The sequence below is a fragment of the Kitasatospora sp. NPDC101447 genome (assembly GCF_044767225.1).
Taxonomy (GTDB): Bacteria; Actinomycetota; Actinomycetes; order Streptomycetales; family Streptomycetaceae; genus Kitasatospora.
On sequence record NZ_JBIWNL010000002.1, the window covers coordinates 348429 to 463771 of the forward strand.

The window sequence follows — 115343 nt, forward strand, 5'->3', positions numbered from 1 at the left end:
GGGGGGGGGCGCCCCCCCCCCCCGGGGGGGGGGGGGCCCGGCCCCCCCCCCCCCCCCCCCCCCCCGGCCGGGCCCCCGAGGGCGCGGGCCCCCGAGGATGCGGGAAGCCGCGGACGGGGAAGCCGGCGGGCCGGCCGGGCTCGGGGTCCGGCCGGCCCGCCGGCCGCGTCAGGGTGGTTCCGGGCGGTGCCCTACGCCTCCTCGGCGAGCAGTGCCTCGACCTCCTCGTCGGAGAGCCCCGCGATCTCGGCCTCGACCGCCCGTTCGACGGCCTCCGCCTGGAGGGCGACGGTCGGCGCCTCGAAGAGCAGGCGCAGCGGCAGCTCGACCGCGAACGCCCGGCGCAGCTGGGCCAGCACCCTGGTGGCGAGCAGCGAGTGCCCGCCGAGGTCGAAGAACCCGTCGTGCACGCCGATCCGGTCGAGGCCCAGGACCTCACCCCAGATCCGCGCGACGACCTCCTCCGCGGGGGTGCCGGGGGCGAGGTAGCCGCTCTCCAGCTGCGGGCGGCCCGCCTCGGGGACCGGGAGGGCCTTGCGGTCCACCTTCTTGCTGCTGGTGAGCGGCAGTTCGGGCAGTTCCACCCAGAGTGAGGGGACCATGTACTCGGGGAGCCGGTCGCCCAGGTAGGCGCGCAGGGCCGCGATGTCCGGGGCCGTGCCGTCACCGGTGACGAGGTAGGCCACCAGCCGGCGGTCGCCGGGCCGCACGTCCCGGGCCACCACGGCGACCGCGCGGACCAGGGGGTGCCGGGCGAGCGCCGCCTCGATCTCGCCGAGCTCGATCCGGAACCCGCGGATCTTGACCTGCTGGTCGATCCGGCCGAGGAACTCGATGACCCCGTCGGCCGCGTAGCGGACCAGGTCGCCGGTGCGGTACAGGCGGCCGGGCTCGGGCGAGAACGGGTCGGGCACGAAGCGCTCGGCGGTCAGCGCGGGCCTGCGGTGGTAGCCGCGGGCGACCCGGACCCCGCCGAGGTAGAGCTCGCCCGGCACCCCGACCGGCACCGGGTTGAGGTCGGGGTCGAGGACGTACGCCGTGGTGCCGGGCACCGGGCGGCCGATCGGCAGCGTGGACTCCCCGCGGGCGCCCGGGAGTGCGCCGGCGACGGGGTGCAGCACACAGGTCACGGTGGCCTCGGTGGGGCCGTAGTTGCACAGGAAGCGGGCGGGCAGGCCGGTGGCGGCCCAGTGCCGGGCATCGTCCACCGTGACCACGTCGCTGCCGACGTTCATCAGCCGCAGCCGCTCCAGCCGTCGGTCGCCCGGCGCGAGGCCGGCGACCAGCTCGCGGTAGTAGGCCGGGGTGATCTCCATGATCGTGACCCGGTACTCGGCCAGCCGGTCCGCCAGCTCGGCCGGGCTCCAGAACAGCGGATCGCTCACCACCACGGTCGCCCCGGCCAGCAGGGTGGCCGCCATCTGGTCCATCGCCACGTCGAAGGTGAGCGCCGACAGCAGCACCACGCGGTCGTCGGCGCCGATGTCGTACGCCTCGGCGATGACCTCGCAGTGGTGGGCGTAGGAGCCGTGCTGGATCAGCACGCCCTTGGGCTGCCCGGTGGATCCCGACGTGTAGATGACGTAGGCGAGTCGGTCCGGGTCGACGGTCACCGCCGGGGCCGTGGTGGGCCGTCGGGCCAGCAGGTCGGCGTCGCCGTCCAGGCTGATCACCGTCGCCCGCCCGCCGGCCAGGCGGTCGGCGAAGCGGCTGTGCGTCAGCACCGTCGAGGCCCCGGCGTCCGCCAGCATGAAGGCGAGCCGCTCGGCGGGGTGCTCGGGGTCGAACGGCACGTAGCAGCCGCCGGCCTTCAGCACGCCGAGCAGGGCGACCACGACATCCGGCCCGCGCTCCAGGCAGACCCCGACCACGCTCTCCGGGCCGACTCCCGACGCCCGCAGGTGGTGCGCCAACTGGTTGGCCCGGGCGTCGAGTTCGCCGTAGGTGAGGCGACGCTCGGGCCGGCCGGCGTAGACCACCGCGAGCGCGTCGGGCTGCGCGGCGGCCCGCGCCGCGAAGAGCTCGGGCACGCAGGCCCGGGGCTGCCCGGCCGGGGTGCCGCGCCAGTCGGTGAGCAACTGCCGCCGCTCCGGCCCGGTCAGCATCTCCAGCCCGCCGATCCGGGCGTCCGGCGCGCCGACGGCGCTGCGCACCAGCTGCAGGTAGTGCTGGGCCATCCGTTCCACGGTGGACCGGTCGAACAGCGCGGTGGAGTACTCGAAGGCGCACGAGAGCGTGCCGTCGGGCTGCTCCTCGAAGGTGACGGTGAGGTCGAACTTGGCGACCCGCCAGTCGGCCGGCAGCTCCTCGACGTCGACGCCGTCGATCTCCAGCGGGCTCTGCCGGGTGTGCAGCAGCTCGAACATCACCTGGAAGAGCGGGTTGCGGGACAGGTCGCGGTCGGGGCGCAGCTCGTCGACCAGCCGCTCGAACGGCAGGTCCTGGTGGGCGTAGGCCTGGACGGCGTCGGCCCGTACCCGGTCGAGCAGTTCGGCGAAGGTCGGCGCCCCCGAGAGGTCGGCCCGCAGGACGACGGTGTTGACGAACAGGCCGGCCAGGTCCTCCGTCTCGGCTCGGGTGCGGCCGGCCACCGGGGTGCCGACCGCGAGGTCGCTCTGACCGCTGTAGCGGGCCAGCAGCACGTGGAACGCGGCCAGCAGGACCATGAAGGAGGTCGCCGAGCGGGCCCGGCCCACGGCGGCGACCGCCGCGCCGAGGTCGGCGGGCACCTCGACGTGGAGCAGTTCGCCGCGCGGGTCGCGCACCGCCGGGCGCGGTCGGTCGGTCGGCAGCTCCAGCGGCTGGAGGCCGGTGAGGTGCTCCTTCCAGTAGTCCAGTTGGGCGGCGACCACCGGCTCGGCCAGCCGGTCGCGCTGCCAGGCGGCGAAGTCGGCGTACTGCACGGCGGGCGCGGCTTCCGGCAGCGGGAGGCCGGCCGTGAAGCTGCGGTAGAACCGCCCGATCTCGCCGGTGACCACCTCCATCGACCAGGCGTCGGTGGCGATGTGGTGGAAGGTCAGGGCGAGGATCCACTCCTCGGCGGCGGTGCGCAGCAGCGCGGCCCGCACCGGCGGCTCGCGGTCGAGCTCGAACGGCCGGCCGGTCTCCCGGGCGAGCAGCTCGTGCACGTCCCGCTCGGCCTGGCCGCGCAGGTCCTGCGCGGCCAGGCCGAGCGGGCGCGGCGGGTCGACCACCTGCACGGGCACCCCGTCCACCTCGGTGTACCGGGTGCGCAGCACCTCGTGCCGGGCCACCACCTGGTCCAGGGCCCGGCCCAGCGCCTGCTCGTCCAGCCGGCCGGTGAGCCGCAGCACGGCCGGCACCAGGTACTCGGCGCTGCCGGGCTCCAGCCGGTCGAGGAACCAGAGGCGCTGCTGCGCCGAGGAGAGCGGCAGCGGGCCGGTCCTGGGGGCGGGGGTGATCGGCGGCAGTTCGACGCCCCGGTAGCCGGTCTCGATCAGCTCGGCCAGCCGGGCGGGTGTGCGCAGGGCGAAGACCTGGGCGAGCGGCAGCTCGACGCCCAGCGCGTCGCGCAGCCGGAAGGCGACCCGGGTGGCGAGCAGCGAGTGCCCGCCGAGGGCGAAGAAGTCGTCCCGGGCGCCGACCCGTTCCAGCCCCAGGACCTCGGCGAAGACCGCGGCCAGGGTCTGCTCGACGGGGGAGCGCGGGGCGACGTACGCGCCCGCGGCCTCGGAGCGTGCGGGGTCGGGCGCGGGCAGCGCCGCGCGGTCGACCTTGCCGCTGGCGGTCAGCGGGAGCGCGTCCAGCAGGACGAAGGCGGAGGGGACCATCGCCTCCGGGAGCCGGCCCGCCAGGTGCGAGCGCAGCCGCTGCGGGTCGAGCACCGCCGCCGCCTCGGGCACGACGTGCGCGATCAGCCGGTGGTCCCCGTCGTCGCGGCGCTGCACGCCCACCACGGCCGCGGCGACGCCCGGGTGGGTGCACAGGACGCCCTCGACCTCGCCCGGTTCGATCCGCACACCGCGGACCTTGAGCTGGCCGTCGATCCGGCCCAGGTACTCCAGCCGGCCGTCGGCGTGCCACCGCGCGCGGTCCCCGGTGCGGTAGAGCCGCTCGCCCGGCTGCTGCGGGAAGGGGCTGGGGGCGAACCGTTCGGCGGTCAGCCCGGGGCGGCCCAGGTAGCCGCGGGCGAGTCCGACGCCGACGACGCACAGTTCGCCGGGGACGCCGACCGGGCAGAGGTTGTCGTCCCGGTCGAGGACCAGGATCCGCAGGTTGTCCAGCGGTCGGCCGATGGAGACGGTCCGGGCGCGGTCGTCGGCCCGGTAGCGCCAGGCGGTCACGTCGATCGAGCACTCGGTGGGCCCGTAGGTGTTGTACAGCTCGACCTTCACCCGGCTGAGCAGCTTCTCGCAGAGGCGGGCCGGCAGCGGTTCGCCGGCGCAGAACACCAGGCGCAGGCTGGTGCACTCGGCGAGGCCCGGCTGGTCCACCAGGGTGTTCAGGACCGACGGCACGAGCTGCAGCACGGTGACGCCGTGCTCGGCCACCGCCCGGAGCATCGCTGCCGGGTCGCGGTGGGCGCCGTCGGGGGCCAGCACGATGGTGGCGCCGCACACCAGCGGTGCCAGGAACTCCCACATCGCCGCGTCGAAGCCGATCGTGGTCTTCTGCAGGATCCGGTCGCCGGCCGAGAGGCCGTGCCGCTCGACGGTCCACAGCACGCGGTTGCGGATCCCCTCGTGGGGCACCAGCACGCCCTTGGGCAGGCCGGTCGAACCGGAGGTGTAGACGGCGTACGCGGCGCCGGCCGGGTCGACCCGCGGCAGGTCGACGGTGTCGGAGCCGTCGGGGAAGGCCGGCTCCCCGCCGTCGAGGACGACGTCGGCCGGGAACTGCGGCAGGTCGTGCGAGGCGTCGGCGATCAGCAGAGCGGCCGCGCTGTCCCGCAGCAGGTGCTCGCGGCGGGCCGCCGGGTGCTCGGGGTCGACCGGGACGTAGACCGAGCCGGCCTTGAGGACCGCGAGCAGCGCGGTGACCAGGTCCGGGCCGCGGCGCAGGGACACCGCCACCGGCACCTCGGGGCCGGCGCCCAGCTCGATCAGCCGGCGGGCCAGGCGGTCGGCCCGCCGGTCGAGCGCGCCGTACGTCACCTCCTCGGTGCCGAACACCACCGCGGTCGCCTCGGGAGTGGCGGCGGCCTGCTCGGCGAAGAGCTCGTGCAGGCAGCGGTCGGGACGCGGGACCACCGGGCCGAGGCCGGCCTCGTCGAGGCGGTCGCGCTCGGCGGCGTCCAGCAGGTCGAAGCGGGCGAGCGGGCGCCCGGGGTCGGCGGCGAGGCCCGTCAGCAGCCGGCCGTAGTGGTCCGCCAGCCGCTGCACGCTCTCGCGTTCGAACAGGGCGGTGGCGTACTGGAGGGAGCCGGAGAGGGTGCCGTCCTCGTGTTCCAGCACGTGCAGGGTCAGGTCGAAGGCCGCGCCCGCCCCCGGCGTGGGGACGACCCGCACCTGGAGGCCGGGCAGCGTGAACGGCCGGGCGGCGGCGTTCTGCAGCGCGAAGGAGACCTGGAAGAGGGGGTTGCGGGAGAGGTCCCGGTCCGGCGCCAGTTCGTCCACCAGGCGCTCGAACGGGACCTCCTGGTGGGTGAAGGCGTCCAGCGCCGACTCCCGCACCTGGGCCAGCAGGTCGAGGAAGGACGGGTCGCCGGACAGGTCGGCCCGCATCACCAGGGTGTTGGTGAAGAAGCCGACCAGCTCCTCCACCTCCACCAGGGACCGGCCCGCCACCGGCGTGCCCACGGCGACGTCCGTCCGGCCGGTGTGCCGGGCCAGCAGGGCCTGGAAGGCCGCGAGCAGCACCATGAACGGCGTCGCACGGTGGGCCCGCGCCAGCCGTTCGACCGCCGCGACCAGCTCGGGGGCGAGCGCGAAGTCCACGCTGTCGCCCGCCGCGTCCCAGACCGCCGGCCGCGGCCGGTCCGTCGGCAGGTCCAGCGGCGCCAGCCCGGCGAGCCGGTCGTGCCAGTACGCCAGGTCCTCGGCCAGCCGGTCGCCGGACAGGTACTCGCGCTGCCAGTCGGCGAAGTCCGCGTACTGCACCGGGAGCGGCCCCGGAACCGGTGCCCCGCCGCCGGTGAACGCGCCGTAGAAGGCGTCCAGCTCCCGGGCCAGGACGCCCCAGGACCAGCCGTCGAAGGCGATGTGGTGCACCACCAGCAGCAGGAGGTGCTCCTCCTCGGACAGCCGGAGCAGGGTCAGGCGCAGCGGCAGCTCGGTGGCCAGGTCGAACGGACGGCGGATCCCCCGCTCGACGACCGCGCGGGCCTCGGCCTCCCGCTCCTCCGGCCGGATGTACGTCAGATCGAGCCGGGACAAGGGCACTTCGGCGTGCTCGGCGATCTCCTGTACGGGTACGCCCTGGGCCGCCGGGTACCGGGTCCGCAGCACCTCGTGCCGATCCAGCACCGCCTGCGCCGCCCGGGTCAGTGCCCCGGTGTCCAGCGGCCCGGTGATCCGCAGCACGAGCGGCAGCAGGTAGTCCGCCGCCCCCGGTCGCAACTGGTCGATGAACCACAGCCGTTCCTGGGCGAAGGACGTCGGGCAGTGCACCGGCTGCCCCTGCGCAGCCCCGTCCGCCAACTCGGCCTCCGGGCCGAAACCACCGTTCACCTGCCACCTCCCACAGAGCGCCACGTCGGCGTGCGGTCAGCCTGCCGAGGATCCGGCGGTGCCCGGTAGAGAGGGACCGGCAGACCTGCGCGCCGCACGACTGCGCACTCCGCCGTCGGTTCTTCTCTGTGGCCGCCGAGCCGGCCTGCGGCACGCTGTGCTGCGACAGAGCCGGACACCGAGGGCCGGTCGAGCAGTGCGGGAGGACAGCGGGATGGCTGACGAGAACACCGACGAGCGCACCTACTGCGTGGTCCGCAACGACGAGGAGCAGTACTCGATCTGGCTCGCGGACCGGGAGCTTCCGCTCGGCTGGTACCGGGAGGGCTTCGAGGGCCCCCGGCAGGCCTGCCTGGACCACATCGACGAGGTGTGGACGGACATGCGCCCGCTGAGCCTGCGCCGCCGCATGGAGCAGGCGAGCCAGGCCTGATGGGCGAGCGAAGCGAGCACGTGCCGCTGCCCGACCTCTCGTTGCACCAGCGGGTCGCGCAGCACGCGGCCGCCGCGCCGCAGGCCGTCGCGGTGGAGTGCGCCGGCGAGCGGCTGACCTACGCCGAACTGGACGCCCGGGCGAACCAGGTGGCCCACCTGCTGGGCGAGCACGGCGTCGGCCGCGGTGACCCGGTGGCGGTCTGCGCGGGGCGCGACATCGAGGTGGTGGTCGCACTGCTCGGCGTGCTCAAGGCCGGCGGCTACTACGTGCCGCTGGACCCGGAGTACCCGGCCGAGCGGCTGGCGTTCATGGCCGCGGACTCCGGGGCCCGGATCCTGCTGGTCCAGCCGGAGTCGGCGCACCGCTTCGACGCCGTCCCGGGCCTGCACGCCGTCCCGATGGCGAAGGGCCCGGTGGCGCCCGGCCGCCCGACCACCCCGCCGCCGGTCGCCACCCACCCGGACGACCTCGCGTACCTGATGTACACCTCCGGTTCGACGGGCCGGCCCAAGGGGGTCGGCATCACGCACCGGAACGTGCTGCGGCTGGTGCACGGGGTCGACTACGTCGACCTCGACGCCGGGCAGGTGGTGCTGATGCTCGCTTCGCTCTCCTTCGACGCCTCGACCTTCGAGATCTGGGGCCCGCTGGCCAACGGCGCCAGGCTGGCCGTCCTGCCGCAGGGCATCCCCACCGGCGAGACGATCGAGCGGGCCGTCCGCGACCACGGCGTGACCCTGCTGATGCTCACCAGCGGGCTGTTCCAGCACGTGGTGCGCACCCGCCCCGACGCCCTGGCCCCGGTCCGCCACGTCCTCGTGGTCGGCGACGTGGCACCGCCCGCCGAGGTGCGGGCCCTGATCGAACTCGGCGTCGAGGTCAGCAACGGCTACGGGCCCACCGAGTGCACGACGTTCAGCTGCGTCCGGCGCGGCATCACCCCGGCCGAGACGGCCGGCAGCATCCCGATCGGCGCCGCCATTACCAACACCACCGCGTACGTCGTCGACGACCGGGGCCGGCGCACCCCGCCCGGCACCGAGGGCGAACTGCTGATCGGCGGACCGGGCGTGGGCCTCGGCTACCTCGGGCGGCCCGCCCTCACCGCCGAGCGCTTCGTGCCGGACCCGTTCGGCACCACGCGGGGCGGCCGGCTGTACCGGACGGGTGACCTGGTGGTCCGTCAGGACGACGGCCTGTTCAGGTTCCTGGGCCGACGCGACCAGCAGGTGAAGATCCTCGGGCACCGGGTGGAACCCGGCGAGATCGAGGCGGCGCTGAGCAACCACCCCGAACTCGCCGCGGCGGCGGTCGCCGTGCGGCCGACCGCCGCCGGGGGCAAGCAACTGGTCGGCTACGTCGTCCCCGCCGGCGACGCGGCGCCCACCGGCGCGCAGCTGCGGGCGTACCTGGGCGAGCGGCTGCCGGACTACCTGGTGCCGACCGCCTGGGTCACGCTCGCCGCCCTGCCGCTCACACCGAACGGCAAGGTGGACCGGGCGGCCCTGCCGGACCCGGCCGCGGGCGGGCGCGGACCGGTGGCGGCGGCCAGGACGCCGCTGGAGGAGTCCGTGGCCGAGATCTGGACCGAGCTGCTCGGCGTGGACCCGATCGACGTGCACGACGACTTCTTCACCCTGGGCGGCCAGTCGCTGCTGGCCACCCAGGTCGTCGCCCGACTCCAGGAGCGGTTCCCGGTCGCACTGCCCGTGCGTGCCGTGTTCGACGCGCCCACGGTCGAGCGGCTGGCCGCCCTGGTGCACCGGGCGATCACCGAGCATGTCGAGCAACTGACGGATTCCGAGGTGGAGTTGATGTTGTCGCAGGTGCGTGAGGGATGAGCACAGTGCCGAACCGGCGTGCGCCGGGGAGTTCCGGGGACCAGCGGCAGGCGCTGCTGGACAGCCTCCTGCGCGGCGCCGCCGGCCCCGCGCGCGCCTCCGCGGCGATCGGTCCCGCACCGCGCGACCGGCAGCTGCCCCTCTCCTTCGCCCAGCAGCGGCTCTGGACCCTGGAGCAGCTGCGCCCCGGCACCGCCGAGTACGTGGTGCCCCTCGGCTGGGAGCTGCACGGGCCGCTGGACGTCCCGGCGCTGCGCCGGGCCCTGCGCGAGCTGGTCGAGCGGCACGAGGTGCTGCGCACCCGCTACCGGGAGGACGACCACCGGCCGGTCCAGGTGGTGGACCCGGCCGCCGAGCCGGACTTCGCCGAGCTGGACCTCAGCGGCCTGAGCCCCGACGAACGCCCGGCGCGGACGGCGGAGGCGATCGAGCGCGAGGCCAGGACGCCGTTCGACCTGGCCGACCGCTGGCCGCTGCGGGCCCGGCTGGTGCGGCTCGCCCCGGACCACCACGTGCTGGCCCTGGCCCTGCACCACATCGCCGTCGACGGCTGGTCGGTCGGCGTGCTCGCCCGTGAACTCGGCGCGCTGTACTCGGCGTTCGCCACCGGCTCGGCGGCCCCGCTGGAGCCGCTGCCGGTGCAGTACGCCGACTTCGCGGCCTGGCAGCGCGGCGAACGAGGCGGCCCGACGACCGGGCAGCTGCCGTACTGGCGGTCCCGGCTCGCGGGTGCGACCGCGACCGCCCTGACCACCGACCGGCGCCGCCCCCCGGTCTTCGACCCGGCCGGCGCCACCCTGCCGTTCACCGTACCGGCCCGCACGGCGCGGGCCCTGGCGGAGCTCGGGCGCTCGCGCGGCGCGACGCCGTTCATGGTGCTGCTGGCCGCGTTCCAGGTCCTGCTGGCCCGGCACACCGGCCGGACGGACATCGTGGTGGGCACGCCGGTGGCCGGGCGCACCAGGGCCGAGGTGCAGGGCCTGGTCGGCTTCTTCGTCAACACCCTGGTGATGCGCACCGACCTGTCCGGCGACCCGTCCTTCCTGGCCGCCGTGGACCGCGTGCGGGAGACCGCGCTGGACGCCTTCGCCCACCAGGAGGTCCCGTTCGAGCGGCTGGTGGACGAGCTGGCGCCGGAGCGGGACCCTTCCCGCAACCCGCTGTTCCAGATCATGTTCGCGCTGAACAACACCGCCCCCGCGGAGTTCGACGGCACGGACCTGCGGGCCACCGAACTCGCCACGCCCTGGCACGGATCCCGGTTCGACCTGACGCTGCACCTGACCGAGCAGCCCGACGGCTCGCTGCGCGGAGTCGTCGAGTACGCGACCGCGCTGTTCGGCCCGGAGCGGATGGCGGCGCTCGCGCAGCACTTCGCCACCCTGCTCGAAGGGCTGGCCGACGACCCGAGGACGACGCTGCACGAGGCGCCGCTGGCGTCGGCCGGCGAGCTGGAGCTGCTGGCCGGGTTCAACGACACGGCGGTGGAGTACCCGCAGGACGGGCTGCTGCACGGGCTGGTCGAGGAGCAGGCGGAGCGCTCCCCGGACGCGGTGGCGGTGCGCTTCGAGGGCCGTGAGCTGACGTACGCGCAGCTGGACGCGGCGGCCGCGCGGGTGGCCCGCCGGCTGCGGGCGACCGGTGTCGGCCCGGAGTCGGTCGTCGGGGTGTGCCTGCACCGCAGCCTGGAGCTGCCGGTGGCGCTGCTGGGCGTGCTCAAGGCCGGTGGGGCGTACCTGCCCCTGGACCCGGGGTACCCGGCGCAGCGGCTGGCCCACATGCTCGCCGACTCCGGCACCCCGGTCGTGATCACCACCGCCGACCTGGCGGCCGGCCTGCCCGGGCACGATGCCCGGACCGTGCTCGTCGACGAGGCCCAGGGCGACGAACCCCAGGCCCAGGAGGTCGAGGCCGACGAGGGCGCGGACCGGCCGTCCCCGGCCGTACCGGTGGACCCGGACAACCCGGCCTACGTGATCTACACCTCCGGCTCCACCGGCCTGCCCAAGGGCGTGGTCGTCACCCACCGCGGCATCGTCAACCGGCTGCGCTGGATGCAGGACGCCTACCGGCTCGACCGGGACGACCGGGTCCTGCAGAAGACGCCCTACAGCTTCGACGTCTCGGTGTGGGAGTTCTTCTGGCCGCTGGCCACCGGGGCGACGCTGGTGCTCGCCCGCCCGGACGGGCACCGCGACCCCGGCTACCTCGCCGAGACCATCACCGGCGAGCGGATCACCACCACCCACTTCGTCCCCGCCATGCTGCGGCTCCTCCTCGACACCCTGCCGACCGGCAGCGCGCTCACCCCGCTGCGCCGGGTCCTGTGCAGCGGCGAGGCCCTGCCCGACGACCTCGCCGACGCCTTCCACCACCACCCGGCGATCCGGCACGCCGAACTCCACAACCTCTACGGCCCCACCGAGGCGTCCGTCGACGTCACCGCCACCCCCTGCCCGCCGGGGCAGCCGGTGACCATCGGCCGTCCCATCGCCAACACCCGCACCCACGTCCTCGACCAGGACCTCACCCCCCAACCCCTCCACCTCGCCGGCCAACTCGCCCTCGCCGGCGTGCAACTCGCCCGCGGCTACCTGGGCCGCCCCGCCCTCACCGCCGAACGCTTCGTCCCCGACCCCGACCCGCGCCACCCCGGCACCCGCCTCTACCTCACCGGCGACCAGGCCCACCACAACCCCGACGGCACCCTCACCTACCACGGCCGCACCGACCACCAGGTGAAACTCCACGGCCACCGCATCGAGCTCGGCGAGATCGAGACCGCCCTGCGCAGCCACCCTGCCGTCAGCCAGGCCGTCGTCACCGTCCACCAGGACCACCTCACCGCGTACACCGTCACCGCCCCCGAGAGCGCCCCGCCCGCCCCGGCCCGGCTGCGCGACCACCTCGCCGCCACCCTGCCCGCCCACATGCTCCCCACCCACTACCGCGCCCTCGACGCCCTCCCGCTCACCCCGAGCGGCAAGATCGACCGCAACGCGCTCCCGGCACCGGACCCGACACCGGTCGACGCGGCGAACCACACCCCGCCGAGCACCCCGCTCCAGCACCTGATCGTCCGCAGCTGGGCCGAGGCCCTCGGCATCGAGCCGCACCTGATCGGCGTCCACGCCGGCTTCTTCGCGCTCGGCGGCGACTCGATCCGGGCCATCGGCGCGGTCGGCCGCCTGCGCGGCGCCGGGCTCGACATCGCCGTCCAGGACGTCTTCCGGCACCAGACGGTCGCCCGGCTCGCCGAGGCCGTCGCCCCGCGCGGCGCCGGCGCGGAGCAGGCCGGGACGGCTCCCTTCGAGCTGCTCGCCGAGGCCGACCTCGACCGTCTCCCGGCCGGGTCGGCGGACGCCTACCCGCTGTCGCTCGCCCAGGCCGGCATGGTCTACGAGATGCTCGCGGGCGCAGACCGGGGCGTCTACCTGACCAACCTGAGCCACCCGGTCCGCGACGACGGCGCCTTCTCGCCGGACGCCCTGCGCGCCGCCGCGGCCCTCCTGGTGGAACGCCACGAGATCCTGCGCACCTCCGTCGACCTGTCCTCGTTCTCCGAGCCGCTGCAGCTGGTGCACCCCACCGCGACGATCCCGGTCTCGCACGTCGACCTGCGACAGCTGGGCGCGGCGGAGCAGCGGGCCGAACTCGCCGCGGCCGTCGCCCGCGACCGGCTGGCGCCGTTCGACCTGGCCGTGCCGGGCCAACTGCGGTTGGTGGCCTACCAGCTGGACGAGCGGCACTGGCAGCTGTCGGTCAGCAACGGCCACGCCCTGCTGGACGGCTGGAGCCAGAGCTCGCTGGTCGGCGAACTGCTCGGCTACTACCGGGCCCTCCGGGACGGCCGGGATCCGGCGCCGGCCGCCCCGCCCGCGGCCCGGTTCGCCGACGCGATCGCCCTGGAGAAGCGGGCCCTGGCGTCCGCGGCGGACCAGGAGTTCTGGCGTGAGCGGGTCGCCCGGTACGCCCCGCTGGCGCTCCCGCAGGCCTGGGCGAGCCCGCCCGGCGCGGCGGACGACGGGGGTTCGAAGACGGGCCCCGGGGCGGACGAGGTGGCCAGGGTCGACTTCCGCGACCTGCTGCCGCAGCTGCGCGCGGTGGCGCAGGACGCCGGGGTGCCGCTGAAGAGCGTCCTGCTGGCCGCGCACCTCACGGTGCTGGGCATGATCAGGGGCGGCACCGGGAGCCCGATCGCCTTCCGGACCGGCCTGGTCTGCAACGTGCGGCCGGAGACGGTCGACGGCGACCAGGCGCGCGGCATGTTCCTCAACACCGTGCCCTTCGGGCTGACGCTGGACGCCCCGAGCTGGACCGAGCTGGCCCGCGCGGTGTTCGCCGAGGAGACCGCCCTGTGGCCGCACCGGCACTACCCGCTGCCCGCCATGCAGCGGGCCTGGGGCCAGGGGACGCCGCTGGTGGACGTCTTCTTCAACCACACGGACCTGACGGTGGTCGACGGCGAGTCCGTCGGACTGGACGAGGTCGGGGAGCGCACGGCGAACGAGTTCGGCCTCTCGGTCTCCACCGTCGCGGACGGCTTCGTGCTGGAGGCCGGCGCGGAGCGGGTCGGCCGGGCCGAACTCGACCTGCTGGCCCGGACGTACCGGCACGTCCTGGTCGGCCTGGCCGCCGACCCGCAGGCCGACCCGCGCCGCACCGCGCTGCCCGAGCCGGACCGCCGCACGCTGCTGGAGCGCTGGAACACCGAGCCGCCGGCCGCCGCCGGGCGCAGCCTCGTCGCGCTGTTCGAGGAGCAGGCGGCCCGCACCCCGGACGGCGTGGCCGTGATCTCCTCCGGCGACCGGCTGACCTACCGGCAGCTGGCCGAGCAGGTCGCCCGGCTGGCCGGACACCTGCGGGATCGCGGGCTGGGCCCGGGCGCGACGGCGGCGGTCTTCCTGGAGCGCGGTCCGGAGCTGCTGGTCGCGCTGCTGGCCGTGCTCGCCACGGGCGCCGCCTACGTGCCGCTGGACCCGGACCACCCCGCCGAGCGGAACGCCTTCGTGCTCGCCGACACCGCCGCCTCGGTGGTCGTCACCCGGACCGGCCCGGCGGAGCGGCTCACCGCCCTGCCGCCGGCCGCCGGCGGTCCGGTCACCGTGCTGCTCGACGCGGACCGGGAGGCGATCGCCCGGCAGAGCCCGGCGTTCGCCGGGCCGCAGCTCGACCGGGACGCCCTCGCGTACGTCATCTACACCTCCGGCTCCACCGGCCGGCCCAAGGGCGTGATGATCACGCACGGCGGCCTGGCCGACTTCCTGACCGCGATGCTCGACCTGCCCGGACTGCGCCCCGGCGCGCCGGTGGCCGCGCTGACCACGGTGTCCTTCGACCCCTCCGTCCTGGAGCTCTACCTGCCGCTGCTGGTCGGCGCCCCGGTGGTGCTCGCGACCGCGGAGGAGGTCAGGGACCCGCTGCGGATGGCCGCGCTGATCACCGCCACCGCCCCCGCGATCGTCCAGTCCACCCCGGTCACCCTGCGGATGCTGCTGGACAGCGGCTGGTCGGCCCCGGCCGGGCTGGTGGTGCTGTGCGGCGGCGAGCGGCTGCCGGTCGAGCTGGCTCGCCGGCTCGCCGCCGACGGCGCCCGGGTGCTGGACCTGTACGGCCCCACCGAGACCACGGTGTGGACCACCGTGACCCGGCTGCGCGCGGACGGCACCCCGGAGCAGTGGTCGCCGGTGCCCGGCACCGTCCTGTACGTCCTGGACGGCGGGCTGGAGCCGGTGCCGGTCGGGGTCCCGGGCGAGATCTGCCTCGGCGGCGCCGGCCTGGCCAGGGGCTACCTCAACCGACCCGGTGTCACGGCGCAGGCCTTCGTGCCCGACCCGCACGGCCGGGAGCCCGGGGCCAGGCTCTACCGCACCGGCGACCTCGGCCGCCGCCACCCCGACGGCCGGGTCGAGCTGCTCGGCCGGGCGGACCACCAGGTGAAGATCCGCGGCCACCGGATCGAGCCCGGTGAGATCGAGGCGGTGCTGCTGGGCTGCCCGGAGGTGCGGGCCGCGGTCGTGCACCCGGTCGCGTCGGGCACCGGGGAGGCGGAACTGGTCGCCTACCTGGAGCCGTTCCCCGGCGCCACGCCGCCGGACAGCGGCGAGCTGCGCGACCTGGTGGGCCGGCTGGTCCCGGACTACATGATCCCGGCGGCCTTCGTCGTGCTGGACGCGCTGCCGCTCACCCCGAGCGGAAAGGTCGACCGGGGCAGGCTTCCCGCCCCGGCCCCGGCCGCCCGCACCGGCGAGTACCTGGCAGCGCGGACCGAGCAGGAACGGACCGTCGCCAGCGTGTGGTGCGAGGTGCTCGGCGTCGAGCGCGTCGGAGTGCACGACAACTTCTTCGACCTGGGCGGCCACTCCCTGCTGGCCACCCGCATCGCGCTGCGGCTGCGCGACGCGACCGGGCTGGACGTGCCGGTCCGCGCCCTGTTCGACCGCTCCACCGTCGCCGCGCTGGCCGCCGCGCTGCCCCAGTACGCCGAGCGCCCGACCCGGGAGACGCCCCGGCTGGTCGCCGGCCGCCGGTTCCGGCGACAGTCCGCCCCCTGACATCCGGTCACCCCACCACCACGAAGACGGAGCCAAGCCGTGAACCGCACCATGCTCAAGTCCAAGATCCACCGAGCCACCGTGACCCAGGCGGACCTGCACTACGTGGGGTCGCTGACGATCGACCAGGACCTGATGGACGGCGCCGACCTGCTGCCCGGCGAACTCGTCCACATCGTCGACATCGACAACGGCGCCCGCCTGGAGACCTATGTGATCGCCGGCCCGCGCGGCAGCGGGGTCATCGGCATCAACGGCGCGGCCGCCCGGCTGATCCACACCGGCGACCTGGTCATCATCATCAGCTACACCACGGTCGGCGACGCCGAGGCCAAGGCCCTCGTCCCCAAGGTCCTGATGGTCGACGCCGAGAACCGCCCGCTCGCCTACACCGACGACCCGGCCGAGCCGGTGCCCGGCACCCGGACCAGCCGCGGCGACGCGGTCGCCGCCCGGTAGCGCGGGGGAGCAGTAGCGGGAGCAGCTGCGGGAGGAGCAGGGGGAGGGGCGGGCCGGACCACGTTGTCCGCCCGCTCCTCCCGTTCTCCACGGGATTCAGGACGGAGCGCCGACGGCGGCCTGCGCCATGGCGATGAAGCGCGGGATGAGCGGATGGGCACCGCGCTGGGGATGGACCAGGTTCAGCGGCACCTGCGGGGCGTCCGGGATGGCGATGAACGACACGAACGAGTGCACGTGCTGGCGGCCGACGAATTCGGGGACCACGCCCACACCCCGGTTCGCGGCGACCGCTTCCAGCCATTCGTCGAAATTGCTGCAGATCGCGGAGACGCTCGGCTGGCGGTCGGCCGGCCAGTCGGTCAGGTCCGTCGTTCCGCTCACCTCGTTCAGCACGAGGCCCAGTTCGGCGATTTCGGCCCAGCTCATCTCCTCCTTTCCGGCCAGTTCGGATCGTGTGGAGACGGCGGCGATCCTCCGTTCGTGCAGCAGGGTCGTGACCTTCACGTCCGGGGCCTTGATCCGACCGCGCAGGATCGCCAGGTCGCTTTTCCCGCGGTCGACCCCGGCGAGCTTGGCGTCGTGCCGCTGCACCTGGACGGTGACGCCGGTCTCGGCCTCGAACTCGGCGATCACCTCCTGCGGCCACCCGGAAGGGAAACCCCAGGCGAATCCGAGCCTGAGCACGTCCTTCGGTTCAAAACGCAATGCGTCTTCCAACCGAGTTATGAGAAAGGAAAGTTGATCGTAAAGGCGCTCACCTTCCGGGGTGAGCGTCACCTGACGGGTGGTTCGTTCCAGTAGCTTCCGGCCGAGCAGTTCCTCCAGACGCTTGATGTTTCTGCTGAGCGTCGGCTGGGAAACGTTCATCCGCTTGGCGGCGCGGGTGAAGTGTCTCTCTTCCGACAGGGCCAGGAACCCGCGCAGGTGGTGCAGCTCGATACTCATGGACAGCAGCATATGCAGGGAGGCATATGCGTCATCAGATGTCCCGGGCCGTCGGGAGCTGTGAGATGTCGGATGCAATGGGCCCTTCCCCGGTGCCTCGGCAGGCTTTCCGGCGGCAGGCCCCACTACCGAGCCCGGGCTGTTTTCGACCGTTCCACCGCGCAGTTGACCGGCATTCACCTGAGCCTCCGTCACCGCGGTCGCGGACACTCCCGGACCGGAGGCCTTGCGCCGCCGGCCGCTCCCGGGCTGGTGGGTGGCGTCGGGCAGGCCGACCGGTCCGGCCCGGGAGCGGAGGGTTCAGCCCGAGTACTCCTCGTCGGTCACGTGCTCGTGCCAGTCGGTGGGCCCGTCGGTGACGGCGATGTGGGTCATGAACGTGCCCTCGCCGGCGCCGTGCCAGTGCTCCTCGCCGGGGTGGCAGACCACCGTGTCGCCGGCCCTGATCTCCTGCCGCTCGCCGCCGCGGGCCTGGACCACGCCCACGCCCTCGGTCACGTGCAGGACCTGTCCGGCCGGGTGGGTGTGCCAGTGGCTGCGGGAGCCGGGCGTGAACAGGACGTTGCGCACCTCGGTGTTGGCGGTCGCGCCGATCCGCGGCCACAGCCAGACGTCGCCGGTGAAGCGGTCCTCGGGGCCCTTGGTCGAGTCGCCGGGGTGGTGGATGACATCCATCGTGTGAACTCCTTCATGGTCATCGGTCATTGGTCATTGGTCGTCGGCCACTGGTCGTCGGACGTCGCCGGTTGGCGACCAGCGGCGGGTGGCTATTGCTCGCTCAGCACCGGGCCGGTCGACGTGGACCGCCCGGCGAGCAGGATCAGGGCGGAAGCGGCGAGCGACATCACCGCCAGGACGGCGGTGGTGGTGGCGAACGCGTGCTGCGGCGTCCCGCTGCCGCCGACGAGATCCAGGTAGAGGGTGCCGAACACGGCCACGCCCAGGGTGCCGCCGACCTGGAGCGTGGTGTTGAACAGGCCGCTGACGTCCGGCGCGTACCGGGCCTCGACGGTCTCGGTCATGTGCGCCAGGGTGCCGCTGAACGCCGCACCGTAGCCGACGCCGCCGATCCCCAGCAGGACGACCAGGGCGGCGGTGCCCTGGGCGCCGAGCGCGATGAGCGCGAAGCTGACGGCCATCAGCCCGCCCCCGACCGGGGCGGCCAGCCGGCGGGCGCGCGTTCCCAGCCGCCCGAGGATCGGCCCGATCAGGGCGAAGGTCGCCACCCAGGCGACCGGGACCAGGCCGGAGTAGACCGCGCTCTTGCCGAGCCCCTGTTGCAGGTAGAGCGCCAGGACGAACAGCACGGCGAAGTAGCCGGCCCGGGTGGCGGCCTGCGAGGCGAGTGCAAGGGCGACATGACGACGGGTCAGAAGCTCGACATTCATCAGCGGGGCGCCCGAGCGTCGCACCACCCTCCGCTCGGTCCAGCCGAAGAGGGCGAACACCGGCAGCGAGGAGCCCAGGCAGAGCCAGGTCCACAGCGGCCAGCCCGCGTCGCGCCCCAGGACCAGCGGTGTCACCAGCAGGAACAGCCCGAGCGAGAGCAGCGCCACGCCGGGCAGGTCCAACGCGCCCTGCTGCGAGGGGCGGTCGTCCGGCAGGAAGGCCAGCGAGGTGAACAGCAGGACGACGCCGATCGGCACGTTGATCAGGAAGACCGGCCGCCAGCCGGTGCCCAGGATGTCGGCCGACACCAGGATGCCGCCCAGTGCCTGGCCGACGACCGAACTGACGCCGAGGATGCCGGTGTACGCGCCCAGCGCCCGGCGCCTGGCCCGGCCCTCGAACTCCACCTGGATGGTGGTCAGCACCTGGGAGATCATCAGGGCGGCGCCGAATCCCTGCACCACCCGGGCGCACACCAGGACGACGGCGTCGGGCGCGAGGCCGCAGCCGAGCGAGGACAGGGTGAAGACGGTCAGCCCGGCGAGGTAGACGCGCCGCCGACCGTGGATCTCGCCCAGTCGGGCGCCGGTGATCAGCAGCATCGCGAAGGCGAGCGTGTACCCGGAGACGATGAGCTCCAGGGCGCCGCTGGAGGCGTGCAGCCGATCGCGGATCGAGGGGATCGCGACGTTGACCACCGCGATGTCGACGTTGCCCAGGAACATGCCGCCGAGCAGGGACGCCAGCATCCAGAACGGCCGTCCGCCGCGTCGGTCCCCGGGGGTGTGCGGTGCCTCGACCGGCACCGCCTCGGTTGCCGCAGAGATCTTCAAGGAATCCACATCCCGGAGTGTAACTACTAGTATGTACAGTCGCAATCCGGCGCCGGCGAAGGCCAGTCCGGGCTCGAACGGCGGACGGAAGGCAGCCGCCGGGCGGCGGGACGGCGCCGGACGGACGGCGGCCGACGGGCGACCGGGGGCGGGTGGGGCACCGACTGGACGGTCCCGCCCCCGGCCGTCACGGGCGCGGCCTCAGACCACGTCCCGCTGGACCAGCTGGAACTGGATCCCGTCGGAAGTCCCGGGCTGCGTCCAGGCATTGAGGTTCGGCCCCACCAACACAGGCTCGCTCGTGGTGAGTTCGATGCCCAGCTGCTGCACCGCCTTCATGATCTGCGGCACGTCGTCGACCTCCACGCCGATGTGCTCGATCCGGGCCTGCGCCCCGTCGCCGAGCCTGCGGCTGCGCGCCTCCGCACCGGTCGGCTCGATGAGCTCGATCCGGCCGTCCCCGCACCGGTAGAACGCGATCCGGACGTTGCGCTCGGGGATGTCCTGAGCCCGTTCCAGCTGCATGCCCAGACTCTCCAGCAGGGCTCGGGCCTCGGTGATGTCGTCCACCACCACGCCGATGTGGTCGATCCGCTTGAACATGGTCTGCCTCTCGTGACTGCTCGTGCTGCTCGTTGACTCTCGTACTGCTCGGGGTTCTCGTACGTCTCGGCGCCTGCCCCGCCGGCTACTTGGAGAAGTTGTTGTGCAGGGCCGCCAGTTGGGGAAGGTTCGACATGTTGAGGAGCAGCAGGTCGGCGTCCCCCGCCCCGTTCTCGAAGTGGTGCACGGTCCACGCCGGGATGAGCAGGATGTCGCCCTCGCTCAACCCGGTGGTGTCGCCGCTCTCGTGGAAGACCACCGTGCCCGTCCCGGAGCGCACGAAGTAGAGGTGCCACCAGGTGTGCGAGTGCGGGGTGGTGCGCTCTCCGGGCCGGACGGCCTGGAAGGTCATCGAGGTGCCGGGGACGACCTCGTGGCCGCCGTCCGGCCGGGCCAGGGTGATCGTGCCGTACTCGGTGTGCTCGGTCACCCGGAGCTCCTCGGCGAGGGCTTCCCACTGCCACAGGACCGGCTCCGGCTGCGGCCGCGCATGGCGCCGGCGGAACTCAGGGTACGGAAACTGCTGTCCGGGCTGTATCGCCACGTTCTGCCTCCGGGGTGACGTCGGTGCGCTGGTGGATGTGCGTGATCAGGTCCCGTACGGCGGTGTCCGCGTCGGCCGAGAACTGCGAGGCCATCGCGTGCCGGGGCAGCGCGTGGGTGTAGAACCGCGGCCCCTCGACCGGGTAGCCGATCGCCCAGGCGGTGGCGAGCGTCTCGCCGGTCGCGGTGACGGGCCGGCCGCACGCGTCGATCTCGATGCCGCCGGGCCGGAACGGGCCGTTGGCGTACGGGCGGACCAGCCCGCGCCCGAGCAGGTTGCCGATCAGCGGCGAGCCGTCGAGTTCCGGGTGGAAGGCGTCGAGCCGGGCGATCACCAGGGCGTCGGCGGCCACCGACTCCGCCCCCTGCGGGTACGGGGTGCGCACCACGAACCGTCCGGTCTCCCGGTCGTGGACCACGGTGCAGCCCGGCCCGCCGGCCAGGTCCACCACTCCCGCCCGGAACAGCGCGAGCAGCTGCCGGTTGCGGACCAGCGGCGGACCGAACGAGACCCGGTTCATGATCGGGCCGTAGGTCCGGTTGAACACCCGGTGCGACCGCGGGGTGAGCCCGGAGAACTCCACCGCCTCCCGCAGGCTCGCCCGGGTGTCCCGGATGACGTCGGTGGCGGCCTTGACCGGGCTCGTCGTGTTCCCCAGTTCCGCCTGCGCCAGGTCCTCGGCGACGTGGTCGAGGAAGAACCCGGTGAAGGCCTTCTGGCTGTCGAACTCCCGCCCGTGCAACGGGTCGAGGATCGCCTCGACGGCCGCCAGCTCGGCCGGGCTCGGCTCGAACCCCTCCGGGGGGACGGGGCCGCCCTGCTGCGCGGCACGGTGGGCGTAGGCCATCTCCCGCTTCAGGAGCGGCAGCACCTCCTCCTCGAAGTCGAGCCGCGGGTCGTTGCGCCGCTCCAGCGCGCGTTCCTTGAGGAGGCGCACCGCCTCCGGGGTGAAGAACCGCGCCCGGTGCTGCCCGGTGGTGCCCTTCTGGTTCACCCCGCGGGCGGCGAACGGCAGGCACTGGCGGGAGAACAGCCGGATCGCGGGCTCCCGCCCGGAGGGCCGGTAGACGAGCTCCGCGCCGGAGTCGTCGAACCGTCCGCCGCGGCCGACCGTGAGCTCGGAGATCACGTCGTGCGCGGTCAGCCCGAAGCCCTGGACGGCGACGGTGGAACCGGGGGCGATCCCGCCGAGCCGCTGCACCGGGTACGGCGAGGCGCAGTACGCCAGCCAGGGGTTGCGGTCGGCGTGCTCCCGGGCGAACTCCGTGTGGGCCCGGTCCTCGTCGGTGGGGATCCGCTCGCAGTGCCCGGTGGTGAGGAAGACGTAGTCGCTCGGCAGGCGGTGGCCGTTCGCCAGGTGGACGGTGTAGCCGCCGCCCGGGTGCGCCTCGACGTCGCACGCCCGGTCGCGGTGGTGCACCACCCTGATCCGCTCCGGCAGCGCGCGCACCGTCCGGTCGAACACCCAGGTGAGGTACTCGCCGAGCAGCTTGCGCGGCAGGTAGGCGTGTTCACCGACCGGGCGGCCGCCCTCGCCGCCGGTGGGGTGGAACCCGGTGTCGAACTCGCGGTACCCGACGGCCGCCGCCCACTCGGTGAACGAGGGGCCCCGGCCGTCGGCGAACATCGTCACCTGGCTGGCCACGGTGTTGGTCAGCAGGTGGGCGGGCTGGCCGGCGGGGTGCGCGCCCTGGCCGGGCTCGCCGGGGTCGATCAGGTGCACCTCCAGCCGGCGGTCGGCGGGCAGCCGGTCGGCCAGTTCGCCGATCCGCTGCAGGACGCTCAGGCCGCGCGGCCCGACGCCGATGATCGAGACCTGGTGGAGCGTCATCGGGCGGCCCCGATCCGCTCCGCGCGGGCCGCGGCGCCGTCGGTCCCGCTCATGGTGCTCTGGGCGCCCTGGGTGCCCTGGCTGTGCTCCGTGCCCGGGGTGCCCGGGGTGCCCGGGGTGTCGGCCAGTGGGGCCTCGTGCAGGCGCACCCAGTCGGGCGCCGCCGCCAGCGGGGGGAACCGCCGGGCCACCCGGGGGTCGTGGCCGGGGATGACGTGGTCCGGGCCGTCCGCGAGGGACTCGATCACGTCGTAGCCTTCGAGCATCGGCGTGAGCTGGTCGAGGATCGGGAACGGGCTGCGCAGCCGGATGTTGGCCCACAGGTGGGTCGCGTCGCTGGCCAGCACGACCCAGCCGCGCGCGGTGTGGACCCGGACCACCTGGGTGCCCGGCGTGTGGCCCGGCACCGGGTGCACCGTGACCCCCGGCAGGATCTCCGCCTCCCCGCGGTGCAGCACCAGCCGCTCCTCGAACAGCCCCTGCACGGCGGTCTGCACGTTGACCGGCTCGAACGGCCGGCGTACGGCCCGGTGGCGCATGGCCGGCCCGGCGCAGAACCGCAGCTCCTCCTCCTGCAGGTGGATGCGGGCCGTGGGGAAGCGGTCCAGGTTGCCCGCGTGGTCGTAGTGCATGTGGGTGATCACGACGTCCGACACCTGCTCGGCCGTGACCCCGAGGTCGGTCAGCGCGTCGACCGGGCAGCGGAACAGGGTGCGACCGCGGCGGAGGGCCATCTCCTCGGGGAAGCCGGTGTCCACCAGCAGGAAGTGCCGGTCGTCGCGGATCGCCCAGAGGTAGAAGTCCATCGGGCCGGCGCTGCCCGGGGCGAACTGGCCTTCGTCGTGCAGGAAGTTGTCCCGCGCGGGGCGGTCGGCGTGGGTGCCGAACCGGAGCGCGAGGACCTCGTAGGTCGGCAGCGGTCGACCGGCCATCCGGGTCACACCCCCACCAGGTCGAGCGGTCGGCCGATCCCGGGGCGGTCCCCGGCGGGCTCCTCCTCGAAGAAGAACGAGCGCTCCCCGAAGGCCGGGACGAGCTGGTCGAACCAGGTCGCGGCGGGGTCGAACTTCGCGTAGAAGGGGCGGCGGACGACGCCGTCCTGACGCGCCTGCAGGAACTGAAGCGCGAACACCTTCTCGCCGCGGATCGTCGGCGTGCCGTCGATGAGCACCTTGCCGGGGAAGGCGCTCATCGACGGGCCGCGCACGGTGCGGGACAGCCCGGAGACCGAGCTGTAGGCGGTCCGGAAGATGTCGTACGCCTCGGCCAGCGGCAGTTCGAAGTAGGACCGGGCACCCGTGTCGCGCTCGACGAACATGTAGTACGGCACGGCGCCGAGCTTGACCCCCAGGGTCCACAGCTCCTGCCAGGCCGCCGGGTCGTCGTTGATGTGCCGCAGCACGGGGGACTGCATCCGGACGACCGCGCCGGTGCCGGTGATGCGCCGCAGCGCCTGCTGGGCGATGGCGGGGCGCAGCTCGGCCGGGTGGTTGTAGTGGGCCATCAGGGCGAGGTGCTTGCCGGCGCCGACGATGCGCTCGAACAGGCGCAGCAGGTCGTCCGCGTCCACGTCGCTGACGAAGCGCTGCGGCCAGTAGCCGACGGCCTTGGTGCCGATCCGGATGTTCTGGATGTGCGCCAGATCGGGCGCCAGCAGCGGTTCGAGGTACCGCTCCAGCGCTCCGGTCCGCATGATCATGGGGTCGCCGCCGGTGATCAGCACGTCCGTGACCTCGGGGTGCCGCCTGAGGTAGGCGGCCAGGCCCTCGGCGTCGCGGGCCGCGAAGTGCAGGTCCTCCTCGCCGACGAACTGGGGCCAGCGGAAGCAGAACGTGCAGTAGGCGTGGCAGGTCTGGCCGGCGCTCGGGAAGAACAGCACGGTCTGGTCGTACTTGTGCTGGATCCCGGGGACGACCTGGCCGTCCAGCTCCGGCACGTTGTGGCTCAGCTGGCCGGCCGGGTGCGGGTTCATCCGGGTGCGGACCTCGAAGATCTGCTTGGCCAGCTGCTGCTTGTCACCCGAGCGGATCAGGTCGCGCAGTGCGGTGTAGTCGTCGGGTTCCAGCATCGTGCGGTGCGGGAAGTTGAGCCGGAATATCGGGTCGTCGGGAATTTTGTCCCAGTTGATGAGTTCGTCGAGTACGTACTGGTTCGTCCGGAACGGCAGGACGTGGGCCACCACCTCGACGGCTTCGCGGAGGTCCTGCGGAATCCGCTCCCATTGCGGCGACCGCGTTATCGACGACCGGTTGTACGGCTTGTACTTGGCAGGGCTGAGGTCGGCCATGTGTATTTCTCCGCTCGAATGACGGAAACGGGAGGCTGTGAGTGTCGCGCGGCGGCGGAATCGGGCGGTGTGCCGGTTTCCGGGGCCCGCGGTCCGGCCGTCGGATCGGGCCGGCCGGGAACGCCCGGTGTGCGGGAAGTCCGCTGGTCGTGCCCGTCGCACCGGTCGGACGGGGTCGGCCCCGGACGGCCGCCGCACGCCGTGCCGAAAAGCTAACCGGGGGGCCGGGGGGATGGGAAATAGATCGCCCCGACCATCCATTCGCCGGGTGCATGAATGGCGTTCCATGGCGCCGGTGCATGAATGATGCGCGGGCCGCATGAATGGCGGGGCGTGCTGACTAGGATCGGCGTGAGCGAACGATCGGGCGGCGCCAGACACCGGGGACGGGCTTTGAGGAATCGATTCAGTGTCGGAATCGTGGGGGTGGGCCCCCGCGGACTCATTCTGCTGGAGCGCCTGTGCGCCAATGCGGCGGCCGACCCCGACTGCGGCCCGGTGACGGTGCACGCGATCGACCCGACCCCGCCCGGGGCGGGCCGGGTCTGGCGGACGGACCAGTCCCCGCAGCTGCTGATGAACACGGTCGCGGAGCAGATCACCGTGTTCACCGATGCGAGCGTGGTCTGCGCGGGACCGGTGGTGCCCGGCCCCAACCTGTACGAGTGGGCGCGGGCGCTCGCCGGGGCGAGACCGGACGCCCCCAGACCGGACGACCTCGGTGGGGCCGACGGGCACGCCGACTGCGGCGGGGACGACTTCGGCCCGGCCGACTGCGGCCCGGCCGACTGCGGCCGGGACGACTGCGGCCGGGACGACGCGTACCCGGACGACATCCTCCGCGAGGCGGGCGCGTTGGGCCCGAACTCGTACCCCACCCGGCCCTTCTACGGCCACTACCTGCGCTGGGCCTTCCGCCGCGCGGTGCGGACCGCGCCGCCGCACGTGACGGTGCGCGTCCACCGGGACAGCGCCGTCGCACTGGAGGACTTCGGCGAGCAGCAGCTGTTGCGCCTCGCCGGCGGCGACCGGATCCTGCTCGACGCCGTCGTCCTCGCCCAGGGTCATCTGCCCACCGCCCCCGGCCGCACCCCCGCAGCCTCCGCAGCGACCGGCCGCGGTCCTGCAGCCCCCGCAGCGACCGGCCCTGCAACGATCGGCCCGGCAACGACCCACGCCACCCCGGCCCCGGCTCCGACCCCGGCCGGCGGCCGACACCTGCCGCCGGGCAACCCGGCGGAGGTCGACACCGAGGCGATGGCCCCGGGCGAACCGGTGGCCGTGCGCGGCCTCGGGCTCGCCTTCTTCGACTACCTGACCCTGCTCACCCAGGGGCGCGGCGGCGTGTTCGAGCAGCGCGCCGACGGGCGCCTCGACTACCGCCCGTCCGGCCGGGAACCGCGGCTCTACGCGGGCTCCCGCCGCGGCCTCCCGTACCGGGCGCGCGGCGAGAACCAGAAGGAGCTGGGCGAACGGCACCGACCGCTGCTGCTCACCGGGCCGACCATCCGCGCGCTGCGCGAGCGCGCCGCCGCCCGCGGCGACGTGCGGTTCCGCCGGGACGTCTGGCCGCTGATCGCGCGCGAGGTCGAGATCGTCTACTACCGGACGCTGCTGAGCGGCCGCGACGCCCCGGCCGAGGCGGTGAACGGCTTCCTGCGGGCCTGCCTGTACTCGCCGGCGCACCTGCCGCTGCCGGAGCCGCTGCTGCGGCGGCACGGCATCACCGCCGACACGCAGTGGAACTGGCGGCTGGTCGAGACCCCGTACGACGAACAGGCGCTGCGTGGGCGGCGGGAGTTCGGCCGGTGGCTGGCCGAGCACCTGGACCGCGACGCCGCCGCGGCCCGGGGCGGCAACGTCGACGACCCGGTCAAGGCGGCCCTCGACGCGCTGCGCGACCTGCGCAACGAGATCCGCCAGGTCGTCGACCACGCCGGGATCACCGGCCGCTCCTACCGGGAGGAACTGACCGGCTGGTTCTCGCCGTTCAACGCCGGCCTGTCGATCGGCCCGCCCGGGCGCCGGATCGCGGAGCTGGCCGCGCTGGTCCGCGCCGGCGTGGTGACCCCGCTGGGCCCCGGGATGCGGGTGGCGCCGGCACCGCGCCACGACGGGTTCCTGGTCTCCTCGGCCACGGTGCCGGGGCCGGCGATCGCGGTCACCACCCTCATCGAGGCGCGCATCCAGGACCCGGACGTGCGCACCACCGCGGACCGGCTGCTGCGGGGGCTCCTGGAGACCGGCCAGGCGGCGCCGTACCGGATCCCCGACCCGGACGGCGGCCACCACGAGACCGGGGCGCTCGCGGTGACCGAGCGGCCGAGCCGCCTCGTGGACGCGCGCGGCCGCGTGCACCCGCGGCGGTACGCCCTCGGCGTCCCCACCGAGGGGGTGCACTGGGCCACCGCCGCCGGGGTCCGGCCCGGCGTCGACTCCGTGACGCTCGGGGACGCGGACGCGGTCGCCCGGGCCCTGCTGGACAGCGCCGCACGCCACCGCGCCGACCGGATGGAGGCGTTGGCCCGGTGAGCACCCTCGTCCGGACCGTACGGGCTGCACGGCCCGCACGGCCCGCACGGCCCGACCCGGCGGGCCCCGGCGCGTCGGGACTGTCCACGGCCCTGGGGGTGGCGGCGGTCACCGTCCTCACCTCGCTGCCGGTCTTCCTCCCCGGCGCCGCGAACGGCCTGATCTGCGCGGAGCTGGGCTGGAGCACGACGCGGACCGGCGCCGTCCTCGCCGTCTACTGGCTGGCCTCCCTGACGGGTGCCTTCGTCAGCAGGCGCTCCGAACTCCCCGCCGGAGTGGAACGGACCCTGGCGGTCGCCCTCGGCGCCACCTGCGTCGGGCTGCTCTGCGCGGCCGGCGCACCGGTCGCCGGCCTCTGGATCAGCTCGGCGCTCGGCGGCTTCGCCTACGGGTACACCCAGCCGCACACCAACGCCCTCCTGATGCGCCGGTGCGCCCCCCGGCTGCGGGCCTTCGCGTTCGGCCTCAAGCAGGCCGCGGTGCCGGCGGCGACCCTGCTCGCCAGCGCGGCGATGCCGCTGCTCGCCGACCCGGTCGGCTGGCGCGGCGTCCTCGCCGCCACCGCGGTCCCGTGCGGCCTCGGCGCCGCTCTGGTGGTACGGCGCAGTGCCGCGGACGGGCGGCGACCGGCGGCCGCGGGCGGCGGTGCGCCGCTGCCGGCCGACGTCCACCTGATCGCCCTCAGCTGCGCCGGATTCTTCGGCGCGATGGTCGGCAACGGGCTGGGCGGCTTCCTGGTGCTGGCACTGACCACCCGGGGCGCCTCGCTGTCGGTCGCCGGAGCGGTGGCGACCGCCGGCGCCGCACTGAACATCGCCGTCCGGCTCGCCGCGGGCTGGCTGGTCGGCCGCCTGCCCCGGCTCGCCTGGCCGGCCCTCGTCGGCCTGTTCGCGACCGGGGCGGTGGGGGCCGTGCTGCTGACCCACCGGGGGACGGCGCCGACCGTCCTCGGCGCCCTGCTCGCGTACGGCGGCGGCTGGGGCTGGGCGGGCCTGCTGCACTACGTCATCGGTCTGCCGTACCCCGGACGGGAGCAACGGGCCACGGCCTGCAGCCAGATGGGAGTCTCGCTCGGGGCCGCGGCCGGGCCGCTGCTGTGCGGTGTGCTGTTCGGCCTGCGCCCGGACGCCCTCTGGTGGGCCCTGGCGGCGGCGGCCGCCGCCGGCGCGGTCTGTGTCCTCGCCGCCGCGGTGGCCGGTCGGGCACCGCGGCAGCCGCACGCCGTCCCGCCGCCGCCCGGGCAGACCTGACTCGGGGTCAGTCCTGGCCGGGGTGGACCCGGAGGTCGGCCAGGACCCGTCGGACCCCCTCGACCGCCCGCTGGAACGCCTCGGGCTGCTGCCAGGCCCGTGCCAGGACGTACCCGCCCTGCACCGTCGCCATGATCAGTGCGGCGATCGCCACGGGATCGGTGCCGGGCCGCAGTTCCCCCGTGCGCACCCCCTCGGCGAGGACCGCCGTCAGCCGCTCGTCGAGCCAGTCGAAGAACTCGGCCAGCGGCGCGCGCAGCCGATCGTCCGTCACGACGTCGTAGTCCTGGGTCAGACGCCCCAGCCGGCAGCCCGCCAGCGGGTCACGCTCCAGATCGAGGAACGCGTCGATGCGGGCGACGGCCCCGCCTTCGCCGCCCAGCGCCCCCTCGGCCCGGGCCCGGAGCTCCTCGCTCATCTGCGTCATGGCCTCCACCGCCAGCTCCGCCTTGCCGGAGAAGTGGTGGTACATGCTGCCCTGCCCCGCGTGCGCCCGCTCCAGGACCTTGGCCGGGCTGGTGCCGGTGTACCCGCGCTCCCACAACAGCTCCGCCGCAGCCCGGGTCAGCGCCTCTTTCTTGCTCATGCGCCGAGTGTACCTACCACTCGTTACAGTCGTCCGCCGACGAGGGACGGCACGCCGATCCTGCGGCATCGCCCGTCCCGCCCGTCGCCGTCGCCGTTCCCGCCCCGACCTGCCGCCGACCCCGCCCCGTCCCGGTGCCCGTCCCCGGCTACCGGCGGAGGCCCTCCTCCGGGGTGTAGGTGATGCCGTGCGGCCCGCTGGTGCACCGGCCGGTCGCGGGGTCGAGGAGGGCGGTGAAGCGGTGGCGCAGGGCGGGGCGGTCGGGTGGTGTGGGCCAGGTGCTGGGGCGCGGGACGCCGTGGCGCTCCGACACCCAGGTCACCGGGATGGACAGGGTGTTGAGGAGGAAGTCCTGCTGCTGCCTCCGGCGCTCGCCGCTGTCGCCCGGGTGGTAGCGGGTGTCCGCGAACAGCGTGCCGGCCCGGTCGTAGGTGAGCGCCCCGTCGGGCTGTCGGTAGAGGGCGAGGAAGTCGATCGACGGTGTGCCGAGACGGGAGAGGGCGGCGATGCCCGGGGCGCCGATGTCCCGGCCGCCGCCGTGGGCCCTGCCCGACGCGAGGTCGGGGGCGGTGGCGGGGGTCCGGCCCCGCCGGCCGTACGGGCGGAGCGGGCGGGCGGTCGTCTCGCCGTACTCGTCGTCGAGCGCGGCCCGCCAGTGCTCCCCGGTGCGGGTGAGGAGCCGTCCGAGCGCGCCGGGTCGCGGGTCGGCGGGGCCGTGGTCGGCGGGGCCGTAGACCTCCTGGACGAGGTCGCCGTGCTCGCGGGCGTCCAGGGCGAACCGGCCCGCCCCGCCGCCCCGCCGGTCGAGCGCGTGCCAGGTCGCGGCCAGCGTGTACGGCGCGTAGACGGTGCCGTCGGGGTTTCCGTACGGCCTCCCGCCGGCCGGGTCCGGCGGGTCGACGACGGGCAGCCCGGCATCGTCGGGCTGCCACAGCACGGTGAGGGCGGGCTCGCGGAACCAGGGGGGCCGGGCGGTGTCGCGGTGCCGGTGGAGGCGTCCGGCGCGCTGGATGAGCAGGTCGATCGGGGCGAGGTCGGTGAGGAGCCGGTCGAAGTCGACGTCGAGGGACTGTTCGATGATCTGGGTGGCGATGACGAGGAGTCGGCGGGGGCGTTTCGGGTTGGGCCCGCCGCCGTCCGGGCCGGGGCCGAGGGCGTCGACCAGCCGGGTTTCGAGGGGGAGGCGGTCGCGGCCCATCAGCCGGCCGTGCAGCAGGACGATCTCGTCCGCCTGCCACCCGTTCCGCCGTCCCAGATCGCTTGCGGTGCGGTGCAGTTCGACCGCGGAGGCGACCCGGTTGCGGACCACCGCGGTGACGCCTCCGTCCGCGGTCTCGCGCAGCAGCCGGGTGGCGAGGCCGGTCGGTCCGGGCAGCGGCCGGAGGCGGACGTCCGTAGCGACGCGACGGGACGGTCCGGCGGTCACGGTGTGGTCCTCACCGGCGTGGCGTACGGTGCCGCGCTGGTCGACGACGGTGACGGGGCCGGCGCCCCCGGGATCGCGGAGGACGGTGCGGTGCCCGGTGCACCAGGCGCGGACGAGCGCCTCCCGCACCGCCGTGGGGAGCGTCGCGGAGAGGACCACCACCGACGCCCCGGCGTCCGCGAGCCATTCGACCGCCGCGCCCAGCATGCCCTGCTGGAAGAGCTGGTACGCGTGGGCCTCGTCGATGACGACCGTCTTTCCGGCGAGCCCGAGCAGGCGCAGCATCCAGTAGCGGTTGCGCTGCGGGGTGAGGACGACCTGGTCCACGGTGCCGACCCCGAACGTCGAGACCAGGCCGAGGCAACTGCGCAGGTACCAGGGGTTGAGGACGACCTGGTCGGGCTCGCCGCCGCCGGGCGTGCCGCCACCCGATCTGCCGCCGCCGGGCCTGCCGGGCTCACCGGAACCGCCCCCGCCGGAACCGCCCCCGCCGGGCTCGCCGCTGTCGTCCGAGGCCGCGGCGACGGCGTCGGACAGCGAGCGCAGGGCGTTCTGCTGCCGGGTGGCCGAGGCGTCGATCAGCCGGTGGACCAGCTCGGTGGCCCCGGCGGCGGCGTGGACGACGGCGAGGTTGCCGGTGGTGGCGCCGTCGGTCGAGCGCCCGATGAACTTCTCAAGCTCGCCCGCCGCCTGGTTGGTGGCGGCCCGGGTCGGCAGGGCCATGAACAGGCCCTGGTGGCCGCAGGTCCGGGCGAGGTGGTGGGCGACGGCGAACGCCAGCCGGGTCTTGCCGGAGCCGGTGCCGGACTCGATGACGACCAGCGCCGGGCCGTCGGCGGGCAGGGCGGCGAGGGCGGCGCGCTGGAACGGCCGGGGTGCGGTGCCGGGGAACAGTTCGGCCCAGCCCCGGGGTTGCGGACGCCATCGGTCGAGCGCCACGGCGGAGACCGCGTCCCGGGCCTGGCGCAGGGACGCCGCCCACCAGTCGGCCGCCGGGGTGTCGAGCCGTCGGTAGGTGAAGTGGTCCTCGTCGGAGGCGATCCAGTCGGCCAGGATGACGAGGCCGGTGAACAGCGGTAGCACGGAGGGGCGTTCGGGCCTGACGAGGGCCGGCAGCGCCGTGAGGTCGACGCCGACGAGTCCGGCCGCCTCCGTGACGAGGCCGCGGTGGACGGGCTCCCACGCCTGCGTCGGGGCGGCACCGGCGGCCCGCTCGACGGTGTCCGCGTCGGGGATGTGGCCGTGGTGGCCGCCCAGCAGCAGGGCGACGGCGTGCAGGCCGGGGAACTCCTCCCCGCCCCCTCCGCAGCGCTCGCAGCCGCAGCCGAGGATCCGCGGCAGGTGTGCCGCCGTGATGTGCTCGTGCCGGGCGTCGACCTGTCCGTCGGGGTGGGCGTCGTACGGGAGTCGGGCTGCGGCCGCCCGGGCCCGCCAGGCGTCCGCCTCGCGGCCCCTGAGCAGCGGATCGTCGTATCGGCCCGTGCCGAAGGAGCGCAGGAAGCAGCCGGAGGCCTTGCCCAGGTCGTGCAGGCCGGCCAGCAGCATCACCGTGCGGCGCGCGGTCTCCTCCTCGCCGGCCCCGAACGCCTCCGCGAGCCGCAGCCGCACCCCGGGCGTGAGGTAGCGGTCCCACAGCTGCCCTGCGCACGCGGCCGTGTCGAGGACGTGTGCCGTCAGCGGGTTCCACGCCGGACCGCCGGTGCCGCGGGATCGGCGCCGCCGGTCGGTCTTGCCCCAAATCGTATGGTGAGCGGGCGTGTTGGGAAACTGACGGTCTGTCAAGACCCACCTCCAGGGCCTGCTAGTGTCGTGCCGCGACGACGGGCCCAACGGAGTATGTGGGGCCGGTGACGTCGCCCGTGCGCCGCTTCGCCGGTGCGGTGCGACCTCGCGGAGGGGAGGAGCGGACATGCCATGGGATCCACGCCACCAAGCATGCATCCCGGTACTGACAATCCACGGCGGCCCGGTCCGGCCGGGCCCCGCGGGCGGGGGAGAGCAGCCGCCGGCCACCCCGGCGGACGAGGGCGAGTCGGCCCGGCCGGGGCTCGCCAAGGTCTCCGTCGTCCGGGCGCTGCGGGACGCCGACCGGATCGCCACCGTGTACGGGAGCACACCGGGAGAGACCGTCGCACTGCTCGAATGGCTGCTCGGCGTGCTGTACGCCGCCGGGTGCCACCCGGAGTCGCACGGCGAGTGGTCGGCCTGGGTGGAGGAGCGCCGGCCGCTCACCGATGCCGCGGACTGGCTCGCCGACCACCCGGGCGTGTGGGACCTGTTCGACGCCGAGCGCCCGCTGGGCCAGAACGCCGCCCTGCTGCGGCACGTGGACGAGTTCGGCGTCGGGCCGGCCCAACTGGTGATCGAACACGCCGGTGACTACAACCAGCACTTCGACCACCGCCACCTCCACCACCCCGAGCCGCTCCCGGCCGATGTCGCCTGGCGCGCCATGCTGACCCAGCACGCCTTCGGCCAGGGCCGCCGGGCCCGGATCCCCGCCAAGGAGATGGGCCTGCCCGCTCCGTTCACCAACCTCTCCACCTGCCGCCTGGGTTCGCGCATCCGGGTCCTCGCGCTCGGCCCCACCCTCGGCGACACGCTGCGGCTCAACCTCGCCCCCTGGGACGGTGACGATCCGGGTACCTTCAACCTGACCTGGGGCGACCGTTCCTGCCGCCGGTCGTTCGACCGCACCGGCGCCCACGAGGTCCGCCGTCCCGACGGCCCCGCCGACCTCCACACGGTCCTCGGCCGCTCGGTCGCCCTGCGCGCCGCGGCCCTGCCGAACGGCGAGCCGGGAGTCGACCGGGTCCTCGTGGGCCCGGGGGAGACGCTCGTCGAACTGCCCGACGTCTACCGCCAGGACGAGGTCATGGTCCTGCGGGCGGGCAAGCCGGTGACGCTCAAGCCGCAGGCCTCCCGGGAGCTGTGGCGCGAGTCGCACGCGCTGTACGCCGCCGTCGCCGAACGCGTCAAGGGCAACGACCTGTACGGGCGCCTCGCCATGCTGCGCAGCGCCCGCCCGGAGCTGTGGGCGGTCGGCCTGCTGGCCGACAAGGGCAACCCGATCGCCTGGGTGGACGACCGCTTCCCGTTCGTCCCCGGCCGCGAGGCCGGCCTCCGGCAGGCCTCCGAGCAGGGCTCGGCGGTCGCCGAGTACGCGGCGGCCGCACTCCGCGCCGCCGCCGCGACCGCCTGCGAGCACGTCTACCCGAACGCCAAACCCACCGACCGCTCCGCCCAGTCGGCCCGCTTCGACGGCGAGCCCGAGCTGTGGGCGGGGGCCGGCACGGAGTTCCACGCCATGCTCGACGCCGTCGCCGACGGCCACCCGGTCGGGCCCGCGCTGGACCGCTTCGGGGCCGCGATCAGGGCGCTCGCCACGGACGCCCTGAAGGCCAGGCTCGACAGCCTCCGCCTGGCCGGCCGCGAGCTGAAGGCGCACACGATGGCCCTGAAGCGCCTCCAGGACGTCCTGGACCACCCCGACGCGCCGAACCCGCTGAAGGAGACCGCCGCGTGACCGACTCCGTGACCGACTCCGTGACCGACTCCGTGACCGACCCCGTGACCGGCTCCGTGACCGGCTCCGCGCCACCGCCCGAAGGCCCACCCGCAGGCCCGCCCGGAGGCCCGCCCGGAGGCCCGCCCGCCGGGACGGAGGGTCCCGCCGAGCCGTCCGTCCGGCAGTCGGCCCCTGCGGACCCGGCCCCGGGGAAACAGCTCACTTCCTGGCTCTGCGGCCTCGTCCGCGCCCGGCAGACCGGGCAGTTGGCCGACCTCCGCCGCCCGGCCGCCGTGACGCGGGCCCGCCTTGACGCCGCGGAGTTCGCGCCCTCCGAGGAGACCAGGCCGGTCTTCGAGCACGTCGCCTTCCTGTTCGCCCGCTACCACGCCGGGCGGCTGGATCCGTCCCCGGGCGCGGGCGACATCGGGGCCGCGCTCCGGCGGATCGGCTCGGGAGAGGGCCGGGGCCCGGCCAACCCGGGCGCGGTACGGCTGCTGGACCGCGTCGTGGCCTCCCGCAGGGTCCCGTGGCGCCACCTCCAGCACGTGATCGAGCGCGCCCGGTCCTGCGACACCGTCCCTCCCTCCTGGGCGGTCCTCGCCGAGGACCTCGCCGGATGGTCCGGCCGGGGGCGGCCGGTCCAGTACCGGTGGGCTCGCTCCTTCTACACCCCGACCTTCACACCGGACACCCGGACCCTCGTACCCGGGTCGCGCGGGACCGAAGCCGACCCGATCGGAGACAGCAAGTGACCAGCCCTGCAAGGCCCATGCCCACGGAGGCCGCTTCCGTGGACGGCGCGGCCCCCGGCTCCACCGCGGCCCCCTCCAGCGCCCCGCAGTACCTCTCCCTGCACCTCCTGGAGACCATGGTCGCTGTGCTGCCGGTGCGCGACGAGAACGGCATGCCCAAGGCGATCAGCCTCGGCGGCGACCTCCGTACGATGATCACCTCGCAGGCCCGTCGACGCGCGGAGCGCACCTACTCCCGCAACCGTGCCAACACCGGGGACGGGCCCCTCGCCGGTCACACGATGGGCCTGCGGACCCGCGAGTGGGCGAAGATCACCGCCGCCGCGCTGGAGGCCGGAGGGTGGGAGCCGGGGACGGCACTCGCCACCGCCAAGGCCGTCCTGAGCGGCATCGGGCTGAAGTTCGGGGACAAGCCCAACACCGCCGACCTCACCAAGGTGCTGCTGTTCGCCCCCGAGAACGCCGGGAAGGTCCTCGCCGACCGGCTCCTCGAACACCGCGCGGACGTCGCCGTATGGGCCGACGCCTACCTGGCGGCGCAGGACGCCGCGGCGGAACGGAAGGCGAAGGCCGCCGCCAAGCGCCGCGCCCAGGCCAAGGACCGCAAGGAGGGGCGGGCGCCCGCCGACGAACCCAGGGAGACCGGCGGCGAGACCGCCGACGAGAAGCTGCCCGGCCTGCCGAAGGAACTGCGGTCCGCCGTCCTCACCGCCCTGGCCCCCGGTGACGCGATCGACATCGCCCTCTACGGACGCTTCCTCGCCGAGATCGCCGACTCGCCCAACGTCGACGGCGCCGTCCAGACCGCGCACGCCTTCACCGTCCAACCCGCCGAGCACATCGACGACTTCTACTCGGCCGCCGACGACGCCAAGCTCGACCGCAGGAACCGCTCGCGCGCCAACGCCCTGGACCACCTGGACGCCGCCGAGGACTCAGGCGCCGGCATGACCGGATACCAGTCGCTGATCTCCGGCACCTTCTACCGCCACGCCGTCCTGGACCGCCACAAGCTGCGCGCCAACCTGAAGGCGGCGGGCATGACGGCCGAGCGGATCGAGGCCGCGGCGGCCGCGGCCGAGCTGGAGGTGGTCGACGCCTTCGTCAACTCCCAGCCGCGGGCCAAGACCAACACCACCGCCTCGACCGGCTCCCTGCCGAAGCTCGTGATGGCCTTCGACGGCAAGCGCCCGTTCAACTACGGCCTGGCGTTCGAGAACGCCGTCTTCGAGGAGACGGACGGCCCGGCCTCCCTGGCGGCCACCCGCCGCCTCCTCGCCCAGCACGCCCTCGTCCTGCGCAAGCGCGACGACATCAGCCCGGCCCGTCTCCTCACCTACGACCTCGCGGTCGAGCGGCTGCTCGGCGAGGAGACGGCGAACGACCGGCTGCCCGGCGTCGAGGTCGACACCGTCGAGGAGCTGACCCGCCGGTGACGGAGTCCGTCCTCCTCGTACGGCTCGCCGCGCCCCTCCAGTCCTGGGGGAGCGGCTCGCACTTCGACCGGCGCGACACCCGGCTGCACCCCACCAAGTCGGGGTGCGTCGGGATGGCCGCCGCCGCCCTCGGCCTCGACCGCACCGACGACATCGGCCGGCTCGCCGCCCTGCGGTTCGGCGTCCGCGCGGACCGGCCCGGCACACCCGTCCACGACTACCAGGTCGTCGGCGGCGGACCGATGCCGCTCCGGCCGCGCGACCTGATCACGGACCACCGGCGCGCCGAGGCCGCCGCCGCACGCCTCGACGACGAGCGCGGTCCGAGCTTCGGCCGGGCCGCCGGCACCGCGCTCGCCGCCTGGTACGGCGCGCCGAAGGAGATCGCGCCGGACGAGCGGACCGGTGCCCTCACCGCCGGGAACCTCCGCCGCGACCCGATGCAGACCCACCGCTGGTACCTGGCGGACGCCGCCTTCGTCGTGGCCTTCGAGAGCCCGGACCGCGGCCTGCTGGAGCGGATCGCCGACGCGCTGGAGCAGCCGAGGAGGCTGCTCTGGCTCGGGCGGAAGTCCTGCCCGCCGTCCGGCACCATCGCCGGCGGGGTGCACCCGGGCACGCTGGAGACGGTCCTGCCGTCCACCGCCCTGCTGCCCAACGCCACCACGCGGACGCCGTGGCTCTGGCGCGAGGTCCCGCCGGGCACCCGCGGCGCGAGCCGGACCACCGACCAGCCCGTCACCTTCGCCCCCGAACACCGCATGCACGCGGCCCGCTGGGAGACCCGCACCCGCCTCACGCCCGACCCGGAACCCACCATCCGCTGGGAGGACCTGATCCCGTGACGGCCCGACTGATCACCTGCCACAGCATCATCGCCCTGGACACCCGGCACCCCGTCGCCGCCCGCAGCCTCCTCGACGCCCAGGACATGCACCGCCTGGTGATGAGCGGCTTCCGCGGCTGGGTGGAGGACGGCGACCCGGACCCCCGGGCACAGATGGGCATCCTGTCGACGTGGACCGTCGACCTCAGGACCGACACCCTGCTCCTGGTCGTCCAGTCCAAGGTCGCCCCGGACTGGTCGCTCGTCCCCCGGGACGCGCTCACCCGCAGGATCGAGACCATCAGCGTCGACCAACCCCTGCGCAAGGGCGACCGGTTCACCTTCCGCACCGTCCTGAGCGCCCTGACCGCCCGCCCGGACCGCCCGACCGCGACGGGGCGCTCCCGCAAGCTCCCGGCGACCAGCCCGGACCAGGTCCGCACCTGGCTGATGAAGCGGTCGCAGCCGACCGTGGAGGACCAGGGCACGCCGCCGGACAGCGGTGTGCGGTTCATCGGAGCCGAGATCGACCGGCGCTCGCTCGCGATCCGCATGCTGCCGCCGGTGACGAGCCGCCACCACGCCGGCCTGAAGATCACCCGCGCCGAGGTACGGGGACACCTCACGGTGTGCGACCCCGAGGCCCTCCACCGCACCCTGACCGACGGCCTCGGCTCCGGCCGGGCGTACGGCTGCGGACTGGTTCTGGTGCGCGACGGGCAGGGGTAGCATCACCCTGCCCCGCCCCGCGCGAGGATGACCCCGGAGTATGCGACACCGATGCTCCCTGCCCGGCCACCGCCGGGACCGTGCCGTGCGGCGTACGGCTCGACGCGGCCCGTGGCCGGCCCTGCGGTGCTCCCACGGTTGTCGGCCCCGCAGATGCGGGGATGGCTCCACGATGGACGCCGTCCGCGGCATGCTCGTCGAGTCCGCCCCGCGGATGCGGGGAGCACACAGCGTCGCGGCTGATGCCGGGCCGGAGGCGGAGACGCGGTACCCGCCCGGCCCGGGGAAGTCGGGCCGGGCGGGCCCGGCGGTGTCAGTGCGACCAGTAGGGGTCGTCGACCGTCGCGCACTCCGCCTTGCTGGACTCCGGTGGTCCCTGCGCGAATCCGCCTGATCCGTCGGACTCGGTGGAGTCGGCGACATCGACCACGGAGACATGCAGCTCGGCACAGCCGGCCGCGCCCATCAGGAACTGGAGGTGTTGCCGCGAATCCTTCACCTCCAGCAGCCGTTGCTCACGTCGAACCGTGTACCCCTTTGCGGTCCAGAGTCTCTGTACCTCGTCGAGCTGCTCGTTCTGCTTCCCCGGCCCGATCCGGACCCGGCCCCATTGCTCGGCCAGCAGTTCCGCTCGGCCGGTCTTCTTGCATCCCTGGGTACCGCAGAACCCAGTGGTGTCGGCCAGGCTGTAGTACCTTGCTTCGGTCCACTGGAGCCCCGGGTGGAAGGCCCCCGCGACATCGGTGAGTTCGGCCGCGATCCGGTGCTGCGCCTGCTCGACCGGCACCTTGGGTTCCTCGGGCTCCGGCCAGGCGTACCAGCCGACCAGGAGCGCCAGCAGTACCCCTGGCACGGTCACGCGCCATATCGCGGCCCTCACCTCGGATCCTCCCGCGTGATCGTGTTCCCGTGGCCGCTCACGATCTTCCCGATGTTGGGGAGCGAGTCGCCGCCCTTGGCGTGCTTCCCGAAGTAGTTGTCGTGGGAGTCGGTCACCGACCCGTCCGCCACCGAGAAGCGCTGCCCGCCGAAGCTCTGGCTCGCCGGGTCCGTGCCGTGCCACGACCCGTCGGGGTTCGTGAACGCCTCGACCGCAGCCCACCCGCCGAGGAGCATCCCGGGGGAGGGTGCGGCTGCGACGGGGTCGTACTTGGCCGTGCCGACGTACACGTGATCCGCACCGATCCCGAGCTGCGTCGCCTTGTCCACCCCGACACCCGGGCTGCCGACCAGGACGATGTCGTCGACGGGCAGGCCCCCGGGCTGCTGGGTCGCTTTCCCGACCACCAGGGAGCCGTAGCTGTGCCCCTGCGCGGTCATGTGTGCCGGTGCCCCCTCGTGGGTGGCCCGGAGTCCGGTGAGGAACTTGTTGTACGCGGCCCCGCCCTCTTCCGCCCGGTCCTGGAAGAGAACCGAGGAGCCGGTGCCCTCCAGCTGCGGGGCGTCGTACCCCAACCAGAACACGGACGCGATGCTCGGGGGCACGTCACCGTTGGCCGTCGCAGCGGTCGTGGCCGACTGGTAGATGCGCTTCGCCGTGGAGGCGTCGCCCGCTCCGGCGCCTGCCAGGGTGCTGTTCAGCCCGGGCACGAGCGACGAGACGTTCCGGGCCTTGTCCGGGTCACCCCAGGACAGGATCGCGCGGCCCTGCCCCTGATCTCCGATGCCCAGCAACAGCAGCGGCGGGTCGGAGTTCGGCCCGCCACCGTCGTCGAACTTTCCGTCGATCCGCTTCTGAATGCTCTGGAAGCCGTCGAGGCTTGTCCGCAGGGCGTCGCGTTTGCGCTTCCACGCCGTGTAGTCGGGGTTCTCGACCGGCCCGCCGTTGGTCTCGGCAACGCTCAGCATCTTCGGCGGCTCGGGGCCGAGGTTGGCGAGTTGCGTGTTGCGGTCCTGGATCAGGTTCGCCAGGTTGGTCCGGTTGGCTTGGTGGCGGACGGCGGCGGGGATGCCGTCGAGGTTGCCGACCTGGTCCGGGTGGTTGAGGACCATCCGCTGCTGCTGAGCGTCGGTCAGGCCGTTCCACCAGGCCTTGACGCTGTTCGGGTCGGTGCCGGCGGCGGGGACCTGCTGGAGCGCGTTGGCGGCGTCCGTGTCGGCCTGCACGGTGGCGGAGTCCAGACCGGTGCCGTTGCTCGCGTTGGTGGCCAGGTGGCCGAGCCGCGCGCTGATGGTCTGGTCGGCGTGGTCGGCCTCGTTGAGTGCGGCGGTGATCCGCGCTTGGATCTGCTTGGCCTGGCTCTCGGCGTCGGTGCCGGCGAAGTTCGCGGAGTTCGGGTCGTTGTCCCAGGTGATCCCGCCGTCGGCGGCGACGGTCAGCTTGTGGGTCTTGGCGTCGTCGAGGGCGCTGATCAGGTGGGCCTGGGCCGCCGCGATGCCCTCGGCAGCGTCGGCGAGGGCCTTGCTGATGAGGTCCAACTCGGTGTGTGCGGACTGCAGTTCGGTGCCCAGGAAGCGGATCCGGGCCTGCGCGTGGTCGGACGCGGTGCCGGTCCAGTGCGAGTTGGCCAGCCGGTCGGCGACCTCGTGCTGCCAGGATTCGATGTGCCGGCCGAAGGCCGAGTAGAGCGCGTCGAACGCGTTCTTCGCGATGGTGATGTTGATGACGTTGGCGTCGTACAGCGTCTTGATGTCCACCGGGCTACTCCGTCGCCGGCGCAGCCGGATCGATCTTGAACTGCAAGCCGGCGTCAGGATCTGTCATGCATGCCCCCCATGCGTTCGGGCCGGCCCACCCGCCGGCCCGTGTGTTCGAAAACAACGTCGAATGCTAACGGATTCGATACGAAGGACGATCGACTGACGCGCGGGGGAGCGTCGCGACTCGGGGCGATGTGCAGGGCGCCTGCTCGACCGTGTCCGCCTGGTGGGTCGGTCGTCTCCGAAATCGGACTCGGTGGTCACGGGGTAGGCAGGGGAAGCTGACAACGTACACAGAAATCCGTCGGGGTCGCGGGGCTGATCCCCTCGTGATCGTGGCTGACGCCCGCCGCAGTGCCCGGCCATTGCCGGTACGTGCCCGTACGGTCTTGACCCGTCACGGCGCAGCGCGCAGTCTGGAGATACAACGTAAATGTGGCATGTAAATCTTGCCCCGACGTGTACAGCCTCAGCTCATGGGAGGTTTCCATGACTGCCGAAGCGAACAGCGATCCGACCAAGGCCCACACCGAGTCCGAGGACCTCGGCTGGACGATCAACATCCCCGGGCACCCGCCGCGTGCCGACTCTGCGGAGTACCGGGTCGCGCGGGCCGCGATGCACCGGCTGACCGACACGCTCGACAGGCCCTTCTACGGCGCCGAGCCGGTGGAGGACCACCACGGCGGCGGCCTGTGGCTCAAGGACTCCGACGGCTGGTACCTGGTCCGCAACCTGGTCGGGATCGAGTGGTCCGCGCAGTTCTGTGCCGACCCCGCCAAGGTCGACCTGCTGCGGCAGAACGCGAAGCGGCTGTACGCGCTCTGTCCGGAGGCGGTGGAGGAGCTCGGCATCAGGGAGCTGCTCGACACCCCGATCACGGATGCCGCCGGGGTGCAGCGGTGGACCGACTCGATCTGCAACGCCAGCGTGCCGCTCCCCCACGAGGTGCACTCCGCGGCGCTGCCGCAGGGCGGCGGCGTGCACCACTACCCGAGCCCGGTGACCGAGATCGTCTTCTTCAAACGGGACGACTTCGAGTTGTGGGTCGTCGACGCGGTCGGCCAGGCCGTCGCGGTGGCCCCGGTGGCGAAGCGCGGTTCCGGTGACGGGCGGGTGCAAGTGCTCTTCGCGGCGCAGGAGTCCGCGCTGCACCCCGAGCTGGAGCGGGCGCGCGCCAACGGGGACGTGCTGCTGCTGGGAGCGGACCATCCGATGGCCCTGACGGCCTTCGCGCAGCAGTACGGCCGGCCGGCCCCGGGTGCGGCGGTCCCGGGTGCGGCGGCGTCGCCCCGGGCGGCCGCGTAGAGCCATGGAAACGGCACACGGCCGCGGACCGGGCGCCGGACCGGGCGCCGTCGAGGCCGTGGTCGAGCTGCGGGCCGGCGGCGGGGCGCGGCTCGACGCCCTGCGGGACTGGTGCGCCGGGCGCGGGATCTCGGTCCTGCCGATGGCGGCCGGTGCGCTGGTCACCGGCCCAGCGGCGCGGTTCCGGGAGGCGTTCGGGCACGGTCCGGTCGACTCCTCGGGTGCGGAGGCGCTGCCCGTCCCGGACGAACTCCGGGAGGCCGTGCGGTCCGTCACCGTGCTGCCGGTGCCCGAACCCCATTCCCCCATTCCCCCGACGACCGACGACTGACGACTGACGACCGACGACCGACGACGGTTCTCCCGGGTGCCGAGGCCCGGTTCATCCACTGAGGAGACATGATGCTTCCCAAGACAACGCAGAACGGGCAACTTCCTCCCGACCTGGTGTTCGGCTACGTGTCGGCGCGGTCGGAGGGCGGGACGCCGATGACCGAGGCGGTCGACCTGACCTCGGCCGCACCCTTCCGGTCCAGTGAGTCCATCCGCGCCCGGGCCAGGGAACGGGCGGAGGAAGCCGGGCTCACGGTCACCGCCGAGAGCCGGCTGGGCTTCACGGTCTACGGATCGCCGGCGGCCTACGAGCAGTTGACCGGCGGCCGGGTCACCTCGTACGAGGCCCTCCAGCACGTGTCGATCGGGCGTCGCCGCTACGTGACGCACCTCGACCTGGAGGGTCCGGGCCAGCCGGAGGCCCGGGGAGTGGGGGCCGCGCCGGACGCCGACGACATCGAGGCCGTGGTGCTCGAACAGCCGCGTTCCTGCTACCGGTTGTCGCCGAGCCCGCAGCCACCGAACGTGACCAAGTTCCACCTGCGGCTCCCCGGCGACGTGGCCATGCTGCTCGGCGCCACCGCTGCGCACGGACAGGGCGCGGTGGGCGCGGGCGTGGACGTCGCCATGGTCGACACCGGGCACTACCGGCACCCCTTCTTCACCCTCCAGGGCTACGACGTCGATCCCGTCGTCACCGTGGTGCCGGGGACCAGCCCCGCCAAGGACCCGATCGGACACGGGACGGGGGAGTCGGCCAACATCTTCGCCGTGGCCCCCGGTGCCAAGTTGAAGTTCTTCCGGGCCAGCGACGCCAGTGGCAACCTGACCAGCGCCGTGGCCGGCTTCCTCAAGGCGAAGGCCGCGCACCCGAAGGTGCTCACCAACTCCTGGGGCGGCGACCTCGACTTCCCGCCGTTGTCCGCGCAGCCGCCCGCGGCGTCCCGGGTCTGGATCCTGGAGATCAAGGACGCGGTGGAGAAGGGCATCGTGGTGGTGTTCTCGGCCGGCAACGGCCACTTCTCGGTCGAGCCGCAGGTCCCCGGGGTCATCGCGGCCGGCGGCGTGTTCGTCGACCGCGGTCTCGGCATCCAGGCGTCCGACTACGCGAGCGGGTACGCCAGCCCCTGGTTCCCCGGTGAGGTCGTCCCCACGGTCTGCGGGCTGGTGGGGATGCTGCCGCGGGCCCAGTACCTGATGCTCCCCGTGCAGCCGGGCTGCGAGCTCGACGTCGAGCAGAGCCAGGCGAGTGACGGGCAGATGCCGGACACCCCCGACGGCACGGCCGTCGACGACGCCTGGGCGCTCTTCTCGGGCACCTCGGCGGCCGCCCCGCAGATCGCCGGCGCCGCCGCCGTCCTGCTCGGCCAGAACGGCCGGCCGAACATGACGGTCGAGCAGGTGACGGAGGCGCTCGTGAAGACCGCCACCGACGTGACCGCCGGCCACAACCACCCCCGGTTCAACAATCCGGCCGGTCCGGGCCCGGACAAGGCCACCGGGCCGGGACTCGCCAACGTGAGCGCGGCCCTGGCGTTCGCGAAGGCCAACTTCTGAGAAGGGTCGCTTCTGAGAAGGCCAACTTCTGAGAAGGGCGGCTTCCGGGAAGGACGGCTTCCGCCCTGACGTGCACGAGTGGTTCCGGAGCACGGAGAGGCCCGCGCAGCTCCCGGCGCGGGCCTCGGCCCTTCGGACCCGCCCCGCCCCCGCCCCGCCCCCGCCCCCGTCCCGCGCCCCGCGTCGGCTACGGTCGCGTGGGCCGGTCCCACCGCTCACCTGCGTCGATGCCGAGCCGTCGCCCCCTGGATAGACTGACCAGGCGTTCCAGGAACGGACCCGGCGCCGGCGACGGAGCACCCGATGTGCCCCGTGGTCGCGCGTGCGCCACCCTCCGTGACCGCAGTGGCAGGGGGCGAGCCGGTCGCGGACGATCCGGCAGCGGGGCCATCGATCGGACGGGAGCCCTGCCATGGCGAACACGTCCAGGTCTCCGGGCGGCGACCACCCCGAGGCCGTCCGCCCCGTGTCCGCCCGCGCCCCGTCCTCGCCCTCGGCCCCCCGGGACGACACCGAGCCGACCGCGGCCAACGACCGGCTGGCGCTCAACGGCATGGGCAGCTTCGACTGGGACCTCGACAAGGGCACCTACCACCTCGACGACGTCGGCCTGGACGTGTTCGACCTGCGGGCCGACGAGTTCGACGGGGAGCCCGCGTCACTCTCCGCGAGGGTCCTGCCCACGGACAGCGAGCGGCTCGACGAGGCCGTGTCGCTCGCGCTGCGGGAGGGCCACCTGACCTTCGCGTCCTACTTCCGCCTGGTCTGCCGCGACGGGACGCTGCGCTGGGCCCACACCCAGGGGCGCATCCTGCGCGACGCGCAGGCGCGCCCGTACCGCATCGTCGGCATCGTCCGCAATGCCGAGGAGGAGCTGGCCCACGCCGAGGGGATGCGGACGCTCGCCGCCGACCGGCGCCGCCAGACCGACTCCGTACGCGCCACCACCGACGCCCTCGCCCGCGCCGTCACCGTCCACGACGTGACCAGCGTGCTGACCGACAGCGAAGGCCTGCGGCGCTTCGGGGCGGACGGGCTGGCCCTCGGGCTGGTGGACGGGGACGTCATGCGCGTCGTCGCCGCGACCGAGCAGCCGTCGGCGGAACTCAGGGCCCGGGACGACCTGTCGCTGACCCACCTGGGGGACGGCCTGCCCCTGTCCGAGGCCGTGCTCACCCGACGCGCGCGGTTCCTCGGCACCAGGGACGAACTCACCACCCGCTACCCCCGCCTGCTGCCCTACGCCGAGGAGATGGGGATCGAGGCGGCGGCCTTCCTGCCGTTGGCCGCCCAGGCCCGCTCCATCGGCGCGCTGGGCCTCTTCTACCGGGACAGGCACCAGTTCAGCACCGAGGACCGCAACATCTGCATCGCGCTCAGCAGCGCGGTCGCGCAGTCCCTGCAACGCGCCATGCTCTTCGACCAGGAGCGCGAGTTCGCGACCACGCTCCAGACCACCATGCTGCCGCGCCGCATCCCCGAGATCAACGGCGGTGAGGTGGCCGTCCGCTACCGGGCCGGCCGCAGCGGACGCGAGGTGGGCGGGGACTGGTACGACGTCATCCCCCTGCCGGGCCGGCGGGTGGGCCTGGTGGTCGGCGACGTGGAGGGGCACGACAGTCACGCGGCCGCCATCATGGGTCAGTTGAGGATCGCCCTGCGGGCCTACGCCACGGAGGGGCACACCCCCGCCACGGTCATGGCCCGCGCGTCCAGGTTCCTTGCCGATCTCGACACCGAGCGGTCCGCGACCTGCATCTACGTCGACGCCGACCTGGAGACCGGAACGCTGCGCCTGGTGCGGGCCGGCCACCTCGAACCACTCGTGCGGCACAGCGCCGGCCCGACCGGCCGGCCCGCCGTCCGCGGCGGCCTGCCGCTGGGCGTGGCCACGGTGTTCGGCCAGGACGGCTACCCGGAGACCCGTCTCGACCTCAACCCCGCGGACACCCTGCTGCTGTGCACCGACGGACTGGTCGAACACCCCGGCCGGGACATCACGGACGGCATCGAAGCCCTCGCCGACGCCCTGCGCGACGGCCCGCGGGACACCGAGGCGCTCGCCGACCACCTCTGCGGCGGCCATCCGAGCCGCCTCGGCAGCAGCGACGACGTGGCACTCCTGCTGCTGCACCGCGCAGCCGTACCCGGCGCCCACGCCACCCGGCAGATGACCCAGCACGTCCACCAGGCCGACCCGGAGGGGCTGGCGGAGACCCGGGCCATGCTCCGCCAGGCCCTGGCCGCGTGGGGTGCGACCGACCTGCTGTCCGACGTCGAACTCACCGCGGACGAACTGATCACCAACGCCCTGGTCCACACCGACGGCGGCGCACTGCTCACCATAGAACTGAGGGCCGGGACCGCCCCCTGCATCCGGCTGGAGATCCGGGACCGCTCCAGCGTCCTGCCGCGCCGCCGCGCCCCCGGCGAGACCGCCACCTCCGGCCGCGGCCTGCTGCTGGTGGACGCCCTCACCGGGAGCTGGGGCGTGGAGCCGCTCGGCAGCGGCAAGAACGTCTGGTGCGAGTTCCCGCTGGCGGCTTGACCCTCCGACAGCAGCAGCCGCCGGTACGGCCGATCAGGGGGTCCTCTCGTGACCCGTGTGCGGGTTCACCGTCGGACGTGCCGTCAGACGGCTTGAGTGTGCCGTCAGGCGGTCTGGGGTTGCCGGCGAGGCGAGCCGGGCTTCTCTCCGGCTGAGATATCGCCATTCGTGTGGCGCAACGCGGCGCGCGTCGGCTTGTGTGAACAGGTCGCGCCGGATTGTCTGGGTCGCGTCAATCGGCATGTCCGCCGTCAGCCAGAACGTCCTCTGGCGGGATTCCAGGAGCCATCATGCGTACACGAAGCCTGTCCGTCGCGGTCGCAGCCGCCGTTCTCGCCCTGGTCCAGCCGGGCATCGCCACCGCGGACAGCGACCCCAGCACCACGGTCACGTTCACCGTCACGACCGGCGCACTGACGATGTCGGTACCGGCCAGCGCCACCCTCGGCTCGGGAGCGCCCGGCACCACGATCAGCGCACCGATCGGCCCCTGTACCGTCACCGACGACCGCGCGCTCCTCTCGGCCTCCTGGACGGTGACCGCGGCGGAGACGGACTTCGTGAACGGATCGTCGACCATTCCCGCCGCCGATGCCACCTACACGGTCGGGACGGTGACGACGACCGGAACCATCACCGCCACCCCGGTGAACGTGACGCTGAGCAACTCCGCGCAGACGGTGCTCATCGGGAGCGCCGGTGTCGGAGACAACACCGCGAGCTGGAACCCGACAATCGCCGTGAACGTGCCCGCCAGCGCGGTCGGCGGAACCTACACCGGAACGCTGACCCAGTCCGTTGCCTGACGGAACGAAGGGTGTGCGCCTGTTCTGGGTTGTCCTACTGATGCTGGCCTTCGTACAGGCCACCGGGGTGATGCCGGCGGCGGGGCAGGCACCCGGGGCACCCTCCCCCCGGGACCCGGCTGCGGGCAGGAGCATCGCCATCAAGCTGCTCGACGCTCCGGAGAACCGCCGTGCCGATCCCAGAGCGCACGCCTACATCGTCGACCATCTCGCACCCGGCTCGACCATCGAACGGCGGGTGGAGATCACCAACGAGTCGTCCACACCGATGCACGTCGACGTCTACGCCGCGGCAGCCACCATCACGAAGGGTGAGTTCACCTTCGCGCCGGAGCGCACCCCCGACGAGCTGACCGGCTGGACGTCATTCGATGCGACGGACCTTGAGCTGGCACCCTCCGAAACGGCGCGGGTGCGCACCACCATCCGCGTGCCCGGGGACGCCGTCGCCGGGGAGCGATACGGCGTCATCTGGGCGCAAACGAGCGCCCCCGCGGATCGCTCGCACCCTCTGACGGTGCTGGGCCGGGTGGGCGTCCGCATGTACGTCGACGTCGGTCGCGGTGACGAGCCACCCTCGGACTTCACGATCGAACGGCTCTACCCGGCCCGAGCCGGCGACGGGCGAGGAGAGGTTCGCGCCCGGATCCACAACACGGGGGGTCGCGCCCTGGACATCGGCGGGACACTGTCCCTCCTCTCCGGGCCGGCCGGACAGCACGCCGGACCGTTCTCGACCGCCAGGACGGGCGCCACACTGGCTCCGGGCGACCGCGGGGAGGTGGTCGTCCCAGTGGACGCAACGCTGCCGAACGGCCCGTGGACCGGGGAACTCACGCTCGGAAGCGGCCTGGTCCAGCACAACGCCCGCGCCACCCTCACCTTCCCGTCGACTCCCGGCAGCGTCGGAGCGGACGCCGCGTCGGTCGCCCTGCAGGGGGACTTCCCCACCTCGGTGATCGCCTGGCTTTCAGCCCTCGCCCTCGCCGCTCTCTGCCTGCTGCTCTCCAGGTTCCTCCGGCGCCGTCGATGACGACTCCGACCATGACCCGCCCCTGCAGCCGGCTGATCTGCTCCGTGAGCGACGTATGACGGTCCTCGTCGAGCGCGTCAGCGCTCCTTCTGCGCCGGCGCCGTCCTCGCCGGCGCGCCGACGCCGGCACACCTCTCGTCCGCCCCCGGCCGCGCGGATGCCGTGAGTAATGGCCAAGTCACCATGAGTATCCACAGCTTGTTCCCGACGGTTGGAAGCGGAGATGTCGGTGTTCGGACACGGGAGAGGGCGGGCCGGAGCAAGCCGCGGCACGGGAGGTACGGGCGGCATGTTCCGATCCTGGCTGAGGATGCGGGCCCGGAGGGCGGGGGCGGTCACGCTGACCGGGCTGGCCGTCCTGGCGATCGTCCTGGCCACAGCCTGGACGACGGTTCAACCCACCTACGTCGCCCAGGTCGGCGACGCGACGACGCCGGTGGTCGAGCCTTTCACCGCCATCGGCCTCACCAAGCCCGGTGGCACCACCACGGGCCCCGGCGGCACTGTCAGAGCCGGCAGTGTCGGCACTACCGGCCTCACGTTCACGGTCGTCCCGGTCAGCCTGACCATCGCCAAGAGTCACACGGACCCCTTCATCCAGGGCGAGGACGGCGTCTACACCATCACGGTGGGTAACCTCGCGACGGCCAGCCCGACCAATGGCACCACGGTCACCGTCCACGACCGCCTCCCCGAAGGTCTTCGGGCCGAGAGGATCACCGGCGCGGGATGGACCTGCATTCCGGCCACCCTCACCTGTACGCGCAGCGACATCCTGCCTGCCGGTGACAGCTACCCGCCCATCACCCTGACCGTCGACGTCTCCTGCCACGCCCGTGAGCGGGTCACCAACATCGCTACCGTCACCGGAGGAGGTGACAGCACCACCCACACCGCCACCGACCCCACCACGATCAAGCGCCACGGGCATGACGACGACGGGCATGGCGGCCACGACGGGCACGGCGACCAGGACGGGCATGACGACGACGGGCATGACGGCCACGACGGGCATCATGACCACTGCGACGACCACGACCACTGGTAGCACTCGGCCCGCGTGGACGTAGCGGGAGGTGGTGGAGGTCCGCCGTCTCGCGGGGGACCTCCACCACCTGCCGACCTGACGATCAGTCAAGTCAACTGCGATCGTGTGCCCGTGTCGTCTCGACGGCCGATGAACGGTGCCGGGCCGCAGCCGAGTCCACCGTCACAGGTTCGGCTCGCCGTGCAGGCCGCCGATCCGGGTGACGCAGCAGTTCGAGCTCCGGCCGGTGGCGGCGAGGGCCGGCTGGGCGGAGGTGCCGTCGTGGTGGACGTGGAAGCCGTGGCTGGACCCGGACGCCACGCCGCGGCCCGCTCGACGGCGGCGTAGGGTCGTGGTGTGAGCGGTAGCGACGCCGGTCCGCGGTTGCGGCTGGCCGAGCTGGTCGCCGCGCTGTCGTTGGGCGTCGACCTCGGCTTCGGCCAGCCGATGGAGCACGTGCTGCGCCAGTGCCTGATCGCCCTGCGCCTGGCCGAGCGGATCGGCCTGGACGACGAGGAGCGGGTCGCCGTCTACTACACGGCACTCTTGGTGAACGTGGGTTGCCACTCGGACGCCCACGAGCAGGCGAAGTGGTTCGGTGACGACATCGCGTTGAAGGCCGGCAAGTACCGCTACGAGCAGCGCAGCCTGGCCGGTGCCGTCGCGGCGGTGCGGCTGGTCGGGTCGGGCAACCCGCCGCTGCACCGGTTGCGGGTCGGGCTGGAGTTCGCCCTGGGCGGTTTCCACGAGGTGGACCGGATGATCAGCGGCCATGCCGCCCTGGCCACCTCGCTGGCCGGGCGACTCGGACTGCCGGACTCCGTCCGGCGCGCGGTGGCCGCCTCCTACGAGCAGTGGGACGGACGCGGATGGCCCGGGGAGGTCAAGGGCGAAGCCGTACCGATCGCGTCGCGCCTGGCGCAGCTGGCCGAGTTCACCGAGGTCGCGCACCGCGTGGGCGGCACTGCGGCCGCTACGGCGCTGGCCGAACGGCGCGCCGGGTCCCAGTTCGACCCCCGTCTCGCTGCCGTGCTGTGCCGGGACGCCGAGACGGTGCTCGGCGAGCTGGACGCCGTGCACACCTGGGAGGCGGTGATCGCCGCCGAACCGGCGCTGGGGGTGTGGCTGGGCGGAGAGCAGTTCGAGCAGGCGCTGCTGGCCGTCGCGGACTTCGTCGACCTGAAGTCGCCCTACACCCTGGGACATGCGCGGGCCGTGGCCGAGCTGGCGGACGCGGCCGCCGCCGGTCTGGGCCTGACCGTGGAGCAGCGGGCCCGACTCCACCGGGCCGCCCTGCTCCACGGCCTGGGACGCCTGGGCGTGTCGAACGCGATCTGGGACAAGCCCGGGCCGCTCGGCACGGGCGAGTGGGAACGGGTACGCCTGCAGCCCTACCTGACGGAGCGCATGCTCTGTCAGTCGCCGACGCTGGCACCGCTCGGGGCGATCGCCGTGCAACACCGGGAGCGGCTCGACGGCTCCGGCTATCCGCGCGGACTCACGGCGCCCGCCATCTCCCGGCAGGCGCGGATCCTCGGCACGGCGGACGCCTACCGCTCCATGATCGAGCCACGGCCGCACCGGGACGCGCTGACCGCACCGCAGGCCGCCGCCGAGCTGCGCGCCGAGGCCGCGGCCGGCCGACTCGACGCGGAGGCCGTCGCGGCGGTGCTCGCCGCGGCGGGGCATCGCGTTCCCCGTCGAACCGCTGGACCCGCCGGTCTGACCGGCCGCGAGGTCGACGTGCTGCGGCTGCTGGCCCGCGGCCTGTCCAACAAGGAGATCGCGAGCCGCCTGGTCATCTCCCCGAAGACCGCCCGCAACCACGTCGAGCACATCTACGCCAAGATCGACACCTCCAGTCGCGCCGGCGCCTGCCTCTTCGCCCTGGAGCACGGCCTGCTGCCGCAGGCCGAGCCGGCCACCGCGTGAGGACGCCGCGAAAGACGCGAAAGATGGGGCAACCGCCCCACGCGATACCCGCCCCCGGTCCGTAGCGTCGAAGGTGTACCGGGAGGGTGAGCCCGGTGGTGAGGAATCGAGGCAGCCATGAGCATCCACACGGCGTTCTTCGCACTGGTCTACGACCGTGCCATGGCCCGGGCCGAGGAGGCGGGGCTGCGCGAGCGGCGGCGCCGGCTGATCGCCCGAGCAACCGGTGAAGTCCTGGAGATCGGTGCCGGGACCGGCGCCAACCTCGAACTGTACGGCCCCGACGTAGTCTCCCTGACCGCTACCGAGCCCGAAGCCGCGATGCTCCGCCGGCTCGAACGGCACGTCCGGGAAGCGGCACCGCACACCACCGTGCTCCGTGCCCCGGCCGAGGACCTCCCCTTCGAGGACGACAGCTTCGACACCGTCGTCTCCACCCTGGTCCTGTGCGGCGTCGCCGACCAGCCGCGCGCCCTGCGCCAGATCGGCCGAGTACTGCGCCCTGGCGGACAGCTGCTCTTCCTCGAACACGTACGCTCCCGGGACCCGCAGCTCGCCCGTACCCAGGACCGCTTCAACTGGTTCAACCGCCTGCTGGTCTGCTGTGAATGCAACCGCCCGACCCTCGATTCGATCGAGGCTGCCGGCTTCGAAGTCGGGTCCGTCGAGCACGGCGAACTGCCCAAGGCGCCTCCGTTCGCCCGCCCGCTCATCCTCGGCACCGCGCGGCGGCCGCAGAAGGTCGACGCCCCGAGCCCGCACCCGCACGGAACCACCAGGACCCGAACCCGTGAGGCGCCCTGACTTCCGGAGGCAGACCGCGCAGTGGATGACCCGGTTCGCGAGCGGCGGCCGACTCGGGCGCACCGCCTTCAAGGGCGCCCCGGGCACCGTCTTCAAGGGTGCCCCGGGCACCGTCGACGCGGTGCCGGCCGTGCGGGACCGGGTGTTCGCCCGGGGCCGCGAGGACTGGTCACCCGTCGGGGAGGGGCCCGCCCGCCTCAGTCCGCCGCCGGCTCCAGGGCGGCGAGGATCTCCAGCAGCCGGTGCACGGCGGCGTCCGGGCCGTCCGGGCGGTGGACGGCCGCGATCGTGCTCTCCAGGTAGGGCGAGCCGCCGAGCAGCGGGCGGTGGACCACCCCGGGGACGCCCAGCGAGCGCACCTGCTCGGGGACGAGCGCCAGGCAGAGGCCGGCGGCGACGAAGCCGAGCAGCCCCGGCAGGTCGTCCGCCTGGCCCAGCGGGCGCGGGGTGAATCCGGCCCGGGCGCAGGCGAGCGCCACCTGCTCGGCGAGCCCGGGCAGGGCGCCCGGCCTGGGGAGCGCGAACGCCTCCGCGGCGAGGTCGCGCAGGTCCAGCGACGGCGCGGCGGCGCGCGGGTGCTGCTCGGGCAGCGCGGCGACCAGCCGTTCCGTGCCGAGCCGCCGCACGGTCAGGCCCTCGGTGCCGGCGACCGGGAGACGGACCAGCGCCAGGTCGAGCGCCCCGGCCTGCAGCATCCCGACCAGCTCGGTGGACGGGTGCGCGCTCAGGTGCAGCCGCAGGCCCGGCAGTTCGGTGTGGCTGCGGCGCAGCAGGCGCGGCACCAGCTGGTAGCCCAGGCTGCTGATGAACCCCAGCCGCAGCTCGCCCTCCTGACCGGCCGCGATCCGCCGGACCCGCTCGACGGCGGCCGCCTGGGCGTCCAGCAGCCGCCGGGCGTCCTCGGCGAACGCGCGGCCGGCCGGGGTGAGCCGGACGCCGCGCGACCCCCGGTCGAACAGGACCACCTTGAGGCCGCGCTCCAGCCGCTGGATGGCCTGGCTGAGCGGCGGCTGGCTCATCGAGAGCCGCTCGGCGGCCCGGCCGAAGTGCTGCTCCTCGGCCAGCACCACGAACTGCTGGAGGATGCGCTGGGTCAGTTCCATATCGTCCAGCATATGGAAGACGGCCGTAAGAAGTATTGGACGGTATGGGACGTCCGGGATTTGACTGATGGTCACCGGATCGGCGAGCCACGTCGATCCCGATGGCGATCGGAGATGTGCCATGTCGGCAGAACCACAACAGGCCGGTGCGACCGGGCCGTTGGACGGCGTGCGGGTGGTCGAGCTGGCCAGTGTGATCATGGCGCCGTACGCGGCGCGGCAGCTCGGGGACCTCGGCGCGGACGTGATCAAGGTCGAGCCGCCCGGCGGTGACATGACCCGCCACTACCCGCCGACCCGCAACCCGGGCATGGGCGTGCTGGCGCTCAACCTCAACCGCAACAAGCGCAGCGTCGCGATCGACCTCAAGGCCCCGGGCGGCCGCGACGCGCTGCTCGCACTGATCGCGACCGCGGACGTGTTCATCACCAACATCCGCCCGCAGGCCCTGCACCGCCTCGGCCTGGGCTATGCCGAGCTGGCCGCCGTCAACCCCGGCCTGGTCTACCTGAACGCCCAGGGGTTCCGCAGCGACTCCGAGCTCGGCACCCGGCCGGCCTACGACGACATCGTGCAGGCCGCCTCCGGCCTGGTCTGGCTGAACGAACAGGTCAGCGGCGTGCCGTACTTCGTCCCCACGGTGCTCGCCGACAAGATCTGCGGACTGGTGATCACGCAGTCGGTGCTGGCCGCGCTCCACCACCGCGACCGCACCGGCCGGGGCCAGCACGTCGAGGTGCCGATGGCCGACACCATGCTGGCCTTCAACCTGGTCGAGCACCTGGCGGCGGCCACCCTCGACCCGCCCGAGGGCCCGATCGGCTACGCGCGGGCGCTCAGCCCCGTCCGCCGGGCGGCCCGCACGGCGGACGGCTGGATGTGCATCCTGCCCTACAGCGACCGCAACTGGCGCGACTTCTTCACCTTCGTCGGCCGCCCCGACCTGGCCGACGACCCGCGCTTCGGCACGCTGCCCGACCGCGCCCGCAGCGCCGACGAACTCTACGCGCTGATGGACGAGTTCGCCGGCCGGCACACGACCGCCGAGTGGCGCGCCTTCTGTGACGCGGCGAGCATCCCGGCCGCCCCGGTGCTGAGCCTGGACGAGGCGGCGGCGAGCGCCTACGCCACCGAGGGCGGCCTGCTCAGGACGGTCGAGCACCCCACCGAGGGCCGCTATCGCCTGATCGGCGAACCGGTCCGGTTCGGCGCCACCCCGGCCGGCCTGCGGCGGCACTGCCCGCGGATCGGCGAGCACACCGAGCAGGTCCTCGCCGAGATCGGCCACCACCCCACCACCCGAACCCCGTTGGAGACCCGATGAGCGAGCAGGAACCCCTGCGCGTCGAACACCGGCCGAACGGTGTCGCCGTGCTCACCTTCGACCACCCCGACAAGCGCAATCCGATGACCGCCCGGCTCACCGAGCAGTGGCAGCATGCGATGCGGTCACTGCACGCCGACCCCGGGCTCCGGGCCGTCGTGGTCACCGGCGCCGGCCCCGCGTTCTGCTCCGGAGCCGACCTCGGCGACCTCGCCGACGGGCACGGCCAGGACCTGACCACCGCCCGGGCACGGCTGACCGCCTTCTACCGGAGCTGGCTGGCCGTCCGCGAGCTGCCCGTCCCCACCATCGCGGCCGTCAACGGCCATGCGGTGGGCGCCGGACTGGCCCTGGCACTGGCCTGCGACCTGCGCTACGCCGCCACGGAGGCGAAGCTCGGCGCACCGTTCGTCCGGCTCGGCCTGCACCCCGGCATGGCCACCACCGCGCTGCTCGCCGAAGCCGTCGGCCTGCCGCGGGCTCGCGAACTGCTGCTGACCGGACGGCTGTTGAGCGGAGCCGAGGCCGCCGCGATCGGCCTGGTGCAGCAGGCGCTGCCGGCCCGCCAGGTGCTGCGCACCGCGCTGGAGACCGCCGACGAGATCGCCGCCGCCGCACCGCTGGCCGTCCGGCTGACCAGGAGCGGCCTGGCCCAGGGCCCGCTCACCGTCGAGCAGGCGCTGGCCTGGGAGGCGCTCGCCCAGCCGGTGACGCTCACCACCGACGACTTCCGCGAGGGCGTCCAGGCCCGCCGGGACCACCGCCCGCCGCACTTCACCGGCGCCTGACCCGCCCCGCCACAAGGAGCAGCCGATATGACCAGTCATCACTCGTCCGTTCAACTCCCCGACAAAGCAGCCGAATTGCGCACGGAGGTGCGCGACTTCCTGAACACCGAACGGGCCGCCGGCACCATCACGGGCCGACCCGACTCCTGGCTGACCGGCTGGGACCCGGCCTTCAGCCGCCGACTGGCCGAGCGCGGCTGGGTCGGCATGGCACTGCCGCGCGACTACGGCGGCAGCGGCCGCGGCAACCTCGAACGCTACGTCGTCATCGAGGAGTTGCTGGCGGCCGGCGCCCCGGTCTCGGCCCACTGGGTCGCCGACCGGCAGGCCGGGCCGTCCATCCTGCGCCACGGCACCGAGGAGCAGCGGCGCCGCTTCCTGCCCCGGATCGCCGCCGGACAGTGCTTCTTCTCCATCGGCATGAGCGAGCAGGACAGCGGCTCGGACCTCGCCTCGGTGCGTACCCGGGCCGAACGGACCGGTGACGGCTGGCGGTTGACCGGCACCAAGATGTGGACCGGCGGCGCGCACGTCAACGACTACGCGATCGTGCTCGCCCGCACCGGGGAGGCCACCGGCGAATCCGCCGACCGGCACGCCGGGCTGAGCCAGTTCATCGTCGACCTTCGCGACCCGCGCATCCGGGTCGAGCCGATCCGGCTGCTCAGCGGAGAGCACACCTTCAACCACGTCCACCTGGACGGCGTCGAGCTCGCCGACGACGCGCTGCTCGGCAGGCCCGGTGACGGCTGGCGGCAGGTCACCGGAGAGCTGGCCCTGGAGCGCAGCGGGCCCGAGCGGTTCCTGTCCACGCTGCCGCTGCTGCTCGCCCTGGTCGGCGAGCTGCGGCAGACCGCGTGCACGCCGGAGCAGCACGCCCGGGTCGGCCGGCTCACCGCGCGGCTGGCCTCGATCCGGCAGCTGTCGCTGGGCGTGGCCGCCGCGCTGGAGGCGGGCCACCCGGCCGACGTGCAGGCCGCGCTGGTCAAGGACCTCGGCACTCGGTTCGAGGGCGAACTCGTCAACGAGGCCCGCGAGATCCTGCCGGTCGCCGCCCGGTTCGACGCCACCCGCGGCAGCTACCCCGAACTGCTCGCCACCGCGATCCTGCACTCACCGGGCTACACCCTGCGCGGCGGCACCAACGAGATCCTGCGCGGAATCATCACCCGAGGCCTGGAGGCGTCGCGATGACCAACAAAAAGCCGATGACCAACGAAAAGCCGATGAGCAGCGAGATCCCGACGGGCAGCGAGAGCCCGGTGAGCAGCGGGAACCTGATGGGCGGTGACGGCCTGGCGGGCACCGGAGCCCCGGCGGGCACCCGGACCCCGGCGCGCACGGATCCCGTCAGCACCGAGCAGTCGGTCGAACGCGCCCGCGCCGTACTGGCCGGCACCGGCGAGTGGCCCGCCGAGTCCGCCCGGGCGGTGTGGTACGGGCTGCGCGCCGCCGGCGCCCTGCCGCCGCCCGACGCGGACCCGGCCGTCCTGGTGGCGCTGGCCCGCGAGGCCGGCTACCGCAGCACCCCGGGGCCGCTCGCCGAGACCCTGCTGGTCGCCCGCCCGCTGCTGGCCGCGGCCGGGCTCACCGCACCGGACGGGCCGCTCGCGGTCACCGCCGGCCCGCTGGACGTGCGGTTCGCGAACGTGGACACCGCCGGCCGGGTCGGCCCCCTGGGCGCGGGCGGGACCGACGACGCCCTGCGGGTCAGCGGCACGCTGCGCCGGGTGGCGTGGGCCGGGGCGGCCGACGCCGTGGTGGTACTGACCGTGGGGCCATCCACCGGGCCCGTCCTGCTGCTCCTCGACGCCGTCGACCTGCTGCGGGTCGAGGGCACCAACCTGGCGGGCGAGCCGCGGGACGACCTGGTGCTGATCGACGTGGCCGTTCCCGCCGAGCGGGTGCGCCGGATCCCGGCCGCGCTGGCCCGTCAGGCGCAGTGGCGCTCCGGGCTGGCCCGGGCCGCCCTGATCGCCGGCGCGGCCCGCCGCTGCGTCGACCTGACCATCGCCCACACCGGCTCCCGCGTGCAGTTCGGCCGCCCGCTGAGCCACTTCCAGGCGGTCAAGCAGGAGGAGGCCCGGCTGATCGAGGAGACGGCCCTGGTCGGCGCGGCCGTCGAGGCGGCGGCCGCCGCCCTGGCCGATCCGGACTCCGCCGAGTTCGCCGCCTGGGTCGCCGCCGCGCAGGCCTGCGCCTCGGTCGCCGAGATCACCCGGATCGCCCACCAGTTGCACGGCGCGATCGGCTTCACCGAACTCAGCCGGCTCCACCTGTCCACCACCCGGCTGTGGTCGTGGCGCGACGAGGACGGCACCGAGCAGGCCTGGGCCCGCCGGATCGGCCGCCGGGTGGTCGAGGACGGCAGCGATCGGCTCTGGCCGCTGGTGACCGGCGCCTGAGCGGCGAGCAGCGCCGCGGGGGCGAGCCGGGCCGCAACGGTGAGCTGACGGGAGGTCAGCCAGTCGGCCGCCGGATCCGCCTCGCTCCGTCCTCGGGCGAGCAACCGGATCACGCTGGTTCTGATCCGACGGCCAGACACTGGTAGTGGCTTCCGAAGTGCACCAGGGGGTCGGCGGCGCCGTTCCGGTCACACCACAGGGGCTGCCCCAGCACGAGCAGGTGGTCGGCGGCGGCGACGGTGCGCTCGACTCGGCACACCAGGGCCGCCATCGCCTCGTCGATCACCGGGACGTCCCGGACCAGCCGGTGGCCGATCCCGGCGAACCGCTGTTCGGCCGGTGCGGTGGCGAACCGGTCGGCCAGGTCCTGGTGATGGCGGCCGAGCAGGTTGATGCCGAAGGCGCCCTGGCCGGTGATCGCGGCCAGGGTGCGGCTGCTCCGGCGCAGCGACACCAGTACGAGCGGCGGGCTGAGCGAGACCGAGGTGAAGGAGCTGGCCGTGCAGCCGGTCGGCCGGCCCTGGGGCGTGGCGGTGACCAGGGCGACCCCCGTGGCCCAGCGGCGCATGACGCTCCGCAGGGCCGGTCCGGTGACGGCCGGGGTCTCCGGCCGGGGCGGCACCGGACCGGTCACGGTGCCGGGGTCCGGCCCGGCCGTCACGACACCCTCACCGGATCCGCGACCGCGTCCGCCGAGCTTGCGGCCGACTCGGCCGCCGCCAGGTCGGCCTGATGTGCCGTCGGATCGCCCAGTGCGAGCTGGCATTCGGCGCGCTGTCGCAGCAGGTCGGCTCGGTCGGCGCCGGGCAGCAGCAGTGCGGCGGTGTAGTCCTGGCGGGCCGACTCCCAGTCACCGGCGCTCTGGTGGACGTAACCACGGTTGTAGAGCAGGTCCGGATTGTCGGCCTCGATCGCCAGCGCCCGGGTGAGGTCCGCGACCGCGGTGCCGTGGTCGCCCGTCTCCAGGGTCAGGGTCGCGCGGTTGGCCAGCGCGCTCACCAGGTCCGGCTCGGCGGTCAGCGCCAGGTCGAAGTCGCGCAGCGCCGCCCGGTCGTCGCCCGCGTCCAGCGCCAGTAGCCCCCGGGCGGACAACAGGCGGGCGTCGCCCGGGTGGTGGCGCAGCCCCTCCTCGACCTGGGTCAGCGATCCCGCCGCATCGCCCTGCTCCCGCAGCAGGCTGGCGAGGTTGATCCGGGCGTCCAACTCGTCGGGTTCCAGATCGAGTACGTACGTCAGGTCCGCGATCGCGCCTGCCAGGTCGCCCAGTTCCAGGCGCAGGTCGGCCCGGTTGTAGTGCATCTCCCAGAACGGCGCGGCGAAGGTGATCGACTCACTGTAGTCGGCCAACGCGCCGGGCAGGTCGCCCATCCGGCGCCGCAGGTCGGCCCGGTCGAAGTAGTAGTCCGGGTAGTTGGGATCCAGCTCGATGACGGTGTCGATGTCGGCCAGCGCCTCCTCCAGGCGGCCGAGCGCCGTGTACACCCGGCCCCGGTTGTGCACCAGCACGGAGCGGTGCAAGCGGTGTTTCTCGGCGGGGAGTTCGCGGTCGATGTCGGCCAGACCGGTGCTGACCAGGCGCAGCGCCTCGGTCGGGTTGCCGAGCTGGAGCTCCACCAGGGCCAGGCCGTTGCGGTTGAAGACCGACTGGAAGACGCGCTGGTCGTGGTCCGGCAGGAGGGAGGCCATCGCGAGCACGTTGTGCAGGTGGGCCTTGGCCAGCTGGTGGTCCTTGTGCTCGGCCGGGTGGTAGCGCGTGTAGAGCATGGCGAGGGCGTAGCCGGAGAAGATGTGCAGCATCGGCTGCTGGAACATGGCGCGCAGCTCGATGTAGCGCCGTTCGGCCTCCTCCGGCCGGCCGAGGATCGCCAGTGCGGTGGTGACCTTGGTGGCCAGCATCCAGTACTTCCGGGGCTCCTCGGCCGGGTCCACCAGGGCCGTGCCACGTCCGGCCACGTCGAGCAGCGCGTGGTAGAAGCCCATCGAGACCAGGTACTCGGCGGCTTCGAAGAACGCGTCGGCGGCCGCTTCCCGGTCGCTGCCGTGCTCCAGGTGATAGGGGATCGCCCCGAGAGACAGGCTCCAGTCTCCGCGGCGGCGCAGCTCGGCCGCCCGCTGGTCGTGCAGTCGGGCCCGCTCGCCGGCGTCGAGGCGGTGATAGGCGGCTTCTTCGGCGGGGTCGTGGGAGGTGCCGTCGGACTCGACGTGCGCCTGGGCCGGCTTGTGATGATCCGTCAGATCCGTGTGCTCGTCCGGGTGTTGGGCGTCCGTGTGGGCGGCATAGGCGGCACAGGCGGCACAGGCGGCACGGGTGGCACGGGTGGCGAGGGCCGTGGTGAGTTCGGGGATCAGGTCGGCGCCGCCGGTGTGCACGGTGACCATCAGCAGGTCCGGCAGGGCCCGGCGCAGCAGGATGGCGAGGAACTCCTGGTCGGTGTGATCGGCTTCGTCGACCCGGTCGAAGCGCAGGGCCAGCGCGCGGCCGAGCTCGCGGGCGTGGCCGTGCAGGAACTCGACGATGCCGTGGGCGAGACGGCGGGTGCGCTTCGCCGGGTAGAGGCGGGTGCGCTCGTTGGGCACGGCCAGCGAGGTGAGGGTCTGCGGTCCGGCGCCGATCAGGTCCTTGAGCTCCGGAGCGGCGGACAGGATTTCGACGGCGTGGCGCGCCACGAGCTCCGGGCGGGCCCGGTGCGCATCCGGCACCAGTGAGCGCAGCAGTGTGCCCAGACCGGTGTACGGTCCGCGCAGCCGCCGGTGGCAGTCGGCTCGGGCGTCGTACCGGTCGTCGTACCGGTCGTCGTGCGCGGTGCCTTCGGGCTGGAGGCGCCAGGTGTGGGAGGTCACGGGTTTTCCTTTCGTGAGTGCGCGGGCCGGTCACGCGGCGGCGCGGCGTTGCCTGCGGCCGACCAGCAGGGGCAGCACGACGACCTGGACGACGATGACGAGCAGGGCGACGGCGGCATCCCAGAGCCGGCTGTCGCCCAGCGAGCGGCGCGCGATGCCGTCGGCGAGTCGCTGGGCGAACGTCACGGTCGGCAGGACGACGGTGAACACGGCGGCGACCAGCAGGACGGCGGTGCCGATCGCGGTCAGCAGGGCGAACCAGGGCGCCAGCGCCCGCTCCCGCGCCGACCAGCGGTCCTCCGCCCAGCCGCCCCGGCCCCGGCCCAGACGGTGGCGCAGGTAGGCCGAACCCACCTCGTGCAGGTTGGCGCAGCCCAGGGCCGTGGCGAGGACGTAGTAGAGGTCGGTGCGCAGGAAGATCAGGAACTGCCAGGCCAGCCGGGGCAGGATCAGGTACGCCACGGCGAGGGCGAACCGCCCGGCCCAGGACGGTCCGGTCGCGAGGTCGGCCGCCGCCGCGAGGGTGAGCACGCCGAAGAGCACGACCTCGCCGAGCATCCCGGCCAGGAAGGGCAGATGGCGCTGCGCGGGCCGCACACCGAACAGCGCGTCGAGCCGGGTCTCGAAGACCACGAAGTAGAGCCGTCGTCCGATGCCCAGACCGGTGGGCAGGCCGAGCCTGCGGCCGGCCAGGACGTGCCACCCCTCGTGCCAGAGCATGAGCGGCATCTGCAGCACGGCGAGGGTCACCTCCACCGCGACCAGGGACGGGACGAAGAACACGTTCCGGGTGTGCGGTTGCAGTCGGGGCTCGTGGATCATCGCCGCGATCGCCAGTGCGGTGATCAGCGCGTAACAGCTCCAGCCGAGCGGCGAGAACATGGCACGTCCCCAGGCCTGGAAGCGTACGGGCACGGGCGCGGGCTCGGCGGCGGCGCCGGACTCGTGGACGAAGCCGAGATCGCGCATGGTCTCGACGAAGTCGGCCAGGTCGACCGGCTCTCCGTAGGTCGCGTGGTACCAGGCGGCGGCCTCGGCGAGCGGCATGCCGTCGGCCAGGCGTCGCAGCAGCGCCGCGCCGTCCTCCGGGAGCAGCGCGAAGGACCCGGTGTCGGGCCGGCCCACCATCGTGCCGTCGCGTTCGGTGACGAAGGTGAGCGGATGGAACGCGAGGTCGGCGGTCGCCATGATCTCTCCCTCGGAGGGGTGCGGCCCGCTCGGAGGGGTGCGGGACTCCCGGACGGGGCGGCGGGACGAACCCGGGCCTGCGTGCTGTGCTGCACGCAGGCCCGGGGGTATCACCGGGTCAGCAGACCACCAGGACGTAGGACGCCGGCGAGGTGAGCTTGATGGAACCGGTCTTGCGCACAGTGATCTTCTTCATGGTTCGACTCCCTTGATGAAGAGGTGGGTTGGCGCCGTCCCGCCCTGCCGGCGGATCGGCGAGTCAGACGATGGCACGGCGCCGGGTGGGCGGACATGGGTAGTCGGTCCCCGTCTTCCCGTCGGCGGCCGGGACGGAAAACGGGGGCCCGATCCCCATACCGGGGCGGCCGGGCTCGGACACCATCCATGCCATGCGAAATGACGCCCTCTCCGTGATCGCCTGTGGCTCGATCGTGGCCAAGGACCTGCCGAACTACCTCGTCTTCCTCCGCCAGGAGATCGACCTGCCGCTACGGGTCCTGCTGACCGCGAGCGCCGCGCGCTTCGTCCAGCCCCAGGTACTGGCCTGGCACGCGGACGAGGTGTACGTCGCCGACGACCCGGCCCTCAACCCCACCGAGTTCGCGCACCGCTCGCTCGGCCTGGTGGTGCTGCCCGCCACCGCCAACACCCTGGCCGCGGCGGCCCTCGGGCTGGCCGCCACGCCGGCCCAGACGGTCCTGCTGGCCCACGAGCGGCCCGCACTGTTCTTCCCGAACATGAACGGCTCGATGTGGCGCAAGCCCGCGACCCGGCGTCACGTCAGCACGCTGCGCGCCGACGGCCACACCGTGGTCGAGCCGACCGAGCGCGAGATGTTCGTGCTGTGGCAGCAGGAGAACGGCGTCGGGCCCGCCGTGCAGGGCCCCGACGAGGCCGCCGAGACGGTCGTGAAGTGGCTGGAGGAGGCCCTCAACGGCGACGACGAGTCGGCATAGGGTCCCCCTTGATCGGATCAGCAGACCGGAGGGGGGCACGATGACGGAACCGCGCGTGGACCGGTTCAGTGGACTCGTCGGACGCGAGGACGAACTCGCCCTGCTGGACCGCGCACTGCAGGACGCGCGGAAGTCGGTGGGTGGCACGGTGTGCGTGACCGGAGAGCCGGGGATCGGGAAGACCAGGCTGGCCGGCGAGGCGATCACGCTGGCCCGGGAGGCCGGGATGACCGTGCTCAAGGGCCGCTGCATCGCCACCGGCCCGGCCGTACCGTACCGGTCGCTCACCGAGGCACTGCTGTCACTCGCCCGGGCCGGTGGCGCGCCGCCCACCGACGCGCTCGGACCGTACCTGCCCGTGCTCGGCCGTCTGGTACCCGAGTGGGCGATCGGGGACGCCTGCGACCGGTCGCCGATCGTACTGGCCGAGGCCGTGCTCCGGCTGGCCGCCGCCTGCGGCCGGCAGCGCGGCTGCCTGCTCGTCATCGACGACCTGCACGACGCGGACGTCGAGACGCTGGCGGTCCTGGAGTACCTGGCGGCCAACCTGGCCCTGCTGCCGGTCGCCGTCGTCGCCACCCTGCGGGACACGCCCGGCGCCGCCCACGCGCTCGCGGACACGCTGGCCCAGCGCGGGGAAGCCGGCCTGGTGAGACTCGGCCGGCTCGGTGCAGCGCAGGTGCACGCGCTGACCGCGAGCTGTCTCGGCTGCCCGCCGGACGGGCTGCCGGTGGCGGTGTCCGACCGAGTGCTCGCCGACAGCAGTGGAATCCCTTTCACCGCAGTCGAGTTGATCCGCGGCCTGCGCGCCGAGGGTCGACTCGTCCACACCGAGGACCGCTGGCAGCTGGTCGGCACCAGCCGCGCGGCCATCCCGTTCACCCTGGTCCGGGCGGTCGAGCAGCGGGCGGAGCGGCTCGGACCGCAGACGCTCCAGCTGCTGTCGGCCGCCGCAGTGCTGGGCCGCAGTTTCCCGCTGTCGGTGGCGCGGCGCTGCGCCGCGCCGGACGACCACGAGCCCGCCGGCTCGCTGCGCTCCGCCGTCGTCGACGGCCTGCTGGTGCCGGACGACGAGCATGGGCCCGACTGGTACGCCTTCGAACATCCGCTGACCCAGGAGGCGTTGCTCGACCGGCTCACGCCGGCCGACCGGGCCGAGCTCGCCGCCCGGGCCGTGACGGCCATGAACGAGCTCGACCCGAGCCTGCCCGGCACCTGGTGCCTGCTGGCCGCGCGGCTTGCCGGGCAGGCGGGGGACCGCCGGACCGCCGCCGTCCGCTACCTGGAGGTGGCCCGCCGTGCCCTGGCCGGCCACGGGCCCGGAACGGCGATCGCGGTGCTGCACGAAGCCCGGTCGGCTTTGGGGCCCGTCGACGGATCGGACATCCGTCCGCCCGACGACGCCGTACCGGCCGGCGTGCGACGGGAGTTGCTGGAAACCCTGCTGCTCGCCCTGGCGGACGACGGCCGGCTCGACCGGGCCACCGAAGTGGCGCAGCAACTGCGCCGGGCCGATGTCGAGGCCGATCCGGGACGCCGGGTCGAGCTGCACGTGCGGCTGGCCTGGGCGGCGCAGGTGGCCGGGCAGTGGGACGTGGGACTGGAACAGGTCCGCGCGGCCCGGGAGCTGCTGCCCGAGGGGGCGGGTGCGCGGGACACCGCGGGCATCGATGTGGTCGAGGCCTACCTGATGGTGTCGACAGCGGAGCAGGGGCGGATCGGCCGCAGCGAGCAACTGGCCCGCCGGGCGATCGAGGGCGCGGAACAGCGCGGTGACCACGCACTGGCCTGCCAGGCGTGGTACGCGATGGGTTTCGCGACCCGTGGGCGCTCCCTGGCCGAATCCGACCAGTGCTTCCGCCGCACGCTGCGGATGGCCGCCGAGAGCCGCCAGGTGAGCTGGCACAACCACGGGCTGATCGGCCTGGGCAGCAACGCCTGGCTCGCCGAGGCCGACCTGGACGGGCTGCACCACGCCCACCAGGAGGCGATGCGCACCGGTTGCGTGAGCCTGGCCCACAACGTCGGGGCGATGCTGGCGCTCGACGCGGTGCTGCGGGCCGACTTCGACCGGGCCACGGCCCTGCTGGACGGCTCCAGGGCCGAGACCGAGCGACTGCAGCTGCACTCGGTGACCCGGTACGCCCTGATGGTGGGCGCGGTGGCCGCCGCCCACCGGGCCCGCAGGCCCCAACTGCGGGCGGCACTGGCCCGGTTCCGGGCCAGCGGTGGGAACGAGTCGCGGGAGGCACCGCTCGTGCTCGGCCTGGCCGAGCTGTTCTGCGCGCTGCTGGAGGAGGACCACGAGCAGGCGGCGGAGCTGGCCGCGCGGCTGGCGGCCGCCGTCCCGCCGGACGAGGAGAACTACTTCCACCTCGCCGGCAGCCACGGGCTGGTCCTGCTGCTGTCCGTGCTGGCCGGGCGAGCCGACTGGGTGGAGGTCGACCGGATCACCGCGAGTCAGGCGGGCCGGATGCGGTGGAACCGGCAGTTCGTCGGCTTGGCCCGGGCGGTCCTGTACGGTCGGGAAGGTCGCCCGGCCGAGGCGGTGGCGGCGTGTCGCGCTGCGCAGACCGACGCGGTGATCTTCCCGACGGCTCGTCACCTCGGCCTGCGTCTGGTCGCCGACGCCGCAGTCACCGACGGATGGGGGGAAGTCCGCGACTGGTTGACCGAGGCCGAGACATACTTCCACCACTCGGGTGCCGATGCCATCGCCGTCGCGTGCCGCTCCCGGCTGCGTTCGCTGGGCGCTCCGGTCGGGCAACGCCGCACCGGCACGGATCGGATTCCGGCCGAACTCGTCGCGCTCGGCGTCACCATGCGCGAGTACGACGTCTTCTGCCTGCTGGTCGAACGCGTCGGCAACAAGGCCGTGGCCGCCCGGCTGCAGATCTCTCCCAGGACGGTCGAGAAACACATCGCCAGTCTGATCGGCAAGACCAACTCCGCCACCCGCGCCCGGCTGTGCGATTTCGTGGCGGACTTCCTCGCCGCACGGTAGGCCTGTCGGGAATCCGACCCGCCACCCTGTCAGAGATGGTGATGGTGTGTCAGAGTAGTGGAGTGACAGTGCAGGCGACTCAGTCGGTTCCGCTGCCTGCGGCGTCCGGCGCCTGGTGGCTGCCTGCACTGTCGTCGGCCGAGCGCGATGCCCTGCCGCCCGAACGGACGCCGCACTGGGCCACGTTGGTGGAACAGGCGCTGCGTTGCGCCGACTCGGCGCCCGGCGGGCGGATCCGCCCGCTCCCCGGGGCGGGCCCCGAGGGCCGACTGCTGCATCCGCTGCGGCCCTTCCTGCGGACCGCCTCCGACCACTTCGCGGCGGCGAACCCCGCCGCGGTGGAGCGGCGAGTGGTGTGGGCCGGTGCACGGCGCCACCTGGCCGGCGGCTTGGTGCGGCTGGCCGGGCGCACACTGGTACAGGAGTTGGGACACGCGCGCCGGGCCGGAACCCTGACCGGGCAGGACGGGCGGGAGCGGTTCGACACGTTCCTGAGCGAGGTCGCCGCCGGGCCGGCCCTGGGCGCGGTGCTGCACCGTCATCCCGTGCTGGCCCGGCTGCTGGCCGAACGGTGCATGCGCACCGTGGCCACGGCCACCGAACTGCTGGAGCGGCTCCACGCGGACCGGGAGCAGCTCACCGCCGCCCTGCTCGACGGCGAGCCCGGTCGGTTGACCCGGGTCCGCTTCGGACTGGGGGACCCGCATGCGGCGGGCCGGTCCGTCGCCGTGCTGGAGTTCGACGGCGGGCGGCGCCTGGTGTACAAGCCGCGCCCGCTCGGTCTGCACGCCCGGTGGAACGAACTGCTCGCCTGGTTCGGCCGACACCGGCCCCGACTGGCGGCGCGAGCCGTCCGGTTGCTGCCGCAGGCGGGGTACGGCTGGGCCGAGTACGTCGCGCCGAGCCCATGCCGATCCCAAGCCGAAGTCGGGCGGTTCTACGAGCGGCTCGGCGCCCAGCTCGCGCTGCTGCACGCGGTGAACGCGGTCGACATCCATGCCGAGAACCTCATCGCCGCGCGCGACCAGCCGGTCGTGGTGGACATGGAGACGCTGTTCCACCCGTGCTGGGTGCCCGTCACCGATGGCGGCGCCGATCCGGCCGCCCGGGCGCTCGCCGCGTCCGTGCAGCGGACCATGGTGCTGCCGAACCCGCGCTTCGGCGACGGCGGTTCACTCGACCTCTCGGCACTCGGTGGCCACGCCGACCAGTGGACGCCGGACCCGATGCCCGCGTGGGCCGACGCGGGCACCGACCTGATGCGGCTGGTCCGCCGTCCGGCCCAATGGCCGGGTGCCGACAACCGCCCGGTGCTGGCCGGGAGACCCGCCGATCCGGCCGACCACCTCGACCGGCTGCTGTGCGGATTCCGCGCAGGCTACCGGGTGATTGCCGCACACTCCCATGAACTGCTCGGTGAGCAGGGGCTGTTGTCCCGCTTCGCGGGTGAGACGATGCGCCTGGTCGCGCGGCCCAGCCAGAGCTATGCGACGCTGCTCGCCGAGGCGACCGAGCCGGAGCTGCTGCGCGACCGCCCCGGCCGGGAGCGGGCCTTCGCCGCACTGCACGACGAGACCGGCCACCCGCACCTGCACGTGCTGGCGCCCCACGAACTCACCGACCTGCTCGCCGGCGACATCCCGTTCTTCACGATGACCCCCGCCGACCGCACCCCGCGGACCTGGGACGGTCGCGAACTCCCGTTACTGCTCGACGAATCCGGGCTGACGGCCGCCGCCAGGACGATCCGGGGGATGTCGGAGGACGACCTCGACCGGCAGGCATGGCTGATCCGCGCCTCCCTGGCGGCCGCCGGACGACGGTCTCCGGGCCGCCATGCTCCGAGGCATCATGCTCTGGGCCGCCATGCTCCGGGGTGCCGTGCTCCGGGCCTCCATGGTCCTTGGTGCCCCGCCGCCGAATCCAAGGACGCCTACGACGGTGACCTGGGTGCCCGGGCGCTGGAGCTCGCACGGGGGATCGGCGAGGACCTGCTCGCCCGGGCTTGTCGGGGCGAGGGCCGGGTGAACTGGCTCGGGCTGCAGGAGGCCGGGCCGGGACAGTGGGCGGTGTTGCCGATGGGCATGGCGCTCGGCGACGGCTACACCGGCCCGGCGCTGTTCCTCGCCGAGCTGGGCCGGCTCACCGGGGCGGTCCGCTATCAGGAGGCCGCCGACCAGGCCGTCCGCGTCCTGCCCCGGCTCCTGAGGCTCTTGGCGGAGCACCCCGAACTCGCGCGTGCCGTGGGGCCGGGCGGCTTCTCCGGGCTCGGCGGCATCAGCTACGCCACCGCCCGGCTCGCCACCCTGCTGGACTCCCCGGAGCTGAGCGCCGCCCTGCCCGCCGGCCTCGCCGCCCTTCACACGGCCGCCGTCGACCCGGCAGCTCCCATGGACATCGCCGACGGCCTGGCCGGTGCCCTGCTCGCGGCCGAGGCCGTGCACGCTCAGACGCGGCTGCCGGCAGCTGCCGAACTCGCCCACACTGTCAGGACCTTGGCGGGCCACCGGCCTCGTCCTGAGCGGCCCGGATTCCTCCACGGCCACGAGGGCGTCGCGTGGGCGCTGCGGGAGCGAGCGGCGGTGGACCCGGCGGACGCCGACGGCCCCGGCCGGTGCCCGGACCGGGTCGGCCGGGCGCTGCGCGCCCGCACGGCGGACCAGCACCTCGCCCTTCTCGCCGACCGCGTGCCGATGCCGGACCACTCGCTCCGCCACGGCGAACTCGGCCTACTGGAACCACTGGTGGAGCCGGCGCCGACCGATGCCGGCCGGCGCGGTGCGGCCGCTCGACTGATGCGGTCCGTCGAACAGCAAGGCGCCCGTTGTGGCACCCCCGGTGAGGTGCCCACACCCGGCCTGCTGACCGGACTGGCCGGCATCGGCTACGGCCTGCTGCGGCTCGGCTTCGGCCCCAGGATCCCCTCGGTGCTGCTGTTGCGACCAGCAGCAGGACCGGGGCCCGTCGAACAAGAGGGAGGGCATCACCATGATGGACGGCGAACTGCTCGACAGAGTGGACAACGAGCTGCAGGAGACCGACGAGTGTCGCACGGCGGCTGACCATGCGGCCCGCCAGGCCCGGCTGCGGGTGGCGATCCTCGCCGGCCTGACCGTCGGCGCGGCTGCCGTGGTCGCACTGGGCCAGGTGGATCCGAACACAAGCACCGTCGCGAGCGTCGTCATCTGAGAGGGCGTCATCGTCCGAGCCAGGTGGTGGGTCCGCCCTCGGGCGGCCCCACCACCGAGCGGGCCATCCAGCAGCACCGGTTCGACAACGTCGACCTGCCCACCGAGGCGTTTCCCCGAAGTCAAGCTCTCCTCCAGTCCGAACGACGGATCGCTTCGCAGTCCGGTCACCGGCTGGTGGCAGCCTCGGCCGTTGCTCCGGGCAAGCAGCGCGACGGCCGAGGCCCCCAGGCCGGGCGAGGCGGTGCTTCCACTGACGATGCGCAGCTCGTTCAGGCCCTTGATACCGAGCTTCACGCCGAGCGAGTAGGAGCCGTTGTGGTTCGTGGACACGGAGGCCGGCAGGGTGACCCACTTGGACACGGTCCGTGTGGTTCAGGGACTGTCATCTGTAGGGACGCTCCCACTCACCGTATCGGTTGTGCGCGTATTGTCACCGCCCCGTGACAGTCGGCAGTGATCAAGGAGGGGTGCAGCATCGGGCCCGCCGGCCGGGACCGCGCGGCGAAACCCCGGACGGGCATCGCTCCGGGTGAGAGGTTCGCCTGTTCGGGTCAGCGAGGATGACGGCCGGGAGACGGCGCCCGGAGACCTTCCTACCGTTGGACCCCGGGAGGCTGCATCCCCGCGGAGCCCGGCCGAGGACCTCTCGCCCGTCGGCCACCGCTCACGCCGAACCCGGCAGTCGACTTCCACCGTGACCGCGCAAGGTCCGGGTCGAAGGAGATGAAGGACATGAACACCACGCGCACCGCCCGCACGCCCGCGACACCCGCACTGAACGGGTGCCGGACATCACGCCGCCGTGTTCGGGCACGGATCGGGCTCGCCGCGACCGCCACGGCCCTGTCGCTGCTGCCGATCGCCCCGTCCACCGCCAGCGCGGCACCCCACCTCCCGCTCACACAGATCGTGCGGGAGGCCAAGGTGAAGGCGCAGCAGGAGCACCCCGGCTCGCAGTTCTACGATGCGGAGGCCGTCCTGTTGGCACCCACGACCAACCCCGATGACGTCCAGGCCTGGTGGATCCGCTTCCGGGCCAAGGGCTCGGAGCCGTCCTTCGAGTACAAGTACTCGACCACCGGTCAGTACCAGAGCACGCAGCCGTGGAGCGTCCCGATCGGGATCCAGGCCGTCTCCCCGTTCACCATGACGGAGGTCCAGGCCCACGATCTGGCCGTCAAGGCCGGGCACACCGGTGCGTTCAAGCCCCTGTACCTCAATGAGCCCGTCGTGCAGAACCCGCATCCCACCTACTACTTCTGCATTCCCAGCGAGGGCAGGACGGTGGCGGTGGACACCGTGACGGGCCACGTCACCACGCCGTGGTCGTGCCAGTGACCACGATGTGAGCCCTGTTCGGTGGCCGTCACCCAGCGCGGGTGACGGCCATCGGCGGCGCGAAGGGCCGCCGCCGCACGGACCGGCCAGAACGCGCCCCGCGAGCACGCGCAGCGCGGGTTGTCCACCATCCGACGTGCAGCGGTGGCTACGCCCGGGCGACTGGGGGTCAAGGGGGTGGCAAATTCACCCGGAGGGTGCTGCGGGACTTCCTTCGCCGCTGGCGTAGTTGCTCCCTGGGGTGGCCCCGGTGTGTGGAGTACCGCACGTGGGGGCTGTCTCGTAGTTCTGTTGAACTAGCCCTTCCTGCACGTCAGTTGTTCAGGTCGAACACTGCGGTGACGGGTGCGTGGTCGCTCCAGCGCTCGGCGTGCGTGGCAGCGCGCTCGACGTAGGCCTCGACGGCCTTGGCGGCGAGGCCCGGGGTGGCGACCTGGAGGTCGATCCTCCAGCCGGAGTCGTTGTCGAAGGCGCGGCCGCGGTAGGACCACCAGGTGTAGGGGCCGGTGCGGTCGGGGTGGAGGGCGCGGACGACGTCGACGTAGCCGGCTTCGTCGTAGACGCGGGAGAGCCAGGCGCGTTCCTCGGGGAGGAAGCCGGCGGACTTCTGGTTGGCCTTCCAGTTCTTGAGGTCCTCGGGGCGGTGCGCGATGTTCCAGTCGCCGCAGACGACGACTTCGCGGCCGTCGGCGGCGGCGCGGGTGCGCAGGGCGGTGAGGTGGACGAGGAATTCCGCCATGAAGCGTTCCTTCTCGTCCTGGCGTTCGGTGCCGACTTCGCCGGAGGGGAGGTAGAGGCTGGCGACGGTGAGGCCGGGGAGGTCGATTTCGAGGTACCTGCCCGAATTGTCGAATTCGGCCGATCCGAATCCGATCGCGGTGCGCTGCGGCTCCGTCCGGGAAAGGACGGCGACGCCGGCGCGGCCCTTGGCGACGGAGGGGGCCCAGACGGCGTGCCAGCCGTCGAGGTCGCGCAGCTCCACGGGCAGCTGCTCGGGTTCGGAGCGCACCTCCTGCAGGCAGATGACGTCCGCCTCGGTGCCGGCCAGCCATTCGACGAAGCCCTTCTTGGCCGCCGCCCGGATTCCGTTCACGTTCACACTCGTCACCACGATCACCCGGGCAGCCTACCGACTGGGTGTACCCGACCCGAATCGTGACGCGCGGCGGTCGGGGGTTGCGCGGTGGTCCGCGGGGCGGTGCGGGGCGGTTGTGGCAGTGGCTGACATGAGCTGTCGTGAACGCGGCATGAATATGTGCGACAGTCGCATCAAGCCGCGCCATTGGTCTTGACCATCTCCGGAACGAGACCCTAGGGTCGCTTACTGCAAGGACCTTTAATAAAGAAGGACGGATAAAGGCTCGCTCTCCCACCTGCCGCAACAGCGGGCAGCGGGCCCGGATCCGCCCTTCTTGTCGCAGGGCGGACAGAACAAACAGGTGGAGGACGCGGTGGGGACTACCGGACAGCTCTCGGCGGTGCCGGAGCCGAAGTACTGGCACCTGCGTACGGTGCTGCTGCGGGCCATCGACTCGGAGTTCTCCACCGGGCAGATCCTGCCCAACGAGCGCGAGCTCTCCGCCCGCTTCGGCGTGGCGCGGGCCACGCTGCGCCAGGCGCTCGACCAGCTGGAGCTGGAGGGCCGTCTGGTGCGCCGCCGGGGCATCGGCACCCTGATCGCCGCCCCCCGGGTCGGCGTCCCGGTCAGCCGACAGGACGAGGGCTGGCCCGGCGCCGCCCGCAGCCAGTCCTGGCGGACGATCGACTGCACCACCGCCCCCGCCACCCCGCAGCTGGCCAAGAGCCTCGGCATCGCCGAGGGCGCCACCGTGCACACCGTCCGCCGGGTCCGCATGGTGGAGGGCCGCGCGATGGCCACCGAGTCGCTGCACGTCCCGGCCGCCGCCCTGCCGCACCTGCCCGGCTTCCGTGCCGAGAGCGACCGCGCCCGTTCGGTGCTGCGCCAGCTGGAGCGCCTGGAGGTCGACGGCGAGTCCCGCGCGGTCGAACTCGGCGTCGCCGAGGCCGAGGAGGCCGCGCTGCTGGAGCGTCCGCCCGGCTCCCCGGTCCTGGTCATGACCACCCAGTACGGCTCGGCCGGCCGCCTCGTCGCGGTGGCCGTCTCCACCTACCGGGCGGACACCTGCAAGCTGACCTTCGGCGAGGCCGGACTGGTCGAGGTCACCCCGGTCTCCCCGGCCGCCGCGACCACCGAGGTCCGTAGCGCCTCCTGAGGCAGCGCCTGCCGAGGTCCCACCTCAGGACGAGGTCCCACCTCAAGAGGCGGCGCCCCTGAACCATCTGCCGGAAACCCTCAGGCCGAGGCCCGGACGCCGACCGGCGTCCGGGCTTCTGCCGTCCGGGCTTCTGCCGTCCGGGCCTCTGCCGTCCGGGCACGTCCGGGGCCGAGCGCTTGGACGTCCCCGGTGGGCCTCAGACCCGGGGCGGGTCCACGGCGAAGAGCTGCTCCTCGACGTGGTCGAGGGCGACGCGCAGGGCGCCCATCGCCACGACCTCCGAGCCGAGGGCGGCCAGGGCGACCTCGGGCGCGCGCAGCGTGAACTGGGCGAGCCGCTCGCGCAGGGGGTCCAGGACGCCGTCGAGGCCGGCCGCCCAGCCGCCGATGACCACCAGCTGCGGGTCGATGGCCAGGACGAGCGCGGCGACGCCCTGGACGAGGCGGGTGAGGAAGCGGTCCATGGCGACCTTCGCGACCTCGTCGCCCTCCCGGGCCAGCCGCAGGACGCGGGCGACCGCGGCTTCGTCCAGCGGGTTGAGCGGCTTGCCGGTGGTGGACAGCAGGCGCTCGGGGGTGACCTCCTGGCCGAGCAGGTGCAGGGCGCCGATCTCGCCGGCCGCGCCGCCGAAGCCGCGGTGCAGCCTGCCGTTGATGAGGGAGCCGGCGCCCGGGCTCAGGCCGGCCATGACGAAGACGACGTCGTCGGCGCCGAGTGCCGCGCCCTGCCAGTGCTCGGCGATGGCGGCGAGATTGGCGTCGTTCTCGATCAGGACCGGGCAGCGGAAGGAGCGCCGCAGCCGCGCGCCGAGGTCGAGGCCGGTCCAGCCGGGCATGGCGGTGCCGAGCCGGACGGTGCCCTCGCGGTCCACGATGCCGGGGGTGCCGATGCCGACGGCCCAGAGGTTGTCGCGGGAGATGCCGGCCTTGCGCAGCACCTCGGCGACAGCGGTGCGGACGGCGGTGAGCCGGTCCTCGGCCTCCAGGGTCTCGTCGACCGGCTTGAAGTGACTGCCCACCACCTCGCCGGTGAGGTCGGCCAGGATGACCCGGACGTCGTGCACGCCGATCTCGATGCCGAGGATGTGTCCGGCCTCGGCGCGGAAGCGGAACCAGCGGGCCGGGCGGCCGCGGCGGCCGGTGCCGGGCTGGCCGTCCTCCCTGGGCTGCTCGACCTCGGCGACCAGTCCGGTCTCGACCAGACCCTCGATCACGCCCTCGACGGTCGGCCGGGACAGCCCGGTCTCGCCGACGAGCTGAGTGAGGGTCACGGAGTGGCCGTTCCGCAGCGCCCGGAGCGTGACCGCCGCGTTGATCCGCCGCAGCAGCGAGGAGTCTCCTCCGGTGAGCCGATCCGCCAATGCGATGCCCTTCGCCGTTCGCGCGACTGCCCTGGCGCGCGGTGTCGAGTGCGCGGTGCCCACCGAATGGCCCGCGGGGGTGTGTCCCCGGAACGCGGCACGGCGGCAGGGGGCCGCCTGCGCGGGGGCCGGAGGACAAGCGGAGCCTACCGGGGGAGCGGCCCGGGCGGCGAGGATCCTCGCAGCTCACCCAGGCTTCGGTATCGAAATGGTACGGATCGGGTGGCGGTGTGTGACGCCGGGTTCAGCGGCCCGCCGAGGACGGCCCGCGCCCGGCCCGCCGGGACCGCGCCGACCAGCGGGAACGCGCCGGGAGCCGCGAGCCGAGGACCGAGCCGAAGACGGACCCGAGGACGGACCCGATGGCGCCGATCGACAGCACCGAGCCGACGGAGCCGATGGAGAGGACCGACCCGACGGAGCCGATCGACAACACCGACCCGATCGAGCCGATGGAGCCGAGGGACCCGATGGAACCGAGAGAGCCGAGGGAGCCGATGGAGCCGATCGATCCGAGGGAACCGATCGAGCCGACGGATCCGGCCGAGCCGATGGAGCCGATCGAGCCGACGGAACGGACCGAATCAACGGACCGGAGCGGGTCGCGGGCGGGCCGGGCCGGGTGAGCGGAAGCCGTCATGAGTCCTGACTGTAGCCGCGACACCGCGAGCGCGCCCCGCCTTCACGCACCCGTCCGCGCTCAGTCCACCGGCGCTCGGTCCACCGGCGCTCGGTCCACCGGCGCTCGGTCCACCGGCGCTCGGTCCACAGGCGCTCAGTCCACCCGGGCCACGAACAGCCGCTGCCCCAGCAGCCCCATCGGGTGCCCGTCCTCCGGCAGCGCGTGGACGGTCGGGCAGCCGGCCGCCGTGAGGGCCGTCTGCCAGTGCTCCGCCGGCCGGGCGGTGGCGGCCTGCGGGTCGCCGGTGATCAGCAGGTCGAGGTGTTCGGCGGTGGGCGCGAGCAGCAGGAGCCGGCCGCCGGGCGCGAGCAGGCGGACCAGCGCCGGGACTTCGTCCTCCGGCGGCCGGGTCGCGCCGGCGACGACGACGTCGTAGCGGCCGCCGTCGGGGGTGACGTGGTGTTCGGCGTCGGGCCGGGGCCGGGCGGCGAGGGCGCGGGCGACGACCGTCTCGGCGCCGTCCAGGTCGAGGTCGAGTTCGAGGACGCGCAGTGGTGCCGGGCCGGCGTGGGCTTCGGCGGTGCCGCGGACGAGAGTGCCGAGGGCGGTGGCGAGGTAGCCGCGGGCGGCGGCCCGGCGGACCGGGGCGGTGGCCGGGCGGGGTGGTTCCTCGCCGCTGATCAGCCGGGGCAGTCGCAGGGCGCCGCGCCGTACCCGGTCCAGGGCGGCGGCGGGGCCGAGCCCGTCGGCCCAGGTCTCGACGACCGGTCGCCAGGTCTCCCGGACCTCGGCGGCGGTGAGTCCGGGGCCGCCGCGGTAGACCGCGCCCTGGGCGCCGCCGTCGTGACGGGTGATCAGGCCGTGCCGGGCGAGCGCGGCGAGCCAGCGGGAGACCCGGGGGCGTTGGGCGGGGGTGACCATGGCGGTGGCCAGCAGTTCGGCCTCGGGGTGGCCGCGTTCGGGGTCGGTGAGGACGCCGGCCTGCTGGAGGGTGAGCAGCAGGGCGTGGAGGACGGCCCGGTCGAGGTGGGTGCCGAACTCGCGGACCTGTTCGGCGGTGATGCCGATGCTGTGCTTCCAGGCGGCGGCGGTGGCCGCGTCGGTGGCGGCGCGCAGTCGGCGGTCGGCGGCTTCGGCGTTGCTGTCGGGGGCGCGGACGTGGGCGAGGACGGCGCCGAGCGCGTCGACGGCGGCGTACACGTCCTCCTGGCGGGGTTCGGGGCCGACGTGCAGGACGAGGCGCAGTGCGTCGAGGTTCACGTCCCGGGCGGCGGGGCCGGGCAGTCGGCTGAGGCGCCAGAGCAGGGCGGAGGGCAGGCTGAGGTGGGTGGTGCGGTTGGCGGCGACGGCGGCGAGCTGGTCCTCCGGCGGCTGCTCGGGGTCGCCGCAGTGGACGGTGCCGCCGGCGAGGAGGGTGGCGAGGGCGAGGTCGACGGCGAGGTCGGTGACGGGGTGCAGCAGGGTGTGGCGGATGGGCGGCGGGCCGAGGACGCCGGCCCAGTAGCGCAGCCGCTGTTCGGCGGCGCGGGCGGCGGAGGGTGCCAGTGCGGCGTGCTCGGCGACGCGCTGGGCGAGCGCCCGTGGCAGGCCGCCCGGCGGGGAGACGCCGAGCAGCAGGCCGATGCCGCTGATCGCGCGTCCGTCGGCGACGACGGCGGGCCGGTCGCCGAGCTCGCGCAGCGCGCTGACCAGGGCAGGAGTGGTGGGCACGGTGATCACTTTCGGGTGCGGGGGCGAAACCGAACTACTGAACCATGCGGCCGGGTCGGGGGAGGGCGCCCATGGGTCAAACTTCGGTAATGATTTTCATATCGGCCAGCCAAGGGGGTGGGACGAAGTCGGCGCGAAGGTGTCGGAACTTCGCATTCCGGAAGTGCTGCGTGATCCCTTGACAGTCGGTTCGGGTACTGGATTACTGGCCCTGACTGCGACGCCTGGCCGAACGACCGGTAGGCATCCCCGGCTCGGGCGATCCCGGACCGGTCCGGCACCTCCCGATCGGTCGGCGATCCCGGATCGCTCGGCGGCCCGGATCGGCAGGGCGACGGCTCCGGGGCTGCCGATCAGCGAAGGAGCGACGATGAGCGGCACCGCACCCGTCCCGCGCCGACACCTCGGCGAGCCGATCCCGCCCGGGCTCCTGGACGCCGGCGAGCGGATGGGCGTGGACGAGCTGCGCGCCCACCAGCTCACCCGGCTGCGGGCCACCCTGCGGCACGCGTACGACAACGTCGAGCTCTACCGCCGCAAGTTCGACGCGGCCGGGGTGCACCCCGAGGACTGCCGCACGCTGGCGGACCTCGCCCGCTTCCCCTTCACCACCAAGGCCGACCTGCGCGAGGGCTACCCGTTCGGCATGTTCGCCGTCCCGATGGAGCAGGTCCGCCGGATCCACGCCTCCAGCGGCACCACCGGCCGGCCGACCGTGGTCGGCTACACCGAGAACGACCTCTCCATGTGGGCCGACGTGGTCGCTCGCTCGATCCGCGCGGCCGGCGGCCGGCCCGGCCACAAGGTGCACATCGCCTACGGCTACGGCCTGTTCACCGGCGGCCTCGGCGCGCACTACGGCGCCGAGCGGGCCGGCTGCACCGTCATCCCCGCCTCCGGCGGCATGACGGCCCGGCAGGTGCAGCTGATCCAGGACTTCGAGCCCGAGATCATCATGGTCACCCCGTCCTACCTGCTCACCCTTCTGGACGAGTTCGAGAAGCAGGGCATCGACCCGCGCGGCACCTCGCTCAGGGTGGGCATCTTCGGCGCCGAGCCCTGGACGGAGGAGATGCGGCGCGAGATCGAGGAGCGGCTGGACCTGCACGCCGTCGACATCTACGGCCTGTCCGAGGTGGTCGGCCCGGGCGTCGCCCAGGAGTGCGTGGAGACCAAGGACGGGCTGCACATCTGGGAGGACCACTTCTACCCGGAGGTCGTCGACCCGTTCACCGACGAGGTGCTGCCCGGGGGCGAGGTCGGTGAGCTGGTCTTCACCTCGCTCACCAAGGAGGCGCTGCCCGTCATCCGCTACCGCACCCGCGACCTCAGCCGTCTGCTGCCCGGCACCGCGCGTCCGGCCTTCCGGCGGATGGAGAAGGTCACCGGCCGCAGCGACGACATGATCATCCTGCGCGGGGTGAACCTCTTCCCGACCCAGATCGAGGAGATCCTGCTGCGCACCCCGGCCGTCGCGCCGCACTTCCAGCTGCGGCTCACCCGGGAGGGGCGGCTGGACCGGATGACCGTCCGGGTCGAGGCGCGGCCGGACGCGCCCGCCGAGCAGCGGGACGCGGCGCGGGAGGCGATCGTCCGCGCGGTGAAGGACGGGATCGGCGTGACGGTCGCGGTCGAGGTGGTCGAGCCGTACACCCTGGAGCGCTCGGTCGGGAAGATCAAGCGGGTGGTGGACGAGCGGGGCTGACCCGGCAGGAGGGCGGCCCGGCGTGAGGCCGGCCGACCCGCCGGGCCGCGGAGACGCCCGGCCGTGGGGATGCGGAGAGGTCGGAGGCGCACGGCTGTCCGGGGGGTGATGCCGTACGCCTCCGACGTCTACAGAAATGTAGACGGTCGATCGGGCGCGAGTCCAGCCGCCTCCCCGGCTACCCGTTCGGACCACCGGATTCGTGGGCTCGGCACATGCTTCCCAGACTCGGAGAGGAGAAGGGGGTGGACCCAACCGGAGAGGCATCTTCATGAGCATCGGGCTTCGCCGCGTCCTCGCGGTCACCGCCGTGGTTTCCCTCGGCCTCGGCATGGCGTCCTGTGGCAGTGCCAAGCAGTCGTCAGGAGGCGGCTCCTCGGGCACCGCGGCAGCCGGGAGCGGCAGCGCGTCCGTGGGGGCCGTCCGGATCGCCCTGCTGCTGCCGGAGACCAAGACCACCCGCTACGAGCAGTTCGACCGCCCGCTGATCGAGCAGAAGATCAAGGAGCTCGCGCCGGACGCCCAGATCGACTACTACAACGCCAACCAGGATGCGACGGTCCAGCAGACCCAGGTGGACACCGCCCTCACCAAGGGCAGCAAGGTGCTGATCCTGGACCCGGTGGACTCCAAGTCGATCCAGTCCTCCGTCCAGAAGGCCCACGACGCCGGCGTCAAGGTGCTCGCCTACGACCGCCTCGCCCAGGGCCCGATCGACGCGTACGTCTCCTTCAACAACCACAAGGTCGGTCAACTGCAGGGCCAGGCCCTGGTGGCGGCGGTGGGCGACAAGGCCAACGCCGGCCAGATCATCATGATCAACGGCTCGCCCACCGACCCCAACGCGGCCGACTTCAAGGCCGGCGCGCACAGCGCGATCGACGGCAAGCTGAAGATCGGCAAGGAGTACGACACCCCGCAGTGGGACCCGAACCTGGCCAACCAGGAGGCCGCGGCGGGCATCACCGCGATCGGCCCGGCCAACGTCGTCGGCATCTACTCCGCCAACGACGGCATGGCCGCCGGTATCGCCACCGCGCAGAAGGCGGCCGGGATCAACACCCCGCTCACCGGCCAGGACGCCCAGCTCGACGCCATCCAGCGGATCCTGATCGGCACCCAGACCATGACCGTCTACAAGCCGTTCAAGCCGGAGGCCGACGCCGCGGCCCAGATGGCCGTCGCCCTGGCCGCCGGCCAGACCCCCTCCGCCTCCATCGCGCCGACGACGGCGACCAACGGCAGCAACCACAAGGCGGTCGCCAACCTGCTCACGCCGATCGTCGTCAACAAGGACAACGTCAAGACCACCGTGGTCCAGGACGGCCTCTACACCGTGGCCCAGATCTGCACGCCGGACTACGCCGCCGCCTGCCAGTCCGCCGGCCTCACGTAACCGGCCTCGCCGTCCCGGCGTCGCCCATCGCGTCGCCCGTCCGGCGTCGCTCCTTCGGCGTCGCGCTCCCGACGTCCCCCCTCGAACCCGATCAGGCCCCGCCTCCACGACGGAGGCGGGGCAAGGGAGTTGGTCACTGTGGCAGGTGAGACCGTACTGGCCCTGCGTGGGGTCTCCAAACGGTTCGGCGCCGTCCAGGCGCTCACCGACATCGAACTGGAGGTGCACGCCGGCGAGGTGGTGGCCCTGGTCGGCGACAACGGCGCCGGCAAGTCCACCCTGGTCAAGGCCATCGCCGGGGTGCACCAGCCCGACGAGGGCGTCATCGAGTGGCAGGGCAGGCCGGTGACCATCCACCGGCCCCAGGACGCCCAGCAGTTGGGCATCGCGACGGTCTACCAGGACCTCGCGCTCTGCGACAACCTCGACGTGGTCGGGAACCTCTTCCTCGGCCGCGAGATCCGGCGCTTCACCATCCTCGACGAGGTCGCGATGGAGAAGCGCTCCCGGACCCTGCTGGACACCCTCTCCATCCGCATCCCCAGCGTGCGGATCCCCGTCGCCTCGCTCTCCGGTGGTCAGCGCCAGGTCGTCGCGATCGCCCGCGCGCTGATCGGCTCGCCCAAGGTCGTGATGCTGGACGAACCCACCGCGGCCCTCGGCGTCGAGCAGACCGCCCAGGTGCTCGACCTGGTCGAGCGGCTGCGCGAGCAGGACCACGGCGTGATCCTGATCAGCCACAACATGGCGGACGTGATGGCCGTCGCGGACACCGTCGCGGTGCTGCGCCTCGGCCGCAACAACGGCGTCTTCGACAAGCGCTACACCAACCAGGAAGAGATCATCTCGGCCATCACCGGTGCCACGGACAACGCCGTGACCCGCCGGAAGGCCCGGGGCCAGGAGGGTTCCGAGTGAGCGAGAACATCCCCGGGAGCCCCCCGGGCGGCGAGCCCGAACGCCATCACGTCCCGCTGCCCGAGGACAGCATGTCCATCGGCGGTGTCAACGCCCCCGAGCCGGTCGCCCCCGGGGCGACCCCCGCCGTCGACCCCCGGCTGATCGTCCGCCAGGAGGGCGTCAAGGGCTACGTGGGGGAGTTCCGCCGCCGCCTGAGCAGCGGTGAACTCGGCTCGCTGCCCGTCGTCCTGGCGCTGATCGTGATCTGGGCCGTGTTCGGCAGCCTGAACAGCAGCTTCCTGTCCGCCCAGAACCTCTCCAACCTGTCCCAGCAGATCGTCGGCACCGGCATGATCGCGATCGGTGTGGTCTTCGTGCTGCTGCTCGGCGAGATCGACCTCTCGGTCGGCTCGGTCAGCGGCCTGTGCGCCGCGATCTACGCCGTCCTGAGCGTGACCAACGGCGTCAACCAGTGGCTGGCGCTGCTCACGGCCCTCGTCGGAGGCGCTGTGGTCGGCTGCATCCAGGGCGTCTTCTTCGCCAAGGTCGGCGTCCCGGCCTTCGTCGTCACCCTCGCCGGTAACCTCGGCTGGAACGGCCTGATGCTGCAGATCCTCGGCGCCACCGGCACCGTCAACCTCCCGGGCAACGACATCGTCTCCAGGCTCTACAGCACCATCTACGGCCAGCAGGCCGCCGCCTACGGCGCGGCGGCGATCGGCGTCCTGCTGTTCCTGTTCGCCTCGCTGGTCGACGCCCGGCGGCGGCAGGCCGCGGGCGTGCCGTCCCGCCCGCCGACCGACATCGTGCTGCGCACCGTCCTGCTGGCGATCGTCGCCTTCCTCGCCGCCTACACGCTCAACCAGTACAAGGGGCTGCCCCTCGCGCTGCTGATCTTCCTGATCTTCATCGTGGTGCTGGACTTCGTGCTGCGCCGCACCTCCTACGGCCGCCAGGTGTTCGCGCTCGGCGGCAACATCGAGGGCGCCCGGCGCGCGGGCATCAACGTGGCCTGGATCCGGATCACCGTCTTCACCATCTGTTCCACGATGGCGGCCGTCGGCGGCCTCTTCCTGGCCGCGCAGATCCAGTCGGCCAGCCAGACCTCCGGCGGCGGAAACCTGCTGATGAACGCCATCGCGGCGGCCGTCATCGGCGGCACCAGCCTCTTCGGCGGACGCGGCAAGACCTGGTCGGCGCTGCTCGGTGCGCTGGTGATCGGCTCGATCCAGTCCGGGATGAACATCCAGGGCCTGAGCAACGCCATCCAGTTCATGATCACCGGCCTGGTGCTGCTGGCCGCCGTCGTGATCGACTCCCTGGCCCGCCGCACCCAGAAGGCCGCCGGTCGGGCCTGAGCATCCGCACCCGGGCTCCACGGCGGGCCCGGTCACCCGCGCGCGGGCGTCCATGGTGGGCATGGGCGCCCGCGCGGGGGCTCTATGCTGCGCACATGCCGAATGAGCTGCGTACTCTTCAGCCGGCCGAGGACCTCGCCTTCATCCGGCGCGAGACCGAGCTGAAGCCCGTCCCCTTCGTGCCCGAGATCAGTCTGCACATGGCCGAGGACGCCATCGCCCTGTGGGAGACCACCGAGCGGGCGCGCGGGGAGGCGGGGCTGCCGCCGCCGTTCTGGGCCTTCGCCTGGGCCGGCGGCGTGGCCGTCAGCCGCTACGTGCTGGACCACCCCGAACTGGTGGCGGGCCGGACGGTGCTGGACGTCGCGGCCGGATCCGGGCTGGTCGGGGTGGCCGCCGCGCTGCGCGGCGCGACCTCCGTGCGCGCCGCCGAGATCGACGCCTACGCGGTGGCCGCGATCGGCCTGAACGCCGAGGCCAACGGGGTGCGGGTGGAGGGCGCCCTGGTGGACCTGGTGGACGGGGACGGCGCCCCGGCGGAGGTGGTGCTCGCGGGCGACGTCTTCTACGAACGGGCCATGGCCGCCCGCTTCCTGCCGTTCCTGGAACGGGCCGCCGCGCGCGGCGCCACCGTCATCGTCGGCGACCCCGGCCGGGCCTACCTGCCGCGTGAGCGGTTCACGGCGGTGGCCGCGTACCAGGTGCCGGTCGTGGCGGACCTGGAGGACACCGCGGTCAAGACCACCACGGTGTGGCGGCTCGGCTGACGGGGATTCAACCTGCGGCGGAGCGATGGGGTTCCGGTGCGGGTGCGGTGCGGGTGTGGTGTCCGAGCGGCTCCGGTGCGATCGGTGACGAACAGTCATGCCACCATGGTTACCGGCTGGTAATCCGATGATGTCCAGCCAGCGAAACCGCACCACCGTAAGGAGTCACCATGCGTCGACGCATCTCCGCCCTCGTCCTGACCGCAGCCCTGGCCGGCGGCGCTCTGGCGACGGTCGCCCAGGTCGCCACCGCGCAGCCCGCGGCCGCCGCCTCGATCACCGTTGACCTCAACAAGATGCGCCAGCAGGTCGCCGACCTGCGCGCGAAGGCCAACCGCCTGGACCACGAGGGCGAGCACGCCGCCGCCCGCAAGGCCCGCGCCCAGGCCGACGCGCTGCAGCGCCGGATCGACCAGATCGAGAAGGCCGACCGCGAGACCTCGCACCACTTCTGAGGCACGCCCGTCGGTCGACGCCGCCCGCCCCGCCCGCTCGTCGGGCCGGGGCGGGCGGCGCCGTCGTTCCGTCGCGGGGACACGGGCCGTCGGGGGACGGTGGGGACATGGGGGCACGGGCCGTCCGGGGAGTGGAAATCCCGGTGGCGGGACGGGAGTGACTGCTAGACAGACCCCCATGACCGATCGGATAACCCTGCGCCCCGCCAGCCCCGACGAGATCCCCGCCCTGCTCGCCCTCTGGGCCCGGGCGGCCAAGGGCACCAGCATCACGGACGACGCGGCGGGCGTGGCCGCGCTGCTCGCCCGCGACCCCGCGTGCCTGATCGTCGCCACCCCGGCCGACGACCCGGCGACCCTCCTGGGCACCGTGATCGCCGGCTGGGACGGCTGGCGCTGCCACCTCTACCGCCTCGCCGTCGACCCCGAACACCGCCGCCGGGGCATCGGCGCCGCGCTGATCGCCGCCGCCGAGGAGCGCTTCGCCGAGCTCGGCGGCCGCCGCGTCGACGCCATGGTGCTGGACGACAACCCCCTCGGCCACCGCACCTGGCAGGCCGCCGGCTACCGGCCGCAGCCGCAGTGGAGCCGCTGGGTCAAGCCGCTGGCGGGCTGACGCTGACCCGGCGCGGCCGGGCCCCGGGTCCGGTACCCGGGTCTGGGGCCCGGCCGCGCGGGGACGCCGGCCGCGGCCGTCAGCCGCGCAGGGCCGCCAGCCAGGCCTCGACCTCGTCGGAACGGCGGGGGAGGGCGGTGGAGAGGTTCTCGTTGCCGTCCTCGGTGACCAGGATGTCGTCCTCGATCCGCACGCCGATGCCGCGGTACTCCTCGGGCACGGTCAGGTCGTTCAGCTGGAAGTAGATGCCCGGCTCGACGGTGAGCACCATGCCCGGCTTCAGCGGGCCGTCCACGTGGATCCCGGTGAGGGAGTGGGCGCAGTCGTGGACGTCGATGCCCAGCATGTGGCCGGTGCCGGCCAGCGTGAAGCGGCGGTGCAGGCCCAGCTCGTACACCTTGTCGGCGGTCAGGTCGCCGAACAGGCCCCAGGAGGTGAGGTGTTCGGCGAGCTCGCGCTGGGCGGCGCGGTGGAAGTCGCGGAAGTCCGCGCCCGGCCTCACCGCGGCGATGCCGGCCTCCTGCGCCGCGAACACGGCGTCGTAGACCTTGCGCTGCAGGTCGGTGAAGCGGCCGCTGACCGGCAGGGTGCGGGTGATGTCGGCGGTGTAGAGGTGGTTGGTCTCCACGCCCGCGTCGAGCAGCAGGAGGTCGCCGGGCCTGGCCTGGCCGTCGTTGCGCACCCAGTGCATGGTGGTGGCGTGCGGCCCGGCCGCGGCGATGGTGCCGTACCCGACGTCGTTGCCCTCGACCCGGGCCCGGACGAAGAAGGTGCCCTCGATCAGCCGCTCCGCCGTCGCGGTGTCGGTGCCGAGCACGCGCACCACGTCCTCGAAGCCGCGGGCGGTGGCCGCGCAGGCGAAGCGCAGCTCGGCGATCTCGAACTCGTCCTTCACCAGGCGCAGTCCGGACAGGAAGGTCTCGAACTCCTCGTCCCGCTCGGCGACCGCCCGGCCGTCCAGCGCCGCCTCCACGCCCGCGTCGTGGCGGCGCAGCACCCGCACCGGGCCGGTGGCCGCGCGCAGGTCGGCGTGCACGGTGCGGACGTCCCGGCAGGGCAGGCCGAGCAGCCGCTCGCTCTCGGTCAGGCTGTTGCGCCGGCCGTCCCACAGCTCGCCGTGGGTGTCCAGCCAGAACTCGCCGTTGTCGATCTCCGAGCGGTTGCGCAGGTAGAGCACGGCGGTGTGGCCGCTCGCGCCGGCGGGCTCCAGCACCAGCACGGCGTCCTGGGACTGGTCGCCGGTCAGGTAGGCGTAGTCGGAGGACGGGCGGAACGGGTAGTCGGTGTCGTTGGCCCGCACCTTGGGGTTGCCGGACGGGACCACCAGCAGCTCGCCGGGGAAGGCGGCGGACAGCTCGGCGCGGCGGCGGGCGGTGTGCGCGGCCTGCGGGACCGGCTCCAGCGCGGTGCGCTCGGTGTCGGCCCAGCCCTGCTTCATGTTCTCGGCGAGTTCGTCCGTGACGCCACGGGTCAGGCCGTTCTTCCGGTACTTGATGGTGTCGGCGGGCTCGGTCACTACGGTCTCCTGGTGAGGGTGGTGGATGCGGTGTGCTCCGCTACGCTGCCCCGTCCGTCGGCATGCGTCCCGTACGGTATATCGAACGGTGCCGGGAGAGAAGAGGTCGAGCGTGAACGACGCCGGGGAATCCGTCCGGGGCGGGCGGTCCGTCCACGGCGGGGAGGCCGCCGGGGGCGGGGAATCCGTCCGGAGTGTGCTCGCCGCCAACCTGAAGCGGGTGCGCGCGCAGCACGGGCTCTCGCTGTCCGAGCTGTCCCGGCGGGCCGGGATCGGCAAGGCGACGCTCTCCCAGCTGGAGGCCGGCGCCGGCAACCCGACCCTGGAGACCGTGCTCGGACTCTCCCGGGTGCTCGGCGTGCCGATCTCCGACCTGGTGGAGGCGCGGCCCGCCGACGAGGTGACGGTGGTGCGTGCGGCCGACGTCGAGGTGCTGAGCGGCCGGGGCGTCGACCTGCGCCCGCTGCGCCGGATCGAGTCCGGGGACGTGGTGTTCGAGGTCTACGACCAGCAGGTGCGCACCGACGGCACCCAGATCTCCGGCGGCCACATCGGCACCGAGCACACCATCGTCCAGGCCGGCCGGCTGCGCGTGCGGGCGGGCCGCCGCGAGGTCGAGCTCGGCCCCGGCGACTACGTCGGCTTCGACGCCTCGCTGCCGCACTCCTACACAGCGGTGGGCGGCGAGCCGGTGCGCTCGGTGCTCCTGCTGCAGTACCGCGCGGAGCAGCGGCTGCACCTGGCCGACGCCGAGGAGGAGCCCGGGCTGCCGCCGGCGTCCCGTCCGGCGCTGGCGCCGGGGCGGGGGGCCTCGCACGAGCGCGGCCACGGGCACTGACGTTCGCGCTTCGTCATCGCCGATGCAGCGTTCGAAAAACCGAACGAAGTGCTCCGGCCCCCACTCCCCTCGTGGTGGGGGCCGAAGCGCCGACGGGGAGAGCCTGCCAAGCGCGGCGGGTGGCCGGCCATGTATTAGCCTCTGGGCCTAATGGTCGGGAAAGCGCCGGATCGGGGGAACTGCGCGAAGCCGGGGAGGGTCCGTGATTGCACTGAAGTTCGGGGTCGCGGACCTCGCGAAGACCCGGTTCGTCATCTCGCCGCTCGACCACCTGATGGCGGGCTCGGCCCGGCGGGGCGTCCACCAGGGCATCGGGTCGCGCAGCGAGCGCTGGTGGCGGGACGTGCGCCGACACGTGCCCAACCGGGCCGGGCGCTTCCTCGACGTGGTCAACGCGAGCGCGATCGGCGTCCCCGACTTCATGGTGGCGGACCTGGATGCCGTCCGCCGGCAGCTGAGCGAGGAACTCGACGCACTCCTCGCAGTCCCGCAGCAGGCGGTCGAGGACGATGTCGCGATGTTCGGCCGGGGGGCCGAACTCCCGACCCCCCTCGCCCGGTTGCGCGACGACGGCATCCGGGGCCTGCGCGAGGTCAGCGACGGCGCCTGGGCATTGTTCCGGTCCTGCCTCGCCCCGGACTGGCCCGACATCCGCCGCGCCCTGGAGGCCGACATCGCCGTCCGGGCCCGCACCGCCGCCCGCTCCGGGATCGGTGCGATGCTCGACTCGCTCCACCCGAACGCGGTCTGGCGGGACGAGGGAGTGCTGGAGTGCACCCTCGGCGAGCTGGAGGGCTCCTTCGAACTGGGCGGCCGGGGCCTGGAGCTGAGGCCCAACTACTTCGTCCAGCAGAGCATCGGTCTCCTGGCCGGACCGGACCGCCAGAGTCTGCTCCTGCACCCGATCGCCTCCCCGGCGGCCGAGCCCCCGGCCCGGCCGCCGGCCGCCGACGGCCTCGCCGCCGTCCTCGGCCCCGCCCGGGCCCGGGTGCTGCGCGCCGTCGCGGGCAGCCCCTGCTCGACCACCGAACTCGCCCGCCGGCTCGGCGTCACCCCGCCCTCCGCCTCCGCCCACGCGACCGCCCTGCGCGGAGCCGGTCTGATCGTCACCCGGCGCGAGGGCAAGCAGGTCCGCCACACCCTCACCGAGGTCGGCCACGACCTCCTGCTCGACAACCCGGCGCCCCCGGCACCCGCCGCGTGAGCCGTGGCGGCGAAAACCGGTGGTGGCGCGGCCGGGCGGCAGCCGTAGGGTGGGCCGATCCGCGCCAGAGGGGGCCGCATGAGCCAGTACTACGAGATGGACGGCGAGACGCTGTGGAACCCGGCCACCGGGGTGTCCCGGCTGTTCCTGCGCCAAGTGGCCGACTTCGAGGCCGAGCTGGGCCTGCCCTCGGGCATCGGGCCGATGACCGGGGACGAGAGCGAGCTCGACGCGGTCGCGTTCGGCGCCTTCGTCAAGGCCCTGTCGGCCTGGTACCAGGGGCTGCACCACCCCGTGCTGCGCGCCCTCTCCGAGGGATTCGTGGTGGCGGTCCTGGCCCTGGCCGATCGCGCGGGCACCGCGTGGGGCGAGGACGTGTCCGACCCGCAGCTGCGCGAGCGGGTGCCGGAACTGCTTCGGAGCATGGCGCGCTGAGGGGGCCCAATCCGGGAGGCCGAGGGACCGAGGGAGGTGGCCGCTCAGGGACGGCCCGTCAACCGGGGCGTCCCGCTGTCCGCCCGGGTGCACGAACGGTGTGGAAACGGGCCGTGAATTGTTCCTCCCCAGGGGTGTCGTTCGGCCGGCCCCGTCGAGCCGGTCGACGGCGGGTGCGCGGCCGTGGGCGCTGACCGCGCCGGTGGAGCCGCCCGGCGGGCCCGGCGGGGCATCGGCCCTGCGTACGGGCCATGAGCGCCGCCCTTCGCCGCGCAGCTCCCCGGCCGTCACCGAGGGCCGACCCGCCCCGGCGGACCCCCGTCGGAACCCTGCGACCGGTACCGGGCGTTGCACGGATGCCCCTGCCGCCCGCCGCCGGGGCGGGCATCATGGGCCGCGACGGGACCTCGCGGAACGGGCGGAACAGGAGTCGACCGATGAGAAGGCCGATGGTGGAGTTCGGCTGCGTGAAGTGCTACGGCGGGGACGCGCAGGCGGTGTGGCGCGGGCAGCGGGAGGGGTTCGAGCACGAGACCGACGTGGTGGACGGTTCACGCTTCGCCGTGGACGTCCGGCGCTGCCGCGGCTGCTCGCAGCGGTTCGTCTGGATCTTCACCGAGTCCGTCGACTGGATGGGCGGTGACGACTCCCGGCACGTGACGGTCATGCCGCTGACCGCCGCCGAGGCCACCGGCCTGACCGCCGGCACGCTGCGCCCCCTCGACCTGGGCGCGCTGGGCCGCGACCGCCGCCACCTGGACCACGACTGGCCCACCGGCGGCCCGGCCAGCCTCCACTGGAACTCCGGTCCGTTCCGGGTCGCGGGGGCCGGCTGACGCCGGGCGGGGGCCGCTGCGTTGATCGGCTGTCTACCGGACCCTGCGAGCGTGTGGACGCTTGATCACACGCGAGTAGGGAGCGTCAGCAGTGCCTGGAAAGATTGTCGTCCGCGCGGCCGTTGCCGGTGCGGCGGTCCTGGTGTCGGTCGTGGGTGCCTTCGCCGTCGGTGTGGGAGGGCCGGTGCGGCACGGCTCACCGGCCGGGTCGACGGCTCCGGCCGGGTCGACCGTCCCGGCCGCGCAGCTCTGCGGCGGGCCGGACGACGACGTGCAGTGTCTGGCGAGCAAGGTCGCCTGGAACGGGACCGGTCTCGTCGTCGCCCCGACCGTCACGCCGACCGTCACGCCGACCGTCGCCCCGACCGTCACTCCGAAGCCGTGAGGGCGCCGTCGGCGGTGGCCAGCCCGGTCAGCAGCGACGTGGTGGCGGCGGCGGACTCCGGCGCGCTCAGCCGGCTGAGGAGCAGGTGCGCCTGCTCCTCGTGAGTCCGCGCGTCGAGGTGGTCGCCGCGGGCGGTCATCGCATGGGCCAGCACCAGGTGGGCGAGAGCGCGTTCGCGCTGTCGCCCACCCTGCGTTGCGAGGCCCAGTGCCCGCTGCGCCTCGTGCACGGCCTCGTCGACCCGTCCGAGCAGGCGCAGGACGTCCGCCAGCCGGCTGCGGGCCGCCGACTCGCGGTCCAGGTCCCCGGCGGGGTTCGCACGGTCGATGCAGCACCGCAGCTGCGCGGCGGCGTCTTCCAGCCGGCCCAGCACCTGGTGGGCCAGCCCGAGGACGTAGTGCACGTACGCGGCCATCGCGGCGTCGGCGGCCCCGTCGGCCGGCTCGGCGAGGAGCCGGTGGCAGGTCTCCACCGCCGTGGCCGCATGGCCGCTGCGGATCCGGGACAGCGCCGCGTTCGCGGTGCTCGCCACCTCGCCGGAGCGGTGCCCGAGGCGCCGGGCGAGCGCCGCCGCCTCGTCGAAGGCGGTGATCGCCTCGTCGTGCCGGCCCTCGGCCTGCGCGATGAGGCCCAGGTCGTTCAGGGCCTGCCGGAGCACCGCCGGATCCGCCGCGTCGTGGCAGGCCCGGGCCGCCAGCCGGGCCTCGACGCCGGCCTCGTCGAGCCGGGCCCGGGCCAGCAGGATCGTGCCGAGCAGGAAGCGGGAACGGCCCTCCGCGGCACGGTCGCCGCAGGCCACGGCGGCGGTGACGAGCAGCCGGGCCGCCTCCTCCGCCCGGCCGCCGAAGGCGCCGAGACCGAGCGGGCTGAGGGCGATCAACAGGTCGATGGCGGAACGGAGTTCGGTGGCGGAGTGGAGTTCGTCGGCCGAGCGGAGTTCGGAGGCGGGCCGGAGCTCGTCGGCGGCCGCGGGGTCGCCCGTCGCGACGGCCGCGGCGAGTGCCACCGCGCTCGGAGTCTCGGCACGCGCCCACCGGCGGGCGTGCGCCAGATCGGCGAAGACCGGGCGCGGTGCGGCGGGCAGCGGTAGCGGCTCGCCGAAGACGTCGGCCACCGGGTCGCCGGGGACGGCGAGCGCAAAGGCCGTACGGGCGGCACCGAGCAGCAGGGCCAGCAGCCGCCGGTGGGCGGTGGTTCGTTCGGCAGTGTCCAGGCGCAGGGACGTCCGGCGGGCGAAGGCGCGCACCAGGTCGTGGTAGCGGTAGCGTCCGGCGCCGATCGACTCCAGCAGCGCCTGGTCCACCAGGGCCTCGGCGAGGTGCTCCGCCCGGTCCTCGGTGAGGCCCAGGACGGCGGCGGCCGACGCCAGTCCGATGTCCGGCTCGATCCAGGAGAGCATCCGGAACGCCGTCGCCAGCGGCGGTTCGAGCAGCCGGTAGCTGAGCTCGAAGACCTGCTCGATGGCGACGTCGCGGGTGCGGAGAGCGGTGATGCCCTCGCGGTCGTCGGCCAGGCGGGCGACGAGATCGCCGATCGGCTGGTCCGGGGTCGCGGCGAGGAGGGCGGCCGCGATCCGTACCGCGAGCGGGAGGCGGCCGCAGGCCTCGACCAGCAGCCCGGCGTCGGTGCGCTGGGCGGACCGGCGGGCCGTGCCGATGACGGAGTCCAGCAGCCCGATCGCCTCGTCCTGGCTGAACACGTCCAGTGCGACGTGCAGGACCGACGGCACGCTGTAGAGCACCGTGCGGCTGGTGACGATCACCGCGCAGTCGGGCGAACCGGGCAGGAGCGGCTGGATCTGGGCGTCATCGCGGGCGTTGTCGAGGACGATCAGCAGGCGCTTGCCGGCGCTGGCCGTGCGGAAGAGCGCCGACCTGCCGGGAAGGTCCTTGGGGACGGCTGAGGGCCGGACGCCCAGGGTGGTCAGGAAGTCGGCCAGGATGTCGGACGCGCTGGCGGGCACCAGGTCGGCGCCCCGCAGGTCCGCGTGGAGCCGGCCGTCGGGAAAGCCGGGGCGGAGGGTGTGGGCGGCACGGACAGCGAGAGCGGTCTTCCCGACCCCGGCCATGCCGGTGACGGTCACCAGGCGCAGCCCTGGGCCGGGGTGGTCGGTCAGCGCTCGGGTGATGTCGGTGACGTGGTGCTCCCGGCCGGTGAAGTGCGGGAGGGTCGGAGGGAGTTGGTCCGGGTCGGTCAATTCGCCGCGCAGCGCGGCGAGTTCGGGGCCCGGCTCGATCCCCAGATGTTCGACCAGTCGCGCGTGCAGGGCGTCGTAGACGGCGCGGGCCTCCGGCGTGCGGCCCCGGTGGTGCAGCGCCCGGATGAGGAGCCCCTGCAGGCGCTCGCGGAACGGGTGGTCGGCGGCCAGCGCCTCCAACTCCGGGAGGTAGTCGGAGGGGTTGTCGGCGGGCAGAGTGACGTCGAAGGCGAGGCGCTCTTCCAGGAGGGTGAGACGGAGCTCGGCGAGACGATCCCGCTCGCGGTCGATGAAGGGGCCCGGCAGGCCGGCGAGCGGGTCGCCGTGCCAGAGCGAGAGAGCCTCGGAGAGGAGGGCGCGGGCGCGGTCGGGCTGGCCGGCGGAGCACCGGCCGGCCAGCTCGTGGAGGTGTTTGGCCCGCCAGAGGTCGATCTGGTCTGGTGCGACGGCAAGACGGTACCCACCGGCTTGGGAGAGGAGGACGGTGGGGGTGTCGCGGGACGGCTCCAGCAGCTTCCGCAGTTGGGAGACGTAGGAGCGCAGGGCGACGACGGGTGAACCGGGCGGATGGTCGCCCCACAGGTCGTCGACCAGTTCGTCGACGGTGACGACGGAGTCCGGCCGGAGGAGAAGGGCGACCAGGACGGACCGCTGCCGGGGCGCACCCAGTTCGAGGGCAGTGGCGGCCCGCTGCACCCGCAGCGGCCCGAGCAGCGCGAAGCTGAGCGGATTCGGATCACCGACTAACGGCAAGGCATTCCCCCCGAGGGACAGTTGATGCGGATCAGACGGTGCCGAAGTCCCCAGCCTTGACGCCGGCGATGAACGACTGCCAGGCGTTCGCGTCGAAGGTGAGCTGCGGGCCGTGGGGGTCCTTGCTGTCACGGACGGGGAGGACACCCGGAACGCCGGGCGCGACCTCTACACACTGGCCACCGCCGTTGCTGTAGGAGGACTTGAGCCAGGAGGTGGGCTTGACAGCCGAGATGGGGAACATGGCGTGGAACTCCTTGAGACGGGTGCGGATGAGGGACAACGAGTCCTCACATGACAGGGCTTGGGCCTGCAACCAATCGTATGTCCTTGCGAGGGAGCTGATCTGCTCTTCGTCGTCGCGCTCGACGTAGCCTCGTTGGATGGTTTCGAGGTAGGCCATCCACTTGTCGTCCGGGCTGGTCAGCAGCGTGAACTGCATGGTCGTCGGGACGTGTTCGCCGAGACTGAATGGCGCGATCTGCAGCGTGACGTGTGGAAGGTTGGCCACGCTCTCCAGCCGACGAAGCTGCTCGGCCATGACGAAGGGGCTGCCGATAGGCCGCAAGCAGCTCTCGTCCATGACGATGTGGATGGAGGGCGATGGTTCGCGGTACAGAATGGCCTGCCTGGCCATGCGGACATTCAGGCGTTCGATGGCCCTGTCCTCCGGGATCTCGCCTCGTTGGGCCGCGGCGGTGATGAGCGCGGAGGCGTAGTTTCGGGTCTGCAGCAGCCCAGGGATGACGTTCAGTTCGAAGATCTTGAAGGCGGTCGCCTTGGTCTCGTACTCGATGTAGGCGAGGAATCCGCCGATCAGAGTGGTGCTCTTCGTGCTCCAGTACAGGAGTTCAAGCGCCCCGCAGGTGTCGAGCACCTTGTCGGCCCGGCGGAGGAGGTTCAGAGGAGCGGGACGCGCGCCGGTCTCGATCAGGGAGATCAGGGAGTCGCTGTAGTTGATGAGCTCTCCGAGTTCGACCTGGGTGAGCCCCCTCGCCTTGCGGAAGCGGCGCAGCTGGACGCCGATGACCTTGTTCGGGGAGATGGTCGGGTCAAGTTCCCGCTGGGGCATGGTGATCACTCGATTCCACAACATGCGCTGTCAAAGAAAAGCTCTTCCGATGCTAGCCACGCTTGGCCACTCTTGGTGAGGAGTTGGCAACAGAGAGGAACTAGTCAGTGGATATGACGAACACTCAATCTGGCGAAAGTCTGATCCTGCGGCGGAACTTCCCGCCCTGCCTCTGCCCGCAGTGCGGCGATTCCGTCCCCGAGGCTCGATCGACCCCCCATCCCATCGCCTCGGCGGCGCCGCCCGTTCGACGGGTGGCGCCGCCCTCCTCCCCCTACCGCCCCTCCTCCGTCGGCGAGCGGGTCTTCGACGTCCGCTCCGGTCGCTGGGCCGCCTTCATGGGCTGGCAGCACGGCCTCGCCTTCCTCCGTCCCCTCGGCGGCGGCATCGAGTGGGACACCGAAGCGCGTTGGATCACGAACACCGAACAGTGAGATGCCCCATGAGCAGCATGATCGACAAGATCACGGCCGAGGACCGTCGCGCCGCGGCCGACATTCTCGACGACCTCCAGGCCGTCCTGAGCGCCGCCGCCGTCAAACTCCCGTCCCTCGGCATCGACTGGCGCTCGGCCAAGGCCACCGGCGTCGTCCTGATCGACCTCGGGGCCGCCCGGCCGGACGTCATCGAGCAGCTGGTCGTCGTCCTCCGCAGAGGTATGCGCCCGTAGTCGCCGCCGGCCTCATCACCGTCGGCTCCCTCGTGATCGCCGGCCTCGCTCTCCTGCTGGTCCCCGAGGGCGTCCCCGCCGCCGCGCGCGGCCTGGTGTTCGCCCTCGTCTTCCTCGCCGCCTCGACGGGCGGATTCGCGTTCGTCGCCGGGTGGATGTGAGCCCGCCCCTGGACGACCTGCCGGACGGGAGGTCTATGCTCTGGCCGAGCAACTGGGGGGATCATGGCGCGGAAAGCGTCCGGAATGCCGCTGTACAACAGAACGGCGTTGGTCATCGGGCTCGTCGTCTTCGGCGGCTTCATCCTGCTGAGCCTGGTGGCGGTCGGGGCCCAGGCGCGCTACCACTTCCGCTACGCCGATGCCGAACGGGTGCAGGCCACGGTGGTGACGGCGGAGTACAACGGCCCGATGGGGGAGCGGCCGGGCAGGATCGTGCTCGCGCTGGCGGACGGCCGGGAGGTCACGCCCGACCGCGACCTGGCCGGCGGCGTGCCGACCGGGCTCACCACGGGCGCGGTGCGGACCGTGCTCGTCAACCCGCAGAAGCCCGCCGCGGTGGCCTTCCCGGCGCAGGTGGGGTGGAAGGCCGTGCTGATCCCGTGGGCGCTGGGGCTGCCGGTCGGCGTGGTCGGCACGGCGGGCATGCTGCTCTACCGCGCGTTCTGGGGCCACGCTCCGGTCGCTGCGACGCCGCCGGGCAGGTGAGGACGTGGGCTTCGAGGCCGCTCGAAGCCCACGCCGCATCAGAACGGTGGTTCGGCGGAGTGCCCGCCCGCCCAGGACTCCCGCGCGGCCCTGAGACGGGCATGGCGTTCGCGGGCCTCGACACGGGAGTTCACGTGCGCAGCCTTACGGCACCTGTGAATGTCCCTGGGGGCGGTCGTCGGGCAATCGTGGACCGACCGGGAAGTGGACGGGGCTGAGCAGGTAGGGCGCGCGGCCCGGTGCCGGCCGGTTGGCGAGCCGAGGGCCCAGCACCGCGCGCAACTGAGCCGTCATCTCCGCGAGTTCGTCCGGGCTGAGCCAGAGCGTGCCCTGACGGTAGGAGACCGCGTCGGCAACCGGGTCGGCGCCGTCACGGTCGAGGTAGGCGTTGAACTCCGCGATGAGCACGGCCATGGCGGCCGCGAAGCCCCGGCGGTGGTCATCCGGCGTCATCGCGGTGGCGGCGTCGTCGTCGACGACCGGGCGGTCCTGGCGCAGCCGGTAGTGCCGCTCGACGGTGCCGCGCACCCGTTGTTCTCCGGTCACTTCCAGGAAGCCCGCCCCGGCCAGTAGGGCGACGTGCCGGTACATGGTCACCTTCGGCACGTCCGGCATGCGCTCGCACAACTGCGCGGTGGTCAGCTCCCGGTCGCCGGCGAGCGCGTGCACCACGCGCAGGCGCACCGGGTGGAGAAGAAGTTCGGTGGTGTCCACGGGCTTCACAATTCCATACTCAATACTATTATCGAAAGTGGAAATGATGAGCCTTGGAGGGGGCATGCGTCAGGAGGCAGGGCGGGCGGTACAGGTGAACGGCCGGACCCTCTACGTGGAGGAATCCGGCAGCGGAACGGACCGGGTGGTCTTCGAGGCGGGCGGAGGCATGGGGCGCACCTGTTGGGACCCGGTGGTCGCACTGCTGGCGGACCGGGCGAGACTGATCGGCTACGACCGCGCCGGCTTCGGCCGCAGCGGCCGAACGGCGACCCGGCTGAGCATCGACGACCTGGCCGCGGACCTGGTCGCGTTGGTCGAGACGGTCGTCCCGGGCGGCTTCGTGCTGGTCGCGCACAGCATGGGCGGGTTGGTCGCCCGCCGCGCCGTGAATCGGCTGGGGCCGCGGCTGCGGGGGCTGCTCCTGCTCGATCCGGCGGCGGAGAGCGCGCCCGTCTACGACACCTTCGACCGGACCGCGGTGAAGGTCGACCGGTCCCTGGGTGTCACGCAGGCACTGTTCCGCTCCCGTCTGCTGGCCCGGTTGGCGAGCGGGGAGCTCCGGCGCCTCTTCCCGGCGGACACCTACGCGGCCATGCTCGCCGAGGACTTCGTCCCAGCGGGCATCGCGCAGACGCGGAAGGAGATCAAGGCCGTGGCCGAGGCCATTCCCCGCTTCCGCGCCGAGCCACCCGCCCCGCCGACGTGCCCGACCATCCTCCTCTCGGCCGCCCGTCCCCAGAAGGGCCGGGGCCGGCACCACGCCGCCCTGACCGAGCACCGGCGGCGCTGGGTCGGTTCGCTGCCCGACGGCCGGTTCGAAACCGTGGACTCCGGCCACCTCATCCAGGCCGAGCGGCCGGGGATCGTCGCCGAGCGGGTCCAGAACCTCCTCGACGGGACCGGCCGGGCCGGCCGGACAAGCGCCCCGGGAGCCTGAAGGCGCAGCGCTGCCTGCTCGGGAGGCCGCACCCGTCCCCGCACGGTGGCATCGTCGCCGAGCGACCCGTGTCGTCGCCACGATGTCGGTCTGCGGATACCCGATGCGCTCACCGACCTTCACCTGTCGGCCTGCCGATGGCGTCCTGAGCCGGCCGAGGGGAGGCTCGGAGCCCGCGCCGAATCCTGCGGTCCTCAGGTGTCGCTGAGGGCGTAGGTGCGGAAAGTGGCCAGCAGCGGCAGGACTTCGGTCTTGGTGGGGTCCTCGGTGACGGCCCTCATCGCGTCGATCACGGTGTGGGCGATGATCTTGGTGACGGAGAGGTCGTCGGGTGCGGCGAGGGTGCCCCAGGCCTTGAGCGTCTGGGTGAGCAGCGCGCTCATCCGGGCGCCGATGTTGGAGCTGACCGCGTCCGAGATCTCGGCGAGCTCCTCGTCGCTCATGGTCGAGCGCAGACCGAAGGCCAACGCCATGAGCGTGTCCATCGCGTGCTCGCCGTACGCGGCGACCAGCGCCGGGAGCGGCTGTTCACCGACGCTGCCCGCCGCCAGGGCGGACAGCGCCTCCTCGTCGTCCTTCCACGCCGCCTCCAGGGCGGCCAAGGCCCGCAGGGCCTCGTCTACGGTGAGCCCGTCTGTCATGGAAGGAACGGTATGCAGCCCGTAGCGCCCGTTCCCATGGTTCGGGCGCAGAGATCACACCTTCGAGCGAAGCCGGGCCCGTTCCGCGCGATGGGCGTCCGCGAAGTGCTCCGCGTCCCAGGTTCCGCCCAGCTCGGGGGCCAGGGAGGCGAGCGCGAGGCCTGCGAAGTCGTCGGCGGTGCCCGCGCGTTCGGGCAGGGCGCCGAGCAGTGGGGCGCCGGCCGAGCGCGGCAGGTCGGCGAGGTTGCAGCGTTCGGCGAGGCCGGCGTCCGCGGGCCAGGAGCCGATGAGCACGCCCGCGAGCGGGAGTTCGCGCGCCGCCAGGGCCTCCGCCGTGAGGGCGACGATGTTGAGCGTGCCGAGGCCGGCGGAGGCCACCAGCAGCACCTCGGCCGGCAGTCCGGCGTCGAGGACGGCGCGGGCCTGGTCGGCGAGGGTCCGGCCCTCGTCGTCGTAGCGGACCAGCAGGCCGCCCGCGCCCTCGACCAGCACCAGGTCGTGGGTGGCGGCGAGGTCGGCGACCTCGGCCACCACCTCGGCGGGGGAGAGGCAGGGCATCCCGGCCCGCCGGGCGGCGGTGTCGGGGGCCAGCGGCTCGGGGTAGCGGACGAGCTCACGGTACGTCAGCTCGCCTGCCAGGCGCCGGACTTCGGCGGCGTCGCCCGGCTCGTCGCCGGTCACGCCGGTCTGTCCGGGCTTGAGCACGGCGACCTTCAGCCCGGCCCGCAGCGCCGCCGAGGCGACGGCCGCGGTGGCGACGGTCTTGCCGACGTCCGTGTTCGTGCCGGTCACGAAGAGGACGCGCGTGCCCGCCCCGCGGTCCTGCGTGCCCGTGCCGCCGTTCTGCGCGGTCATCCCGTCGTCCTGCGCGCTCATCCCGCCACCGCCGCGGCGGTCACGGCGGCCGCGATGCGTGCCACGTCCTCGTCCTCCGTCACATAGGGGGGCATCGTGTAGATCAGGTCCCGGAAGGGGCGCAGCCAGACGCCTTCCCGCGCGGCCGCCTCGGTCGCCGCGGCGACGTCCACCGGGTGGTCCAACTGCACGACGCCGATGGCACCTCGGACCCGTACGTCGTGCACGCCGGGCACGTCCGCGGCGGCCGCGAGGCCGTCCCGCAGCCCGCCCTCGATCCGCTTGACCTCCAGCGCCCAGTCCTGCCCGAGCAGCAGGTCGAGCGAGGCGTTGGCGGCCGCGCAGGCCAGCGGGTTGCCCATGAAGGTCGGGCCGTGGGCGAGCACGGGCATCTCGCCGCGGCTGATCCCGTCCGCGATCTCGCCGGTGCACAGCGCGGCGGCGAGCGTCAGGTACCCGCCGGTGAGCGCCTTGCCGAGGCACATCACGTCCGGCGAGACGCCCGCGTGGTCGGCGGCGAACAGGGCGCCGCTGCGGCCGAATCCGGTGGCGATCTCGTCGAAGACGAGCAACACCCCGTACCGGTCGCAGAGTTCGCGCAGCATCCGCAGGTACGCGGGGGAGTGGAACTGCATGCCGCCCGCGCCCTGGACGACCGGCTCGACGATGACGGCGGCCAGCTCGTCGGCGTGACGCGCCATCAACTCCTCGAACTGCGCGGCGTATCCGGCGTCGAGCGGGGCGTCGAAGCCGGCCGGGGGCTGCGGTGCGAAGAGCTGCCCGGGCAGCACGCCGCCCCACAGGTGGTGCATCCCGCCGTCCGGGTCGCAGACCGACATCGGGTGGAAGGTGTCGCCGTGGTAGCCGCCGCGCCAGGTGAGCAGCCGGCGCTTGCCCGGCCGCCCGATGGACTGCCAGTACTGCAGGCACATCTTCATCGCGACCTCGACCGAGACCGAGCCCGAGTCGGCGAGGAAGACGTGCTGCAGCGGCTCCGGGGTGATCTCGACCAGCCTGGCCGCCAGCCGGACGGCGGGCTCGTGGGTGAGCCCGCCGAACATCACGTGACTCATCCGCCCCAGCTGCTCGCGCACGGCCTCGTCCAGCACCGGGTGCCGGTAGCCGTGGATCGCCGCCCACCAGGACGACATCCCGTCGACCAGCTCGCGCCGGCCGCCCGCGACGGGTTCGGCCAGGCGCAGCCGTACGCCCGACGCGGACTCGACCACGTACGGGGTGACGGTGCCGGGCATGGGCCCGTACGGGTGCCAGACGTGGGCGCGGTCGAGGGTGAGCAGCGTGTCCGCGGACAGCGGGGGCATGAGGGGTCTCCGGAGGATCAGGCGTTGGGCGCGAGTTCGGTGCCGGCGCCGCGGCGGCGGACCTTGACGAGGTCGCTGCGGAGCTCGTCCTCCGCTTCCTCCGCCGCCGGGGCGCCGGCGTCGGCCTGCGCCGGGGCGTGGGAGTGCCCGCCGCAGGGGCCGCAGCCGCCACCGCTGCCGCAGGCCGAGGCCGCGGTGCCGCAGCCGCCGCCGGCCTGGGCGGCCTCGGCGATGTCGGCGCGGTGGCGCGGCAGGGTGGCCTCGCCGGCGCCCTCGACCTCGAAGCCGGCGTCCTTGATCATGTCGAGGTCGGCCTGGCCGGCCTGGCCCTCGCTGGTCAGGTAGTCGCCGAGGAAGATGGAGTTGGCGATGTGCAGGCCGAGCGGCTGCATGGTGCGCAGGTGCACCTCGCGGCCGCCGGCGATCCGCACCTCGGTGTCCGGGTTGACGAAGCGGACCATCGCGAGGATGCGCAGGCAGCGCTGCGGGGTGAGGTTCCACTCCTTGGCGAGCGGGGTGCCCTCGAAGGGGATCAGGAAGTTGACCGGGACGGAGTCCGAGCCGAGCTCGCGCAGCGCGAACACCACGTCGACCAGGTCCTCGTCGGTCTCGCCCATGCCCGCGATCAGGCCGGAGCAGGCGGACAGGCCCGCGCCGTGCGCCTTCTGCACGGTGTCGACCCGGTCCGCGTAGGTGTGGGTCTTGGTGATGGCCCCGTAGGTGTTCTCGGAGGTGTTGAGGTTGTGGTTGTAGGCGTCGGCGCCGGCCGCCTTGAGGCGCTCCGCCTGGTTGTCGGAGAGCAGGCCGAGGCAGACGCAGATCTCGACCGCGGGGTCGGCCTCCTTGATGGCGGCCATGGTGTCGGTGACCCGGTCGATGTCGCGGTCCGTCGGGCCGCGGCCGCTGGCGACCAGGCAGACCCGCTTGGCGCCGCCGGCCACGCCGGCCCGGGCGGCGTCGGCGGCCTGGTCCGGCTTGAGCCAGGTGTACTTGAGGATCTCGGCCTTGGACCCGAGCCGCTGCGAGCAGTACGAGCAGTCCTCCGGGCAGAGCCCGCTCTTGAGGTTCACCAGGTAGTTGAGCTTGACCCGGCGGCCGAACCAGCGGCGGCGCACCTTGCCGGCCGCGGCGACCACGTCGAGCAGCTCGTCGTCGGTGGTGGCGAGGACGGCCAGGGCCTCCTCGCGGGTCGGGACTTCGCCGCGCAGGCCCTTGGCGGTGAGGGTATCGAGCAGATCCATGGGGCGATCCTGCCTGTTCGTGATCGAGCGGCGCCAGAGCAAACCCGCCAGAAGATCGGTGCGAGGATGTGCCGATTGCCACAGTGTCGAAGCTCACGGCTCCGCCGCTGGTCACGAGCTTGACGTGAACCCGGAGTGAAGGTTACTGGCGGGTAGCCGTCGTGACGGGCCGAGGGTGCGGGCGGCCCCGAGCGGACGATGATCCACAACTGCCGCCCCCGTGATCCACGCCACCCCCGGGATGCTTAGAATCTGCGCCATGACCACGCAGGGGGAGCGCACCCCGACTCCGGGAGAGGGCCAGGACGGCCGGGCAGGACAGCGGACCGGCGGGGGCGCCGACGACGGCATCGGCCAGGGCGCCGACCGCAGGCGGGGCCGGCGGCTGAGCGGCCGTCGGGCGGCGGGCTGGGTCGTCGTGGCCGGCGTGGTCGTGGCCGGCGGGTGGATCATCACCCGCCCGATGCCCGGTGACTACATACCCGGACTCGGCCCGTCCACCAAGGACTCCTCCAAGACCCCGCCGGTGGTCGGCGCCGCTCCGCCGCGCACCGACTCCGAGAGCCTCAACGTCGACAACTACTTCCCGGCCCAGCGCCCGGTCGAGGTCGGCACCTACAAGGCGCGGCGCAACGGCGCCCGGCAGGGCGAGAACTGCGCCGAGGTGCTCCAGGACCGCGCCCAGGACCCGCTGAAGGACAGCGGCTGCCAGTCCTACCTGGCCGTCAGCTTCAGCGGCCAGGACCGCCCGGTGCTCAGCAGCGTCACCCTGCTGCGCTTCCCGGACCAGGCGTCCGCCGCCAAGGCCGCCGAAGCCCTGCGGGCCAAGCCCGGATCGGTCGCCTTCATCCTCGCCGACGCCAACCCCGCCCCGGCGCCGCCCGCCGGCACCAAGACCGGCGGCGACCCGCGGGTCGAGACGGTCGGGCACTACGTGACGGTCACCAGCTCGCGGACCGGCGACGGCCGGCCGGCCGCCTCCGCCACGGGCACCCCGGGTGCTCCGGCCGCCACCCCGGGCGGCGCGAGCGCCACGGGTGCGCCGGGTGCGCCCACCGGCGGGACCCCGACGCCGACCGGAACTCCGGCGCCCAGCACCGAGCAGACCCTGGACGAGGCCACCCGCGCGATCTCCTACGCGGCCGGCTCGCAGTTCATGTGGATGTGACGGACGCGCAGGGGTGTACGCCGCGAGGCTGAACACCCGAGGGTGCACGCCGCGAGGCTGAACGCCCGAGATTGAACACCTGAGGCTGAACGCCGCGAGGGGGCCCGGCAACGCCGGGCCCCCTCGGGCGTTGTGACGAGCCGTCAACCGCCGAGCCGGTCCACCGCGGTCACCCGCACCACCGCCCGGCCCTCCTCGTCGGAGCCGTACAGGTCCACCTCGGCGCTGATGCCCCAGTCGTGGTCGCCCTCGGGGTCGTCGAAGATCTGCCGGACCCGCCAGGCGGAGTCCTCCTCCTCGATGATGAGCATCTTCGGGCCGCGCGCGTTCGGGCCGGTACCGAGGTCGTCGTACTCCTCCCAGTACCCGTCCATGGCGTCCGCCCAGCGGTCCGCGTCCCAGCCGTACTCGCCGTCCAGCTCGGCGAGCTCCTCGTAGTGCTCCAGCGCACACAGCTCGACCCGGCGGAACATCTCGTTGCGCACCAGCACCCGGAAGGCCCGCGCGTTGGCCGTGACCGGCGCCGGCTTGTCGTCCAGCCGCACCTCGGCGGCCTGCGGCTCCGTCGGGTTGGCCAGCTGCTCCCACTCGTCCAGCAGGCTGGAGTCGACCTGGCGGACCAGCTCGCCGAGCCAGGCGATGACGTCCTTCAGGTCGTCGGTCTTCACGTCCTCGGGGACGGTCTGCTCCAGCGCCTTGAAGGCGCCCGCCAGGTAGCGCAGCACGATGCCCTCGGTGCGGGCCAGCTCGTAGAAGCCGACGTAGTCCGAGAAGGTCATCGCCCGCTCGTACAGGTCGCGGACCACGGACTTCGGCTGCAGCTGGTGGTCGCCGATCCACGGGTGCGCCCGGCGGTACACCTCGTACGCGTGGGTGAGCAGCTCCTCCAGCGGCTTCGGGTAGGTGATCTCCTGGAGCCGCTCCATCCGCTCCTCGTACTCGATGCCGTCCCGCTTCATCTCGCCGACGGCCTCGCCGCGCGCCTTGTTCTGCTGCGCGGCGAGGATCTGGCGCGGGTCGTCGAGGGTCGCCTCGACGACCGAGATCACGTCCATCGCGTACGAGGGCGAGGTCGGGTCGAGGAGTTCGAAGGCGGCCAGCGCGAAGGTCGACAGCGGCTGGTTGAGCGCGAAGTTCTCCTGGAGGTCCAGCGTGAGGCGGACGATCCGGCCCTCGGCGTCCGGCTCCGGCAGCCGCTCCACCACGCCGCCCTCCAGCAGCGAACGGTAGATGGCGATCGCGGTGCGGATGTGCCGGCGCTGCGCGGTCCTGTCCTCGTGGTTGTCGGTGAGCAGCTTGCGCATCGCCTCGAAGGCGTTGCCCGGGCGGCCGATCACCGACAGCAGCATCGCGTGGCTCACCTTGAACCGGGAGACCAGCGGCTCCGGGTCGGCGCCGATCAGCTTCTCGAAGGTCTCCTCGGTCCAGCCGACGAAGCCCTCCGGCGCCTTCTTGCGCACCACCTTGCGCTTCTTCTTCGGGTCGTCCCCGGCCTTCGCGATCGCCTTGTCGTTCTCGATCACGTGCTCCGGAGCCTGCGCCACCACCTGGCCGACGGTGTCGAAGCCGGCCCGGCCCGCGCGACCGGCGATCTGGTGGAACTCACGGGCGCGCAGGATGCGCACACGCTGTCCGTCGTACTTGGACAGGGCCGTGAACAGCACCGTGCGGATCGGCACGTTGACGCCGACGCCGAGCGTGTCCGTCCCGCAGATCACCTTCAACAGGCCCGCCTGGGCGAGGCGTTCGACCAGCCGGCGGTACTTCGGCAGCATGCCCGCGTGGTGCACGCCGATGCCGTGGCGCACGAACCGGGACAGGTTGCGGCCGAACTTGGTGGTGAAGCGGAAGTTGCCGATCAGGTCGGCGATGGCCTCCTTCTCCGCCTTCGAGCACATGTTGATGCTCATCAGCGACTGGGCCCGCTCCACCGCCTCCTTCTGCGTGAAGTGCACGACGTAGACCGGCGCCTGGCCGGTCTGCAGCAGCTCCTCCAGCGTGTCGTGCATGCTGGTGCGGCGGTAGTCGTAGAACAGCGGGACCGGGCGGGTCGCGTTGCGGACCACCGTCGTCGGACGGCCGGTCCGGCGGGTCAGGTCCTCCTCGAAGCGGCGGACGTCGCCCAGCGTCGCCGACATCAGCAGGAACTGCGCCTGCGGCAGCTCCAGCAGCGGGATCTGCCAGGCCCAGCCGCGGTCCGGCTCGGCGTAGAAGTGGAACTCGTCCATGACCACCTGGCCGATGTCCGCCCGGGAGCCGTCGCGCAGCGCGATCTGGGCGAGTACCTCGGCGGTGCAGCAGATGATCGGCGCGGTCGGGTTCACGCTCGCGTCGCCGGTCATCATGCCGACCTGCTCGGTGCCGAACATCTTCACCAGGTCGAAGAACTTCTCCGACACCAGCGCCTTGATCGGCGCGGTGTAGAAGGTCCGCTGCCCCTCCGCCAGCGCCGCGAAGTGCGCCCCGGCCGCCACCAGGCTCTTGCCCGACCCGGTCGGCGTCGCCAGGATCACGTTGTTCCCCGAGACCAGCTCGATCAGCGCCTCCTCCTGCGCCGGGTACAGCGTGATCCCCCGCTCCTCCGCCCAGGCGGCGAACGTCTCGTACAGCGCGTCGGGCGTGGCGGGCTTCGGCATCAGATCAAGGAGGGTCACCCGGCTATCTTGCCTGCTCGCCGCCACCCCGGGCAAAGCCCGGTGCCCGGCGGACGGCCCCCTCGCACGGAGACCGTCCGGCCCGGCGAGCCGAACACCTGCCGATCATGTGCCGAGCGGCACATTGATCCCGCTTCGGACGGCGTGCGACAGTGCCGGGCATGAGCCAGCCCCTCGCCTCCGAACCGCGTCCCTCCGTCCTCGCCCCCGAGGCCGTCTTCGACTGGCTCGACGAGGCCGCCGCGCTGCGGGCCGATGCCGGATTGACCCGGACGCTGCGCAGCCGGCCGGCGGAGGACCCGGTGCTGGACCTCGCGGGGAACGACTACCTCGGGCTGACCAGGCACCCGGTGGTGACCCAGGCGGCCGCGGAGGCGGCACTGCGCTGGGGCGGCGGTTCGACGGGCTCGCGGCTGGTGACCGGGACGACCACGCTGCACACCGAACTGGAGGAGGAGCTGGCCGACTTCTACGGGGCCGAGGCGGCGCTGGTGTTCTCCTCCGGCTACACCGCCAACCTGGCCGCGCTCACCGCGCTCACCGACCCGGACACCCTGATCGTGTCCGACGCCTACAACCACGCCTCGCTGATCGACGGCTGCCGGCTCTCCCGCTCCGACGTCCACCGCGCCCCGCACAGCGACCCGGCGGCCGTGGCCGAGGTGCTCGCCGGCCGGGCCCGGCGCCGGGCGCTGGTGGTCACCGACTCGGTGTTCTCGGTGGACGGCGACGCCGCCCCGCTGGCCGCGCTGTCCGAGGCCGTCCGCGCACACGGGGCGGCCCTGCTGGTGGACGACGCGCACGGGCTGGGCGTGCTCGGCCCCGGCGGCACCGGCGCCCTCGCCGCCGCCGGGCTCGCCGGGCGGCCGGACACCGTCGCCACCGTGACGCTCTCCAAGTCCCTCGGCTCCCAGGGCGGCGCCGTCCTCGGGCCGCGCCGGGTGATCCGCCACCTCACCGAGACCGCCCGCACCTTCATCTTCGACACCGGCCTCGCCCCGGCCGCCGCCGGCGCCGCCCTCGCCGCCCTGCGGCTGCTGCGCGCCGAACCCGCCCGGGCCGAGCGCGCCCGCGAGGTGGCCCGCACCCTCGCCCGGCAGCTCACCGCCGCCGGCCTGCACGCCTGCGAGCCGGACGCCGCCGTGGTCTCGGTCCGCGCCCCGGGCCCCGAGGCCGCCGTCGCCTGGGCCGCCGACTGCCGCCGCGCCGGCCTCGCCGTCGGCTGCTTCCGCCCCCCGTCCGTCCCGGACGGCATCTCCCGCCTGCGCCTGACCGCCCGCGGCGACCTCACCGACGGGCAGATCGCCGAGGCGGTCCGGATCATCGCGGACCTGGCCCCGGCGGGCGCCCGACGCGGATGACCGCCCGGCGGGCGAGGACGGGCGGGCAGGACGGCGACCTGCCGGATCCACTGTGGGACGACGTCGCCCGGCTGCTCGACCCCTCGGGCGGCGGCACGCTGCCGGACGTCTACATCGCCGACACCACGGCCGCGGACTGGCAGGCGGTGCTCGACCTCGTCGTCGAGCGGGGCTGGTCGTACGAGTACTCCGAGGGGCGCACCGTCCTCCCGCTCCCGAGGGCCGCGGCGGTACTGTCGCGCCCGGCCGACGCGGAGTGCCCGAACCTGCGCGTGTGGCCGGTCGCCGAGGTGTGCGCGATCTTCCGGTTCCTCGGGGACGAGCAGATCGACTTCGACGTCTCGCTGTGGGAGCTGCAGGGCCAGGAACGGCTCGACGTGCTGTGCGGGTTCCTGGCCGCGATCGGGCGCCGGCTGGGCAAGCCGGTGCCGATGTACTTCGAGGGCGACACCCGGTCGCCGTTCCTCGGGTACGACGTCGAGGCCGACGGCGTCCGGGTGCTGTGGACGGCGGTGGACGGGTGACCGGGAAGAACTACGGCCCCGTCACCAGTAGGGCCTCCGCGCCGACCGGGCGGTAGCCGGCGGCCTGGAAGGCGCGGACGCTGGGGGCGTTGCCGGGGGCCTGCTGGGCCCAGACGGTGCCGCCCCCGGGGACGAGGTGGCGGGCGGCGGTGGCGAGGGCGCGGCCGAGGCCGCGGCCCTGGGCGTGCGGGTCGACCTCGACGGCGCACTCCCAGCGGCCGGCCACCCCGCGGCCGAGGATCAGGACGCCGCCGTCGGCGGTGAACACCCGGACGTCCTCGCGGTAGTGCAGGGCCCGGACCACCCGGGGGTGCTCGCGGTCGCGCACCTCGGAGAGCGGCAGCGGCGGCCCGCCCGGGAGGCGGTCGGCGACGGTCAGCAGGTCGATGTTGTTGACGGTGCGCCCGGTGCGTCCGGCGAAGGCGGTCAGGAAGGGCGGGCAGAGCGGCGCGGACAGCGGGTCGCCCGGGGAGGCGGCGACCGCGTCCCGCACCCAGGCCGGGTCCTCGTCGGTGAAGACGACCGTGTGCGCGGCGAAGGCGATCACCCCGGCCTCGCGCGGCGACGGCTGCGGCAGCACCGTCACCGATCCGTCCGGCGGCGGGAACACCCCGCCCGCCGCGTCCGCCAGGATCCCCGCCAGCCCCCGCACACCCATCGGTGCCCCCCAACCCCTCGAAGACCGTCAGCCTACGTCGCGTCGGCCACGTCCCGCGGGCTACTTCTTGCGGGCCCGGCTCGGCTGGACGCGGGTGGGCTCGCCCGCGGCCTTGGGGTGGTCGGGCGGGTAGGGGAGTTCGCCGAGGCCCTCGTCGTGCAGCTGCTTCTCGTAGAGCTCCAGCAGGCCGTCCAGACGGAACGCCTGGCCCTCCATCTCCGCGTTGAGGTCGCCGAGTTCGGCGAAGCGGGCGGGGACGGTGCGCAGGTCGAAGTCCTCGGGCGAGGCGTCGTCGACCTCGTCCCAGCGCAGCGGGGTGGAGGCGGTGGCGCGGGGGCGGGCGCGCAGCGAGTAGGCGGAGGCGATGGTGCGGTCGCGGGCCATCTGGTTGTAGTCGACGAAGATCCGCTCGCCGCGCTCCTCCTTCCACCACGCGGTGGTGACCTGCCCGGGCATCCGCTGCTCCAGGACCCGGCCGAGGGCGATCACCGCGTGCCGTCCGTCGGTGAAGGTCCACTCCGGCACCAGCGGCACGTACACGTGCAGGCCGCGCCCGCCGGAGGACTTGGGCCAGCCGCGCAGCCCGTGCTCCTCCAGCAGGGCGCGCAGCTCGTGGGCGACGCGGGCGGCGTCGTGGAAGTCGGTGCCGGGCTGCGGGTCGAGGTCGATGCGCAGCTCGTCGACGTGGCCGGTGTCGGAGCGCCGGACCGGCCAGGGGTGGAAGGTGAGGCAGCCCAGGTTGGCGGCCCACAGGACGGCGGCGGGCTCGGTGGGGCAGATCTCGTCGGCGGAGCGGCCGCTGGGGAACTCGATCCGGGCGGTGGGCAGCCAGTCCGGCAGGCCCTTGGGGGCGCGCTTCTGGTAGAAGAACTCGCCGTCGACGCCGTCCGGGAAGCGCTGCAGGGTGGTCGGGCGGTCGCGCAGGCCGCGCAGCACCCCGTCGGCCACGGCGAGGTAGTACTGCGCGACGTCCAGCTTGGTGAAGCCGCGCTCCGGGTAGTACACCTTGTCCGGGTTCGACAGCCGGACGGTGCGCCCGGCGACTTCCAGTTCCACGGCTGAGCCCATGCCCCTCACGCTAAGCGCGCGGGGCCCGGCGCGCGCCCCGAGACCATCGGGGCGAGGATCGGACGCATGGACCTGCCCGTGATGCCGCCGGTGTCGCCGATGCTCGCCAAGTCGGTGGCCGAGATCCCGCCCGGGATGCAGTACGAGGCCAAGTGGGACGGCTTCCGCACCATCGTCTTCCGCGACGGCGCGGAGGTGGAGCTCGGCAGCCGCACCGGCAAGCCGCTGACCAGGTACTTCCCCGAACTGGTCGAGGCCCTGCGGCGTGAGCTGCCGCCGCGCTGCGTGCTGGACGGCGAGGTGGTGATCGCCCGCGACGGCCGGCTGCGCTTCGAGGAACTGCTGGAGCGCATCCACCCCGCCGCGAGCCGGGTGAAGCTCCTCGCCGAGCGGACCCCGGCCTCCTTCGTCGCCTTCGACCTGCTCGCCCTCGGGGACGAGTCCCTGCTGGACGAGCCGCTGTCGGTGCGTCGCCCGGCTCTGGAGGCGGCGCTCGCCGACGCCGCCGACCCGGTGTTCACCGCCCCCGCCGCCACCGACCGGGACCTCGCGCGGACCTGGTTCGCCGAGTTCGAGGGCGCCGGGCTGGACGGGGTGGTCGCCAAGCCGCTGGACCAGCCGTACCGGCCGGGGGAGCGGACCATGTACAAGATCAAGCACGAGCGCACCGCCGACTGCGTGGTGGCCGGCTACCGCGAGCACAAGAGCGGCCCGGTGGTCGGCTCCCTCCTGCTCGGCATCTTCGACGCCGACCGCAAGCTCCAGCACGTCGGCGTCTGCGCCGCCTTCTCGATGGCCCGCCGCCGTGAACTCGCCGAGGAACTGGCCCCGTTGAGGATGGACGACCTCTCCCGGCACCCGTGGGGCGCCTGGGCGGAGGAGGCCGCGCACGCCGAGGGCCGGCTGCCCGGCGCGGTCAGCCGCTGGACCGGCGGCAAGGACCTGTCCTGGATCGCGCTGCGCCCGGAGCGGGTGGTCGAGGTCGCGTACGACCACATGGAGGGCACCCGGTTCCGGCACACCGCGCAGTTCCGCCGCTGGCGGCCGGACCGCACCCCGGAGAGCTGCACCTACGAGCAACTGGAGGAGCCGGTGTCGTACGACCTCGGCAAGGTGCTGGGGATCTGAGCGGCGGGGAGCCGAGGGGGCTCCTACGGAAACACCGCAGGTCCGACCCGGACGTCCGGGTCGGACCTGCGGCACGTGTGCCGGCTCGGGCCGGGCGCGGTCAGGAGATGTGCAGCGTGGCACCGCCGGCCGGCGTCGTCCCGGTCGGCGAGGTGGGGGACGCGGGAGAGGTCGGCGAGGTGGGTGAGGTCGGCGAGCCCGTGGCCCCGGTGGTCGGGGCGGACGCCGAGGGCGATCCCGACCCGGGCGGGGTGGGCAGGGTGTAGACGTTGTTCGGCGAGACGATCTGCGTGATCGCCCGCGCGAGGAACGTCGACGGCTCCGAACCGTCGTGCAGGATGTCGGTGTTGAGCAGGAGGACCAGGCTGGCCTGCGCGGGCGGCAGGTAGATCACCACGCTCTCGTACCCGGGCAGCGAGCCGTTGTGGCCGACCCACCCGTGCGTGGTGAACACCCCGAAGCCGTAGCCGAGGTCGGGGGTGCCGACGCTCACGGTCTTCAGCCGCTCGGCCTGGGTGGCGGCGCTGATCAGCGGCACGCCGGTGGCCAGCACCTTCGACCAGGTCTGCAGGTTGGGGAGGTTGGAGATCACGGCGCCGGCCGCCCAGGCCCAGGACGGGTTCCAGTCGGTGGAGTCCTCGACCGCGCCGCTGAGCGTCTGGTTGGTGTAGCCGTGGGCGTGCGGGGTCGGGAAGGCCGCGTCGGTCGGCAGGCTCGTCCGGTCCAGTCCGGCCGGGGTGAACACCTGCTGCTCCAGGAAGTCCTGCAGCGGCTGCCCACCGACCTTCTCGACGACCAGGCCTAGCAGGATCAGGTTGGTGTTGGAGTACTCGAACTTGGCGTTCGGTGCGAAGTTCGCCGGGTGCTTGAACGAGTACGCGAGCAGCTCCTCCGGGGTGAAGGGGCGGTCCGGGTTGCTGAAGAACGCCTGCTGGAAGTCCGGGTCCAGGGTGTAGTTGTACAGGCCGCTGCGCATGTCGCCGAGCTCGCGGATGGTGATGTTGTCGCCGCCGGGCACGCCCGGGATGTACTTGGAGATCGGGTCGTCCAGGCCCACCTTGCCCTGGTCCACCAGCCGCAGGACGCCCGTGGTCGTGAAGGTCTTGGTGACGCTGCCGATCCGCATGTAGAGGTCCGGCGACATCGGGGTGTCGGCGACCTTGTCGGCGGTGCCGAACGAGCGCACGTAGCTGTCGTCGGGGGTGGTGTAGCCGACGATCACCCCGGGGATGTTGACCTCGTTCATCACCTGCTTGATCGCGGCGTCGAGGTGGGCGGCGACGGCGGGGGTGATCGGCACCACGCCCCCGGACGCGGTCGCGGCGGCGGTGCCGCGCGCTCCGCCGGTGCCGGTCGCGGTCGGGCTGAGCGCGGCCGGTTCGGCGGTGACGGCGGGATCGCCGGCCTGCCGGGCGGGCCCGGGGCTCCCGGAGCAGGCGGAGACGGCCAGCAGCCCGGCGAGGGCCAGGGCGGCGGTCGCGCGGCCGGCGGAGCAGGGAGCGGCCGGGCGCGGCCGTCGGGTCTCGGTCATGTGTCGACGCGCCTCTCTGGGGCGATTCTCTGGGTGGTCCTCCGGGCGGTCCTCCGGGGCGGTTCGCCGGGGCGACGGGGCCCGGGCCCGGAGCGCTGCTCCACGGGGCCGCGGGGAAGCGTCGCCACCGTAAGCACCGCACTCGAACGCCCGCGCGTCGGCTGCGGCCGGGCTGGCCCGAACGGACCAAAGCCCACCCGAGTGGCGGGGCGGTGGCTTCGCCGGCGCCCAGGCGCTGTCAAGTACCGGGGCCCGCGCGTCGGTTGGTGTCGTGCGGGGAGCTCCGCGCTCGGCCGGAAGGGTGAGCACCGGCACGCCGCACCCGCCGTCGGCCGCTGCTCGGGCACGATCGTTCAGCCCAGCTGTGGCCGCCGTTAAGAATTCCTCGATGGACCGCACCCCCTCCCACCAGGCAGATTTCTGCCTGCCCGGAGTGCGTCCGTCAGGACCGGCCGAACCGGGCCGCCCCGGCCTGCCCGACTCCCGAAGGCCGTCCCCCCGCACGTCAGGAGCCGCCGCCCGTGAAGGCACTCGTCAAGCAGCAGGCCGAGCCCGGCCTCTGGATGATCGATGTCCCGAAGCCCGAGATCGGCCCCGGTGAGGTGCTGATCAAGGTGCTGCGGACCGGCATCTGCGGCACCGACCTGCACATCCGCAAGTGGGACGGCTGGGCGCAGCAGACCATCCGGACCCCGCTGGTGCTCGGCCACGAGTTCGTCGGCGAGGTCGCCGAGCTCGGCGCCGGCGTCGCGGACATCGCGATCGGCGACCTGGTCAGCGGCGAGGGCCACCTGGTCTGCGGCAAGTGCCGCAACTGCCTGGCCGGCCGCCGCCACCTGTGCCGCAACACCGTCGGCCTGGGCGTCAACCGCGACGGCGCCTTCGCCGAGTACGTGGCGCTGCCGGCCTCCAACGTCTGGGTGCACCGGGTGCCGGTCGACCTGGACGTGGCCGCGATCTTCGACCCCTTCGGCAACGCCGTGCACACCGCGCTGTCCTTCCCGCTGGTCGGCGAGGACGTGCTGGTCACCGGCGCCGGCCCGATCGGCATCATGGCCGCCGCCGTCGCCAAGCACGCCGGCGCCCGCAACGTGATGATCACCGACGTCTCCCCGTACCGCCTCGACCTGGCCCGCGAGGTCGGCGTGACGCTGGCGCTCAACGTCGCCGAGCACACCATCGAGGAGGGCCAGCAGAAGCTCGGCCTGCGCGAGGGCTTCGACGTCGGCCTGGAGATGTCCGGCCGCCCCGAGGCGATGCAGTCGATGATCGCCAACATGACCCACGGCGGGAAGATCGCCATGCTCGGCCTGCCCGCCGAGCAGTTCCCGGTGGACTGGGCCTCGGTCGTCACCTCGATGATCACCATCAAGGGCATCTACGGCCGCGAGATGTTCGAGACCTGGTACGCGATGTCCGTGCTGCTGGAGGGCGGCCTGGACCTCAGCCCGGTGATCACCGGTCGCTACGCCGCCACCGACTTCGAGGCCGCGTTCGACGACGCCGCGAGCGGCAACTGCGGCAAGATCATCCTCGACTGGACCGCCTGAGCCACCCCGCCCACGCAAAAGGAGCCTGTTGTGTTCGACAACGTGCGCGCCGACGTCGCCGCCACCCTCGACGAGATCCGCGAGGCCGGCCTGTTCAAGCCCGAGCGGGTGATCGGCACCCCGCAGAGCGCCGCCGTCACCGTCACCGGCGGCGGCAAGCCGGGCGAGGTGCTGAACTTCTGCGCCAACAACTACCTCGGACTGGCCGACCACCCCGAGGTGCTGGCCGCCGCCAAGGACGCCCTGGACCGCTGGGGCTACGGCATGGCCTCGGTCCGCTTCATCTGCGGCACCCAGGACGTCCACAAGGAGCTGGAGGACCGCCTCTCGGCGTTCCTCGGCCAGGAGGACACGATCCTCTACTCCTCGTGCTTCGACGCCAACGGCGGTGTCTTCGAGACCCTCCTCGACGCGAACGACGCCGTCATCTCCGACGCGCTGAACCACGCGAGCATCATCGACGGCATCCGGCTCAGCAAGGCCCGCCGCCACCGCTACGCCAACCGCGACATGGCCGACCTGGAGAAGCAGCTCCAGGACACCCAGGACGCCCGCCGCCGCCTGATCGTCACCGACGGCGTCTTCTCCATGGACGGCTACGTCGCCCCGCTGCAGGAGATCTGCGACCTGGCCGACCGCTACGGCGCCATGGTCATGGTCGACGACTCGCACGCCGTCGGCTTCGTCGGCGCGGGCGGCCGCGGCACCCCCGAGCTGCACGGCGTGATGGACCGCGTGGACATCATCACCGGCACCCTCGGCAAGGCCCTCGGCGGTGCGTCCGGCGGCTACGTCGCCGCCCGCCGGGAGATCGTCGCCCTGCTGCGCCAGCGCTCCCGGCCGTACCTGTTCTCCAACTCGCTCGCCCCGGTGATCGCGGCCGCCTCGCTGAAGGTGCTCGACCTCGTCGAGCAGTCCAACGAGCTGCGCGAGCGGCTGGCGGCCAACACCGCGCTGTTCCGCACCAAGATGACCGAGGCCGGCTTCGAGATCCTGCCCGGCGACCACCCGATCGCCCCGGTGATGATCGGCGACGCGGCCGAGGCCGGCAAGCTCGCCGAGCTGCTGCTGGAGCGCGGCGTGTACGTGATCGGGTTCTCCTACCCGGTGGTCCCGCACGGCCAGGCCCGGATCCGGGTCCAGCTGTCCGCCGCGCACTCCACCGAGGACGTCGAGCGCGCCGTCGCGGCCTTCGTGGACGCGCGCGCCGCGATGGGCGAGTAGCACCCCGGGAGCCGCACCCCCGGCGGGCCCGGCAGGGGCCCGCACAGACTGCCCGCGGGCCGGTCCGCTCGGAACCGGACCGGCCCGCGGGCTCATGACCGCCGTGCGGCGGAGGCGCGTCGATGCCTCTCCGCCGCACGGCCCCCAACCACCTGCCCCACCCTCCCGTGACGGGGGCGGGACGCCGGCCCGGCCGACGTCCCGCCCCCGTTCGCGGTTCCCGGGCCCGGCCCGGGAGGCTCCGTGCTCGGGGGTCAGTCGTCGTCCTGGCCCTGGCCCTGGTCCTGCCCCTGGTCGTCGTCGCCGCCGTGGTGGCCGGAGGTGCGGGCGAAGACCTGGGCGTCCGCGGTCGCCGGGCCGGCGGTGCCGGCGACCAGGTTGCCGCTGGTCGAGCCGAAGACCACGGCGTCGCCCGCGGCGTCCACGAAGGGGTCCGTCGAGGAGCCGTTGCCGAACGAGCCGTCCGGCGCGGTGGCGACCCGCTCGGTGCGGCCGGTGCGCAGGTCCTGGCGGTAGACCTCCCAGCCCGGGTGCTGCGGGCCGGCCACCAGGTTGTCGGCGGCGGAGGAGAAGTAGATCCAGCGGTTGTCGGCGGTGATGCTGCCGTGGTCGGAGGTGCCGACCGAGGTGGTGCTGGGCAGGCCGCCGCTGACCTTCGTCACGGTGCCCTTCCGGAGGTCCCGGACGTACAGCACCAGGTGGTACCGGTGGCCGTTGGTCGACCCGCCGGGCTCGGGCAGGGCGTAGACCGCGCGCCGCCCGTCCGGGCTGATCGTCGCGTCGAAGCTCGCGAAGCCGAGCTTGCCGTCGAGGTCGAGGCTCGCGGCGGAGATGCGGCCGGAGTCCACGTCGTACGTGTAGTAGGCGCCGGTGGTCGGCAGGGCCAGGTTCGGGGCGGCCAGGCCCTCGCGGGCGCTGCGGGGCAGGGCGGGGGCGGTGCCCGGGGCCGGCTCGACGTCGGCGGCGGCCGCCGGTGCGGTGGCGGCCCGGGCGGCGGGGGACTGTCCGGCGGGCACCAGGTTGGACGCGAAGGAGGTGAAGCCGACGGTGCGGCCGTCCGCGCTGATCGTCGGGTTGAGGGACATGCTGTCGCCCGGCTTGCCGTCCACGCCGAGCGAGACCAGGCGGGTCCTGCCGGTCCAGCGGTCGGTCACGTAGATGTTGTAGTCCCAGGTGTACGGCCGGGCGAGCGAGGGGGCGTCTGCCCCCAGGCCGGGGACGAGGTCGGTCCGGGCGGACACGAACGCCACGTAGCGGCCGTCCGCGCTGATCGAGGGCGCGTACGAGGCGTGGAACCGGTCGGTGTCGCCGCTGGTGAGCCCGCCGCTGACCAGCTCGGTGCGGCCGGTCCTGCGGTCGCGGACGTACACCTCGGTGCGCCCCTGGACCTGCATGCCGGGCAGCACGTTCTCGGCGTCGCTCTCGAAGGCGACGTAGCGGCCGTCGGCGTTGATCGCGGCGTAGTCGGTGAAGCCGTTCAGCGCCGAGCCGTCGTCGGCCAGGTTGACCCGCTCGGTGCGGCCCGTGCGCAGGTCGCGGACGTAGGCGTCGCGGGCGCTCTTCGCGGGCTGCTCCACCAGGTTCGTGGCCCACGAGGTGAACAGGGCGTAGCGGCCGTCGGCGCTGATCCCCTTGCTCTGGGACTGGTTGTCCGGCGCCGCGCCGTTCACGCCGACGCTGACCTGGACGGTGCCGCGCGGCACGGGCGCGGCCTGGGCCGGTGCGGCGGTCGCGGCCAGCACGGCGGCGGCCGCCAGGAGGCCGGCGGCGCCGGCCGACCGGCGGGTGCGGGTGCCGAAGGCGGTACGGGTGGTGCGGGTGGTGCCGGACATGGGCGTTGCCCTCCCCTGGGATGCGGCGCTGCGCCGGGCTCCCTCCCGGCGACGGGCTCGGGGAGAGCCAAGCGCCGGGAGGGAACGGCGGTCAACGCCCCCGGGTGATCTCGGCGGAAAAGTACGTCAACGGACGTAAACCGCACGGGAGTCAGGCCATCGGGGGCAACGGATCAGGCCATCTCAGAGGAGGCGCCGGAAGACGTCCGCGTTCTGGTTGTCGTCGCCCGGGACGAGGTTGCCGTCGTCGGCGGTGAACAGCAGCGTCGTGCCGAAGGCGTCGACCCTCGGGAAGTAGGACGAGGCGGTGCTCTGCGTGCCGTCCCGGGTGAGGGAGACGCGGTCGGTGTGCCCGGTCCGCGGGTCGTAGCGGAAGACGTCGGTCTGCTCGTTGGTGTCGCCCGGCACCAGGCCGTCGGCGTCGGAGGCGAAGAAGACCCGGTCGTCGAGGGTCATCGTGGCGTTGAAGGAGTCCCTGAGGTCGGTGGTGCCGGGCGGCGGGGTGCTGACCTTGGTGACCCTGCCGGTGGCCAGCTCGTGCAGGAAGACGTCCGAGTGTCGGCCGTGCGAGCCGGGGCGGCCGCCCGGCTGGAAGAGGTTGTAGACGACGTACCGGCCGGAGGGGCTGATCTGCCCGTCCGAGCCGCCGCCCTGCAACGCCCCGCTCTCGTCGAGGCTGGCGCCGGTGATCCTGCCGGTGCGGGCGTCCCACACGTAGTCCGGGTAGGCGCGCAGCCCGGCGAGCCGGGGGCTCGCGCCGCCGACGGCGCTGCGGGCGGTCGTGCGGCCGGTCGTGCGGGCGGTCGTGCGGGCGGCGTCGGGTTCCTCGGGGCTGTCGGCCGTCGCGGTGTCGGCGGTCGTGGCCTCGGCGGCCGGTGGCGTCTCGGCCGACGGGAGCAGGTTGCCGGCCCGGGAGTTGAACGCGATCCGGCTGCCGTCGGCGCTGATCGTCGGGCTGTAGGAGCTGTTGTCGGCCGGGCCGCCGTCGGCGCCGGTGGAGACCACCTTGGTGGCGTGGGTCCAGCGGTCGGTGACGAAGACGTTGGACTTGCCGCGGCGCACGCCGGGGGCGAGGTCGGTGCGGTCGGAGGAGTAGGTCACGTAGCGCCCGTCCCAGCTGACCGCCGGGTCGTGGGCGCTGCGGATGCTCTGGTCGTCGCCGGTGCCGGAGGCGCCGTCGGCGGCGGTGACCAGTTCGGTGCGGCCGGTCCACAGGTCCCGGAGGTAGACGTCGCCGGCGTGCTTCGGCAGCCCGGGCAGCAGGTTGGTCGCGGCGGTGGCGAACGCCACGTACCGGCCGTCGCCGCTGATCGCCGCCTCGCCGGTGCCCGCGTCCAGCGAGGCGCCGTCGTCGGTGACACTGACCCGCTGGAGGTGCCCGTTGCGCAGGTCGCGGACGTAGACGTCACCCCCGGCGCCCGCGCCGCCGGGCAGCAGGTTGCTCGCCGAGGACGAGAACAGGGCGAGACGGCCGTCGCCGCTCAGACCGAGCGCGAGGGACTCGCGGTCGAGCCCCTCGCCCTTGGGCCCCTCGCTGACCCGGGCGGTGTCGCCCTTGGGCGGCCGGGCCTCGGCGGCGGGCATCGCGGCGCCGACCGCGGTCACGACGGCCAGGACGCAGGCGGTGCGGGCCAGCCGGCGACGGGTGCGTGCGGTGGTCATCGA

89 protein-coding genes are annotated in these 115343 nt (G+C 73.5%); 53 read left to right on the forward strand and 36 right to left on the reverse strand.

What is annotated here, in order from left to right; translation table 11 throughout:
- Positions 1-191: 191 nt before the first annotated feature.
- On the reverse strand, positions 192-6629 hold the full coding sequence (locus ACIRST_RS04040; protein WP_402799822.1) for an amino acid adenylation domain-containing protein: 6438 nt from the start codon (positions 6627-6629) through the stop codon (positions 192-194).
- Between the two features lie 214 nt (positions 6630-6843).
- On the opposite strand from ACIRST_RS04040, the gene ACIRST_RS04045 reads away from it, so the two are divergent.
- The 4 genes from ACIRST_RS04045 to panD are packed head-to-tail and all read left to right on the forward strand — an operon-like array spanning position 6844 to position 15919.
- Complete coding sequence (locus ACIRST_RS04045; RefSeq protein ID WP_350523993.1) at positions 6844-7062, forward strand: MbtH family NRPS accessory protein; 219 nt, start codon at positions 6844-6846, stop codon at positions 7060-7062.
- Positions 7062-8906, forward strand: a complete 1845-nt coding sequence (locus ACIRST_RS04050) for an amino acid adenylation domain-containing protein (RefSeq protein ID WP_402799825.1) — start codon at positions 7062-7064, stop codon at positions 8904-8906. The genes ACIRST_RS04045 and ACIRST_RS04050 overlap by 1 nt, the downstream gene beginning before the upstream one ends.
- The gene (locus ACIRST_RS04055) at positions 8903-15460 is read left to right on the forward strand and encodes an amino acid adenylation domain-containing protein (RefSeq protein WP_402799827.1); all 6558 of its coding nucleotides are present in this window, start codon (positions 8903-8905) and stop codon (positions 15458-15460) included. The genes ACIRST_RS04050 and ACIRST_RS04055 overlap by 4 nt, the downstream gene beginning before the upstream one ends.
- 39 nt (positions 15461-15499) lie before the next feature.
- Entirely contained in the window at positions 15500-15919 is a 420-nt protein-coding gene (panD, locus tag ACIRST_RS04060; protein WP_402799830.1) for an aspartate 1-decarboxylase, read from the forward strand.
- A gap of 96 nt (positions 15920-16015) precedes the next feature.
- Here the strand turns inward: panD and ACIRST_RS04065 are convergent, their stop codons facing one another.
- From ACIRST_RS04065 to ACIRST_RS04100, 8 genes are all read right to left on the reverse strand, one after another.
- A complete protein-coding gene (locus tag ACIRST_RS04065) occupies positions 16016-16867 on the reverse strand; it encodes a LysR family transcriptional regulator (protein WP_350523997.1) in 852 nt (283 codons plus the stop codon).
- Positions 16868-17167: 300 nt separating this feature from the next.
- Positions 17168-17542 (reverse strand): cupin domain-containing protein, encoded by a 375-nt coding sequence (locus ACIRST_RS04070; RefSeq protein ID WP_396550179.1) that lies wholly within the window; start codon positions 17540-17542, stop codon positions 17168-17170.
- A 92-nt stretch (positions 17543-17634) separates the two neighbouring features.
- Positions 17635-19098 carry an MFS transporter gene (locus ACIRST_RS04075; RefSeq protein WP_402799832.1) on the reverse strand — a complete coding sequence of 488 codons (1464 nt, stop codon included), beginning with the start codon at positions 19096-19098 and terminating at the stop codon, positions 17635-17637.
- A 192-nt stretch (positions 19099-19290) separates the two neighbouring features.
- The gene (locus tag ACIRST_RS04080; protein WP_350524000.1) at positions 19291-19692 is read right to left on the reverse strand and encodes a VOC family protein; all 402 of its coding nucleotides are present in this window, start codon (positions 19690-19692) and stop codon (positions 19291-19293) included.
- An 85-nt stretch (positions 19693-19777) separates the two neighbouring features.
- The gene (locus ACIRST_RS04085; RefSeq protein WP_350524001.1) at positions 19778-20122 is read right to left on the reverse strand and encodes a cupin domain-containing protein; all 345 of its coding nucleotides are present in this window, start codon (positions 20120-20122) and stop codon (positions 19778-19780) included.
- Between the two features lie 76 nt (positions 20123-20198).
- Positions 20199-22067 carry an FAD/NAD(P)-binding protein gene (locus tag ACIRST_RS04090; RefSeq protein WP_402799837.1) on the reverse strand — a complete coding sequence of 623 codons (1869 nt, stop codon included), beginning with the start codon at positions 22065-22067 and terminating at the stop codon, positions 20199-20201.
- Entirely contained in the window at positions 22064-22999 is a 936-nt protein-coding gene (locus ACIRST_RS04095; protein WP_402799840.1) for an N-acyl homoserine lactonase family protein, read from the reverse strand. Before ACIRST_RS04095 ends, ACIRST_RS04090 begins: the two co-directional genes overlap by 4 nt.
- 5 nt (positions 23000-23004) lie before the next feature.
- Positions 23005-24354, reverse strand: a complete 1350-nt coding sequence (locus tag ACIRST_RS04100; RefSeq protein ID WP_350524004.1) for a lysine 2,3-aminomutase — start codon at positions 24352-24354, stop codon at positions 23005-23007.
- Between the two features lie 420 nt (positions 24355-24774).
- Here ACIRST_RS04100 and ACIRST_RS04105 point away from each other — a divergent pair, with 420 nt between their 5' ends.
- Together ACIRST_RS04105 and ACIRST_RS04110 are read left to right on the forward strand one after the other, a co-directional pair.
- Positions 24775-26886: an FAD/NAD(P)-binding protein gene (locus ACIRST_RS04105; protein ID WP_402799845.1), complete on the forward strand. Its 2112-nt coding sequence runs from the start codon at positions 24775-24777 to the stop codon at positions 26884-26886.
- The gene (locus tag ACIRST_RS04110; RefSeq protein ID WP_402799848.1) at positions 26883-28136 is read left to right on the forward strand and encodes an MFS transporter; all 1254 of its coding nucleotides are present in this window, start codon (positions 26883-26885) and stop codon (positions 28134-28136) included. The genes ACIRST_RS04105 and ACIRST_RS04110 overlap by 4 nt, the downstream gene beginning before the upstream one ends.
- Positions 28137-28143: 7 nt before the next feature.
- On the opposite strand, the gene ACIRST_RS04115 is transcribed toward ACIRST_RS04110, so the two are convergent.
- A complete protein-coding gene (locus ACIRST_RS04115) occupies positions 28144-28722 on the reverse strand; it encodes a TetR family transcriptional regulator C-terminal domain-containing protein (protein WP_402799851.1) in 579 nt (192 codons plus the stop codon).
- Positions 28723-28870: 148 nt separating this feature from the next.
- A complete protein-coding gene (gene cas3, locus ACIRST_RS04120) occupies positions 28871-31930 on the reverse strand; it encodes a CRISPR-associated helicase Cas3' (RefSeq protein WP_402799854.1) in 3060 nt (1019 codons plus the stop codon).
- 127 nt (positions 31931-32057) lie between these two features.
- Here cas3 and ACIRST_RS04125 point away from each other — a divergent pair, with 127 nt between their 5' ends.
- From ACIRST_RS04125 to ACIRST_RS04145, 5 genes are read left to right on the forward strand one after another with little or no spacing between them, the layout of a single operon-like run.
- Positions 32058-33674, forward strand: a complete 1617-nt coding sequence (locus tag ACIRST_RS04125) for a type I-E CRISPR-associated protein Cse1/CasA (RefSeq protein WP_402799857.1) — start codon at positions 32058-32060, stop codon at positions 33672-33674.
- The gene (gene casB / locus ACIRST_RS04130; protein ID WP_402799860.1) at positions 33671-34411 is read left to right on the forward strand and encodes a type I-E CRISPR-associated protein Cse2/CasB; all 741 of its coding nucleotides are present in this window, start codon (positions 33671-33673) and stop codon (positions 34409-34411) included. The genes ACIRST_RS04125 and casB overlap by 4 nt, the downstream gene beginning before the upstream one ends.
- 38 nt (positions 34412-34449) lie before the next feature.
- Positions 34450-35847, forward strand: a complete 1398-nt coding sequence (locus ACIRST_RS04135; RefSeq protein WP_402799863.1) for a type I-E CRISPR-associated protein Cas7/Cse4/CasC — start codon at positions 34450-34452, stop codon at positions 35845-35847.
- Positions 35844-36692 carry a type I-E CRISPR-associated protein Cas5/CasD gene (gene cas5e, locus ACIRST_RS04140; protein WP_350524012.1) on the forward strand — a complete coding sequence of 283 codons (849 nt, stop codon included), beginning with the start codon at positions 35844-35846 and terminating at the stop codon, positions 36690-36692. Before ACIRST_RS04135 ends, cas5e begins: the two co-directional genes overlap by 4 nt.
- Positions 36689-37402, forward strand: a complete 714-nt coding sequence (locus ACIRST_RS04145; protein WP_402799867.1) for a type I-E CRISPR-associated protein Cas6/Cse3/CasE — start codon at positions 36689-36691, stop codon at positions 37400-37402. Before cas5e ends, ACIRST_RS04145 begins: the two co-directional genes overlap by 4 nt.
- A 313-nt stretch (positions 37403-37715) precedes the next feature.
- On the opposite strand, the gene ACIRST_RS04150 is transcribed toward ACIRST_RS04145, so the two are convergent.
- Positions 37716-38261: a hypothetical protein gene (locus ACIRST_RS04150; RefSeq protein WP_402799870.1), complete on the reverse strand. Its 546-nt coding sequence runs from the start codon at positions 38259-38261 to the stop codon at positions 37716-37718.
- A 17-nt stretch (positions 38262-38278) separates the two neighbouring features.
- Positions 38279-40039 (reverse strand): alpha/beta hydrolase, encoded by a 1761-nt coding sequence (locus tag ACIRST_RS04155; protein ID WP_402799873.1) that lies wholly within the window; start codon positions 40037-40039, stop codon positions 38279-38281.
- Positions 40040-40531: 492 nt separating this feature from the next.
- Here ACIRST_RS04155 and ACIRST_RS04160 point away from each other — a divergent pair, with 492 nt between their 5' ends.
- The 7 genes from ACIRST_RS04160 to ACIRST_RS04190 all read left to right on the forward strand — a co-directional run bounded on the left by ACIRST_RS04160 (position 40532) and on the right by ACIRST_RS04190 (position 48675).
- A complete protein-coding gene (locus ACIRST_RS04160) occupies positions 40532-41350 on the forward strand; it encodes a DUF6424 family protein (RefSeq protein ID WP_402799876.1) in 819 nt (272 codons plus the stop codon).
- 4 nt (positions 41351-41354) lie between these two features.
- Positions 41355-41681 carry a hypothetical protein gene (locus ACIRST_RS04165; RefSeq protein ID WP_402799879.1) on the forward strand — a complete coding sequence of 109 codons (327 nt, stop codon included), beginning with the start codon at positions 41355-41357 and terminating at the stop codon, positions 41679-41681.
- Between the two features lie 71 nt (positions 41682-41752).
- On the forward strand, positions 41753-43240 hold the full coding sequence (locus tag ACIRST_RS04170; protein ID WP_402799882.1) for a S8 family serine peptidase: 1488 nt from the start codon (positions 41753-41755) through the stop codon (positions 43238-43240).
- Between the two features lie 412 nt (positions 43241-43652).
- A complete protein-coding gene (locus ACIRST_RS04175) occupies positions 43653-45788 on the forward strand; it encodes a SpoIIE family protein phosphatase (protein ID WP_350524019.1) in 2136 nt (711 codons plus the stop codon).
- 290 nt (positions 45789-46078) lie between these two features.
- Positions 46079-46594, forward strand: a complete 516-nt coding sequence (locus ACIRST_RS04180; RefSeq protein WP_350524020.1) for a hypothetical protein — start codon at positions 46079-46081, stop codon at positions 46592-46594.
- A gap of 40 nt (positions 46595-46634) precedes the next feature.
- On the forward strand, positions 46635-47627 hold the full coding sequence (locus ACIRST_RS04185; protein ID WP_402799887.1) for a peptidase: 993 nt from the start codon (positions 46635-46637) through the stop codon (positions 47625-47627).
- Positions 47628-47850: 223 nt separating this feature from the next.
- A complete protein-coding gene (locus ACIRST_RS04190) occupies positions 47851-48675 on the forward strand; it encodes a hypothetical protein (RefSeq protein WP_402799890.1) in 825 nt (274 codons plus the stop codon).
- A 162-nt stretch (positions 48676-48837) separates the two neighbouring features.
- On the opposite strand, the gene ACIRST_RS04195 is transcribed toward ACIRST_RS04190, so the two are convergent.
- Entirely contained in the window at positions 48838-48975 is a 138-nt protein-coding gene (locus ACIRST_RS04195) for a hypothetical protein (RefSeq protein WP_350524023.1), read from the reverse strand.
- Between the two features lie 36 nt (positions 48976-49011).
- Here ACIRST_RS04195 and ACIRST_RS04200 point away from each other — a divergent pair, with 36 nt between their 5' ends.
- On the forward strand, positions 49012-50586 hold the full coding sequence (locus ACIRST_RS04200; RefSeq protein ID WP_402799893.1) for an HD domain-containing phosphohydrolase: 1575 nt from the start codon (positions 49012-49014) through the stop codon (positions 50584-50586).
- A gap of 117 nt (positions 50587-50703) precedes the next feature.
- Entirely contained in the window at positions 50704-51390 is a 687-nt protein-coding gene (locus ACIRST_RS04205) for a class I SAM-dependent methyltransferase (protein WP_350524025.1), read from the forward strand.
- Between the two features lie 197 nt (positions 51391-51587).
- Here ACIRST_RS04205 and ACIRST_RS04210 read toward each other — a convergent pair whose 3' ends face one another.
- Entirely contained in the window at positions 51588-52493 is a 906-nt protein-coding gene (locus ACIRST_RS04210) for a LysR substrate-binding domain-containing protein (protein WP_402799896.1), read from the reverse strand.
- Positions 52494-52614: 121 nt separating this feature from the next.
- Here ACIRST_RS04210 and ACIRST_RS04215 point away from each other — a divergent pair, with 121 nt between their 5' ends.
- The 4 genes from ACIRST_RS04215 to ACIRST_RS04230 are packed head-to-tail and all read left to right on the forward strand — an operon-like array spanning position 52615 to position 57010.
- Positions 52615-53817 carry a CaiB/BaiF CoA transferase family protein gene (locus tag ACIRST_RS04215; RefSeq protein WP_402799899.1) on the forward strand — a complete coding sequence of 401 codons (1203 nt, stop codon included), beginning with the start codon at positions 52615-52617 and terminating at the stop codon, positions 53815-53817.
- Positions 53814-54605 (forward strand): enoyl-CoA hydratase/isomerase family protein, encoded by a 792-nt coding sequence (locus tag ACIRST_RS04220; protein ID WP_402799901.1) that lies wholly within the window; start codon positions 53814-53816, stop codon positions 54603-54605. The genes ACIRST_RS04215 and ACIRST_RS04220 overlap by 4 nt, the downstream gene beginning before the upstream one ends.
- Positions 54606-54632: 27 nt before the next feature.
- Positions 54633-55799, forward strand: coding sequence for an acyl-CoA dehydrogenase family protein (locus tag ACIRST_RS04225; RefSeq protein WP_402799903.1), 1167 nt, complete (start codon positions 54633-54635; stop codon positions 55797-55799).
- 14 nt (positions 55800-55813) lie between these two features.
- The gene (locus tag ACIRST_RS04230; protein WP_402799905.1) at positions 55814-57010 is read left to right on the forward strand and encodes an acyl-CoA dehydrogenase family protein; all 1197 of its coding nucleotides are present in this window, start codon (positions 55814-55816) and stop codon (positions 57008-57010) included.
- Between the two features lie 109 nt (positions 57011-57119).
- On the opposite strand, the gene ACIRST_RS04235 is transcribed toward ACIRST_RS04230, so the two are convergent.
- Genes ACIRST_RS04235 through ACIRST_RS04245 form a run of 3 tightly spaced genes read right to left on the reverse strand, consistent with a single transcriptional unit; the run spans position 57120 to position 61039 of the window.
- Positions 57120-57671 carry a flavin reductase family protein gene (locus ACIRST_RS04235; RefSeq protein ID WP_402799908.1) on the reverse strand — a complete coding sequence of 184 codons (552 nt, stop codon included), beginning with the start codon at positions 57669-57671 and terminating at the stop codon, positions 57120-57122.
- Positions 57668-59851 (reverse strand): tetratricopeptide repeat protein, encoded by a 2184-nt coding sequence (locus tag ACIRST_RS04240; protein ID WP_402799911.1) that lies wholly within the window; start codon positions 59849-59851, stop codon positions 57668-57670. Before ACIRST_RS04240 ends, ACIRST_RS04235 begins: the two co-directional genes overlap by 4 nt.
- A gap of 30 nt (positions 59852-59881) precedes the next feature.
- Entirely contained in the window at positions 59882-61039 is a 1158-nt protein-coding gene (locus ACIRST_RS04245; RefSeq protein WP_402799913.1) for a hypothetical protein, read from the reverse strand.
- Positions 61040-61428: 389 nt separating this feature from the next.
- Here ACIRST_RS04245 and ACIRST_RS04250 point away from each other — a divergent pair, with 389 nt between their 5' ends.
- The 5 genes from ACIRST_RS04250 to ACIRST_RS04270 all read left to right on the forward strand — a co-directional run bounded on the left by ACIRST_RS04250 (position 61429) and on the right by ACIRST_RS04270 (position 69528).
- Positions 61429-61995 carry a flavoprotein gene (locus ACIRST_RS04250; RefSeq protein ID WP_350524034.1) on the forward strand — a complete coding sequence of 189 codons (567 nt, stop codon included), beginning with the start codon at positions 61429-61431 and terminating at the stop codon, positions 61993-61995.
- A 40-nt stretch (positions 61996-62035) separates the two neighbouring features.
- Complete coding sequence (locus ACIRST_RS04255) at positions 62036-64999, forward strand: ATP-binding protein (protein WP_402799915.1); 2964 nt, start codon at positions 62036-62038, stop codon at positions 64997-64999.
- Positions 65000-65067: 68 nt separating this feature from the next.
- A complete protein-coding gene (locus ACIRST_RS04260; protein WP_402799917.1) occupies positions 65068-68061 on the forward strand; it encodes a type 2 lanthipeptide synthetase LanM family protein in 2994 nt (997 codons plus the stop codon).
- A complete protein-coding gene (locus ACIRST_RS04265) occupies positions 68015-68188 on the forward strand; it encodes a hypothetical protein (protein WP_402799919.1) in 174 nt (57 codons plus the stop codon). The genes ACIRST_RS04260 and ACIRST_RS04265 overlap by 47 nt, the downstream gene beginning before the upstream one ends.
- A gap of 734 nt (positions 68189-68922) precedes the next feature.
- Positions 68923-69528 (forward strand): hypothetical protein, encoded by a 606-nt coding sequence (locus ACIRST_RS04270; protein WP_350524038.1) that lies wholly within the window; start codon positions 68923-68925, stop codon positions 69526-69528.
- A 313-nt stretch (positions 69529-69841) separates the two neighbouring features.
- Here the strand turns inward: ACIRST_RS04270 and ACIRST_RS04275 are convergent, their stop codons facing one another.
- Positions 69842-70636: an exodeoxyribonuclease III gene (locus tag ACIRST_RS04275; RefSeq protein WP_402800134.1), complete on the reverse strand. Its 795-nt coding sequence runs from the start codon at positions 70634-70636 to the stop codon at positions 69842-69844.
- Between the two features lie 343 nt (positions 70637-70979).
- Here ACIRST_RS04275 and ACIRST_RS04280 point away from each other — a divergent pair, with 343 nt between their 5' ends.
- Positions 70980-71762, forward strand: a complete 783-nt coding sequence (locus tag ACIRST_RS04280; RefSeq protein ID WP_350525727.1) for a GntR family transcriptional regulator — start codon at positions 70980-70982, stop codon at positions 71760-71762.
- 199 nt (positions 71763-71961) lie between these two features.
- Here the strand turns inward: ACIRST_RS04280 and ACIRST_RS04285 are convergent, their stop codons facing one another.
- The 3 genes from ACIRST_RS04285 to ACIRST_RS04295 form a co-directional block, all read right to left on the reverse strand.
- Positions 71962-73125 (reverse strand): ROK family protein, encoded by a 1164-nt coding sequence (locus ACIRST_RS04285; protein WP_350525728.1) that lies wholly within the window; start codon positions 73123-73125, stop codon positions 71962-71964.
- A 244-nt stretch (positions 73126-73369) separates the two neighbouring features.
- Complete coding sequence (locus ACIRST_RS04290; RefSeq protein WP_402799922.1) at positions 73370-73765, reverse strand: hypothetical protein; 396 nt, start codon at positions 73763-73765, stop codon at positions 73370-73372.
- Between the two features lie 135 nt (positions 73766-73900).
- Complete coding sequence (locus ACIRST_RS04295) at positions 73901-75457, reverse strand: hypothetical protein (protein ID WP_402799925.1); 1557 nt, start codon at positions 75455-75457, stop codon at positions 73901-73903.
- Between the two features lie 370 nt (positions 75458-75827).
- Here ACIRST_RS04295 and paaK point away from each other — a divergent pair, with 370 nt between their 5' ends.
- From paaK to ACIRST_RS04330, 7 genes are all read left to right on the forward strand, one after another.
- Complete coding sequence (gene paaK / locus ACIRST_RS04300; RefSeq protein WP_402799927.1) at positions 75828-77162, forward strand: phenylacetate--CoA ligase PaaK; 1335 nt, start codon at positions 75828-75830, stop codon at positions 77160-77162.
- A gap of 271 nt (positions 77163-77433) precedes the next feature.
- Positions 77434-78558: a substrate-binding domain-containing protein gene (locus tag ACIRST_RS04305; RefSeq protein WP_350525732.1), complete on the forward strand. Its 1125-nt coding sequence runs from the start codon at positions 77434-77436 to the stop codon at positions 78556-78558.
- A gap of 138 nt (positions 78559-78696) precedes the next feature.
- Positions 78697-79476 (forward strand): ATP-binding cassette domain-containing protein, encoded by a 780-nt coding sequence (locus ACIRST_RS04310; RefSeq protein ID WP_402799929.1) that lies wholly within the window; start codon positions 78697-78699, stop codon positions 79474-79476.
- A gap of 71 nt (positions 79477-79547) precedes the next feature.
- Entirely contained in the window at positions 79548-80816 is a 1269-nt protein-coding gene (locus ACIRST_RS04315; RefSeq protein ID WP_350525773.1) for an ABC transporter permease subunit, read from the forward strand.
- Between the two features lie 95 nt (positions 80817-80911).
- The gene (locus ACIRST_RS04320) at positions 80912-81583 is read left to right on the forward strand and encodes a 50S ribosomal protein L11 methyltransferase (protein ID WP_350525734.1); all 672 of its coding nucleotides are present in this window, start codon (positions 80912-80914) and stop codon (positions 81581-81583) included.
- Between the two features lie 170 nt (positions 81584-81753).
- Positions 81754-82038, forward strand: coding sequence for a hypothetical protein (locus tag ACIRST_RS04325; RefSeq protein ID WP_350525735.1), 285 nt, complete (start codon positions 81754-81756; stop codon positions 82036-82038).
- A 178-nt stretch (positions 82039-82216) separates the two neighbouring features.
- Entirely contained in the window at positions 82217-82654 is a 438-nt protein-coding gene (locus tag ACIRST_RS04330) for a GNAT family N-acetyltransferase (RefSeq protein ID WP_350525736.1), read from the forward strand.
- Positions 82655-82733: 79 nt separating this feature from the next.
- On the opposite strand, the gene ACIRST_RS04335 is transcribed toward ACIRST_RS04330, so the two are convergent.
- On the reverse strand, positions 82734-84197 hold the full coding sequence (locus ACIRST_RS04335) for an aminopeptidase P family protein (RefSeq protein ID WP_402800136.1): 1464 nt from the start codon (positions 84195-84197) through the stop codon (positions 82734-82736).
- A gap of 85 nt (positions 84198-84282) precedes the next feature.
- Between ACIRST_RS04335 and ACIRST_RS04340 the strand changes: the two genes are divergently transcribed.
- The 5 genes from ACIRST_RS04340 to ACIRST_RS04360 all read left to right on the forward strand — a co-directional run bounded on the left by ACIRST_RS04340 (position 84283) and on the right by ACIRST_RS04360 (position 87868).
- Complete coding sequence (locus ACIRST_RS04340) at positions 84283-85008, forward strand: helix-turn-helix domain-containing protein (RefSeq protein ID WP_402799932.1); 726 nt, start codon at positions 84283-84285, stop codon at positions 85006-85008.
- Positions 85009-85210: 202 nt separating this feature from the next.
- Entirely contained in the window at positions 85211-86212 is a 1002-nt protein-coding gene (locus ACIRST_RS04345) for an ArsR/SmtB family transcription factor (protein ID WP_402799934.1), read from the forward strand.
- A gap of 78 nt (positions 86213-86290) precedes the next feature.
- On the forward strand, positions 86291-86647 hold the full coding sequence (locus tag ACIRST_RS04350; protein WP_350525742.1) for a DUF6086 family protein: 357 nt from the start codon (positions 86291-86293) through the stop codon (positions 86645-86647).
- A 437-nt stretch (positions 86648-87084) separates the two neighbouring features.
- On the forward strand, positions 87085-87483 hold the full coding sequence (locus tag ACIRST_RS04355; protein ID WP_402799937.1) for a hypothetical protein: 399 nt from the start codon (positions 87085-87087) through the stop codon (positions 87481-87483).
- Positions 87484-87574: 91 nt separating this feature from the next.
- Positions 87575-87868, forward strand: a complete 294-nt coding sequence (locus tag ACIRST_RS04360) for a hypothetical protein (protein WP_402799940.1) — start codon at positions 87575-87577, stop codon at positions 87866-87868.
- On the opposite strand, the gene ACIRST_RS04365 is transcribed toward ACIRST_RS04360, so the two are convergent.
- Together ACIRST_RS04365 and ACIRST_RS04370 are read right to left on the reverse strand one after the other, a co-directional pair.
- The gene (locus tag ACIRST_RS04365; protein ID WP_402799942.1) at positions 87852-90818 is read right to left on the reverse strand and encodes a BTAD domain-containing putative transcriptional regulator; all 2967 of its coding nucleotides are present in this window, start codon (positions 90816-90818) and stop codon (positions 87852-87854) included. The two genes, ACIRST_RS04360 and ACIRST_RS04365, sit on opposite strands and share 17 nt — an antisense overlap.
- Before the next feature lie 31 nt (positions 90819-90849).
- Entirely contained in the window at positions 90850-91890 is a 1041-nt protein-coding gene (locus ACIRST_RS04370; RefSeq protein ID WP_402800139.1) for a Scr1 family TA system antitoxin-like transcriptional regulator, read from the reverse strand.
- Between the two features lie 254 nt (positions 91891-92144).
- Here ACIRST_RS04370 and ACIRST_RS04375 point away from each other — a divergent pair, with 254 nt between their 5' ends.
- The 4 genes from ACIRST_RS04375 (at position 92145) to ACIRST_RS04390 (ending at position 93267) form a co-directional block, all read left to right on the forward strand.
- Positions 92145-92324 carry a hypothetical protein gene (locus ACIRST_RS04375; protein ID WP_350525746.1) on the forward strand — a complete coding sequence of 60 codons (180 nt, stop codon included), beginning with the start codon at positions 92145-92147 and terminating at the stop codon, positions 92322-92324.
- Between the two features lie 8 nt (positions 92325-92332).
- Positions 92333-92560, forward strand: a complete 228-nt coding sequence (locus ACIRST_RS04380; protein WP_402799944.1) for a hypothetical protein — start codon at positions 92333-92335, stop codon at positions 92558-92560.
- 32 nt (positions 92561-92592) lie between these two features.
- A complete protein-coding gene (locus ACIRST_RS04385) occupies positions 92593-92721 on the forward strand; it encodes a hypothetical protein (RefSeq protein ID WP_402799947.1) in 129 nt (42 codons plus the stop codon).
- Between the two features lie 84 nt (positions 92722-92805).
- Positions 92806-93267 carry a DUF3592 domain-containing protein gene (locus ACIRST_RS04390; RefSeq protein WP_402799949.1) on the forward strand — a complete coding sequence of 154 codons (462 nt, stop codon included), beginning with the start codon at positions 92806-92808 and terminating at the stop codon, positions 93265-93267.
- 144 nt (positions 93268-93411) lie between these two features.
- Here ACIRST_RS04390 and ACIRST_RS04395 read toward each other — a convergent pair whose 3' ends face one another.
- Positions 93412-93981 carry a helix-turn-helix domain-containing protein gene (locus ACIRST_RS04395; RefSeq protein ID WP_402799952.1) on the reverse strand — a complete coding sequence of 190 codons (570 nt, stop codon included), beginning with the start codon at positions 93979-93981 and terminating at the stop codon, positions 93412-93414.
- Between the two features lie 64 nt (positions 93982-94045).
- Here ACIRST_RS04395 and ACIRST_RS04400 point away from each other — a divergent pair, with 64 nt between their 5' ends.
- On the forward strand, positions 94046-94921 hold the full coding sequence (locus ACIRST_RS04400) for an alpha/beta fold hydrolase (protein WP_402799954.1): 876 nt from the start codon (positions 94046-94048) through the stop codon (positions 94919-94921).
- A 194-nt stretch (positions 94922-95115) separates the two neighbouring features.
- Here the strand turns inward: ACIRST_RS04400 and ACIRST_RS04405 are convergent, their stop codons facing one another.
- Genes ACIRST_RS04405 through bioB form a run of 4 tightly spaced genes read right to left on the reverse strand, consistent with a single transcriptional unit; the run spans position 95116 to position 98980 of the window.
- A complete protein-coding gene (locus ACIRST_RS04405; RefSeq protein WP_350525752.1) occupies positions 95116-95562 on the reverse strand; it encodes a hypothetical protein in 447 nt (148 codons plus the stop codon).
- 54 nt (positions 95563-95616) lie between these two features.
- Entirely contained in the window at positions 95617-96417 is an 801-nt protein-coding gene (bioD, locus tag ACIRST_RS04410; RefSeq protein WP_350525775.1) for a dethiobiotin synthase, read from the reverse strand.
- A 17-nt stretch (positions 96418-96434) separates the two neighbouring features.
- Positions 96435-97739, reverse strand: coding sequence for an adenosylmethionine--8-amino-7-oxononanoate transaminase (locus ACIRST_RS04415; RefSeq protein WP_402799956.1), 1305 nt, complete (start codon positions 97737-97739; stop codon positions 96435-96437).
- Positions 97740-97756: 17 nt separating this feature from the next.
- A complete protein-coding gene (gene bioB / locus ACIRST_RS04420) occupies positions 97757-98980 on the reverse strand; it encodes a biotin synthase BioB (protein WP_402799959.1) in 1224 nt (407 codons plus the stop codon).
- Positions 98981-99239: 259 nt separating this feature from the next.
- Here bioB and ACIRST_RS04425 point away from each other — a divergent pair, with 259 nt between their 5' ends.
- Positions 99240-100148 (forward strand): hypothetical protein, encoded by a 909-nt coding sequence (locus ACIRST_RS04425; protein ID WP_402799961.1) that lies wholly within the window; start codon positions 99240-99242, stop codon positions 100146-100148.
- 143 nt (positions 100149-100291) lie between these two features.
- On the opposite strand, the gene ACIRST_RS04430 is transcribed toward ACIRST_RS04425, so the two are convergent.
- Complete coding sequence (locus ACIRST_RS04430) at positions 100292-102784, reverse strand: DEAD/DEAH box helicase (RefSeq protein WP_402800142.1); 2493 nt, start codon at positions 102782-102784, stop codon at positions 100292-100294.
- A gap of 179 nt (positions 102785-102963) precedes the next feature.
- On the opposite strand from ACIRST_RS04430, the gene ACIRST_RS04435 reads away from it, so the two are divergent.
- The gene (locus tag ACIRST_RS04435; RefSeq protein ID WP_402799963.1) at positions 102964-104163 is read left to right on the forward strand and encodes an 8-amino-7-oxononanoate synthase; all 1200 of its coding nucleotides are present in this window, start codon (positions 102964-102966) and stop codon (positions 104161-104163) included.
- A 38-nt stretch (positions 104164-104201) separates the two neighbouring features.
- Positions 104202-104687 (forward strand): hypothetical protein, encoded by a 486-nt coding sequence (locus ACIRST_RS04440; RefSeq protein ID WP_402800144.1) that lies wholly within the window; start codon positions 104202-104204, stop codon positions 104685-104687.
- A 10-nt stretch (positions 104688-104697) separates the two neighbouring features.
- Here ACIRST_RS04440 and ACIRST_RS04445 read toward each other — a convergent pair whose 3' ends face one another.
- The gene (locus ACIRST_RS04445; protein ID WP_402799965.1) at positions 104698-105345 is read right to left on the reverse strand and encodes a GNAT family N-acetyltransferase; all 648 of its coding nucleotides are present in this window, start codon (positions 105343-105345) and stop codon (positions 104698-104700) included.
- Positions 105346-105405: 60 nt separating this feature from the next.
- The gene (ligD, locus tag ACIRST_RS04450) at positions 105406-106413 is read right to left on the reverse strand and encodes a non-homologous end-joining DNA ligase (protein ID WP_402799967.1); all 1008 of its coding nucleotides are present in this window, start codon (positions 106411-106413) and stop codon (positions 105406-105408) included.
- A gap of 66 nt (positions 106414-106479) precedes the next feature.
- Here ligD and ACIRST_RS04455 point away from each other — a divergent pair, with 66 nt between their 5' ends.
- Positions 106480-107541, forward strand: a complete 1062-nt coding sequence (locus tag ACIRST_RS04455; protein ID WP_350525760.1) for an ATP-dependent DNA ligase — start codon at positions 106480-106482, stop codon at positions 107539-107541.
- A 100-nt stretch (positions 107542-107641) separates the two neighbouring features.
- Here ACIRST_RS04455 and ACIRST_RS04460 read toward each other — a convergent pair whose 3' ends face one another.
- Entirely contained in the window at positions 107642-109072 is a 1431-nt protein-coding gene (locus tag ACIRST_RS04460) for a serine hydrolase domain-containing protein (protein ID WP_402799971.1), read from the reverse strand.
- Between the two features lie 521 nt (positions 109073-109593).
- Between ACIRST_RS04460 and tdh the strand changes: the two genes are divergently transcribed.
- Positions 109594-110622, forward strand: a complete 1029-nt coding sequence (gene tdh / locus ACIRST_RS04465) for an L-threonine 3-dehydrogenase (RefSeq protein WP_350525762.1) — start codon at positions 109594-109596, stop codon at positions 110620-110622.
- 30 nt (positions 110623-110652) lie between these two features.
- Positions 110653-111846, forward strand: a complete 1194-nt coding sequence (locus tag ACIRST_RS04470) for a glycine C-acetyltransferase (RefSeq protein WP_350525763.1) — start codon at positions 110653-110655, stop codon at positions 111844-111846.
- 254 nt (positions 111847-112100) lie between these two features.
- On the opposite strand, the gene ACIRST_RS04475 is transcribed toward ACIRST_RS04470, so the two are convergent.
- On the reverse strand, positions 112101-113678 hold the full coding sequence (locus ACIRST_RS04475; protein ID WP_402799974.1) for a TolB family protein: 1578 nt from the start codon (positions 113676-113678) through the stop codon (positions 112101-112103).
- Positions 113679-113861: 183 nt separating this feature from the next.
- The gene (locus ACIRST_RS04480) at positions 113862-115340 is read right to left on the reverse strand and encodes a hypothetical protein (protein WP_402799976.1); all 1479 of its coding nucleotides are present in this window, start codon (positions 115338-115340) and stop codon (positions 113862-113864) included.
- Between the last annotated feature and the right edge of the window lie 3 nt (positions 115341-115343).

Coding starts and splice junctions, on each gene's coding strand:
- ACIRST_RS04045 (WP_350523993.1), top strand. CDS start 6,844: ATGGCTGACGAGAACACCGACGAGCGCACCTACTGCGTGGTCCGCAAC.
- ACIRST_RS04050 (WP_402799825.1), top strand. CDS start 7,062: ATGGGCGAGCGAAGCGAGCACGTGCCGCTGCCCGACCTCTCGTTGCAC.
- ACIRST_RS04055 (WP_402799827.1), top strand. CDS start 8,903: ATGAGCACAGTGCCGAACCGGCGTGCGCCGGGGAGTTCCGGGGACCAG.
- ACIRST_RS04065 (WP_350523997.1), bottom strand. CDS start 16,867: ATGAGTATCGAGCTGCACCACCTGCGCGGGTTCCTGGCCCTGTCGGAA.
- ACIRST_RS04070 (WP_396550179.1), bottom strand. CDS start 17,542: ATGGATGTCATCCACCACCCCGGCGACTCGACCAAGGGCCCCGAGGAC.
- ACIRST_RS04080 (WP_350524000.1), bottom strand. CDS start 19,692: ATGTTCAAGCGGATCGACCACATCGGCGTGGTGGTGGACGACATCACC.
- ACIRST_RS04090 (WP_402799837.1), bottom strand. CDS start 22,067: ATGACGCTCCACCAGGTCTCGATCATCGGCGTCGGGCCGCGCGGCCTG.
- ACIRST_RS04095 (WP_402799840.1), bottom strand. CDS start 22,999: ATGGCCGGTCGACCGCTGCCGACCTACGAGGTCCTCGCGCTCCGGTTC.
- ACIRST_RS04100 (WP_350524004.1), bottom strand. CDS start 24,354: ATGGCCGACCTCAGCCCTGCCAAGTACAAGCCGTACAACCGGTCGTCG.
- ACIRST_RS04115 (WP_402799851.1), bottom strand. CDS start 28,722: ATGAGCAAGAAAGAGGCGCTGACCCGGGCTGCGGCGGAGCTGTTGTGG.
- ACIRST_RS04125 (WP_402799857.1), top strand. CDS start 32,058: ATGCCATGGGATCCACGCCACCAAGCATGCATCCCGGTACTGACAATC.
- ACIRST_RS04160 (WP_402799876.1), top strand. CDS start 40,532: ATGACTGCCGAAGCGAACAGCGATCCGACCAAGGCCCACACCGAGTCC.
- ACIRST_RS04165 (WP_402799879.1), top strand. CDS start 41,355: ATGGAAACGGCACACGGCCGCGGACCGGGCGCCGGACCGGGCGCCGTC.
- ACIRST_RS04170 (WP_402799882.1), top strand. CDS start 41,753: ATGCTTCCCAAGACAACGCAGAACGGGCAACTTCCTCCCGACCTGGTG.
- ACIRST_RS04175 (WP_350524019.1), top strand. CDS start 43,653: ATGGCGAACACGTCCAGGTCTCCGGGCGGCGACCACCCCGAGGCCGTC.
- ACIRST_RS04180 (WP_350524020.1), top strand. CDS start 46,079: ATGCGTACACGAAGCCTGTCCGTCGCGGTCGCAGCCGCCGTTCTCGCC.
- ACIRST_RS04185 (WP_402799887.1), top strand. CDS start 46,635: ATGCTGGCCTTCGTACAGGCCACCGGGGTGATGCCGGCGGCGGGGCAG.
- ACIRST_RS04190 (WP_402799890.1), top strand. CDS start 47,851: ATGTCGGTGTTCGGACACGGGAGAGGGCGGGCCGGAGCAAGCCGCGGC.
- ACIRST_RS04205 (WP_350524025.1), top strand. CDS start 50,704: ATGAGCATCCACACGGCGTTCTTCGCACTGGTCTACGACCGTGCCATG.
- ACIRST_RS04210 (WP_402799896.1), bottom strand. CDS start 52,493: ATGGAACTGACCCAGCGCATCCTCCAGCAGTTCGTGGTGCTGGCCGAG.
- ACIRST_RS04215 (WP_402799899.1), top strand. CDS start 52,615: ATGTCGGCAGAACCACAACAGGCCGGTGCGACCGGGCCGTTGGACGGC.
- ACIRST_RS04220 (WP_402799901.1), top strand. CDS start 53,814: ATGAGCGAGCAGGAACCCCTGCGCGTCGAACACCGGCCGAACGGTGTC.
- ACIRST_RS04225 (WP_402799903.1), top strand. CDS start 54,633: ATGACCAGTCATCACTCGTCCGTTCAACTCCCCGACAAAGCAGCCGAA.
- ACIRST_RS04230 (WP_402799905.1), top strand. CDS start 55,814: ATGACCAACGAAAAGCCGATGAGCAGCGAGATCCCGACGGGCAGCGAG.
- ACIRST_RS04245 (WP_402799913.1), bottom strand. CDS start 61,039: ATGGCGACCGCCGACCTCGCGTTCCATCCGCTCACCTTCGTCACCGAA.
- ACIRST_RS04250 (WP_350524034.1), top strand. CDS start 61,429: ATGCGAAATGACGCCCTCTCCGTGATCGCCTGTGGCTCGATCGTGGCC.
- ACIRST_RS04255 (WP_402799915.1), top strand. CDS start 62,036: ATGACGGAACCGCGCGTGGACCGGTTCAGTGGACTCGTCGGACGCGAG.
- ACIRST_RS04270 (WP_350524038.1), top strand. CDS start 68,923: ATGAACACCACGCGCACCGCCCGCACGCCCGCGACACCCGCACTGAAC.
- ACIRST_RS04290 (WP_402799922.1), bottom strand. CDS start 73,765: ATGACGGCTTCCGCTCACCCGGCCCGGCCCGCCCGCGACCCGCTCCGG.
- paaK (WP_402799927.1), top strand. CDS start 75,828: ATGAGCGGCACCGCACCCGTCCCGCGCCGACACCTCGGCGAGCCGATC.
- ACIRST_RS04305 (WP_350525732.1), top strand. CDS start 77,434: ATGAGCATCGGGCTTCGCCGCGTCCTCGCGGTCACCGCCGTGGTTTCC.
- ACIRST_RS04315 (WP_350525773.1), top strand. CDS start 79,548: ATGTCCATCGGCGGTGTCAACGCCCCCGAGCCGGTCGCCCCCGGGGCG.
- ACIRST_RS04320 (WP_350525734.1), top strand. CDS start 80,912: ATGCCGAATGAGCTGCGTACTCTTCAGCCGGCCGAGGACCTCGCCTTC.
- ACIRST_RS04325 (WP_350525735.1), top strand. CDS start 81,754: ATGCGTCGACGCATCTCCGCCCTCGTCCTGACCGCAGCCCTGGCCGGC.
- ACIRST_RS04330 (WP_350525736.1), top strand. CDS start 82,217: ATGACCGATCGGATAACCCTGCGCCCCGCCAGCCCCGACGAGATCCCC.
- ACIRST_RS04350 (WP_350525742.1), top strand. CDS start 86,291: ATGAGCCAGTACTACGAGATGGACGGCGAGACGCTGTGGAACCCGGCC.
- ACIRST_RS04355 (WP_402799937.1), top strand. CDS start 87,085: ATGAGAAGGCCGATGGTGGAGTTCGGCTGCGTGAAGTGCTACGGCGGG.
- ACIRST_RS04370 (WP_402800139.1), bottom strand. CDS start 91,890: ATGCCCCAGCGGGAACTTGACCCGACCATCTCCCCGAACAAGGTCATC.
- ACIRST_RS04380 (WP_402799944.1), top strand. CDS start 92,333: ATGAGCAGCATGATCGACAAGATCACGGCCGAGGACCGTCGCGCCGCG.
- ACIRST_RS04390 (WP_402799949.1), top strand. CDS start 92,806: ATGCCGCTGTACAACAGAACGGCGTTGGTCATCGGGCTCGTCGTCTTC.
- ACIRST_RS04400 (WP_402799954.1), top strand. CDS start 94,046: ATGCGTCAGGAGGCAGGGCGGGCGGTACAGGTGAACGGCCGGACCCTC.
- ACIRST_RS04405 (WP_350525752.1), bottom strand. CDS start 95,562: ATGACAGACGGGCTCACCGTAGACGAGGCCCTGCGGGCCTTGGCCGCC.
- bioD (WP_350525775.1), bottom strand. CDS start 96,417: ATGACCGCGCAGAACGGCGGCACGGGCACGCAGGACCGCGGGGCGGGC.
- ACIRST_RS04415 (WP_402799956.1), bottom strand. CDS start 97,739: ATGCCCCCGCTGTCCGCGGACACGCTGCTCACCCTCGACCGCGCCCAC.
- bioB (WP_402799959.1), bottom strand. CDS start 98,980: ATGGATCTGCTCGATACCCTCACCGCCAAGGGCCTGCGCGGCGAAGTC.
- ACIRST_RS04425 (WP_402799961.1), top strand. CDS start 99,240: ATGACCACGCAGGGGGAGCGCACCCCGACTCCGGGAGAGGGCCAGGAC.
- ACIRST_RS04430 (WP_402800142.1), bottom strand. CDS start 102,784: ATGCCGAAGCCCGCCACGCCCGACGCGCTGTACGAGACGTTCGCCGCC.
- ACIRST_RS04435 (WP_402799963.1), top strand. CDS start 102,964: ATGAGCCAGCCCCTCGCCTCCGAACCGCGTCCCTCCGTCCTCGCCCCC.
- ACIRST_RS04445 (WP_402799965.1), bottom strand. CDS start 105,345: ATGGGTGTGCGGGGGCTGGCGGGGATCCTGGCGGACGCGGCGGGCGGG.
- ligD (WP_402799967.1), bottom strand. CDS start 106,413: ATGGGCTCAGCCGTGGAACTGGAAGTCGCCGGGCGCACCGTCCGGCTG.
- ACIRST_RS04455 (WP_350525760.1), top strand. CDS start 106,480: ATGGACCTGCCCGTGATGCCGCCGGTGTCGCCGATGCTCGCCAAGTCG.
- ACIRST_RS04460 (WP_402799971.1), bottom strand. CDS start 109,072: ATGACCGAGACCCGACGGCCGCGCCCGGCCGCTCCCTGCTCCGCCGGC.
- ACIRST_RS04475 (WP_402799974.1), bottom strand. CDS start 113,678: ATGTCCGGCACCACCCGCACCACCCGTACCGCCTTCGGCACCCGCACC.
- ACIRST_RS04480 (WP_402799976.1), bottom strand. CDS start 115,340: ATGACCACCGCACGCACCCGTCGCCGGCTGGCCCGCACCGCCTGCGTC.